Origin of the sequence: Pseudomonas sp. LW8 (genome assembly GCF_041956865.1) — a bacterium.
In the GTDB taxonomy this organism is placed as follows: domain Bacteria; phylum Pseudomonadota; class Gammaproteobacteria; order Pseudomonadales; family Pseudomonadaceae; genus Aquipseudomonas; species Aquipseudomonas siliginis.
On sequence record NZ_CP168138.1, the window covers coordinates 740005 to 854918 of the forward strand.

At 60.1% G+C, this 114914-nt stretch carries 97 protein-coding genes, 3 tRNA genes and 2 pseudogenes (2 of these 102 only partly in view); 61 read left to right on the forward strand and 41 right to left on the reverse strand.

The features are described from left to right. From dnaK to AB9L16_RS03400, 7 genes are all read left to right on the forward strand, one after another. On the forward strand, window positions 1-1036 hold the 3' portion of the coding sequence (gene dnaK, locus AB9L16_RS03370; RefSeq protein ID WP_042608859.1) for a molecular chaperone DnaK. Its footprint begins 881 nt before the window's first position; the window shows 1036 of its 1917 coding nt (coding positions 882-1917); its start codon lies beyond the left edge, outside the window; it ends in the stop codon at window positions 1034-1036. A 297-nt stretch (window positions 1037-1333) separates the two neighbouring features. Beyond that, window positions 1334-2458 (forward strand): molecular chaperone DnaJ, encoded by a 1125-nt coding sequence (dnaJ, locus tag AB9L16_RS03375; protein WP_016771767.1) that lies wholly within the window; start codon window positions 1334-1336, stop codon window positions 2456-2458. A 9-nt stretch (window positions 2459-2467) separates the two neighbouring features. Beyond that, the gene (dapB, locus tag AB9L16_RS03380; RefSeq protein ID WP_041477928.1) at window positions 2468-3271 is read left to right on the forward strand and encodes a 4-hydroxy-tetrahydrodipicolinate reductase; all 804 of its coding nucleotides are present in this window, start codon (window positions 2468-2470) and stop codon (window positions 3269-3271) included. 258 nt (window positions 3272-3529) lie between these two features. Next, window positions 3530-4666 carry a glutamine-hydrolyzing carbamoyl-phosphate synthase small subunit gene (gene carA / locus AB9L16_RS03385; RefSeq protein ID WP_016771765.1) on the forward strand — a complete coding sequence of 379 codons (1137 nt, stop codon included), beginning with the start codon at window positions 3530-3532 and terminating at the stop codon, window positions 4664-4666. Window positions 4667-4790: 124 nt separating this feature from the next. Continuing rightward, entirely contained in the window at window positions 4791-8012 is a 3222-nt protein-coding gene (gene carB / locus AB9L16_RS03390; protein ID WP_016771764.1) for a carbamoyl-phosphate synthase large subunit, read from the forward strand. Between the two features lie 2 nt (window positions 8013-8014). Next, window positions 8015-8491 carry a transcription elongation factor GreA gene (greA, locus tag AB9L16_RS03395; RefSeq protein ID WP_038861135.1) on the forward strand — a complete coding sequence of 159 codons (477 nt, stop codon included), beginning with the start codon at window positions 8015-8017 and terminating at the stop codon, window positions 8489-8491. A gap of 28 nt (window positions 8492-8519) precedes the next feature. Then, complete coding sequence (locus tag AB9L16_RS03400) at window positions 8520-8924, forward strand: hypothetical protein (RefSeq protein WP_056782864.1); 405 nt, start codon at window positions 8520-8522, stop codon at window positions 8922-8924. Between the two features lie 9 nt (window positions 8925-8933). On the opposite strand, the gene AB9L16_RS03405 is transcribed toward AB9L16_RS03400, so the two are convergent. Next, on the reverse strand, window positions 8934-9242 hold the full coding sequence (locus tag AB9L16_RS03405; protein WP_016771761.1) for a YhbY family RNA-binding protein: 309 nt from the start codon (window positions 9240-9242) through the stop codon (window positions 8934-8936). Between the two features lie 101 nt (window positions 9243-9343). Here AB9L16_RS03405 and rlmE point away from each other — a divergent pair, with 101 nt between their 5' ends. From rlmE to AB9L16_RS03485, 16 genes are all read left to right on the forward strand, one after another. Continuing rightward, entirely contained in the window at window positions 9344-9973 is a 630-nt protein-coding gene (gene rlmE, locus AB9L16_RS03410) for a 23S rRNA (uridine(2552)-2'-O)-methyltransferase RlmE (protein WP_056782866.1), read from the forward strand. A 202-nt stretch (window positions 9974-10175) separates the two neighbouring features. Further along, the gene (gene ftsH, locus AB9L16_RS03415; protein WP_016771759.1) at window positions 10176-12083 is read left to right on the forward strand and encodes an ATP-dependent zinc metalloprotease FtsH; all 1908 of its coding nucleotides are present in this window, start codon (window positions 10176-10178) and stop codon (window positions 12081-12083) included. An 8-nt stretch (window positions 12084-12091) separates the two neighbouring features. Continuing rightward, window positions 12092-12943 (forward strand): dihydropteroate synthase, encoded by an 852-nt coding sequence (gene folP / locus AB9L16_RS03420; RefSeq protein WP_150743386.1) that lies wholly within the window; start codon window positions 12092-12094, stop codon window positions 12941-12943. A 16-nt stretch (window positions 12944-12959) separates the two neighbouring features. Further along, window positions 12960-14297 carry a phosphoglucosamine mutase gene (gene glmM / locus AB9L16_RS03425; protein ID WP_041477931.1) on the forward strand — a complete coding sequence of 446 codons (1338 nt, stop codon included), beginning with the start codon at window positions 12960-12962 and terminating at the stop codon, window positions 14295-14297. Window positions 14298-14362: 65 nt separating this feature from the next. After that, window positions 14363-15118, forward strand: coding sequence for a triose-phosphate isomerase (gene tpiA / locus AB9L16_RS03430; protein WP_056782873.1), 756 nt, complete (start codon window positions 14363-14365; stop codon window positions 15116-15118). A 4-nt stretch (window positions 15119-15122) separates the two neighbouring features. Next, window positions 15123-15506, forward strand: coding sequence for a preprotein translocase subunit SecG (gene secG / locus AB9L16_RS03435; protein WP_016771756.1), 384 nt, complete (start codon window positions 15123-15125; stop codon window positions 15504-15506). Between the two features lie 22 nt (window positions 15507-15528). Next, a tRNA-Leu gene (locus AB9L16_RS03440) sits at window positions 15529-15614 on the forward strand. Window positions 15615-15711: 97 nt separating this feature from the next. Beyond that, a tRNA-Met gene (locus tag AB9L16_RS03445) sits at window positions 15712-15788 on the forward strand. A gap of 139 nt (window positions 15789-15927) precedes the next feature. Further along, on the forward strand, window positions 15928-16386 hold the full coding sequence (rimP, locus tag AB9L16_RS03450) for a ribosome maturation factor RimP (protein ID WP_007973115.1): 459 nt from the start codon (window positions 15928-15930) through the stop codon (window positions 16384-16386). Window positions 16387-16433: 47 nt separating this feature from the next. Next, window positions 16434-17915, forward strand: coding sequence for a transcription termination factor NusA (nusA, locus tag AB9L16_RS03455; RefSeq protein WP_024011569.1), 1482 nt, complete (start codon window positions 16434-16436; stop codon window positions 17913-17915). A gap of 27 nt (window positions 17916-17942) precedes the next feature. Beyond that, complete coding sequence (gene infB, locus AB9L16_RS03460) at window positions 17943-20468, forward strand: translation initiation factor IF-2 (RefSeq protein WP_041477933.1); 2526 nt, start codon at window positions 17943-17945, stop codon at window positions 20466-20468. Between the two features lie 159 nt (window positions 20469-20627). Further along, the gene (gene rbfA / locus AB9L16_RS03465) at window positions 20628-21029 is read left to right on the forward strand and encodes a 30S ribosome-binding factor RbfA (RefSeq protein ID WP_016771753.1); all 402 of its coding nucleotides are present in this window, start codon (window positions 20628-20630) and stop codon (window positions 21027-21029) included. A 4-nt stretch (window positions 21030-21033) separates the two neighbouring features. Further along, window positions 21034-21951, forward strand: a complete 918-nt coding sequence (gene truB / locus AB9L16_RS03470) for a tRNA pseudouridine(55) synthase TruB (protein ID WP_024011571.1) — start codon at window positions 21034-21036, stop codon at window positions 21949-21951. A gap of 143 nt (window positions 21952-22094) precedes the next feature. Continuing rightward, entirely contained in the window at window positions 22095-22364 is a 270-nt protein-coding gene (gene rpsO, locus AB9L16_RS03475) for a 30S ribosomal protein S15 (RefSeq protein WP_016771751.1), read from the forward strand. Window positions 22365-22568: 204 nt separating this feature from the next. After that, complete coding sequence (gene pnp / locus AB9L16_RS03480) at window positions 22569-24674, forward strand: polyribonucleotide nucleotidyltransferase (RefSeq protein ID WP_024011572.1); 2106 nt, start codon at window positions 22569-22571, stop codon at window positions 24672-24674. 158 nt (window positions 24675-24832) lie between these two features. Further along, window positions 24833-24905, forward strand: a tRNA-Thr gene (locus tag AB9L16_RS03485). 20 nt (window positions 24906-24925) lie between these two features. On the opposite strand, the gene AB9L16_RS03490 is transcribed toward AB9L16_RS03485, so the two are convergent. Next, window positions 24926-25267: a type II toxin-antitoxin system HicB family antitoxin gene (locus tag AB9L16_RS03490; protein ID WP_056782875.1), complete on the reverse strand. Its 342-nt coding sequence runs from the start codon at window positions 25265-25267 to the stop codon at window positions 24926-24928. After that, complete coding sequence (locus AB9L16_RS03495) at window positions 25264-25515, reverse strand: type II toxin-antitoxin system HicA family toxin (protein WP_375123113.1); 252 nt, start codon at window positions 25513-25515, stop codon at window positions 25264-25266. Before AB9L16_RS03495 ends, AB9L16_RS03490 begins: the two co-directional genes overlap by 4 nt. 355 nt (window positions 25516-25870) lie before the next feature. Between AB9L16_RS03495 and AB9L16_RS03500 the strand changes: the two genes are divergently transcribed. Continuing rightward, window positions 25871-26170 (forward strand): DUF6388 family protein, encoded by a 300-nt coding sequence (locus AB9L16_RS03500; RefSeq protein WP_024011573.1) that lies wholly within the window; start codon window positions 25871-25873, stop codon window positions 26168-26170. A gap of 80 nt (window positions 26171-26250) precedes the next feature. Here AB9L16_RS03500 and nadC read toward each other — a convergent pair whose 3' ends face one another. Further along, window positions 26251-27099, reverse strand: a complete 849-nt coding sequence (gene nadC, locus AB9L16_RS03505) for a carboxylating nicotinate-nucleotide diphosphorylase (RefSeq protein ID WP_065615757.1) — start codon at window positions 27097-27099, stop codon at window positions 26251-26253. Window positions 27100-27366: 267 nt separating this feature from the next. Between nadC and AB9L16_RS03510 the strand changes: the two genes are divergently transcribed. The 4 genes from AB9L16_RS03510 to AB9L16_RS03525 all read left to right on the forward strand — a co-directional run bounded on the left by AB9L16_RS03510 (window position 27367) and on the right by AB9L16_RS03525 (window position 33301). Beyond that, window positions 27367-29544: a DUF1631 domain-containing protein gene (locus AB9L16_RS03510; RefSeq protein WP_375123114.1), complete on the forward strand. Its 2178-nt coding sequence runs from the start codon at window positions 27367-27369 to the stop codon at window positions 29542-29544. Window positions 29545-29608: 64 nt separating this feature from the next. Continuing rightward, the gene (gene ampD, locus AB9L16_RS03515; RefSeq protein WP_375123115.1) at window positions 29609-30169 is read left to right on the forward strand and encodes a 1,6-anhydro-N-acetylmuramyl-L-alanine amidase AmpD; all 561 of its coding nucleotides are present in this window, start codon (window positions 29609-29611) and stop codon (window positions 30167-30169) included. Then, window positions 30166-31005, forward strand: a complete 840-nt coding sequence (gene ampE / locus AB9L16_RS03520; RefSeq protein WP_252877433.1) for a regulatory signaling modulator protein AmpE — start codon at window positions 30166-30168, stop codon at window positions 31003-31005. The genes ampD and ampE overlap by 4 nt, the downstream gene beginning before the upstream one ends. A 1606-nt stretch (window positions 31006-32611) precedes the next feature. Further along, window positions 32612-33301: a methyl-accepting chemotaxis protein gene (locus tag AB9L16_RS03525; RefSeq protein ID WP_370695133.1), complete on the forward strand. Its 690-nt coding sequence runs from the start codon at window positions 32612-32614 to the stop codon at window positions 33299-33301. Between the two features lie 35 nt (window positions 33302-33336). Here the strand turns inward: AB9L16_RS03525 and AB9L16_RS03530 are convergent, their stop codons facing one another. Continuing rightward, on the reverse strand, window positions 33337-34332 hold the full coding sequence (locus AB9L16_RS03530) for an IS110 family transposase (RefSeq protein ID WP_150638880.1): 996 nt from the start codon (window positions 34330-34332) through the stop codon (window positions 33337-33339). A gap of 371 nt (window positions 34333-34703) precedes the next feature. Then, window positions 34704-34975: pseudogene (locus AB9L16_RS03535) on the reverse strand (TatD family hydrolase); the annotation flags it as partial. A gap of 196 nt (window positions 34976-35171) precedes the next feature. On the opposite strand from AB9L16_RS03535, the gene AB9L16_RS03540 reads away from it, so the two are divergent. Continuing rightward, a complete protein-coding gene (locus AB9L16_RS03540; RefSeq protein WP_375123116.1) occupies window positions 35172-35645 on the forward strand; it encodes a hypothetical protein in 474 nt (157 codons plus the stop codon). A 272-nt stretch (window positions 35646-35917) separates the two neighbouring features. Here the strand turns inward: AB9L16_RS03540 and AB9L16_RS03545 are convergent, their stop codons facing one another. Further along, entirely contained in the window at window positions 35918-36694 is a 777-nt protein-coding gene (locus tag AB9L16_RS03545; RefSeq protein ID WP_310220314.1) for a TatD family hydrolase, read from the reverse strand. A 3-nt stretch (window positions 36695-36697) separates the two neighbouring features. Then, window positions 36698-37693 carry a catabolite repressor/activator gene (gene cra, locus AB9L16_RS03550; RefSeq protein WP_016771742.1) on the reverse strand — a complete coding sequence of 332 codons (996 nt, stop codon included), beginning with the start codon at window positions 37691-37693 and terminating at the stop codon, window positions 36698-36700. 305 nt (window positions 37694-37998) lie between these two features. Between cra and ptsP the strand changes: the two genes are divergently transcribed. From ptsP to AB9L16_RS03570, 4 genes are all read left to right on the forward strand, one after another. Beyond that, window positions 37999-40860, forward strand: coding sequence for a phosphoenolpyruvate--protein phosphotransferase (ptsP, locus tag AB9L16_RS03555; RefSeq protein ID WP_122610853.1), 2862 nt, complete (start codon window positions 37999-38001; stop codon window positions 40858-40860). Continuing rightward, complete coding sequence (gene pfkB / locus AB9L16_RS03560; RefSeq protein ID WP_256809566.1) at window positions 40860-41801, forward strand: 1-phosphofructokinase; 942 nt, start codon at window positions 40860-40862, stop codon at window positions 41799-41801. The genes ptsP and pfkB overlap by 1 nt, the downstream gene beginning before the upstream one ends. An 11-nt stretch (window positions 41802-41812) precedes the next feature. Further along, window positions 41813-43546 (forward strand): PTS fructose-like transporter subunit IIB, encoded by a 1734-nt coding sequence (locus AB9L16_RS03565; protein ID WP_375123117.1) that lies wholly within the window; start codon window positions 41813-41815, stop codon window positions 43544-43546. Between the two features lie 114 nt (window positions 43547-43660). Next, window positions 43661-45202 (forward strand): alkaline phosphatase D family protein, encoded by a 1542-nt coding sequence (locus tag AB9L16_RS03570; RefSeq protein WP_375123118.1) that lies wholly within the window; start codon window positions 43661-43663, stop codon window positions 45200-45202. A 119-nt stretch (window positions 45203-45321) separates the two neighbouring features. Here the strand turns inward: AB9L16_RS03570 and AB9L16_RS03575 are convergent, their stop codons facing one another. Next, a complete protein-coding gene (locus AB9L16_RS03575) occupies window positions 45322-47850 on the reverse strand; it encodes a PepSY domain-containing protein (protein ID WP_375123753.1) in 2529 nt (842 codons plus the stop codon). Window positions 47851-48085: 235 nt separating this feature from the next. Next, entirely contained in the window at window positions 48086-50407 is a 2322-nt protein-coding gene (locus AB9L16_RS03580; RefSeq protein ID WP_150636079.1) for a TonB-dependent siderophore receptor, read from the reverse strand. Window positions 50408-50614: 207 nt separating this feature from the next. Here AB9L16_RS03580 and AB9L16_RS03585 point away from each other — a divergent pair, with 207 nt between their 5' ends. Further along, window positions 50615-51295 carry a Fe2+-dependent dioxygenase gene (locus tag AB9L16_RS03585; protein WP_122692827.1) on the forward strand — a complete coding sequence of 227 codons (681 nt, stop codon included), beginning with the start codon at window positions 50615-50617 and terminating at the stop codon, window positions 51293-51295. Next, on the forward strand, window positions 51292-52047 hold the full coding sequence (locus tag AB9L16_RS03590) for a tetratricopeptide repeat protein (RefSeq protein WP_375123119.1): 756 nt from the start codon (window positions 51292-51294) through the stop codon (window positions 52045-52047). The genes AB9L16_RS03585 and AB9L16_RS03590 overlap by 4 nt, the downstream gene beginning before the upstream one ends. A 300-nt stretch (window positions 52048-52347) precedes the next feature. Here the strand turns inward: AB9L16_RS03590 and AB9L16_RS03595 are convergent, their stop codons facing one another. From AB9L16_RS03595 to AB9L16_RS03615, 5 genes are all read right to left on the reverse strand, one after another. After that, window positions 52348-53511, reverse strand: coding sequence for a type III PLP-dependent enzyme (locus tag AB9L16_RS03595; RefSeq protein WP_016771733.1), 1164 nt, complete (start codon window positions 53509-53511; stop codon window positions 52348-52350). 654 nt (window positions 53512-54165) lie between these two features. Continuing rightward, window positions 54166-55323 (reverse strand): betaine/proline/choline family ABC transporter ATP-binding protein, encoded by a 1158-nt coding sequence (locus AB9L16_RS03600; RefSeq protein WP_016771732.1) that lies wholly within the window; start codon window positions 55321-55323, stop codon window positions 54166-54168. Next, window positions 55320-55973, reverse strand: a complete 654-nt coding sequence (locus AB9L16_RS03605) for an ABC transporter permease (RefSeq protein ID WP_039759484.1) — start codon at window positions 55971-55973, stop codon at window positions 55320-55322. Before AB9L16_RS03605 ends, AB9L16_RS03600 begins: the two co-directional genes overlap by 4 nt. A 13-nt stretch (window positions 55974-55986) precedes the next feature. Continuing rightward, window positions 55987-56880 (reverse strand): glycine betaine ABC transporter substrate-binding protein, encoded by an 894-nt coding sequence (locus tag AB9L16_RS03610; protein WP_236169299.1) that lies wholly within the window; start codon window positions 56878-56880, stop codon window positions 55987-55989. Window positions 56881-56900: 20 nt separating this feature from the next. After that, complete coding sequence (locus AB9L16_RS03615; RefSeq protein WP_172667905.1) at window positions 56901-57590, reverse strand: ABC transporter permease; 690 nt, start codon at window positions 57588-57590, stop codon at window positions 56901-56903. Window positions 57591-58039: 449 nt separating this feature from the next. Between AB9L16_RS03615 and AB9L16_RS03620 the strand changes: the two genes are divergently transcribed. The 3 genes from AB9L16_RS03620 to AB9L16_RS03630 all read left to right on the forward strand — a co-directional run bounded on the left by AB9L16_RS03620 (window position 58040) and on the right by AB9L16_RS03630 (window position 62050). Continuing rightward, window positions 58040-59623: a peptide chain release factor 3 gene (locus AB9L16_RS03620; protein ID WP_039759481.1), complete on the forward strand. Its 1584-nt coding sequence runs from the start codon at window positions 58040-58042 to the stop codon at window positions 59621-59623. Window positions 59624-60445: 822 nt separating this feature from the next. Continuing rightward, on the forward strand, window positions 60446-61627 hold the full coding sequence (locus AB9L16_RS03625) for an MFS transporter (RefSeq protein WP_375123120.1): 1182 nt from the start codon (window positions 60446-60448) through the stop codon (window positions 61625-61627). A 159-nt stretch (window positions 61628-61786) separates the two neighbouring features. Next, entirely contained in the window at window positions 61787-62050 is a 264-nt protein-coding gene (locus AB9L16_RS03630; protein WP_056782908.1) for a hypothetical protein, read from the forward strand. Window positions 62051-62257: 207 nt separating this feature from the next. Here the strand turns inward: AB9L16_RS03630 and AB9L16_RS03635 are convergent, their stop codons facing one another. The 8 genes from AB9L16_RS03635 to AB9L16_RS03670 all read right to left on the reverse strand — a co-directional run bounded on the left by AB9L16_RS03635 (window position 62258) and on the right by AB9L16_RS03670 (window position 73034). Continuing rightward, on the reverse strand, window positions 62258-63238 hold the full coding sequence (locus AB9L16_RS03635) for a peptide ABC transporter ATP-binding protein (RefSeq protein ID WP_041477953.1): 981 nt from the start codon (window positions 63236-63238) through the stop codon (window positions 62258-62260). Further along, window positions 63238-64206: an ABC transporter ATP-binding protein gene (locus tag AB9L16_RS03640; protein WP_016771722.1), complete on the reverse strand. Its 969-nt coding sequence runs from the start codon at window positions 64204-64206 to the stop codon at window positions 63238-63240. Before AB9L16_RS03640 ends, AB9L16_RS03635 begins: the two co-directional genes overlap by 1 nt. Before the next feature lie 10 nt (window positions 64207-64216). Then, entirely contained in the window at window positions 64217-65143 is a 927-nt protein-coding gene (locus tag AB9L16_RS03645) for an ABC transporter permease subunit (protein ID WP_016771721.1), read from the reverse strand. Between the two features lie 11 nt (window positions 65144-65154). Further along, window positions 65155-66165 (reverse strand): ABC transporter permease subunit, encoded by a 1011-nt coding sequence (locus AB9L16_RS03650; RefSeq protein WP_016771720.1) that lies wholly within the window; start codon window positions 66163-66165, stop codon window positions 65155-65157. Between the two features lie 73 nt (window positions 66166-66238). Further along, window positions 66239-67834 carry an ABC transporter substrate-binding protein gene (locus AB9L16_RS03655; protein ID WP_136491939.1) on the reverse strand — a complete coding sequence of 532 codons (1596 nt, stop codon included), beginning with the start codon at window positions 67832-67834 and terminating at the stop codon, window positions 66239-66241. Window positions 67835-67911: 77 nt separating this feature from the next. Beyond that, window positions 67912-69330, reverse strand: coding sequence for an OprD family porin (locus AB9L16_RS03660; RefSeq protein ID WP_041477955.1), 1419 nt, complete (start codon window positions 69328-69330; stop codon window positions 67912-67914). 176 nt (window positions 69331-69506) lie between these two features. After that, window positions 69507-71105, reverse strand: coding sequence for an ABC transporter substrate-binding protein (locus tag AB9L16_RS03665; RefSeq protein WP_041477956.1), 1599 nt, complete (start codon window positions 71103-71105; stop codon window positions 69507-69509). A gap of 303 nt (window positions 71106-71408) precedes the next feature. Continuing rightward, window positions 71409-73034 (reverse strand): ABC transporter substrate-binding protein, encoded by a 1626-nt coding sequence (locus tag AB9L16_RS03670; RefSeq protein ID WP_375123121.1) that lies wholly within the window; start codon window positions 73032-73034, stop codon window positions 71409-71411. 1265 nt (window positions 73035-74299) lie between these two features. Here AB9L16_RS03670 and AB9L16_RS03675 point away from each other — a divergent pair. Next, window positions 74300-74662, forward strand: a complete 363-nt coding sequence (locus AB9L16_RS03675; RefSeq protein WP_252885364.1) for a DUF6124 family protein — start codon at window positions 74300-74302, stop codon at window positions 74660-74662. A gap of 197 nt (window positions 74663-74859) precedes the next feature. Here the strand turns inward: AB9L16_RS03675 and AB9L16_RS03680 are convergent, their stop codons facing one another. After that, the gene (locus AB9L16_RS03680; RefSeq protein ID WP_122707553.1) at window positions 74860-75576 is read right to left on the reverse strand and encodes an SIMPL domain-containing protein; all 717 of its coding nucleotides are present in this window, start codon (window positions 75574-75576) and stop codon (window positions 74860-74862) included. A gap of 409 nt (window positions 75577-75985) precedes the next feature. On the opposite strand from AB9L16_RS03680, the gene AB9L16_RS03685 reads away from it, so the two are divergent. From AB9L16_RS03685 to AB9L16_RS03700, 4 genes are all read left to right on the forward strand, one after another. Further along, complete coding sequence (locus AB9L16_RS03685; RefSeq protein ID WP_016771713.1) at window positions 75986-77248, forward strand: ATP-binding protein; 1263 nt, start codon at window positions 75986-75988, stop codon at window positions 77246-77248. Further along, window positions 77241-77801: a response regulator transcription factor gene (locus AB9L16_RS03690; RefSeq protein ID WP_003221630.1), complete on the forward strand. Its 561-nt coding sequence runs from the start codon at window positions 77241-77243 to the stop codon at window positions 77799-77801. Before AB9L16_RS03685 ends, AB9L16_RS03690 begins: the two co-directional genes overlap by 8 nt. Window positions 77802-77897: 96 nt before the next feature. Beyond that, window positions 77898-79625 carry an ABC transporter ATP-binding protein/permease gene (locus AB9L16_RS03695; RefSeq protein ID WP_375123122.1) on the forward strand — a complete coding sequence of 576 codons (1728 nt, stop codon included), beginning with the start codon at window positions 77898-77900 and terminating at the stop codon, window positions 79623-79625. A gap of 186 nt (window positions 79626-79811) precedes the next feature. Then, complete coding sequence (locus tag AB9L16_RS03700) at window positions 79812-80561, forward strand: FadR/GntR family transcriptional regulator (protein WP_177327011.1); 750 nt, start codon at window positions 79812-79814, stop codon at window positions 80559-80561. A 3-nt stretch (window positions 80562-80564) separates the two neighbouring features. On the opposite strand, the gene AB9L16_RS03705 is transcribed toward AB9L16_RS03700, so the two are convergent. Next, window positions 80565-80945 (reverse strand): hypothetical protein, encoded by a 381-nt coding sequence (locus AB9L16_RS03705; RefSeq protein WP_056782919.1) that lies wholly within the window; start codon window positions 80943-80945, stop codon window positions 80565-80567. A 298-nt stretch (window positions 80946-81243) separates the two neighbouring features. Between AB9L16_RS03705 and kdgD the strand changes: the two genes are divergently transcribed. The 5 genes from kdgD to AB9L16_RS03730 all read left to right on the forward strand — a co-directional run bounded on the left by kdgD (window position 81244) and on the right by AB9L16_RS03730 (window position 87945). Then, window positions 81244-82155: a 5-dehydro-4-deoxyglucarate dehydratase gene (gene kdgD, locus AB9L16_RS03710; protein WP_016771708.1), complete on the forward strand. Its 912-nt coding sequence runs from the start codon at window positions 81244-81246 to the stop codon at window positions 82153-82155. 71 nt (window positions 82156-82226) lie between these two features. Further along, on the forward strand, window positions 82227-83672 hold the full coding sequence (locus AB9L16_RS03715; protein ID WP_375123123.1) for an aldehyde dehydrogenase family protein: 1446 nt from the start codon (window positions 82227-82229) through the stop codon (window positions 83670-83672). 153 nt (window positions 83673-83825) lie between these two features. After that, entirely contained in the window at window positions 83826-85187 is a 1362-nt protein-coding gene (locus AB9L16_RS03720) for an MFS transporter (protein WP_041477964.1), read from the forward strand. A gap of 11 nt (window positions 85188-85198) precedes the next feature. Further along, the gene (gene garD, locus AB9L16_RS03725; RefSeq protein WP_252885367.1) at window positions 85199-86752 is read left to right on the forward strand and encodes a galactarate dehydratase; all 1554 of its coding nucleotides are present in this window, start codon (window positions 85199-85201) and stop codon (window positions 86750-86752) included. Between the two features lie 251 nt (window positions 86753-87003). Beyond that, complete coding sequence (locus tag AB9L16_RS03730; protein WP_056782923.1) at window positions 87004-87945, forward strand: AEC family transporter; 942 nt, start codon at window positions 87004-87006, stop codon at window positions 87943-87945. Window positions 87946-88062: 117 nt separating this feature from the next. Here AB9L16_RS03730 and AB9L16_RS03735 read toward each other — a convergent pair whose 3' ends face one another. From AB9L16_RS03735 to gatC, 6 genes are all read right to left on the reverse strand, one after another. Further along, window positions 88063-88443, reverse strand: a complete 381-nt coding sequence (locus AB9L16_RS03735) for a carboxymuconolactone decarboxylase family protein (protein WP_150742784.1) — start codon at window positions 88441-88443, stop codon at window positions 88063-88065. Next, window positions 88440-89450, reverse strand: coding sequence for a calcium/sodium antiporter (locus AB9L16_RS03740; protein WP_375123754.1), 1011 nt, complete (start codon window positions 89448-89450; stop codon window positions 88440-88442). The genes AB9L16_RS03735 and AB9L16_RS03740 overlap by 4 nt, the downstream gene beginning before the upstream one ends. 97 nt (window positions 89451-89547) lie before the next feature. Further along, window positions 89548-89919 (reverse strand): septal ring lytic transglycosylase RlpA family protein, encoded by a 372-nt coding sequence (locus tag AB9L16_RS03745; RefSeq protein ID WP_056782925.1) that lies wholly within the window; start codon window positions 89917-89919, stop codon window positions 89548-89550. Between the two features lie 218 nt (window positions 89920-90137). Further along, window positions 90138-91583 carry an Asp-tRNA(Asn)/Glu-tRNA(Gln) amidotransferase subunit GatB gene (gene gatB / locus AB9L16_RS03750; RefSeq protein ID WP_016771702.1) on the reverse strand — a complete coding sequence of 482 codons (1446 nt, stop codon included), beginning with the start codon at window positions 91581-91583 and terminating at the stop codon, window positions 90138-90140. Window positions 91584-91593: 10 nt separating this feature from the next. Then, on the reverse strand, window positions 91594-93045 hold the full coding sequence (gatA, locus tag AB9L16_RS03755; protein ID WP_041477968.1) for an Asp-tRNA(Asn)/Glu-tRNA(Gln) amidotransferase subunit GatA: 1452 nt from the start codon (window positions 93043-93045) through the stop codon (window positions 91594-91596). Window positions 93046-93061: 16 nt separating this feature from the next. Continuing rightward, window positions 93062-93349 (reverse strand): Asp-tRNA(Asn)/Glu-tRNA(Gln) amidotransferase subunit GatC, encoded by a 288-nt coding sequence (gene gatC / locus AB9L16_RS03760; RefSeq protein WP_024011606.1) that lies wholly within the window; start codon window positions 93347-93349, stop codon window positions 93062-93064. Between the two features lie 211 nt (window positions 93350-93560). On the opposite strand from gatC, the gene mreB reads away from it, so the two are divergent. The 8 genes from mreB (at window position 93561) to tldD (ending at window position 104815) form a co-directional block, all read left to right on the forward strand. Next, window positions 93561-94598, forward strand: coding sequence for a rod shape-determining protein MreB (mreB, locus tag AB9L16_RS03765; RefSeq protein ID WP_002555108.1), 1038 nt, complete (start codon window positions 93561-93563; stop codon window positions 94596-94598). Between the two features lie 140 nt (window positions 94599-94738). Continuing rightward, window positions 94739-95842: a rod shape-determining protein MreC gene (gene mreC, locus AB9L16_RS03770; protein ID WP_375123755.1), complete on the forward strand. Its 1104-nt coding sequence runs from the start codon at window positions 94739-94741 to the stop codon at window positions 95840-95842. After that, window positions 95842-96333, forward strand: a complete 492-nt coding sequence (mreD, locus tag AB9L16_RS03775; RefSeq protein WP_056782930.1) for a rod shape-determining protein MreD — start codon at window positions 95842-95844, stop codon at window positions 96331-96333. Before mreC ends, mreD begins: the two co-directional genes overlap by 1 nt. A 37-nt stretch (window positions 96334-96370) precedes the next feature. Beyond that, the gene (locus AB9L16_RS03780; RefSeq protein ID WP_375123124.1) at window positions 96371-96967 is read left to right on the forward strand and encodes a Maf family protein; all 597 of its coding nucleotides are present in this window, start codon (window positions 96371-96373) and stop codon (window positions 96965-96967) included. A gap of 58 nt (window positions 96968-97025) precedes the next feature. Beyond that, complete coding sequence (rng, locus tag AB9L16_RS03785) at window positions 97026-98483, forward strand: ribonuclease G (protein WP_016771696.1); 1458 nt, start codon at window positions 97026-97028, stop codon at window positions 98481-98483. A gap of 75 nt (window positions 98484-98558) precedes the next feature. Further along, window positions 98559-102362 (forward strand): YhdP family protein, encoded by a 3804-nt coding sequence (locus AB9L16_RS03790; RefSeq protein WP_375123125.1) that lies wholly within the window; start codon window positions 98559-98561, stop codon window positions 102360-102362. A 145-nt stretch (window positions 102363-102507) separates the two neighbouring features. Beyond that, a complete protein-coding gene (locus tag AB9L16_RS03795; RefSeq protein ID WP_375123126.1) occupies window positions 102508-103368 on the forward strand; it encodes a carbon-nitrogen hydrolase family protein in 861 nt (286 codons plus the stop codon). Between the two features lie 4 nt (window positions 103369-103372). Next, window positions 103373-104815: a metalloprotease TldD gene (gene tldD / locus AB9L16_RS03800; RefSeq protein WP_375123127.1), complete on the forward strand. Its 1443-nt coding sequence runs from the start codon at window positions 103373-103375 to the stop codon at window positions 104813-104815. Between the two features lie 51 nt (window positions 104816-104866). Here tldD and yjgA read toward each other — a convergent pair whose 3' ends face one another. After that, window positions 104867-105391: a ribosome biogenesis factor YjgA gene (gene yjgA, locus AB9L16_RS03805; protein WP_016771692.1), complete on the reverse strand. Its 525-nt coding sequence runs from the start codon at window positions 105389-105391 to the stop codon at window positions 104867-104869. Between the two features lie 108 nt (window positions 105392-105499). Between yjgA and pmbA the strand changes: the two genes are divergently transcribed. The 5 genes and pseudogenes from pmbA (at window position 105500) to AB9L16_RS03830 (ending at window position 109293) form a co-directional block, all read left to right on the forward strand. Beyond that, window positions 105500-106846, forward strand: coding sequence for a metalloprotease PmbA (gene pmbA / locus AB9L16_RS03810; protein ID WP_375123128.1), 1347 nt, complete (start codon window positions 105500-105502; stop codon window positions 106844-106846). Window positions 106847-107098: 252 nt separating this feature from the next. Further along, window positions 107099-107179 (forward strand): annotated as a pseudogene (locus AB9L16_RS03815) (FagA protein); the annotation flags it as partial. 137 nt (window positions 107180-107316) lie between these two features. After that, on the forward strand, window positions 107317-107757 hold the full coding sequence (locus AB9L16_RS03820) for a hypothetical protein (protein ID WP_252887322.1): 441 nt from the start codon (window positions 107317-107319) through the stop codon (window positions 107755-107757). A 1-nt stretch (window position 107758) separates the two neighbouring features. Continuing rightward, entirely contained in the window at window positions 107759-108370 is a 612-nt protein-coding gene (locus tag AB9L16_RS03825) for a superoxide dismutase (RefSeq protein ID WP_095180375.1), read from the forward strand. Window positions 108371-108399: 29 nt separating this feature from the next. Further along, the gene (locus tag AB9L16_RS03830) at window positions 108400-109293 is read left to right on the forward strand and encodes a ZIP family metal transporter (RefSeq protein WP_041477976.1); all 894 of its coding nucleotides are present in this window, start codon (window positions 108400-108402) and stop codon (window positions 109291-109293) included. A gap of 34 nt (window positions 109294-109327) precedes the next feature. Here AB9L16_RS03830 and AB9L16_RS03835 read toward each other — a convergent pair whose 3' ends face one another. The 9 genes from AB9L16_RS03835 to AB9L16_RS03875 all read right to left on the reverse strand — a co-directional run. Then, the gene (locus AB9L16_RS03835) at window positions 109328-109603 is read right to left on the reverse strand and encodes an HPr family phosphocarrier protein (RefSeq protein ID WP_016771685.1); all 276 of its coding nucleotides are present in this window, start codon (window positions 109601-109603) and stop codon (window positions 109328-109330) included. 15 nt (window positions 109604-109618) lie between these two features. Then, entirely contained in the window at window positions 109619-110476 is an 858-nt protein-coding gene (rapZ, locus tag AB9L16_RS03840; protein ID WP_041477977.1) for an RNase adapter RapZ, read from the reverse strand. Between the two features lie 2 nt (window positions 110477-110478). Further along, on the reverse strand, window positions 110479-110943 hold the full coding sequence (gene ptsN / locus AB9L16_RS03845) for a PTS IIA-like nitrogen regulatory protein PtsN (RefSeq protein ID WP_041477978.1): 465 nt from the start codon (window positions 110941-110943) through the stop codon (window positions 110479-110481). A gap of 11 nt (window positions 110944-110954) precedes the next feature. After that, window positions 110955-111263 (reverse strand): ribosome hibernation-promoting factor, HPF/YfiA family, encoded by a 309-nt coding sequence (gene hpf, locus AB9L16_RS03850; protein ID WP_007912419.1) that lies wholly within the window; start codon window positions 111261-111263, stop codon window positions 110955-110957. A 73-nt stretch (window positions 111264-111336) separates the two neighbouring features. After that, window positions 111337-112827 (reverse strand): RNA polymerase factor sigma-54, encoded by a 1491-nt coding sequence (locus AB9L16_RS03855; protein ID WP_041477979.1) that lies wholly within the window; start codon window positions 112825-112827, stop codon window positions 111337-111339. Window positions 112828-112993: 166 nt separating this feature from the next. Next, window positions 112994-113719, reverse strand: a complete 726-nt coding sequence (lptB, locus tag AB9L16_RS03860; RefSeq protein ID WP_024011621.1) for an LPS export ABC transporter ATP-binding protein — start codon at window positions 113717-113719, stop codon at window positions 112994-112996. Then, window positions 113719-114264, reverse strand: a complete 546-nt coding sequence (gene lptA / locus AB9L16_RS03865; protein ID WP_016771679.1) for a lipopolysaccharide transport periplasmic protein LptA — start codon at window positions 114262-114264, stop codon at window positions 113719-113721. Before lptA ends, lptB begins: the two co-directional genes overlap by 1 nt. Further along, window positions 114251-114823, reverse strand: a complete 573-nt coding sequence (lptC, locus tag AB9L16_RS03870) for an LPS export ABC transporter periplasmic protein LptC (RefSeq protein WP_024011622.1) — start codon at window positions 114821-114823, stop codon at window positions 114251-114253. The genes lptA and lptC overlap by 14 nt, the downstream gene beginning before the upstream one ends. An 8-nt stretch (window positions 114824-114831) precedes the next feature. After that, window positions 114832-114914: the end of an HAD family hydrolase gene (locus AB9L16_RS03875; protein WP_016771677.1), read on the reverse strand. It continues 442 nt past the right edge of the window; the window shows 83 of its 525 coding nt (coding positions 443-525); the start codon falls outside the window, past its right edge; it ends in the stop codon at window positions 114832-114834.

Genomic DNA, 114914 nt, shown 5'->3' on the forward strand with positions numbered 1-114914 from the left:
GCACCTGAACGTGAAAATCTCCCGTGCCAAGCTCGAAGCACTGGTTGAAGACCTGGTTCAGCGCACCATCGAACCTTGCCGCATTGCCATGAAAGACGCCGGTATCGACGTCAGCGCGATCAACGACGTGATTCTGGTCGGTGGTCAGACTCGCATGCCGCTGGTGCAGAAGCTGGTGACCGATTTCTTCGGTAAAGAAGCGCGTAAAGACGTCAACCCGGACGAAGCTGTTGCCATGGGTGCTGCGATTCAGGGCGCTGTTCTGGCCGGTGACGTGAAAGACGTGCTGCTGCTCGACGTCAGCCCGCTGACCCTGGGTATTGAAACCATGGGTGGCGTGATGACTGCGCTGATCGAGAAAAACACCACGATTCCTACCAAGAAATCGCAAGTGTTCTCGACTGCCGACGACAACCAGGGTGCTGTGACCATTCACGTTCTGCAGGGTGAGCGCAAGCAAGCCGCACAGAACAAATCGCTGGGCAAGTTCGACCTGGCCGACATTCCACCAGCTCCACGTGGCGTGCCGCAGATCGAAGTGACCTTCGACATCGACGCCAACGGCATCCTGCATGTCGGCGCGAAAGACAAGGCTACCGGCAAGACCCAGTCGATCGTGATCAAGGCCAACTCCGGTCTGTCCGACGAAGAAATCGAGCGCATGGTGCGTGACGCCGAGGCGAATGCCGAGGAAGACCGCAAGTTCGAAGAACTGGCCGCTGCCCGTAACCAGGGTGACGCACTGGTGCACTCGACTCGCAAGATGATCGCTGACGCGGGCGACAAGGTCACCGCCGAAGAGAAGACTGCAATCGAAGCTGCAGTGGTTGCGCTGGAAGCCGCCGTCAAAGGCGACGACAAGGCTGCCATCGAAGCCAAGGTTGAAGAGCTGTCGAAAGTCTCCGCTCCGGTTGCTCAGAAGATGTACGCCGAACAGGCTCAGCCAGCTGATGGCGCAGCCCCGCAAGGCGAATCGGCTGAGAAGGCTGACGACGTTGTCGATGCCGAGTTCGAAGAAGTCAAAGACCACAAGTAAGTTGTTGGTCGCCCGGTTGACTGCCTTGCGGCGGTGACTGGTAGGATGTCGCCGCGCGGGAGCTTGCCTCCCGCGTTGGCGTATCTGGAATACGCGAATTTTTACAGCATGCGACAACGCTCGCGTGTTGGTGGTATGGCTGAAAATGCTCCTGCTTTTCGCGCCGCAGATACCGCATCAATCAAGACCAGGATCGTTGAATTGACGTGAGTTGGGTCCGGGCCTTAATGGGGGCTCAACGAGTTTGGCGAGGCTCAGGAGGGGTTTGCCGAACGTCCTTAAGAGTGCAAAGAACTTATGGCAAAGCGTGACTATTACGAAGTATTGGGTGTCGAGCGGGGCACGAGCGAAGCGGACCTGAAGAAGGCCTATCGCCGCCTGGCCATGAAGCACCACCCCGACCGTAATCCCGGCGACAAAGCTTCCGAAGAAGCATTCAAAGAGGCCAACGAGGCCTATGAAGTGTTGTCCGACGCCAGCAAGCGCGCGGCATACGACCAGTATGGTCATGCCGGCGTCGATCCGAGCATGGGTGGCGGCGGTGCCGGTTTCGGTGGCCAGAACTTCTCGGACATCTTCGGCGATGTCTTCAGTGATTTCTTCGGTGGCGGTCGCGGCGGTGCCCGTGGCGGCGCTCAGCGTGGCAGCGATCTGCGCTACACCCTGGAGCTGAATCTGGAAGAAGCGGTGCGCGGTACGTCGGTGAATATCCGCGTTCCGACACTGGTCAACTGCAAACCGTGCGATGGTTCCGGCGCCAAGAAAGGCTCGTCGCCGACGACGTGCCCGACCTGCGGCGGCATCGGTCAGGTGCGCATGCAGCAGGGCTTTTTCTCGGTGCAGCAGACCTGCCCGCGCTGCCATGGCCAGGGCAAGATCATTTCCGATCCGTGCGACTCCTGCCACGGCGACGGTCGTGTCGAAGAGTACAAAACCCTGTCGGTCAAAGTGCCTGCCGGTGTTGATACTGGCGACCGCATTCGTCTGTCCGGCGAAGGCGAGGCGGGTACCCAGGGCGGGCCGACTGGCGACCTGTACGTTGTGATCAATGTGCGCGAACACGACATCTTCCAGCGTGACGGCAAGCATCTGTTCTGCGAAGTGCCGATCAGCTTCGTCGACGCTGCACTGGGCGGCGAGTTGGAGATTCCGACCCTCGACGGTCGCGTCAAACTGAAAATCCCTGAAGGCACGCAGACCGGCAAGCAATTCCGCGTACGCGGCAAGGGCGTTGCGCCAGTGCGTGGCGGCGGTGCCGGGGACCTGATGTGCCGTGTCGCTGTGGAAACGCCGGTCAACCTCAACCGTCGTCAGCGTGAGCTGCTGGAAGAATTCCGCAGCTCTCTGGCCGACGACAACAGCCACTCGCCGAAAACCACCGGTTGGTTCGACGGTGTGAAGCGTTTCTTCGGCGATTTGTAAGGAGTCGGCATGCGACGTATTGCAGTGATGGGCGCCGCCGGGCGCATGGGCAAGACCCTGATTGAAGCGGTGCAGCAGACGCCGGGCGCCGGTCTGACGGCGGCTGTCGATCGTCCCGACAGCACGCTGGTTGGCGCGGATGCCGGTGAGCTGGCAGCGCTGGGCCGTATCGGCGTGCCGCTATCCGGTGATCTGGATCGTGTGGTTGAAGAGTTCGATGTGTTGATCGACTTCACTCACCCGACCGTGACCCTGAAGAATCTCGCGTTCTGCCGCAAGCACGGCAAAGCGATGATCATCGGCACCACCGGTTTCAGTGTTGAAGAGAAGCAATTGCTGGCCGATGCGGGCAAGGACATTCCGATCGTCTTCGCCGCCAACTTCAGCGTCGGCGTCAACCTGTGCCTGAAGTTGCTCGACACCGCTGCGCGCGTGCTGGGAGACGATGTCGATATCGAGATCATGGAAGCCCATCACCGCCACAAGGTCGATGCTCCCTCCGGTACCGCGGTGCGCATGGGTGAAGTGATTGCCGATGCCCTGGGGCGTGATCTGAAGAAGGTCGCGGTCTACGGTCGCGAAGGCCAGACCGGTGCGCGTGAGCGTGAAACCATTGGTTTCGCCACCGTGCGTGCTGGCGATATCGTCGGTGATCACACCGTGCTGTTCGCTGCCGATGGCGAGCGCGTCGAGATTACCCACAAGGCATCGAGCCGCATGACCTTCGCCAAGGGCGCGGTGCGTGCGGCGCTGTGGCTGGATGGTCGCGAGCCGGGCCTGTACGACATGCAAGACGTGCTCGACCTGCGTTGAGTCGTTGCTGAACCCGGCGCAAACGTCCCGTTTTGCGCCGGTTTTTACCGCTTGGCGACGACCTGTCGCATTCTCCGGCCTTTAAGGCTCTTTAGCGGTGGACCAAAAACGCCCTTTTCTGTAAGCTACAGCTTTAGTGTGTCCACTAAAAGCGCGCAGAATAATTTCAGTGAAGAAGCGGGGTGACGTGTCCATACGTCACTCCGCTTTTTTACAACCTGCGATTGCCCTTTCATGCGTTATTTACGGGAGGTCTTCTTGACTAAGCCAGCCATACTCGCCCTTGCTGATGGCAGCATTTTTCGCGGCGAAGCCATTGGAGCCGACGGTCAGACCGTTGGTGAGGTGGTGTTCAACACCGCAATGACCGGCTATCAGGAAATCCTTACCGATCCTTCCTACGCCCAGCAGATCGTTACCCTGACTTACCCGCACATCGGCAACACCGGCACCACGCCGGAAGACGCCGAGTCCGACCGCGTCTGGTCCGCTGGCCTGGTCATCCGTGACCTGCCGCTGGTAGCGAGCAACTGGCGCAACACGATGTCCCTGTCTGATTACCTGAAAGCCAACAATGTAGTGGCAATCGCCGGTATCGACACCCGTCGCCTGACCCGCATCCTGCGTGAAAAAGGCGCTCAGAACGGCTGCATCATGGCCGGCGACAACATCTCCGAAGAAGCAGCCATCGCCGCTGCGCAGGGCTTCCCGGGCCTGAAGGGCATGGACCTGGCGAAAGTCGTCAGCACCAAGACCCAATACGAATGGCGCTCGACTGTCTGGGATCTGAAAACCGACAGCCACGCGACCATCGAAGCTTCCGAGCTGCCATATCACGTGGTCGCCTACGACTACGGCGTCAAGGTCAACATCCTGCGCATGCTGGTCGAGCGCGGCTGCCGCGTCACCGTGGTGCCTGCGCAAACTCCAGCCGCCGATGTGCTGGCGCTGAAGCCGGACGGCGTGTTCCTGTCCAACGGCCCTGGTGATCCGGAGCCATGCGACTACGCGATCCAGGCGATCAAGGAAGTGCTGGAAACCGAGACGCCGGTATTCGGCATCTGCCTCGGCCACCAACTGCTGGCTCTGGCCTCCGGCGCCAAGACCCTGAAAATGGGCCACGGCCACCACGGTGCCAACCATCCGGTGCAGGATCTGGACACAGGCGTGGTGATGATCACCAGCCAGAACCACGGTTTTGCGGTAGACGAAGCCACCCTGCCAGCCAACGTGCGCGCGATCCACAAATCGCTGTTCGACGGCACCCTGCAAGGCATCGAGCGCACCGACAAGAGCGCGTTCAGCTTCCAGGGTCACCCTGAAGCGAGCCCGGGCCCGAACGATGTCGCGCCACTGTTCGACCGCTTCATCAACGAGATGGCCAAGCGACGCTAAGCGTTCGCCTTGAGACTGTAGAGAGAAGGCCTCGAGGGCGGCCCCGGTACCGGCGGCCCCTTCGGGACTTCAGAAATCGATCAAGACGGCTTGCCGACTGACCTGCGGATTTGAGTGACAAACCATGCCAAAACGTACAGACATTAAAAGCATCCTGATTCTCGGCGCTGGCCCGATCGTGATCGGCCAGGCCTGCGAATTCGACTACTCCGGCGCCCAGGCCTGCAAAGCCCTGCGCGAAGAGGGTTACCGCGTCATCCTGGTGAACTCCAACCCGGCCACCATCATGACCGACCCGGACATGGCCGACGCCACCTACATCGAACCGATCAAGTGGCAGACCGTGGCCAAGATCATCGAAAAAGAGCGTCCGGACGCCGTGCTGCCAACCATGGGTGGCCAGACCGCTCTGAACTGCGCTTTGGACCTGGAGCGCGAAGGCGTTCTGGAGAAGTTCGGCGTAGAGATGATCGGTGCCAACGCCGACACCATCGACAAGGCTGAAGACCGTTCGCGTTTCGACAAGGCGATGAAATCCATCGGCCTGGCGTGCCCGCGTTCCGGCATCGCCCACAGCATGGAAGAAGCCAACGCGGTCCTCGAAACCCTCGGTTTCCCGTGCATCATCCGTCCGTCCTTCACCATGGGCGGCACCGGTGGCGGTATCGCTTACAACCGTGAAGAGTTCGAAGAAATCTGCGCCCGTGGTCTGGACCTGTCGCCGACCAAAGAGCTGCTGATCGACGAATCGCTGATCGGCTGGAAAGAATATGAAATGGAAGTTGTCCGCGACAAAAAGGACAACTGCATCATCGTCTGCTCGATCGAAAACTTCGACCCGATGGGCGTGCACACCGGCGACTCGATCACCGTAGCTCCAGCCCAGACGCTGACCGACAAGGAATACCAGATCCTGCGTAACGCCTCGCTGGCGGTACTGCGCGAGATCGGCGTCGAGACCGGTGGTTCCAACGTTCAATTCGGTATCTGCCCGAACACTGGCCGTATGGTCGTGATCGAAATGAACCCGCGTGTTTCGCGTTCCTCGGCACTGGCTTCGAAAGCCACCGGTTTCCCGATCGCCAAGGTCGCGGCCAAACTGGCTGTGGGCTACACCCTTGATGAGCTGTCGAACGACATCACCGGCGGCAAGACCCCGGCGTCCTTCGAACCGTCGATCGACTACGTCGTTACCAAGCTGCCACGCTTCGCCTTCGAGAAATTCGCCAAGGCTGACGCGCGCCTGACCACGCAAATGAAGTCGGTCGGTGAAGTCATGGCCATCGGCCGGACCTTCCAGGAATCCCTGCAGAAAGCCCTGCGCGGTCTGGAAGTCGGCGTTTGCGGTCTGGACGAGAAGCTCGATCTGAGCAACCCGGACAGCATGAGCGTGCTCAAGCGCGAACTGACCGTGCCGGGCGCCGAGCGTATCTGGTACGTGGCTGACGCCTTCCGCGCCGGTCTGTCGGTCGAAGACATCTTCGGCATGAATATGATCGACCCGTGGTTCCTGGTGCAGATCGAAGACCTGATCAAGGACGAAGAGAAGGTCAAGACCCTCGGTCTGTCCTCGATCGACCGCGACCTGATGTTCAAGCTCAAGCGCAAAGGCTTCTCCGATCAGCGTCTGGCGAAACTGCTGGGCGTCACCGAGAAAAACCTGCGTACGCATCGTCAGAAGCTGGAAGTGTTCCCGGTCTACAAGCGCGTTGACACCTGCGCCGCCGAGTTCGCTACCGACACCGCTTACCTGTACTCGACCTACGAGGAAGAGTGCGAGGCCGCGCCGTCGGGTCGCGACAAGATCATGATTCTGGGCGGCGGTCCGAACCGTATCGGCCAGGGCATCGAGTTCGACTACTGCTGCGTTCACGCTGCTCTCGCCCTGCGCGAAGACGGCTACGAAACCATCATGGTCAACTGCAACCCGGAAACCGTATCCACCGACTACGACACTTCCGACCGTCTGTACTTCGAGCCGGTAACCCTGGAAGACGTACTGGAAATCTGCCGCGTCGAGAAGCCGAAAGGCGTGATCGTCCAGTACGGCGGCCAGACTCCGCTGAAACTGGCTCGCGCACTGGAAGCTGCTGGCGTGCCGATCATCGGCACCAGCCCTGACGCCATCGACCGCGCCGAAGACCGTGAGCGCTTCCAGCAAATGGTCGAGCGTCTGAACCTGCGTCAGCCGCCAAACGCCACTGTGCGCAGCGAAGACGAAGCCGTTCGTGCTGCGGCGAAGATCGGTTATCCGCTGGTGGTGCGCCCGTCCTACGTGTTGGGCGGCCGTGCGATGGAAATCGTTTACAAGGAAGACGAACTCAAGCGCTATCTGCGTGACGCGGTGCAAGTGTCCAACGACAGCCCGGTGCTGCTCGACCACTTCCTCAACTGCGCCATCGAAATGGACGTGGATGCGGTCTGCGACGGCAAAGATGTAGTGATCGGCGCGATCATGCAGCACATCGAACAGGCGGGCGTTCACTCCGGTGACTCCGCTTGCTCGCTGCCGCCGTACTCGCTGCCGGCACACATCCAGGACGAGATGCGCGAACAGGTCAAGAAAATGGCTCTGGAACTGGGCGTTGTCGGCCTGATGAACGTGCAGTTGGCTTTGCAGGGCGAAGACATCTACGTCATCGAAGTCAACCCGCGCGCCTCGCGTACCGTACCGTTCGTTTCCAAGTGCATCGGTGTTTCCCTGGCCATGATCGCTGCGCGCGTGATGGCCGGTAAGACCCTGAAGGAAATCGGCTTCACCAAGGAAATCATCCCGAACTTCTACAGCGTGAAAGAGGCGGTGTTCCCGTTCGCCAAGTTCCCTGGCGTTGACCCGATCCTCGGCCCAGAGATGAAGTCGACCGGTGAAGTGATGGGCGTCGGCGACACCTTCGGCGAAGCATTCGCCAAGGCGCAGATGGGTGCCAGCGAAGTTCTGCCGACCGGCGGTACCGCGTTCATCAGCGTGCGCGATGACGACAAGCCACTGGTTGCAGGCGTGGCCCGTGATCTGATCAACTTGGGCTTCGAAGTGGTCGCCACTGCCGGCACTGCCAAGCTGATCGAAGCCGCAGGCCTGAAAGTGCGCCGCGTGAACAAGGTGACCGAGGGTCGTCCGCACGTGGTCGACATGATCAAGAATGACGAAGTCACGCTGATCATCAACACCACCGAGGGTCGTCAGTCGATCGCCGATTCGTACTCCATTCGTCGCAACGCCCTGCAGCACAAGATCTACTGCACCACCACTATTGCTGCGGGCGAAGCGATCTGCGAAGCGCTGAAGTTCGGTCCGGAAAAGACCGTGCGCCGCTTGCAGGATCTACACGCAGGATTGAAGGCATGAGCATAACCAAGTACCCAATGACTGTTCAGGGCGCTCGCGCCCTGGAAGAGGAGCATGCTCACCTGACCAAGGTCGTCCGTCCGAAGCTCAGCCAGGACATCGGTACGGCCCGCGAGTTGGGTGACTTGAAGGAAAACGCTGAATACCATGCTGCCCGCGAACAGCAAGGCATGGTCGAAGCGCGTATTCGTGATATCGAAGGCCGGATTCAGAATCAGGTCATCATCGATGTCACGACCATTCCTCACACCGGCAAAGTGATTTTCGGTACCACCGTCGAGATCGCCAACGTCGAGACTGATGAAAGCGTCACTTACCACATCGTGGGTGAGGATGAGGCTGACTTCAAACTCGGCAAGATCTCCGTCGGTTCGCCGCTGGCCCGCGCCTTGATTGGCAAGGAAGAGGGTGACGTTGTCGCCGTCAAAACGCCAAGCGGCGTGATCGAGTACGAGATTGTCGAAGTTCGTCACATCTGAAAGAAGGCGCCCGCTGCATGCGGGCGCCATGCTTTGGCAACTGACCCAGATGCTTTGGGTCGGTGGGCTATGGTTGATTCATGTCGGTTTGCAGCCGGCGCTGGGCCAGATCGGCTTGGCGCCGCTGTTGATCGACGAAGTCGCCAGTGCATTCGAAGTGCTGGTGGTGGGGTTCGCCGCTCTGTGCGTGATCTTTCAGGCTTTGGTGCTGGTACAGGCCGAGGGCCTTGCCAGTCTATGGCGGGATTTTCGCGGGCAGGTGCTGTTGATGGCGTTGTACGCGTGCGCGATGTATGTCGCTGTGCGTGTCGGCTGGCCGGATGCGCAGCGCTGGCAGGTATTCAGTTATCTGGTGCTGGGATTTTCCGGGCTGGTGCTGGTCATGCAGCCGGTGCCGGGATGGGGTGGCAGGGTGCGCGAAGCACACCCTTGACCCTGCGCATCACTTGAAGCGATGAACGTTCGACAGCTGCTTGTTGGCGCTGAAGTTCTTGCGGTAGACCAGAGCCATCTTGCCGATGACCTGAACCAGGTCCGCTTTGCCGACCTTGCACAGCTCGGCGATGTGCGCCAGGCGCGACTCGCGATCGAGGATATTGAGCTTGATCTTGATCAGCTCGTGATCGGCCAAGGCGCGTTCAAGTTCGGCTAAAACACCTTCAGTCAAACCGTTGTCCGCTACCGTCAACACTGGTTTGAGGTGGTGGCCGATGGATTTGTACTGTTTCTTCTGCTCTGGAGTGAGCGGCATAATCTGACCCTTTCGTCTGGATTCTGTAAAATGGCGGCCATTTTACCCGAGGGTTCGTGGATCCGCCCAACTAATCACGACCCTAATCATCGAGGTGCCCAATGGCGCGTTCCAAGACAAGCCTTGGTTGGCTGAAAAGACATGTCAACGATCCTTATGTGAAGCAGGCGCAGAAGGATGGCTACCGCTCGCGTGCAAGTTACAAGCTGCTGGAGATCCAGGAAAAATACAAATTGATCCGCCCGGGCATGAGCGTGGTCGACCTCGGCGCGGCGCCGGGTGGCTGGTCGCAGGTGACCAGTCGGCTGATCGGTGGCCAGGGGCGTCTGATCGCTTCGGACATTCTTGAAATGGACGGCATTCCGGACGTGACCTTCATTCAAGGTGACTTCACTGAGGACTCGGTGCTGGCTCAAATCCTTGAGGCTGTGGGTAATTCGCAGGTGGACCTTGTGATTTCCGATATGGCCCCCAATATGAGTGGTACGCCCGAAGTGGATATGCCCAAGGCCATGTTCCTGTGCGAGCTGGCTCTGGACCTGGCGGAACGGATCCTCAAGCCCGGTGGCAACTTCGTCATCAAGATTTTCCAGGGCGAGGGCTTCGACGTTTATCTGAAGGATGCTCGGAAGAAATTCGACAAGATCCAGATGATCAAGCCAGACTCTTCCCGTGGCAGCTCCCGAGAGCAGTACATGCTGGCCTGGGGTTATCGCGGTGGTGATGCGTGAAACGAGGTTTTTCGGCGGGGCGATAGGTTTTTCATATTTCGCTCTGCGTGCATAAGCGAATATTGTGTAGAAAGTGTTTCACAAAGGGTTACAGACGGCGCCTGCCAGAGTTGTAGGTAATGTAGTAAGTTAGGCCGGTGAATATCATGCGAAGCGCGCGCCAGTAGCGGAGCTTGCTTCAGAGGGTAGTTAATTGAACGATATGGCAAAGAATCTGATCCTGTGGTTGATCATCGCGGCAGTCCTGGTGACGGTGATGAACAACTTCTCCAGCCCTAACGAGCCGCAGACCCTCAACTATTCCGACTTCATCCAGCAGGTCAAGGATGGCAAGGTCGAACGCGTAGCCGTTGACGGCTATGTGATTACCGGCAAGCGCACCGATGGCGACAGCTTCAAGACCATTCGTCCGGCAATTCAGGACAATGGCCTGATCGGCGATCTGGTCGACAATCACGTTGTGGTTGAAGGCAAGCAGCCTGAACAGCAAAGCATCTGGACTCAGCTCCTGGTGGCCAGCTTCCCGATCCTGGTGATCATCGCGGTGTTCATGTTCTTCATGCGCCAGATGCAGGGTGGTGCCGGCGGCAAGGGCGGGCCGATGAGCTTCGGCAAGAGCAAGGCACGCCTGCTCTCCGAAGATCAGGTGAAAACTACTTTGGCCGACGTTGCCGGTTGCGACGAAGCCAAGGAAGAAGTCGGCGAGCTGGTTGAGTTCCTGCGTGATCCGGGCAAATTCCAGCGTCTGGGCGGTCGTATTCCGCGCGGCGTATTGATGGTCGGCCCACCGGGTACCGGTAAGACCTTGTTGGCCAAGGCGATTGCCGGCGAAGCCAAAGTGCCGTTCTTCACCATTTCCGGTTCTGACTTCGTCGAAATGTTCGTCGGTGTCGGCGCGAGCCGCGTCCGCGACATGTTCGAGCAGGCCAAGAAGCACGCCCCTTGCATCATCTTCATCGACGAAATCGATGCCGTAGGTCGCCATCGTGGCGCCGGCATGGGTGGCGGTCACGACGAACGTGAGCAGACTCTCAACCAGTTGCTGGTAGAGATGGACGGCTTCGAAATGAATGACGGCATCATCGTGATTGCTGCGACCAACCGTCCGGACGTACTCGACCCTGCGCTGCTGCGTCCGGGCCGTTTCGACCGTCAGGTGGTGGTTGGCTTGCCAGACATTCGCGGTCGCGAGCAGATTCTGAAAGTGCACATGCGCAAAGTGCCAATGGGCGACGACGTTGCTCCGGCAGTGATCGCACGTGGTACTCCGGGCTTCTCGGGTGCTGACCTGGCAAACCTGGTCAACGAAGCGTCGTTGTTCGCTGCACGTAGCGGCAAACGCATCGTCGAGATGAAAGAGTTCGAACTGGCGAAAGACAAGATCATGATGGGCGCCGAGCGCAAATCCATGGTCATGTCCGAGAAAGAAAAGCAGAACACGGCCTACCACGAAGCTGGCCATGCCATTGTCGGTCGCGTTGTTCCCGAGCATGATCCGGTCTACAAGGTGTCTATCATTCCGCGCGGTCGTGCGCTGGGTGTGACCATGTTCCTGCCGGAAGAAGATCGCTACAGCCTGTCCAAACGTGCGCTAATCAGCCAGATCTGCTCGTTGTACGGTGGCCGTATCGCTGAAGAAATGACCCTGGGCTTCGATGGTGTGACTACCGGGGCCTCCAACGACATCATGCGTGCAAGTCAGATTGCCCGGAACATGGTGACGAAATGGGGTCTGTCGGAAAAACTCGGTCCGCTGATGTACGCCGAAGAAGAAGGCGAAGTGTTCCTCGGTCGCGGTGGTGGTGGTCAGGCTGCCAGCTTCTCCGGTGAGACAGCCAAACTGATCGACTCCGAAGTGCGCAGCATCATTGATCAGTGCTACGGCACCGCCAAGCAGATCCTCACGGATAACCGTGACAAGCTGGATGCCATGGCTGATGCGCTGATGAAGTACGAAACCATCGATGCCGAGCAGATTGACGACATCATGGCCGGCCGCACACCTCGCGAACCTCGCGACTGGTCGGGTGGCACCGGTACGCCTCCGCCGCCTGTCGTGCAGGATGAGCGTCCGGAAAAACCGATTGGCGGTCCGGCTGCTGACGTTTAAGGCTTGAAATGACTTCTGTACAGTCCCTGACCCGGTTGCCTTGTGGCAACCGGGTTCTTGATTTGGCCCAGACGCATGTCATGGGCATTCTCAATGTCACTCCTGATTCCTTTTCCGACGGCGGCCGCTACAGCCAGCTTGATGCGGCGCTGCGCCATGCCGAAGCCATGGTGCTGGCTGGCGCGACGCTGATTGATGTCGGCGGCGAATCGACCCGGCCGGGTGCGCGAGCGGTCTCTCCTCTGGAGGAACTTGAGCGCGTCGCGCCGATTGTCGAGCTGATCAATCGCGAGCTGGATGTCATCATCTCGGTCGATACTTCCACCCCGGCAGTCATGCGCGAAACCGCACGGCTCGGTGCCGGCCTGATCAACGATGTGCGTTCGTTGCGTCGCGATGGCGCGCTGGATGCGGCGGCGGCTACCGGATTGCCGGTCTGCCTCATGCACATGCTCGGCGAACCGGGCGATATGCAGGATAATCCGCAGTATCAGGATGTTACTCGCGAGGTCGCTGAGTTTCTCGCCGAGCGCATGGAACAGTGCGCGCAGGCGGGTATTCCCGCCGAGCGGATCATTCTTGATCCCGGCTTCGGCTTCGCCAAGACCCTGCAGCACAATCTAAGCTTGTTCAAACACATGGAGGCTCTGCATGCGCTGGGACGGCCATTGCTGGTAGGTGTTTCGCGCAAGAGTATGATTGGCCACGCGTTGAACCGTCCCGTGGGCGAGCGCCTGCACGGCGGACTGGCGCTGGCGGCGCTGGCGTCAGTTAAAGGCGCACGTATATTGCGCGTCCACGATGTGGCGGAAACCGTCGATGTTGTGCGAATGATCGCGGCCGTTGAATCAGCCGAATAAGAATGATGGAGCACTTATGAGCAAGAAATATTTTGGTACCGACGGCATTCGCGGTCGTGTTGGTGAATACCCGATCACGCCTGACTTCATGCTCAAGCTCGGCTGGGCGGCTGGTATGGCTTTCCGCAAGATGGGGGCCTGCAAGGTGCTGGTCGGCAAGGACACGCGGATCTCCGGTTATATGTTCGAATCGGCACTCGAGGCCGGGCTGACCTCGGCGGGCGCCGATGTGATGCTGCTCGGCCCGATGCCGACGCCTGCCATCGCTTATCTTTCGCGTACGTTCCAGGCTGAAGCCGGTATCGTGATAAGTGCCTCGCACAACCCGCATGATGACAACGGCATCAAGTTCTTCTCCGGTAAAGGCACCAAGCTGCCGGATGAGTTGGAGTTGATGATCGAAGAATTGCTCGACACGCCGATGACCGTCGTCGAGTCGAGCAAGATCGGCAAGGTGTCGCGAATCAATGACGCATCGGGTCGCTACATCGAGTTCTGCAAAAGCAGCGTTCCTACTGGCTCCAATTTCGCCGGCCTGAAGATCGTCATCGACTGCGCGCATGGTGCGACTTACAAGGTTGCACCGAGCGTCTTCCGTGAGCTGGGTGCCGAAGTTGTCGTGCTATCTGCCCAGCCGAATGGGTTGAACATCAACGATAACTGCGGTTCCACGCATATGGGGCCATTGCAGGCCGCCGTTCTGGCTGAGCATGCGGACCTGGGTATCGCCTTCGACGGTGATGGCGATCGGGTATTGATGGTCGATCACACCGGCGCCATTGTTGATGGTGACGACCTGCTGTTTATCATTGCCCGCGATCTGCATGAGCGTGGCAAGTTGCAGGGTGGCGTCGTCGGTACGTTGATGAGCAATCTTGGTCTCGAACTGGCCCTTGCGGATCTGTCGATCCCGTTCGTTCGCGCCAATGTCGGTGACCGCTACGTGATTGCCGAACTGCAAGAGCGCAACTGGCTCGTTGGTGGGGAAAACTCCGGGCATGTGGTCTGCTTCAACCATACCACCACGGGCGATGCGATCATCGCGGCTCTGCAGGTGTTGATGGCTCTGAAATCCCGCAACGAAGGTCTGGCGCAAACGCGTCAGGCGTTGCGCAAGTGCCCTCAGGTGCTGATCAACGTTCGCTTTGGCGGCGGTGAAAGCCCGCTGGAGCATCCGGCTGTCAAGGAAGCCAGTGCCCGTGTAACTCAGGCGATGGCGGGGCGCGGTCGCGTGCTTCTGCGCAAGTCCGGCACAGAGCCTCTGGTGCGCGTAATGGTCGAAGGCGAGGACGAAAACCAGGTTCGCGGCTATGCCGAAGAGCTGGCAAAACTGGTAACCGAAGTTTCTGCCTGATACGGCTTGCAAGCCATGATTGTGTTGGGTAACATCTGCGCCCACTTTGACCGACGAGGTACAGCATGCGTCGCCCTATGGTAGCTGGTAACTGGAAGATGCACGGTACCCGCGCCAGCGTCGCTGAGCTGATCAACGGCCTTCGTCATCTGGCCTTGCCTAGCGGTGTTGATGTCGCGGTGTTCCCGCCTTGCTTGTATATCAATCAAGTGATTGATGGCTTGAAAGGCAAGTCGATTTCGGTCGGCGCGCAGAATTCTGCGGTGGAAGCCATGCAAGGTGCGTTGACTGGTGAGATTGCTCCCAGCCAACTGGTGGATGCAGGTTGTTCCCTGGTGCTTGTCGGGCACTCCGAACGCCGCCAGATTATGGGCGAGCGAGACGGGATGCTGAATCGCAAGTTCGCAGCGGCACAGGCATGTGGCTTGACTCCGGTGTTGTGTGTAGGGGAAACCCTCGAGCAGCGCGAAGCCGGAAAAACTCTTGAAGTTGTCGGGCGTCAGCTGGGCAGCATCATCGAGGAGCTGGGTGTCGGTGCCTTTGCCAAGGCAGTGATTGCATACGAGCCGGTCTGGGCCATTGGTACCGGGCTGACTGCAACGCCGCAACAGGCTCAGGATGTGCATAAGGCCATTCGCGAGCAGTTGGCGGCAGAGAATTCTGAAGTCGCACGAGGTGTGCGGCTTCTATACGGCGGCAGCGTGAAGGCGGCCAATGCGGTCGAACTGTTCGGCATGCCGGATATCGATGGGGGGCTCATTGGTGGAGCTTCCCTGAATGCAGATGAGTTCGGTGCGATTTGTCGCGCCGCGGGAAACTGAAAAAATGCTGGAAACAGTCGTAGTCGTTTTTCATCTGCTGGGTGCATTGGGCGTAGTTGCTCTGGTTTTGCTGCAGCAGGGTAAGGGTGCGGACGCTGGCGCGTCTTTCGGAGCAGGTGCTTCAAATACTGTGTTCGGAAGCCAAGGTTCCTCTACCTTTCTTAGTAAGTTTACTGCTATACTTGCCGCCGGTTTCTTCATAACCAGCTTGGGGTTAGGTTACTTTGCTAAAGAGAAAGCTCATCAGCTGACTCAAGCAGGTCTTCCAGATCCAGCAGTGTTGGAAGTACCTAAGCAACAACCGGCTTCTGATGATGTCCCGGTGCTTCAAGAGCAAAAGTCGGCTACTCCAGCGACTGACGTGCCTCCAGCTCAAGAGCAGAAGTAAGAAGGGTTTCAAACGTAGTATTGCCGAGGTGGTGGAATTGGTAGACACGCAACCTTGAGGTGGTTGTGCCCATAGGGTGTAGGGGTTCGAGTCCCCTTCTCGGTACCAATTAGTCAGGAGAGCCCGCTGTTGCGGGCTTTCTTGCAGGTGGAAGGTTACATTGACCCTAAAAGGGATCGGTCGTATACTTCCGCCCCAGCTTTGTCGCGGGGTGGAGCAGTCTGGTAGCTCGTCGGGCTCATAACCCGAAGGTCGTCGGTTCAAATCCGGCCCCCGCAACCAGTTTAAGGAGCCCCTTTTAAGGGGCTTTTTGTTAGCTGGATACTTTCAACGCCGCTGTTCGACGGCGTTTCAAGGATGGGCGTTATGCCCATTTTTTTATTTTGCAAAGCATGCACATATCATGCACTAGGGGGTTCAGGTGTCGAGCAAGCTAGAAGAGTTGCAGGCCTTGCTGGCCCCGGTGGTCGTGGCCCTGGGCTATGAATGCTGGGGTATCGAGTTTTCGGCTCAGGGTCGGCACTCGATGTTGCGCGTTTATATCGATAAAGAGGGTGGCGTGCTGGTGGACGACTGCGCCATTGTCAGCCGTCAGATCAGCGGTGTCCTGGATGTTGAAGATCCAATCTCCGTTGAATACACCCTTGAAGTTTCCTCGCCTGGCATGGAGCGCCCGCTGTTCACTCTTGAGCAGTTTGCCAAATTTGCCGGTGAACAAGTGAAGATCAAGCTGCGCTCGCCTTTCGAAGGTCGACGCAACTTTCAGGGCCTTCTGCGCGGTGTAGAAGAGCAGGACGTCGTGGTGCAGGTAGAAGACCACGAGTTCCTGTTGCCGATCGATATGATCGACAAGGCCAACATTATTCCCAGTTTTGACTGAGACGCGGATCCCGCGGATCCAATGGCTTGCGAAAGGCGAGGCGTACGATGAGCAAAGAAGTACTGCTGGTTGTTGAGTCGGTATCCAATGAAAAGGGTGTACCGGCAAGCGTAATTTTTGAAGCGCTGGAGCTGGCTCTGGCCACTGCTACCAAAAAGCGTTTTGAAGACGAAGTGGACCTGCGTGTGGAAATCAACCGCCACACCGGTTCTTACGAAACCTTCCGTCGCTGGACGGTCGTCGAAGAGAATGATCTCGACGATCCGGCCATCGAGACCTGGCCAAGCAAGGTTGCCGAAACGCATCCTGGTGCCAAGGTCGGTGACGTCGTCGAAGAGAAAATCGAATCCATCGAGTTCGGCCGCATCGCTGCACAGACTGCCAAGCAGGTCATCGTGCAGAAAGTTCGCGAAGCCGAGCGCGCTCAAGTGGTCGACGCCTATCGCGAGCGCCTGGGAGAAATCATCTCCGGCACCGTGAAAAAAGTTACCCGCGACAACGTGATCGTCGATCTGGGCAACAATGCTGAAGCATTGCTGGCCCGTGAAGACATCATTTCTCGCGAAACCTTCCGTGTCGGCGTGCGTCTGCGTGCGCTGCTCAAGGAAATCCGCACCGAGAACCGCGGCCCGCAGCTGATCCTGTCGCGTACCGCGCCGGAAATGCTGATCGAGCTGTTCCGTATCGAAGTGCCGGAAATCGCCGAAGGCCTCATCGAGGTCATGGCCGCCTCCCGTGATCCGGGTTCGCGTGCCAAGATCGCTGTCCGCTCCAAGGACAAGCGCATCGACCCGCAAGGTGCCTGCATCGGTATGCGCGGTTCGCGCGTCCAGGCGGTATCGGGTGAGTTGGGCGGTGAGCGTGTTGATATCGTGCTGTGGGACGACAACCCGGCCCAGTTCGTTATCAACGCCATGTCCCCGGCCGAGGTTGCGGCAATTATCGTTGACGAAGATGCCCATGCCATGGACATCGCCGTTGGCGCAGACAATCTGGCTCAGGCCATCGGTCGCGGTGGTCAGAACGTGCGTCTGGCGAGCCAGTTGACTGGCTGGACCCTGAACGTGATGACCGAATCGGACATCCAGGCTAAGCAGCAAGCAGAAACCGGCGACATCCTGCGCAACTTCATCGACGAGCTGGAAGTCGACGAAGAACTGGCTCAGGTGCTGGTAGATGAAGGCTTCACCAGCCTGGAAGAGATTGCCTACGTACCGGTGGAGGAAATGCTCAACATCGACGGCTTTGACGAGGACATCGTCAACGAGCTTCGTGCTCGCGCCAAGGATCGCTTGTTGACCAAAGCCATCGCTACTGAGGAAAAGCTGGCAGACGCCCATCCGGCCGAAGACCTGCTCTCGCTTGAGGGTATGGACAAGGATTTGGCGATGGAACTGGCGGTGCGCGGCGTAATTACCCGCGAAGACCTGGCCGAGCAGTCTATTGACGACCTGCTCGACATCGACGGCATTGACGATGATCGTGCCGGCAAGTTGATCATGGCCGCCCGAGCCCACTGGTTCGAGTAATTAGGCGCGGCCTGAGGAGAGAAGTGCATGACGCAAGTCACGGTGAAACAACTGGCCGATGAGGTCAAAACACCGGTAGAGCGCCTGTTGCAGCAGATGCGTGAGGCAGGTCTGCCGCACACCGCCGCCGACGAAAATGTGACTGACAGTGAGAAGCAATCCCTGCTGACTCACTTGAAGAGCAGTCACAAGGCGAAAGTGGAAGAACCACGCAAGATCACGCTGCAGCGTAAAACCACCAGCACCCTGCGTGTGGCTGGTAGCAAGAGCATCAGCGTTGAAGTTCGCAAGAAGAAAGTTTTCGTACAGCGCAGCCCGGAAGAAATCGAAGCCGAGCGCAAGCGTGAACTGGATGAGCGTCGCGCAGTAGAAAATGCTGCCCGTCAGAAGGCTGAAGAAGAAGCCAAGCAGCGCGCCGAAGAAGAAGCGCGTCGCCAGCCTGCTGCTGCGCAAACCGCTGCCAGCGACGCCGTTGCGGCACCGGCTGCTGCCGAACCTGTTCGCGAAAGCGCACCGGTGGCTGCTGCTCCTGCTCCATCGGCTGACGTTCGCAACAAGCAGAACGAACAGCGCCGTCCGGACAAGCCACGTGCCGACGATAACAATCGTCGCAGCGGTGGCGGTGATGGCGAGCGCAAAAACGCTCCGCATCGCGCATCGGTCAAAGAAAAAGCGCCGGCACCACGTGTGGCGCCACGCACTACCGACGAAGAAAGCGATGGCTTCCGTCGTGGTGGTCGCGGCAAGGCCAAGCTGAAGAAGCGCAACGCCCACGGTTTCCAGAGCCCGACCGGCCCTGTCGTGCGTGATGTGCAGATCGGCGAGACCATCACGGTTGGCGATCTGGCCAATCAGATGTCGGTCAAAGCGGCTGAAATCATCAAGTTCATGTTCAAACTGGGTACTCCAGCGACCATCAACCAGGTGCTTGATCAGGAAACTGCTCAACTGGTAGCCGAAGAACTGGGCCACAAAGTGACCCTGGTCAGCGACACCGCTCTGGAAGATTCCCTGGCCGAGTCCCTGAAGTTTGAAGGTGAGTCGTTCTCCCGTGCACCAGTCGTGACCGTAATGGGTCACGTTGACCACGGTAAGACTTCCCTGCTCGACTACATCCGTCGTGCCAAGGTAGCTGCTGGCGAAGCCGGCGGTATCACCCAGCACATCGGTGCATACCACGTTGAGACTGATCGCGGCATGGTCACTTTCCTCGACACCCCGGGTCACGCTGCGTTTACCGCAATGCGTGCCCGTGGTGCCAAGGCGACCGACATCGTGATCCTCGTGGTTGCAGCGGACGACGGCGTGATGCCGCAAACCATCGAAGCGGTTCAGCATGCGCAGGCAGCGGGCGTGCCGCTGGTGGTTGCAGTGAACAAGATCGACAAGCCGGGCGCTGATCTCGATCGCATCCGCAGCGAACTGTCGGTTCACGGCGTGACTTCCGAAGACTGGGGTGGCGACACACCATTCGTTCCGGTTTCGGCGAAGATGGGTACTGGCGTGGACGAGCTGCTTGAAGCCGTTCTGCTGCAGGCCGAAGTTCTCGAACTGAAAGCTACACCGTCGGCTCCTGGCCGTGGTGTGGTGGTTGAATCGCGTCTCGACAAGGGTCGTGGCCCGGTGGCAACCGTGCTGGTTCAGGACGGTACGCTGCGTCAAGGCGACATGGTCCTGGTCGGTTCGAACTACGGCCGTGTACGTGCCATGCTCGACGAGAACGGCAAGCCGATCAAGGAAGCCGGTCCATCCATCCCTGTCGAGATCCTCGGCCTGGACGGTACCCCGGACGCTGGCGACGAGATGAGCGTGGTTGCCGACGAGAAGAAAGCCCGTGAAGTGGCTCTGTTCCGTCAAGGCAAGTTCCGCGAAGTCAAACTGGCTCGCGCTCACGCCGGCAAGCTGGAAAACATCTTCGAAAACATGGGTCAGGCCGAGAAGAAGACGCTCAACATCGTCCTCAAATCCGACGTCCGTGGTTCGCTGGAAGCGTTGAACGGTGCCTTGAATGGCCTGGGCAACGACGAAGTACAAGTGCGCGTCGTGGGTGGCGGTGTCGGTGGTATCACCGAATCCGACGCCAACCTGGCACTGGCTTCCAACGCTGTACTGTTCGGCTTCAACGTGCGTGCCGATGCCGGCGCTCGCAAGATCGTCGAGCAGGAAGGTCTGGATATGCGTTACTACAACGTGATCTACGACATCATCGAAGACGTCAAGAAAGCCCTGACCGGCATGCTCGGCAGCGATGTTCGCGAGAACATCCTGGGTGTGGCCGAAGTGCGTGACGTGTTCCGTTCGCCGAAGTTTGGCGCGATCGCCGGTTGCATGGTGATCGAAGGTGTCGTGCACCGTAACCGTCCGATCCGTGTACTGCGTGAAGACATCGTTATCTTCGAAGGCGAGCTGGAATCCCTGCGCCGCTTCAAGGATGACGCTTCCGAAGTACGTGCCGGCATGGAATGCGGTATCGGCGTGAAGAGCTACAACGACGTCAAAGTCGGCGACAAGATCGAAGTCTTCGAGAAGGTTCAGGTTGCTCGCAGCCTCTGACTCGCGCACTTCAAGGGCCACGATGGGTCGTAGCATGCAAATGCACGGCACAGCGTCCGGACTCTAAACGCAACGCCCGGTCTGGCTTTTGTCAGGCCGGGCGTTTGCCGCTTTCAGACCTTGCGGGTTTCACCGCTGGGCAGTAACAGGTAACAAATCATGGCAAAAGAATACAGCCGTACCCAACGTATCGGCGATCAGATGCAGCGCGAGCTGGCGCAACTGATCCGTCGCGAAGTCAAAGACCCGCGCGTCGGCCTGGTCACCATCACCGCTGTGGAAGTGTCCCGTGACGTCGGTCACGCGAAGATTTTCATCACCGTGATGGGTCAGGACAATGCTGAAGACATCGCGCAAAGCATCAAGGTGCTCAACGCCGCCGCAGGCTTCCTGCGCATGCAATTGGCCCGCGAAATGAAGCTGCGCAGCGTGCCGCAATTGCACTTCCACTACGACGAATCCGTCGTGCGTGGCGCGCACCTGTCGGCATTGATCGAGCGCGCCGTGGCTGAAGACAATCAGCACGTTGCCGCTCCAGCACCTGAAGACACCAAGGAGTAATTCGGTGGCTCAGGTCAAACGTATCCGTCGTAACGTCAGCGGCATCATCCTGCTCGACAAGCCATTGGGGTTCACCTCCAACGCTGCCTTGCAGAAGGTGCGCTGGCTGCTCAATGCCGAGAAGGCCGGGCACACCGGCAGCCTCGACCCGTTGGCCACCGGCGTGTTGCCGCTGTGCTTCGGCGAGGCGACCAAGTTTTCGCAATACCTGCTCGATTCCGACAAGGGCTATGAGACCCTGGCACAACTGGGCAAGACCACCACCACGGCCGATGCCGAAGGTGAGGTTTTGCAGGAGCGTCCGGTGACCGTTGGTCGCGCCGATGTCGAAGCGGTTCTGCCGAAATTTCGTGGGCAAATCAGTCAGATACCGCCGATGTACTCGGCACTCAAGCGTGATGGCCAGCCGCTGTACAAACTGGCACGTGCAGGCGAAGTAGTGGAGCGCGAACCGCGTTCTGTTACTATTGCGCGCTTGGAATTGCTGGCCTTCGAAGGCGATACTGCGCGGCTTGCGGTGGACTGCAGCAAGGGCACCTATATTCGGACCCTGGTGGAGGATATCGGTGAGCAACTCGGTTGTGGTGCGTACGTCGCAGAATTGCGTCGGACCCAGGCCGGGCCTTTCACCCTGGCGCAGACTGTTACCCTCGAAGAGCTGGAAGCGGTACATGCCGAAGGCGGCAATGAAGCGGTCGACCGCTTCCTGATGCCATCGGACAGCGGCCTGCAGGATTGGCCGTTGCTGCACTTCTCTGAAGCGAGCGCGTTCTACTGGCTCAACGGCCAGCCGGTACGTGCCCCGGATGCGCCGAAGTTCGGCATGGTACGAGTACAGGATCACAATGGTCGCTTCATCGGTATCGGTGAAGTGAGCGAAGACGGGCGTATCGCGCCGCGTCGCTTGATTCGGTCAGAATGACCGGAACCGGTCTGCGTTAAGCGGGCCGGCGAGTGTGGCTGTTAACAGGCATGGTCACTACTCATTTATAGATACAGGGATTTGTCCCTGGCCTGTTGAAGCTGTTTCCCTGAAACAGTTTCCTGATAAGGAAGGATTGCCTCATGGCTCTCGACGTTCAAGAAAAAGCTCAAATCGTTGCTGACTACCAGCAAGCTGTTGGTGACACTGGTTCGCCAGAAGTGCAGGTTGCACTGCTGACTGCCAACATCAACAAACTGCAAGGTCACTTCAAGGCCAACGGTAAAGATCACCACTCCCGTCGTGGTCTGATCCGCATGGTTAACCAGCGTCGCAAGCTGCTGGACTACCTGAAAGGCAAGGACGTAAGCCGGTACGCCGCGCTGATCGCTCGCCTGGGTCTGCGTCGCTAATCAGCGATTGCGCTATGAGGTTGGTGGTCTGTCGGGCGTCAGCGGTTTTCCGCTGGCGCCTTGCAGGCTCCCAGCCTCAAGTTTTATCTGCAGCATGGCTTTACCTGTAGCACCCGGACAATTGCCATCGGGCCGATTCCCGAAATTGCCCAAGAATTCGCAAGAAACCGTTTCCCCCAAGAGCCACAAAGAAGGTAGGACACCGTGAACCCGGTAATCAAAAAATTCCAGTTCGGTCAATCGACCGTTACCCTCGAGACAGGCCGTATTGCCCGTCAGGCCTCCGGCGCAGTATTGGTCACCGTTGACGACGACGTCAGCGTGTTGGTGACTGTTGTCGGTGCAAAGCAAGCCGATCCGGGCAAGGGTTTCTTCCCTCTGTCCGTGCACTACCAGGAAAAGACTTACGCTGCCGGTAAGATCCCTGGCGGTTTCTTCAAGCGTGAAGGCCGTCCTTCCGAGAAAGAAACCCTGACTTCCCGACTGATCGACCGTCCGATCCGTCCGCTGTTCCCAGAAGGCTTCATGAACGAAGTGCAGGTTGTCTGCACCGTCGTTTCCACCAGCAAGAAGACCGATCCGGACATCGCTGCGATGATCGGTACCTCGGCTGCCCTGGCCATCTCCGGCATTCCATTCGACGGCCCGATCGGCGCCGCTCGCGTGGCTTTCCACGAGAGCACCGGCTACCTGCTGAACCCGACCTACGAACAGCAGGCCGCTTCGAGCCTGGACATGGTCGTTGCCGGTACTTCCGACGCCGTGCTGATGGTTGAATCGGAAGCCAAAGAGCTGACCGAAGACCAGATGCTGGGCGCGGTACTGTTCGCTCACGACGAATTCCAGGTTGTGATCAACGCTGTTAAAGAACTGGCTGCCGAAGCCGCCAAGCCAACCTGGAACTGGGCTCCTGCGCCAGAAGCCACCGAACTGCTGGGCGCTATCCGTGCCGAGTTCGGCGAAGCGATCTCCCAGGCTTACACCATCACCATCAAGGCCGACCGTTACGCTCGCCTGGGTGAGCTGAAGGACCAAGTGGTTGCCAAGCTGTCCGGTGAAGAAGGCCAGCCAAGCGCTGCTGAAGTCAAAGCAGCCTTCGGCGAAATCGAATACCGCACCGTTCGCGAAAACATCGTTAACGGCAAGCCACGTATCGACGGTCGCGACACCAAGACTGTACGTCCGCTGAACATCGAAGTCGGCGTTCTGCCAAAGACTCACGGTTCGGCTCTGTTCACCCGTGGCGAGACCCAGGCACTGGTTGTTGCAACACTGGGCACCGCCCGTGACGCACAACTGCTGGACACCCTGGAAGGCGAAAAGAAAGACCCGTTCATGCTGCACTACAACTTCCCGCCGTTCTCGGTGGGCGAGTGTGGTCGCATGGGTGGCGCCGGTCGTCGCGAAATCGGTCACGGCCGTCTGGCCCGTCGTTCGGTTTCGGCCATGCTGCCAGCCGCTGACGTGTTCCCGTACACCATCCGCGTGGTATCGGAAATCACCGAATCCAACGGTTCGAGCTCGATGGCTTCCGTGTGCGGTGCTTCCCTGGCACTGATGGACGCTGGTGTACCGATGAAAGCACCGGTGGCCGGTATCGCCATGGGTCTGGTTAAAGAAGGCGAGAAGTTCGCCGTCCTGACCGACATCCTCGGCGACGAAGATCACCTGGGCGACATGGACTTCAAGGTAGCCGGTACCGCCAAAGGTGTTACTGCGCTGCAGATGGACATCAAGATCAAGGGCATCACCGAAGAGATCATGGAAATCGCTCTGGGCCAAGCCCTTGAAGCGCGCCTGAACATCCTCGGCCAGATGAACCAGATCATTGGCCAGTCGCGTACCGAGCTGTCGGCCAACGCTCCGACCATGATCGCGATGAAGATCGACACCGACAAGATCCGTGACGTTATCGGTAAAGGTGGCGCGACCATCCGTGCGATCTGCGAAGAAACCAAGGCTTCGATCGACATCGAAGACGACGGTTCGATCAAGATCTTCGGCGAAACCAAGGATGCTGCAGAAGCTGCTCGTCAGCGCGTTCTGAGCATCACGGCAGAAGCCGAGATCGGCAAGATCTACGTCGGCAAGGTTGAGCGCATCGTCGACTTCGGCGCATTCGTCAACATCCTGCCGGGCAAGGACGGTCTGGTGCACATCTCGATGCTGAGCGACGCTCGCGTAGAGAAAGTCACCGACATCCTGAAAGAAGGCCAGGAAGTGGAAGTGCTGGTACTGGACGTGGACAACCGCGGCCGTATCAAGCTGTCCATCAAAGACGTGGCAGCTGCCAAGGCTTCGGGCGTTTAATCACCCCCAACGCTTTAGCGCAATGAAGATGCCCCCGCCGTGCAAACGGCGGGGGCGTTTTTTTATCTGAAATAAAGAAATTGTAGTTCTCAAAAGAAAACCATCAGACAACCCACAAATTTGCCGCAGCTCGAGACCGGTGCTAGGTTTAGCCCACCGCCCGTGTAGCTCAGCCGGTAGAGCAGCGCACTCGTAACGCGAAGGTCGCAGGTTCGATTCCTGTCTCGGGCAAAAAATTTTCGCCTTCGGTTTTATGCGTGGTGTTGGAGGTATTCGTTCAGTGCTTGACGTGTCAGATCATTCAACGACACATTTTGACGGGTTGCCGCCAGAGCCGCTGCTAAATGCAGATCGTGACCTATGCGAACATTGAACGATCCTTTGCATGGGATTTCAGGCTTCTGCCCGAGCTGCTGACAGGTTTGTAAATAGTCATCTACCGCCTCGCGAAAGGCTGCTTCCAGTTCAGCCACCGTTTGTCCTTCATAATTAACCAGCGCCCTGATGAAAAGGAGTTTTCCGAACAGGCACTTATCTTCCGTGCTCGCCTCGATAGAGCCAACATAGCCTTTGTAGTGCAGCTGGGAACTCATGGAATCAGGCCTCCTGTTTTCAGTTGCTCGATAATCTGGCGTCTTGCGTATGTTTTGATTTCATTTCCGGGATGTGGCTTGTGCAGGTTGATCATTGCGCTCGGATTCCCGTTGTCGAATTTGATCCTGCTACCGGATCCTTCCAGCTGAGAGTAACCAAGACGCGCCAACAGAGTGACAAGCTCGGACCATGTGAATGCGCTGTGCCCGTTGATTAGCTTGGCGAGAAGTTTTTCAGTCTTTGACATGCTGGCCTATGATTGCAACTGAATATAGTTGCCTGTTTTTGGGCGGTCAATGTGAAGGTTTCGTTCGTCGTAACCTCAAAAGCGATGGGTGAGGATTTATACGCAGTGGATTTCGCGCATGGAAACAGGAAACTGTAACCAAGCGAGTACCACTCTTCATTTCACTCCCCCGGTTGCACTGGCTTGCGTCTCTGTTAGGATTCCTTTGTCCCAGACAAGCAAGCACCGTTGTTTTCAGATGATCCACGAATGGTCCTGAAGGCCAGGAAAAACCGAGCTTCCAATGACTTCCTGCGTCAGAGAGATCCTTGATGATCCAGATCCATCCTCCATTCCTAAGATCAGCGAGAACCCCATGACTGAATTGACCCAAGAGCAACGCCACGAACAAGCGCTGGAAAAATACCTTCTGGATGTGCCGGACCTGAAGGAAGAGATCAAGGACCTGAGTCCCGATGATCAGAAAGACCAGATCCAGTGGGCCTTCGAAGACGAAGCCGAAGCGCAGGGCTTGCAGCCGTGGGAGCTGACCCTCAAGTACACGAGCACGCCGGAGGAGTTCGAGGCGCAGCGCCTCGTGCTGCACAAGGAAGCGGCGGAAGTCTTGGGTGTCGAGTGGGAAGAGTACTGCGAGATGAACAATCTCGTCGTATAAGAGCAGCTGCGAGCTTCTAGCTACAAGCTGCAAGTCAAAGCAGAGTCGCTTGGCTTGTAGCTTGTAGCTTGCCGTTGCGTCTAGAGGCTCAGTCGCATCGACAGGTCCACCGCTTTGACATCCTTGGTCATCGCACCAATCGAAATGTAATCCACGCCCGTTTCGGCGATCGGCAGCAGCGTGCTTTCGTTGATGCCGCCGCTGGCTTCCAGCTTCGCTTTGCCGGCGGTCAGGCGTACGGCTTCGCGCATGTCGTCCAGGCTCAGTTCGTCGAGCATGATGATGTCGGCGCCCGCTTCCAGCGCTTGCTGCAACTCCTCAAGACTTTCCACTTCAATCTCCACCGGTTTGCCCGGGGCGATCTTGTGTGCGGCGGCCACGGCTTCGGCGATGCCTCCGCTGGCGGCGATGTGGTTTTCCTTGATCAGGAAGGCGTCGTACAGACCGATTCGGTGGTTGTGGCAGCCGCCGCAGGTCACCGCATATTTCTGTGCCAGACGCAGGCCGGGCAGGGTTTTGCGGGTGTCGAGCAACTTGACCTGCGTCTCGCCGACGAAGTCTGCCAGGTACTGCGCGCGCGTCGCCACGCCAGACAGCAACTGCAGAAAGTTCAATGCGCTGCGTTCGCCGGTCAGCAGTGAGCGCGCCGGGCCTTCCAGATGAAACAGCGGCTGATTGGCTTTGACCCGCTGGCCGTCGACCACTTGCCAATGCACCGCCACGCGCGGATCGAGCTGGCGAAATACCGCATCGACCCAAGCGGTGCCGCAGATGACGGCGTCGTCACGGGTGATGATGGTGGCTTTGGCCAGGCGTTCGGCCGGGATCAGTTGCGCGGTGATGTCGCCGCTGCCGACGTCTTCGAGCAACGCACGGCGCACGTTGTTTTCGATTTCGGCGGTCAGATCGGCGAGACGTAGATTCGGCATAACGGACTCCACAAACAAAGTGGTTCGATTATAGGGGCAGGGCGCGAGCCAACCCAAGGCGAGAACGTGCGTGCCTGGCGCATCTGGTCGATTTTCCTGCGCTGAGTGCGAGGTGTATGGCGTATAGGGGAAACCCTGAGGCCTATAGCATCGCCGGCCTCTTTTGCCAGATAATCCGCCTTGTATTTGACGTCATGGCTTTGACGAACGACTCCCCTGGGGCAGTGTCGAAAGCGACGAACCGAATCACCGTTCCAGGAGGCTTGGATGCGCAACGACGGGAAAGTGGTGCCTTTGCACCGGGCGACTGCCGATCTGGCGGACCACTCGCCGCTTGCCCGCTTGCCGGTGATTTTGCTGCAGGTCCGCGACAAGGCTGCGCAGCAGCTGCGCCACGATTTGCAGGAGCTGTTCGATAACGCCGACGACACGCTGTTCGAAATGGCCGACCGGGCGCGCAACGACGTCGATCAGAACATCTTTTTCGAAGCCATGCGCGACCTGCGCCTCAAGCGCAAGAATATCGAGCGCGGCTTTCTTGAACTGTTCTTTGAAGCCTTCGCCGGCCTTACCCAATACGACCCCGCCGCCAACACCCTGCCACGCACGCCGGTGGTCGAAGAGTCGGCGCCGCGCACCGATGCCATGGAGCGTACCGTGGCCGTGCAGACGATGGTCAGCCGCGTGCTCAAGCGCGACGGCTTCGCTCTCGACCAACTGACCGCCCGCTTCAGCTCGATGCTCGGCAAGCGTCTGGACGATCAGCACAACCCGCTGAGTCCGGCGATGCTCTGCGAATATTTCCTGCAGGCCGGGCGTAACCTCGGCGTCGAGATCAAGGTCAAGCTGATCCTGCTCAAGCTGTTCGAACGCTATGTGCTGGCTGACACCGAGCAGCTGTATGGCGAGGCCAATCAGCTGTTGCTCGCGACCGGCGTGTTGCCACATCTGAAGCCCGCCGTGGCTCGTCGCATGGTCGAGCCTGCGGACAGCGACACATTGATTGAAGATCTCGACGAGCCGCCAGCGGACGAAGGCATCGAGGAAGTGTTCGCCGCGATGCAGCAATTGCTCGCCCAGGTCCGCGGCCGCGTCACACCGACCCTGGAGCCCGGCGCACCGGCGCATCCGATCAACACCCGCGACCTGCTGCGGTTGTTGTCGCACTTGCAGCAATACGTACCGGCGCTGGAGGCTCAGGAAGATTTCGATCTGCGTCATCAGCTCGAACAGTTGCTGACCCGGGTCAGCGTCAGAAGCGGCAGGTCCCGCGTTGTCGCGACTGCCGACGAAGATGTGATCAACCTGATCGCCATGGTTTTCGACTGCATCCTCGACGATCGCAATGTGCCCGATGCGCTCAAGGCGCTGATCGGCCGATTGCAGATTCCGATGCTCAAGGTTGCGGTGCTGGACAAGAGTTTCTTCAGCCGCAGCACGCACCCGGCGCGGCGCCTGCTCAACGAAATCGCCGAGGCCGCAATGGGCTGGAGCGATTGCGACGGCGCTGAGCGCGACAACCTCTATGTGCGCATCGAGCAAGTGGTACAGCGCTTGCTCAGCGAGTTTGTCGACGACCCGGCGATCTTCTCCGAACTGCTCGCCGACTTCCTCGCCTTCACTCAGGAAGAACGTCGTCGCACTGAACTGCTGGAACAACGCTTGCGTGATGCCGAGGAAGGCCGGGCAAAAGCCGAACTGGCTCAGCATCGCGTTGCACAGGCGTTGCAGCAGGCTCTGCTGGGCCAGGTGCTGCCGGCGACGGTGGTCAGTTTCGTCCAGCAGGCCTGGAGCAAAGTGTTGTTGCTGACCTGCCTCAAGCACGGTGATCAGTCCGCCGAATGGCACGCCGACGTGCAGACCATGGAACAGTTGGTCTGGAGCGTGCAGCGCCATGACGACGGCGAATCCAGCCTGCGCCTGCTGGCACTGGTGCCGGGTTTGCTCAAGTCGCTGCGCGATGGCCTGAGCAGCACCGCATTCGACCCCTTTGCCACCAGTGAATTTTTCAGTGAGCTGGAGGCTCTGCACGTGCGCGTGCTGGAGCGTTCCGACGATGCCGATCACAGCGCCATGCCGTTGATCGAAATTACCCCCGAGCTCTTGCAGCACAGTGCCGGCCAGACGGCAGCGACCCCGGCGCCGCGCCTGGCGCAAGACGCTGCCGGTCTGTCTCAGGTCGAGCAGTTGCGTGTGGGCAACTGGGTGGTCTTCGACGCAGACGAGGAACAGACCTTGCGTTGCAAACTCGCCGCGATCATCAAAGAGACCGGCAAATATGTCTTCGTCGACCGCACTGGCATGAAAGTGCTGGAGCACAGCAGCACCGATCTGGCCCTGGCATTCAGCCGTGGCGTCGCGCGCGCACTGGATGACACCTTGCTGTTCGACCGCGCACTGGAATCGGTGCTGGGCGACCTGCGGCGACTCAATCGCGGCAAGTGATCGCGCGGTGAGGGTGGATCGCGGCATACTGGGCGCCCACATGGTCGGCGTTGAAGGAATCGGTATGCAGTTGGATCCCGCGAGCGGGTGGTGTCATGGCGTGCAGATCTGCCCGTCGCCCAACTTCAATGAGCGCCCGGCGGGCGAAGTGTCCCTGTTGGTCATCCACAACATCAGCCTGCCGCCGGCGCAATTCGCCACGGGCAAGGTGCAGGAATTTTTCCAGAATCGTCTGGATGTCACCGAACACCCGTACTTTGCAGGCATCGCTGACCTGCGCGTCTCGGCGCATTTTCTGATCGAACGTGACGGCAACGTCACCCAGTTTGTCTCCTGTCTGGAACGGGCGTGGCACGCAGGCGTTTCTGTGTTCGAGGGTCGTGAAACCTGCAACGATTTTTCCGTGGGCATCGAGCTGGAAGGCACCGATGATCTGCCGTTCACCGACGAGCAATATCGCGCGTTGACTGCGCTGACCCGGCAGTTGCAGAAACGCTTTCCGGCGATCACCGATCAGCGCATCTGCGGCCACAGCGATATCGCGCCGGGGCGCAAGACCGATCCGGGACCGGCATTCGACTGGGCACGCTACCGCGCCGCCCTGGCAAAAGAGGAAGGACAATGAGTTTTCTGGTGTTACTGCTGGCGGTGTGGATCGAGAAGTTTTCGGCCCTGCGCCATCGGCTTCAACGCGACGGCGGATGGATCCGCGAACTGCACAAACTCGAAAACAGCAAACGGCTGGCCAGGCAACCGTGGCTGGTGCTGACGATTCTGGTGCTGTGCCCGGTGGCGTTGCTGGCGCTGTTGCTGCTGGTGCTGGAACCTGTGGCGTACGGTTTGCTGGCGCTGCCGGTGCATTTGCTGGTGGTGATCTACAGCCTCGGACGCGGCGATCTGCTCGGCGGCCTCGGCCCGTTCCGCGATGCCTGGCGCCGTGAGGATCTGCAAGCGGCGGCGCACGTCGCCAAGCGCGATCTGGATATCTGCGCCGACAACGGCGAGCAGTTGCTCGAGCGGGTGCAAGGGCATCTGCTGTGGCAGGCCTATCAGAGTTTCTTCGCGGTGATCTTCTGGTACTTCCTTCTCGGCCCCGTGGCGGCATTGGCCTATCGTTTGCTGGCGCTGGCCGAAGAGCACGGCTGCAATCCGGCGCTGGTCGAGCGTGCTGCGCAATTGCGTCACGCTTTCGATTGGGTGCCGGTGCGTTTGCTGGCGGCAAGTCTTGCGTTGGTCGGCAACTTCGTCGCGGTCAGCCGAGTGATGCTGCATGAGCTGCTCAACTGGAACATCAGCGCTGCGCAGTTGATCAACAAGGTCGGCCTGGCAGCCGGGGAAGTTCCACCGCCAGTGGTCGGCCCGGACGGCATCAACACCCTCGATTGTCTGTGGGAACTGCTGCTGCGTGCGGCAGTGCTGTGGTATGCCGGGTTTGCCTTGTGGACGGTTCTGGTTCACTGATTCGCTGATTTACAGAAAGATCAAAAGATCGCAGCCTTCGGCAGCTCCTACCTTGGAACGCATTTCCCTGTAGGAGCTGCCGAAGGCTCGGGCCGCGATCGGACGATCTTTTTGCTTTTGATTTGGCGATCACTGCATTGCCATTAACCTTAAGTTACAAAACCTCCCGCCGATTTACGCTATACAGAGATAGCGCCCGATAGTGGCTATCTGCTCTCGTCCCGCGCCTGCCAATAAAAACAAGAAAAACCAAGGGAGACTTCCAGTGAAGAGCTTGCTCTATCCCGCCGTCTCGCTGATGAACCGTCTGAGCTTCGGCATGAAGTTCAGCCTGATCAGCGTGCTGTTCCTGGTGCCGATGCTGGTGACCAATTTCTATCTGGTACGCGATTCCTATCGCGAATTTCAGGGCACACGCGTCGAATTGCAGAGCCTCGACCTGCTGGGCAGCAGCCTGAACCTGCGCCGGGATCTGGAGACCCTGAACAATCTGGTGCAGATCGACGTTACCCTCGGCCAGTCCGGCAAGGCCGGCAATGTCGAAGCGCAGATCCAGACGCTGGAGCAGGCTTTGCTCGCGCGGCTCGAAGGGCTGACGGCGATGACCGAAGACCCCGAGCAGATCAAGCAATTCGAGGCCAAGCGCGATGAAATGATCGCCGCGTTCAAGGCCCAGCAAGCAGAGAGCTCGCTGCAAAGCAAAAGCGCGTTGATCGGCAAGTTGCTGGCCAGTGCGCAGATTTTCAGCCAGATCATCACCAGTCAGGCCGGGTTGAGCCGCGACAACCAGAGCGACATTCGTCAGCTCAGCGAACTGGTTACGCTGATCACCCCCAGCGTCACGCAAACCCTCGGCGAAGGCCGGGCGATGGGTTCGTATTCGTTGGGCCAGGGCTTTCTCAACAGTTCCTCGAGCACGCGTTTCGACGAGTTGCTGGTGCAGATCGAAAAACTCCAGGCCGAGTACGCCCTGAAACTGCAAGACGCCCTCGGCTCCAGCAGCGCCGCACGCGAATCCCTTAGCGCGCAGGCTGAGAACAGCAAGGCCTCGCTGAAGCAGGCCAGCGAGCTGTTCGAAGAACAAGTGGTGATGGCCGACACCCTCGATGCGCCGTGGCAGGCATTCTACGATCAGGTCACCGGGCTGATGGAACACACCTACCAGCTCAATCAGGCCACGCTGAAATTTCTCGACAGCCAGTTGCAGCAGCGTCTGGCGCAGAACCGCACGCACATGATTCTGCAAGCCTCTGCGCTGTCGGTGGTGTTTGTGCTGATTTTCTATCTTTATGGCGGTTTCTACGCCTCGACCCGGACCACCCTGAAAAGCCTGGGCGCGATGATGGACAAGGTCGCGGCCGGTGACATGACCGTCAACTTCAAGGCCAGCAGCCGTGATGAACTGGGCGAGTTGGGCGAGGTGTTCAACGGTACGGTGAAGAAGATTCACGACTTGATCGAACGCGTGGGCCACACCGTGGGTGAGGTCGAGCGCCAGGCCGGGCAGGTGGAGAGCGTGTCGGCGCAGAGCAATCAGGCCGTGGCCGGGCAGCGCTCGCAGATTGAACAAGTGGCGACGGCGATGAACCAGATGTCGGCGACCTCAATGGAAGTCGCTCGCAGTGCCGCCGCTGCGGTGAGCAGCGCCCACAGCGTCAACGACGAAACCCTCAGCGGACGCGGGCTGGTGGAATCGCAGCAGGGCAGCATTGCCGCGCTGGCCAGCGAAATCGATCAGTCGGTGCTGGTGATCAATCAACTGGCCAGCGACAGCCAGTCGATCAGCCGTGTGCTTGAGGTGATCAAGAGCATCGCCGAACAGACCAACCTGCTGGCGCTCAATGCGGCGATCGAAGCCGCGCGAGCCGGCGAGCAGGGGCGCGGTTTTGCCGTGGTCGCTGATGAAGTGCGCACGTTGGCCAAGCGTACCCAGCAATCGACCGAGGAGATCGAGCAGATGATCGCCAAGCTGCACGGTGGCGTCGGCGCGGCGGTGAAGGCCATGGGCGTCAGCCATCAGATGGCCAACGGCACGGTGGGCCAGTCGGAGAAGGTCCAGCAGGCGCTGGAAAACATCCTTGGCGCGGTGGGCATGATCGTCGATCAGAACCAGCAGATCGCCGCCGCCGTCGAACAGCAGACCGCCGTGGCCCACGACATCGACCAGAATATCGTCGAGATCAACCGTGCCGGCGAACGCACGGCGCAAGGCGCGCACCAGACCGAAGATGCCAGCCGCGCGCTGTCGGCGCAGGTGGTTGAGCTCAAACAACTGATCAGCGCGTTTCGCGTCTGAGCCCCAAACAATCCTTGTAGATACTCTGTTCACGGTCAAGCTTTTTGGGTGTGTTTATCGCTAAAAAGCTTGGCTGTACTGAAGTCTTCGCCTGCCCGCATGCAGGCCCATAGTCCGGTCAGGTATTTGCGCATGACTGCGACGATAGCCTGCATCTTCCTCTTTCCTCGAGCCACCAAGGCTTCGTAAAACGCTTTAACGTTCGGGTCGCAACGTATGGCGGTCAGCGCAGGCATGTACATCGCTGATCGCAAATAGGCATTGCCGCCCTTACTTATCCGGCCGGGTTTATCAATGCTGGTGCCTGATTGCGTGAGTCGGACATCGAGTCCGGCATGGCGGCTGACCTGCGCTGACTTGAGCGTTACCGGTAAGGTCGTCAGTTCAGCCAGCGCCGCAAATACTGAGATCTCACCCATGCCAGGGGCGGCGATCATGTGGGCGAACTGGGCGCTCAACGTTGGGCAGTTGTCGATCAATGCACGACCCGCTAGTCGGAAACGCTCGATTCGTTTGTCAAAGGCGTTGATGGCTTCTTCTTCGTCTTCAATCAGCATCAGAAGAGTTGTTTGAGTGGCTTTTAGTGCATGCAGCTCGTTTTTGGCGCGGGTGCGATGACCCGTCAAACGATTGATGTGGCGACCGATAGCGCGTAGCTCAAGCTGTATTGAAGTGGGCGGCGTCCACAACCTTGGGCTCATGCGTTCGCCGTACTCAGCTAATAACTGGGCATCGATTGCGTCCGTTTTGCTGTTTTTCAGCATCAGCTTTGCAAAGTTGTGAAAACTCTTCGGATTGATAACCGAGACTGGCAAACCCGCCGCAGCGAGCTCCATGGCCAAGTCCAGGTAGTAGATTCCGGTGGCTTCCATCACCACAGATATAGGCTTGAGCTCAAGTAACTTGCCGACAGCAGCTTTGCGCCCCGCCGGTGTCTGGTCGATATTGCACTGACCTGCAAAACGGCCGCCATTGCGCCAGCCCATCGCTGTAGTGCGAGATCCCACATCCAAACCGACGTGCATGTTCATGCTTTCAACTCCAAGAGAACTGAGTTAAAAATGCTTCCTGGTTCCCCTGACCTCGAACTTCATGCCACTGCAACCTTGTAATGCGAAGTCCGACTCGTCGGCTTCTCGATACTCTTCGTGGTGGGCAATGAGGCGGGGGGACCTCTCTACATACAAGGTCAGGAGCAAGTCCTGCCTTAAGGAGCGATCGGTCTCCCCCAGAAACACATCTTCGTATGTCGCACCAGCGAGCTTAGATCTCATTCATGCTGGTGTGTGGGGAACATACAAGGAGCTGACGAGTGCAACGAGGCTGCGATCTTTTGACTTTGCCTTTGAAGATCAAAAGATCGCAGCCTCGTTGCACTCGTCAGCTCCTACCCGGGTACGTGCTACCAGCCGAAGACTTCGCAGCAGTTGGCGGTGCTGGCGTTGGCCAGTTGTTCAGGCGTGATATTCATCAGCTCGGCCAGCGCCGCGCAAATCGCCGGCAGATGCGCCGGGCTGTTGCGCTGGCCGGGGAACATGGCGGGGGCCATGTCCGGTGAGTCGGTTTCCAGCACCACGGATTGCAGCGGCAGTTCCGGCAGGTCGTTGCACAGCCGAGACCCAGTTTGAGTCCCGCTTGATGTATTACCCTGCCTCCTCGCTCGCTATCTAGAAACCCATCGCAGTTTTCCGTTTTCGCGTTCAGCGCAAGCATCTTCGTAGATTCTTGATTTCGGCACGGCTGAGTGAAGCCGCTCGTCGGGACTGTCAGGTTTTACAGTAGGACGAGTTGGGTCAATCGGATTTACTAAATTGGCCTGAACGACCCGACCTATTTTCATCTTGTCTTTACTATGTTTTAAGGAGCGATCATGAAAGCAAGCAACAGATTTTCCGGTGGCAGACCTGCGCCTGGTGTAGAGAACGTTTCTAAAAAAAATACTATCACCAAAGAGAATTTTGAAAGGCTTAGCAAGAACGCGACTTTATATGATGGGGAGCTTCATGCGGTCAGGGGAGCTTACCGGGGACAAATAAGATACAGATATTGGTGGAGTAGCGATGGAAGTATTTTTTACTGTTATTCCACAGAGTACACAATTAATGATCCAGATTATTTTGGAAGGCATAAGGCCAACATACATTTCAGTTTTGATGATGTTCAATGGTGGGGTATTGATTCTCCAGACAGTATGCGACAGGACGATAAGTGGAACGAGTGGGCTGTCGGAGGGTATGTAGGGGCAAATAAAAAAGCTCGAGTGTATGTCAGGTTTGATTTTGATCTTCCTTTCTTTGATGAGAGCGGGGAGAATTCCGTCTACTATACTTTTCCCGGAAAGTGACTTGCTGTTTAGAAGTAGACAGGTTAAATCAAACTTTGGCCGTGGTATGTGCTGTTCTGTGCCCTCCGCTTTGTGGTCTTGGTCAAATTCCTTGAACTTATTGGAATATCGAAGATTCGCAGTAGTGTGCTGAAAGCACTAAGTGATTACATCATTTAGCACAATCTAGAATGTAGGGGAGAGCCTGTTCGTAATAGCGGTCTGTCTGAAAAATAGCTGTAACTGACACACCGCTTTCGCGAGCAGGCTCGCTCCCACAGGGGATTGCGGTGTTACCAGCCGAAGACTTCGCAACAGTTGGCGGTGCTGGCGTTGGCCAGTTGTTCAGGCGTGATATTCATCAACTCGGCCAACGCCGCACAAATCGCCGGCAGATGCGCCGGGCTGTTGCGCTGGCCGGGGAACATGGCGGGGGCCATGTCCGGTGAGTCGGTTTCCAGCACCACCGATTGCAGCGGCAGTTCCGGCAGGACCCGATGCATGCGCAACGCCTGCGGCCAGGTCGGTGCGCCGCCGAGGCCCAGTTTGAAACCAAGCTTGAGGTATTCCCGCGCTTCTTCGCGGCTGCCGGCGAAGGCGTGGATGATGCCGGCGCGTTTGAGCTTGAAGCGCTTGAGCGTGGCGATCACCGCCGCGTGGCTGCGGCGTACGTGGATCAGCGCCGGCAGCTCGAAGTCCGCCGCCAGTTGCAGCTGCGCTTCGAACAACGACTGTTGCCGTTCGCGATCGAGGTTTTCGATGAAGTAATCCAGGCCTATCTCGCCCACCGCACACAACTGCCGATGCCCGCGCAGGCGTGTCAGCCAGTCACCCAGTGCGAGCAAATCCTCGGAGCGATGCTGATCGAGGAACACCGGGTGCAAACCGAACGCCGCATACAGGTCGGCATCGCTCTGCACCAGGTCCCACACCCGTTGCCAGTTGCCCTGATGCACGCCCAGCACGACGATGCGCCGCACGCCGAGGGCGCGGCTTTCTGCCAGCAACTCTGCGCGATCGGCGTCGAAGTCGGGGAAGTCGAGGTGGGTGTGGCTGTCGATCAGCTCCACGCTTCAGTCCCGATGAATACGCTGCTTGAAAGTTCGCGCAATGGCTTGCACGCCCGGTTGGTAGTCGTCCTGCTCGACGGCGGCCAGGGCCAGTTCCAGGGCCTTGTCGGCGATCAACTGGTGTTGCTGGGACATGGCGTTGACCGGCAGTGGCAGGAAATCCAGCAACTGCGTGTCACCGAACGTGCCCAGGCGCAGCGGCCGCGATTTCAGCGGGAAATCATGCAGCGCATCGAACACGCCCTGCAGCAGCACGTAGGAAGTGGTCACCAGCGCGTCAGGCAAATGCCCCAGACGCTGCAGGAGTTCTTCCATCAATTGCTTGCCGCACTCACGGCTGAACGACTCGGCGTGCTCGACCAGCACCTCACCTTTGAAGTCTTTGAGCGCTGCGCGGAAACCGGCAGCACGCTCCTGGCTGATGCTCAGCTCCGGGCGTGCGCCTAGCAGCACGATCTGCTTTGGCTGCGGATCGAGCAGGCTCTGGGTCAGATGCAGGCTGGCCTCGCGGTCGTCGCTGATCACCGAGCAGAAATGCTCCGGCTCCATGACCCGGTCGATGGCGATGATCGGCAGACCCTTGGCCTGCAACTGGCGATAGCTGTCATCACCGGCCGGCAGGCAACTGGCGACGATCAGCGCATCGCAGCGGCGCGCGCGGAACAGTTGCAGCAACTGGCGCTCGCTGTCCGGCGCATCGTCGGAACTGGCAATCAGCAATTGATAGCCGCGAGCCCGCGCGCCTTGTTCGAGCAACTTGGCGATCCGCGCGTAACTGGGGTTTTCCAGATCCGGCAGGATAAAGCCCAGGGTGCGCGTGTGCCGACTGCGCAGGCCGGCCGCTTGCGGATTGGGCGTGAAGCCGTGCAGATCGACCACCGCGCGCACGCGCTCGACGGTCGCGTTGCTGATGCGTTGCTGTTCGGCCTTGCCGTTGATGACGTAGCTGGCGGTGGTGACGGAGACGCCGGCCAACCGCGCAATATCACTGAGTTTCAACCCGGTATTTCCTTGTTTTTTCGAGCATGCCGCGACATTTTCGCCAATCCTACCCGATAAGGGCAGTCGACTTATTGCCTGGGCAGATCCGACCAGTTGGACTTCAAGGATGAGACATTATCGAGTAACGTGCCGATCAATCTAGATTAAACGTTTCAGCAAGCGTATTTTCTACGTTTTAGACGCCTTTGGCCGGTCCTGCCGTGAAACCGCCAAAACTGCCGCTGAAAAGCGCGGCAGAGCGCCTAAGCTGTGAACCATTCAAAACAATACCTGGCGTTGAACTGCGCCAAAAAGGAGATCGCATGCTCGAGCTCACTATAGAGCAGATATCCATGGGCCAGTCGGCCGTGGATAAACCCGCTGCCCTGCAATTGCTGGCCAGTCATCTGGTTGCCGATGGTCTGGTAGCCGACGGCTACCTCGCCGGCCTGCAGGCCCGGGAAGCCCAGGGCTCGACCTTTCTCGGTCAAGGCATCGCCATTCCCCACGGTACGCCGGAAACCCGCGATCAGGTATTCGCCACCGGCGTGCGCCTGATGCAGTTTCCCGACGGCGTCGATTGGGGCGATGGTCAGATCGTTTATCTGGCGATCGGCATCGCGGCGAAATCCGACGAACACCTGCGCCTGCTGCAACTGCTGACCCGCGCCCTCGGCGAGACCGATCTGGGCCAGGCCCTGCGTCGCGCCAGCTCGCCCGAAGCGCTGTTGAAACTGCTGCAAGGCGCGCCGCAGGAACTGGCGCTTGATGCGCAGATGATCGGCCTCGGCGTGTCGGCCGATGATTTCGAAGAACTGGTCTGGCGCGGCGCACGTCTGCTGCGTCAGGCCGATTGTGTGAGCAACGGCTTTGCCGGCGTGTTGCAGCAGGTTGAAGCGCTGCCACTGGGCGACGGCCTGTGGTGGCTGCACAGCGAGCAGACCGTGAAGCGTCCGGGACTGGCGTTCGTCACCCCGGACAAACCGATGCGCTACCTCGGCCAGCCGCTTAGCGGTCTCTTCTGCCTGGCGAGTCTGGGCGAAGCGCATCAGGCGCTGCTCGAGCGTTTGTGCGCGTTGCTGATCGAAGGTCGTGGCCACGAACTGGGCCGCGCCACCAGCAGCCGCAAAGTCCTCGAAGTGCTCGGCGGTGAGCTGCCGGCCGATTGGCCGAGTGCGCGTATTGCCCTGGCCAACGCCCATGGTCTGCACGCACGACCAGCGAAGATTCTTGCGCAACTGGCGAAGAGTTTTGACGGCGAAATTCGCGTGCGCATCGTCGACAGCCAGGACAGCGCCGTATCGGTGAAGAGCCTGAGCAAACTGCTGAGCCTCGGCGCACGCCGCGGTCAGGTGCTGGAGCTGATTGCCGAACCGAGCATCGCCGCCGATGCCTTGCCGGCCCTGCTCGCGGCGATTGAAGAAGGCCTCGGTGAGGAAGTCGAGCCGCTGCCGGCCGTGAGTCAGCAGCGCGAAGTGATCGCCGACATCGCCGAAGTGCTGATCGCGCCGGCCTCCGGCAGCCTGTTGCAGGCGATTCCTGCCGCACCGGGCATCGCCATCGGCCCTGCGCACATTCAGGTGCTGCAAGCCATCGATTACCCGTTGCGCGGCGAGTCGGCGGCCATCGAGCGCGAGCGCCTCAAGCAAGCCCTGAGCGACGTGCGCCGCGACATTCAGGGCCTGATCGAGCGCAGCAAAGCCAAAGCCATCCGCGAGATTTTCATCACTCACCAGGAAATGCTCGACGACCCGGATCTGACCGACGAAGTCGACACCCGCCTCAAGCAAGGCGAAAGCGCCGAAGCGGCCTGGATGGCGGTGATCGAAGCCGCCGCCAAACAGCAGGAATCGCTGCAGGACGCTTTGCTCGCCGAGCGTGCCGCCGATCTGCGCGACATCGGCCGTCGCGTGCTGGCGCAGCTATGTGGCGTGCAGACCGCGAACGAACCTGAGCAACCGTACATTCTGGTGATGGACGAAGTCGGCCCGTCCGATGTCGCGCGTCTGGATCCTGCGCGGGTTGCGGGGATTCTCACCGCGCGCGGCGGTGCTACCGCGCACAGCGCCATCGTCGCCCGCGCGCTCGGTATTCCAGCACTGGTCGGCGCGGGTGCAGCGGTGCTGTTGCTCGAGCCGGGCACGCCGCTATTGCTCGACGGTCAGCGTGGCCGTCTGCATGTCGACGCCGATGCCGCGACCCTCAAACGTGCCGCTGAAGAGCGCGACACCCGCGAGCAACGCCTGAAGATCGCCGCCGAACAACGCCATCAACCGGCACACACCACCGACGGCCACGCCGTCGAAGTGTTCGCCAACATCGGCGAAAGCGCTGGGGTGACCAGCGCGGTGGAGCAGGGCGCCGAAGGCATTGGCCTGCTGCGCACCGAACTGATTTTCATGGCCCACCCGCAGGCGCCGGATGAGGCGACCCAGGAAGCCGAATACCGTCGCGTCCTCGATGGTCTGGCCGGACGGCCGCTGGTGGTGCGCACGCTCGACGTCGGCGGCGACAAACCGCTGCCGTATTGGCCGATCGCCAAGGAAGAAAACCCGTTCCTCGGCGTGCGCGGCATTCGCCTGACCCTGCAGCGTCCGCAGATCATGGAAGCGCAACTGCGCGCCTTGCTGCGTTCGGCCGACAACCGTCCGCTGCGGATCATGTTCCCGATGGTCGGCAGCGTCGAAGAGTGGCGCCAGGCCCGCGACATGACCGAACGCTTGCGTTTGGAAATTCCAGTCGCCGACCTGCAACTGGGGATCATGATCGAGGTGCCGTCCGCCGCGTTGCTTGCGCCAGTGCTGGCCAAGGAAGTGGATTTCTTCAGCGTCGGCACCAACGACCTGACCCAATACACCCTGGCCATCGACCGTGGTCATCCGACGCTGTCTGCACAAGCGGACGGCTTGCACCCGGCGGTCCTGCAACTGATCGACATCACCGTGCGTGCCGCCCATGCCCATGGCAAATGGGTGGGTGTCTGCGGCGAGCTGGCGGCGGATCCGCTGGCGGTGCCGGTGCTGGTTGGCCTCGGTGTCGACGAGCTCAGCGTGTCCGGGCGCAGCATTGCCGAAGTCAAGGCGCGCATCCGTGAACTCAGCCTGCCCCAGGCGCAAACCCTCGCTCAACAGGCCCTGGCCGTGGGCAGCGCGAATGAAGTGCGCGCATTAGTGGAGGCCCTGTAATGGCCAAGATTCTCACCCTGACACTCAACCCGGCACTCGACCTCACCGTCGAGCTGTCGCGGCTGGATGCCGGTCAGGTCAATCGCAGCGAGGAGATGCACACCCACGCTGCGGGCAAAGGCGTCAACGTCGCCCAGGTGCTGGCGGATCTCGGCCATCAGGTCACCGTCAGCGGTTTTCTCGGCGAAGACAATCTGCAAGCGTTCGAAACCCTGTTCGCCAAGCGTGGTTTTGTCGACGCGTTCATCCGCGTGCCGGGCGAGACGCGCAGCAACATCAAGGTCGCCGAACAGGACGGACGCATCACCGACATCAACGGTCCGGGGCCAATGGTCGATGCAATGGCGCAGCAAGCTTTGCTTGATCGCTTGCTGCAGATCGCACCGGGGCACGATGCGGTGGTGGTCGCCGGCAGTCTGCCGCGTGGCGTCACTGCGCAATGGTTGCGCGAGCTGATTGAAAGGCTGAACGCGCTCGGCTTGAAAGTCGCCCTTGATTCCAGCGGTGAGGCTTTGCGCGCCGCGTTGCAGGCCAGCCCCTGGCTGATCAAACCGAACACCGAAGAATTGGCCCACGCCCTCGGCTGCGAAGTGGTGTCGCCGATCGCCGAAGCACAAGCCGCCGCACGTTTGCATGCGCAAGGCATCGAGCACGTGGTGATCTCCCACGGCGCCGACGGGGTCAACTGGTTCAGTGTCGGCTCGGCCCTGCATGCCTCGCCGCCGAAGGTCAGCGTGGCCAGCACGGTTGGTGCCGGCGACTCCTTGCTGGCAGGCATGCTCCACGGTCTGCTTAGCGCCGACACCCCCGAGCAAACCCTGCGCACCGCCACCGCGATTGCGGCAATGGCGGTGACCCAGATCGGTTTTGGCATCAACGACGCTGCGCAACTGGCGCAGCTCGAACAGGGCGTGCGCGTGCGTCCCCTGACAGAACAATAAGAGGGTTTGTGATGAAGTTAGCCATTGTTACGGCTTGCCCGAACGGCATGGTCACCAGTGTGCTGTGCGCGCGCCTGCTCGATGCAGCGGCGCAGCGCCAGGGCTGGAGCACCAGCGTTGAAGTGGTCGATCCGGCACACCCGGAACGCGAGTTGTCGGCGGCGACCATCGAAGCCGCCGAGTGGGTCTTGCTGGTCACCACTGGCGCGGTGGACATGAGTCGCTTCGTCGGCAAGCGCGTGTTCCAGATCGCTCCGGCGCAGGCGCTGCAGGATGTCGAAGCGGTACTGCGTCGCGGTGCTGAAGAAGCCGAAGTCTACGTGGCCAGCGCAGTCGAACCGGCGATTGATGCGCCACGTGCGCCGCGCATCGTCGCCATCACGGCCTGCCCGACCGGCGTCGCCCACACCTTTATGGCCGCCGAAGCGTTGCAGCAGACTGCCAAGCGTCTGGGTTATGAATTGCAGGTCGAAACCCAAGGCTCGGTCGGCGCGAAAACACCACTCAGCGCAACGGCCATCGCCGAGGCTGACGTGGTGTTGCTGGCGGCGGATATCGACGTCGCCACCGAGCGTTTCGCCGGCAAGAAAATCTATCGCTGCGGCACGGGCGTTGCGCTGAAGCAGTCTGAAGCGACTTTGAAAAAAGCCTTGGCCGAAGGCGCTGTCGAAAGTGCGGCAAGCGACGGCAAGGCCCCGACCAAGTCCGAGAAAACCGGCGTCTACAAGCACCTGCTCACGGGTGTGTCGTACATGCTGCCAATGGTGGTGGCGGGTGGTTTGCTGATCGCGTTGTCCTTCGTGTTCGGCATCACCGCGTACAAGGAAGAAGGCACGCTGGCGGCGGCGCTGATGCAGATCGGCGGCGACACCGCGTTCAAGCTGATGGTGCCGTTACTCGCCGGTTACATCGCCTACTCGATCGCCGATCGCCCGGGCCTTGCGCCGGGGATGATCGGCGGTTTGCTCGCAGGCACTCTGGGCGCCGGATTCATCGGCGGGATCATTGCCGGTTTCATTGCCGGTTACGCCGCCAAAGCCATCGCCCGCTATGTGAAATTGCCGCAGAGCCTGGAAGCGCTGAAGCCGATTCTGATCATCCCGTTGCTGGCCAGTCTGGTGACCGGCCTGGTGATGATTTACGTGGTCGGCAAACCGGTCGCCGGCATGCTCGCCGCGCTCACCCAGTTCCTCGACAGCATGGGCACCACCAACGCAATTCTGCTCGGCGTGCTGCTCGGCGGCATGATGTGCGTCGACCTCGGCGGGCCGATCAACAAGGCTGCCTATGCGTTTTCGGTGGGGCTGCTGGCCTCGCAGAGTTACGCACCGATGGCCGCGACCATGGCCGCCGGCATGGTGCCGCCGATTGGCTTGGGCATCGCCACCTTCATTGCCCGGCGCAAGTTCGCGCAGACCGAGCGCGAGGCCGGCAAAGCAGCGTTCGTGCTGGGCCTGTGCTTTATCTCGGAAGGGGCGATTCCGTTTGCTGCGAAAGATCCGCTGCGGGTGATCCCGGCGAGCATCGCTGGCGGCGCGCTGACCGGTGCCTTGTCGATGTACTTCGGCTGCAAACTGATGGCGCCGCACGGTGGCTTGTTCGTGCTGGCGATCCCCAATGCGATCAACTATGCGCTGCTGTATCTGCTGGCGATTGTCGCGGGGAGCCTGGTCACGGCGGTGGTGTATGCGCTGCTCAAACGGCCTGAGGCTGTCGAGCTACCGCTGGAGCCCGCCAAGGCCTGACCGACAACACCAAATCCCTGTGGGAGCGAGCAGGCTCGCTCCCACAGGAGTCTGCATTGTCATAGCGGATTCATACACCCGTGCTTAAGTTTTCCCTTTTGCAGGGAGAACACCATGAGCGATTTCAATCTCGGTCGGCGTCGCGTCATGCAAGCGGTCGGCGCCGGGCTGTTGCTGCCGGGGCTGGCGCCGGCGGTGATTGCCTCGGTCAAGGATCGTCCGCAGCTCACCGAAGGCGTGCAGTCCGGCGACCTGCTCGGCGACCGCGCGATGATCTGGAGTCGCAGCGATCGGCCGGCGCGCATGGTGGTCGAGTGGGACACCGGCAGCCTGTTCGGCAACCCGCGCAAATTCGTCTCGCCACTGGCCGATGCGCGCAGCGATTTCACCGCCCGCGTCGAACTCACCGGCCTGCCGGCCAACCAGGCGATTTTCTATCGCGTGCACTTCGAAGATGCCCAGAGCGGCGTCGCCAGCGAACCGTGGTTCGGCCATCTGCGCAGCGTGCCAACGACAAAACGCGACATCCGTTTTGTCTGGAGCGGTGACACCGTCGGCCAAGGCTTCGGGATCAACCCGGACATCGGCGGCATGCGCATCTACGAAGCCATGCGCCTGCGCCTGCCGGACTTCTTTATTCACAGCGGCGACACCATCTACGCCGACGGCCCGGTGCCCGCGCAACTGACCACAGAAAGCGGGCGCATCTGGCGCAATGTCACCACTGAAGCCAAAAGCAAAGTCGCGCAGACCCTCGACGATTATCGCGGCAACTATCGCTACAACCTGATGGACGAAAACATCCGCCGCTTCAACGCCGAAGTGCCGCAGATCTGGCAGTGGGACGATCACGAAGTGGTCAACAACTGGTCACCGGGCAAGCAGCTGGATGAGCGTTATCAGGAGAAAGATATCCACAAGCTGGTCGGCCGCGCGCGGCAGGCGTGGCTGGAATATGCGCCGATGCGTTTGCAAGCGGCGGACGGCGGCGGGCGCATTTATCGCAAGCTCAGCTACGGGCCGATGCTCGACGTATTCGTGCTGGATATGCGCAGCTATCGCGAAGCCAACGATGCCAACCTTGGCGCGGCAAAACCGTTTCTCGGCCGCGAGCAGCTGGACTGGCTCAAGCGTGAATTGCAGGCATCGAAGGCGCAGTGGAAAGTCATCGCCGCCGACATGCCCATCGGCCTTGGCGTGCCGGACGGCGAGGTCAGTCCGGGCGTTGCGCGTTGGGAAGCCGTGGCCAACGGCGACCCCGGCCCGGCGCAGGGGCGAGAGCTGGAAATCGCCGAGCTGCTCGGATTCCTGCGCGCGCAGCAGGTGCGCAATTTCGTGTTTCTGACGGCGGACGTGCACTACTGCGCGGCGCATCACTATCATCCGGACCGCGCGGCGTTTCAGGATTTCGAACCGTTCTGGGAATTTGTTGCCGGACCGTTGAACGCCGGCAGTTTCGGGCCGAATCCGTTGGACAAGACGTTTGGCCCAGAGGTGGTGTTCGAGAAAGCACCGCCCGCACAGAACACTTCGCCGTTTGCCGGGTTTCAGTTTTTTGGTGAGGTGAATATCGAAGGGCAGAGCGGCGAGATGAGCGTGGTGTTGCGGGATCTGGATGGCATCGCTGTTTACGAACAGAAACTCCAACCGGACTGAGCAGCGCGTCCCCTGTGGGAGCGAGCCTGCTCGCGAAAGCGGACCTACAGCCAACACCAATGTTGACTGTTAAATCGCCTTCGCGAGCAGGCTCGCTCCCACAAGGGGATGGTGTTGGGTCAGTAAACATCCCGGCGATAGCGGCCCTGTTCGATCAGGCGTTCGACTTCGGCGCTGCCGAGGATATCGTTGAGCGCCTGGTCTACGCCTGAGGCCATCCCTTGAAGGCTGCCGCAGATATAAATGACGGCACCATCAGCCAACCACTTCTTCAGTTCATCCGCCGACTCACGCAAGCGATCCTGCACATAAACCTTCTCAGCCTGATCCCGCGAAAACGCCAGATCCAGCCGCGCCAGATCACCATTGACCAACCACTCCTCGAGCTCGGCGCGGCAGAGAAAGTCGTGCTCGCGGTTGCGCTCGCCGAACAGCAGCCACTGCCGTTGCTGACCATCGGCAATGCGTGCCTTGAGCAGGCTGCGCAGGCCGGCGAGACCTGTGCCGTTGCCCAGCAGGATCATCGGCACGGGTTCGTTCGGCAGGTGGAAACCACTGTTGCGCCGCACGCGCAGGCTGATGCTGCCGCCCACAGGCGCATGCTCGGTGAGCCAGCCGGAGCCGATGCCGAGGCTGCCGTCGTTGTGCTGTTCCTGACGCACGATCAGCTCCAGCAAGCCGTCAGCGGCAATCGAGGCGATCGAGTATTCGCGCATCGCCAGTGGCACCATCGCGTCGACCAGCGACTGCGCATGCAAGCCGACCAGATGCGCGCGGTGTTCGGGCAGTTGGCGTGAGGCGAGGGCCACTTCCAGTGGTTCGTCGATGCCGTTGACCTTCACCGGTGTTTCGCCACGGATGCCGAGGCCGTCGAGGAAATGCTCGATCGCCCACGGGCAATTGCGTGGCAGCACTTCGACCAGGTCACCGGCCAGCCAGCTGCGGGTGTCCGGGGCTTTGAGGCCGAGCAGATAGACCGGCGCGCCGCTGCTGTCGGGGTTCATCAGTTCGCGACGGACCAGCGTCCAGTTGTCGTAGCTGGGTGCTTGCCAGGTTTCGCTCGGCGCCTGTCCGGTGAGCTGGCCGAGTTGCGTTTGCCAGTGACGCAGCGCGTAGGGATCGGCGCTGTCGACCTCCACCGGGGCGAAGAGCGTCTTGCCGCCGTGCTCGCCGAGCCATTGATGCAAGCGTTTGGCGAAGCCACAGAAGTGCGCGTACTGCCGATCGCCGAGGCCGAGCACGGCGTAGTTGAGGCCATCGAGTGTCGAGGCCTTGGCCAGTACTTTGCGCTCGAAACCACGGGCGCTGTCCGGCGCTTCGCCGTCGCCGAAGGTGCTGACCACGAACAACGCGTTATTGGAATTGCGCAGTTCCTGTTCGCCGATATTGGCCAGCGGCTGCACGTTGACCGGCAACCCGGCGGCCTGCAATTGTCCGGCGGTCTGCCACGCCAATTGTTCGGCGAAACCGCTCTGGCTGGCGAAACCGATCAGCCAGGCCGAAGCCTCGGTGGACGGTTGCGCGAGGCCCAGGCGGGCATCCTTGATCTGCTTTTTCTTGCGCCGACGATCCAGATACAGCAGCCAGCCAGTGATGAAGAACAGCGGCATGCACACCGCCGCGATCGTCACGATGATGCGCCCGACAAGGCCGAAATAGCTGCCGACGTGCAGCGCATAAATGCTGGTCAGCAGTTGGGCCTTGAAGCTTTTGTCGGCATAGCGGTCGACGCGTTTGACCACGCCGGTGGCCGGGTCGAGGGTGATCTGGTTCAGCGCGCGGTCATGGGGCGAGCTGTCGAGCAGGTAGAACACCGTCGCCGGCTGGCCGGCCACCGCCGGCATGCGAATGTTGTACGCGGCCAGACCCGGGCCGGCAGCGCTGTAGATGCTGCTCCACATCGCCGCGTAGTCGGCGGTCGGTGCCGGGCCTTCCGGCGCCGGGCCGCGACCGCCGCGCACGCGTTCGTTTTGCGGCGCGTCGGAAAGCAGTCGGGTCAGGCCCTTGTTGTACCACTCGTACGACCATGACAAGCCGGTCAACGCCAGCAGCAGATAGACCAAAAGGCACCAGGTACCGGCCACCGAGTGCAGATCCCAATTGAACGCGCGGCCCTTCTTTTTCCAGTCCAGGGTCAACCACACGCGCCAGCTGTTCCACTGGCGTGGCCAGCGCAGATAAAGGCCGGAGAGGCAGAAGAACAGCAGCATCAAGGTGCAGGCGCCGGTGATGTTGCGCCCGGTATCGCCCATGGCGAGGAAACGGTGCAGTTGCAGCATCAGGCCGAAGAAGTCCTGGCCGGTGGCATCGCCCTTGAACTCGGCGGTGTACGGGTCGAAGTAGCGCATTTCGCCACGTCGTTCGCCCTTGGGCGGGGTGAAGAACACCCGTGCGGCGTGACCGCTGTCGGTCTCGACCCAGAGCATCGCGACTTTCTTGCCGGACGCGGCTTCGATGCGCTCCACCAGTTCCACTGGCGGCAGCACGCCGGCGACCTGTTTTTCCACCTGCAGAACGGACGGATTGAGCGCGCGCAGGATCTCGTCCTGAAACGAATAGGCCGCGCCGGTGATGCCCATCAGGGCCAGCACCAGCCCTGCGGTGATGCCAAAAAACCAGTGCAACTGGAACAGGGTTTTCTTCAACACGTCACTCGCCGTCCGTTCGGAAATTGTCATCACGGCGCGCATTATGCCGTGGGTTATCAAGAAGCGTTTTGCGTAACACACAAAAGCCCCGTTCAACTGAATGAACGGGGCCGAGCCTCGCGGCACATTCTCTGTGGGAGCGAGCCTGCTCGCGAAAGCGGTGTGTCAGTCAGCATCGATGTTGCTGAAAGATTGCCTTCGCGAGCAGGCTCGCTCCCACAGGTATTCACATCGGTCAGAAGTGGAAATTGGTGCTCAACAGCGCCGTGCGTCCCGCCGCCTGATTGGCGAAGTGGGTCGAGAAGGCTTTGTCGTAATAGGTTTCGTCGGTCAGGTTCTGCACGTTGAGTTGCAGGTCGACGTTCTTGGTCAGCTTGTAGGCCGCCATCGCGTCGTAACGCACGTACGAATCGACCATCGTCGTGTTGGCGACACTGCCGTAGACGTCGTCGACGTAGAACGCGCCACCACCGATCGTCAGCTTTGGCGTGACCTGATACGTGGTCCACAGGCTGGCGCTGTTTTTCGGCGTGTTCGGCAGATCGTTGCCGTCGTTGGCGCGACCCAACGGACCACCGTCAACCTGTTCGCTGTCCATGAAGGCGTAACCGGCGAACACCTGCCACTTGTCGGTAATCTTGCCGCTGGCCGACAGTTCGAAGCCTTGTACGCGGGTCTTGCCGGCGTTCTCGTAGGAACTGGTATCGACTTGCACGCGAGCGTTTTCCTTCTCGGTGCGGAAGATGTCGGCGGTCAGCGACAGGCGATCATTGAGCAGATCCCACTTGGTGCCGATCTCATAGTTCTTGGTGGTTTCCGGCTCCATGTCGCTGCTCAGCAGGTTGCCGCTGCGATCCGGTGTGCCGCCCAGCGGGTTGCCTTCCTGACCTTCGCCCAAGGTGTTGCCCGGCGGTGTCGCCGAGGTCGCATAAGAGGCGTAGATGCTGCCGTTTTCCGCCGGCTTGTAGACCACGCCGAACTGACCGGTGACGAATTCGCTGGTGTCATCGCCCTTGGAGGTGGTGCGGCCAGCGGCGTTGTAAGTTTTGTAATCGGTGTCGAAGTGGTCGTAGCGCAGGCCCATGTTCACCAGCCATTGCTCGGACAATTCCAGCGTGTCGAACACGTACAGCGCGTAGGTGTCGGCCTGGGTGTCGGTGCCGGCGTAGTTGCGCGAGATTGCGCCGTTCCACGGATCGTTCGGATTCGGGTTCGACAGCGAGGTGCAGTTGTAACCGCTCGAAGCGCCAATCATCGCCGGTGTGCAGTTGCTGCTGGAAGGCACATTGGTCGTACGCGGCGTGGTGTCGGTGTTGACGTTGTACGAGGATTTCTCGCTCTGCTCACGGGTGTATTCAACACCGGTGGAGAAGCTGTTCTTGAAACCGGCCACGTAGAAGGTGCCGAACAGGTCGGTCTGGTTGGTGGTGGTTTCGGTGTTGCTCACCCGCGTGTTGGCCCGACGCCAGACGCTGCCGTTGTTGACGTTGCCCTTGCTGTCGTCCGGCTGGGTGAGGATGTAATCCTGCATGCTGCTGCCGTGGCGCAGGGTGTTCTTGATGGTCAGCGCGTCGTTGAGGTCGTGCTCGATGGCGAAGGTCGCGGTGTCGGTGCGGCCCTTGCGGAAGTCACGATCCAGACCATAGAAGTTGTCGTGATCGCCACCGGCGTACGGCTTGTCCGGATTGGACTTGGTGCGTGCGGCCGAACCACCGGTTGGGATGGTGTACGGGATGCCCGAGTCCGGGGTGTCGTTGCTTTCCAGATGGTAGTAGTCGAGGTTTACACGGGTATCGGTGCCCAGGCCGAAGGCCAGCGACGGCGCGATGCCCCAACGGTCGTAATCGACCTTGTCGCGACCGGCGACGTTGCTCTCGTGGCTCATCAGGTTGAGACGGCCGGCAGCGCTGTCGCTGAACTGATAGTTGCCGTCGAGGGTGTAGCGCTGGGTCTGGTCGGAGCCGTAGGTGAAGCCGCCGTCGAACGAGTTGCCCAGATGGGCTTTCTTGCTCACCAGGTTGATGCTGCCGCCGGCGGCGCCGCGACCGCCAATCGCCGAGTTCGGGCCTTTGCTGACTTCGATGTTTTCCACGGCGAAGATTTCGCGGCTCTGCGAACCGGTGTCGCGCACGCCGTCCAGGTAAGTGTCACCCTGAGCATCGAAGCCGCGAATGAATGGACGGTCGCCCTGCGGGTTGCCGCCTTCACCGGCACCGAAGGTAATGCCCGGCACGGTACGCAGGGCGTCCTGCATATTCAGCGCGCCGGTGTCCTTGAGCACTTGCTGCGGGATGACGGTGACCGAGCGCGGCGTGTCGACCAGCGGTGCGGTGTACTTGGGCGAGGAGGCTTTTTCGACCTGATAGGAGGTCGAGTCCTGGGCTTCACCAGTGATGGCGGTGGCATCCAGGGCAATGGCGTTGCCGGAAGTTTTGCTCTCGGTTTTTTCCGCCGCGAAGACCATCTGCCCAGCCGAGCCGGCGGTGATTGCGACACCGATTGCCGAGGCGAGCAGACGTGGTGAACTGACCGGTAATTGTGCGTGTTGACGTGCCATTTTTATTCCCCTCCCCAAGGATTTGAGGCGGCGGAATATAGGGTAAACAGGTATTCGTATCAATTGCGAAACATTGTTATTCGCATTGAATTTACATTCTTTACAATTTGCCCTTACGGTTTCTGCCCGTTCATTCGTCTTGCGGGTTTTACACGGTCAATAAGAATCAATACCATTGCCGCCTTCTTGCCATCAGGTGACATCGCCATGCTGCTGCACATTCCCGGGCTGTTCGCAAAAGATGAAGTGCAGCGCATCCGCCAGGCACTGGAGCAAGCGGATTGGGCCGACGGCAAGATCACCGCCGGCTTCCAGTCGGCCAAGGCCAAGCACAATCTGCAACTGCCCGAAGGCCACCCGCTGGCCAAGGAAATCGGCGCGGCGATGCTCGAGCGGTTGTGGAAAAATCCGCTGTTCATGTCTGCCGCACTGCCGCACAAGGTCTTCCCGCCGCTAGTGAACTGCTACACGGCCGGCGGCAGTTTCGATTTCCACATCGACAATGCCGTGCGCCAGCCCAAGGGCAGCATCGAGCGGGTGCGCACCGATCTGTCGGCGACGCTGTTTTTCAGCGAGCCTGAAGGTTATGACGGCGGCGAACTGGAGATTCAGGACACCTACGGCACCCAGCGCGTGAAGCTGCCAGCCGGCGACATGGTGTTGTATCCGGGCACCAGTTTGCACAAGGTCAATGCGGTCACACGTGGTGCGCGTTATGCGTCATTTTTCTGGACGCAGAGCCTGGTGCGCGAAGACAGCCAGCGCGCGTTGCTGTTCGAGATGGACGGGGCGATTCAGCAGCTGACTCAGGACGTCCCCGATCACCCTTCGCTGATCCGCCTCACCGGCACTTATCACAACTTGCTGCGGCGTTGGGTCGAGGTATGAGTTTCCAGCTACGCCGCGAGGAAGTCCTCGATGCGGCCGGGTTGGCGGCGATGCTTGAAGAAAGCCCGGCCCGCGCTGCGCAGGCGATTTTGCTGGCGGCGGGCGAGGGCGAGGTTGAAGCGCAGGCGTTGCTTGGGCAGATCCTGCTGGATGGCCAAGGCATCGCCCAGGATCAGCCATTGGCGCTGCGCTGGTTCGCTATTGCCGCCAATCGCGGGCATCTGATGGCGCGCAACATGCTCGGGCGTTGCCATGAGCATGGTTGGGGATGTGCGGCGGAAGCCTCGGTGGCGGCGCAGCATTATCGAATCGCTGCCGAGGCGGGGCTGGACTGGGCGATGTACAACCTTGCAAATCTACTGGCCACCGGGCGCGGGGTGAAGGTTGATCATCAGCAGGCGCTGGCGTTGTACCGGCGCGCGGCTGAGTTGGGCCATGCGAAATCGATGAACCTGCTGGGGCGCTATCTGGAGGAAGGGCAGGTGTGTCAGGCGGATCCGCTGGCGGCGCGTGACTGGTATCGGCGTTCGGCTGAGGGAGGGGATTTTCGTGGGCAGTTCAGTTTCGCTGCAGTTTTAGCGGATGAGGGGCGGATTGATGAAGCGGTTGTTTGGCTTGAGAAAGCCTTGGCCGGGGGCAATCTGAATTTCCTGCGGGTGGCGAGTGAAACGCTGTTAAGTGCTACAGATCCAAAAATCCAGGGGATGGCTGCTCGGTTCTCGCTTCGCTATGCAGAATTGCAGCGCGTCTGAATTCGCAAGCCCTCACCCTAACCCTCTCCCGGAGGGAGAGGGGACTGATTGGGGGATGTTTAAGAGGTACGCCGACCTGAAAGTGCTTTGCCGAATCCATAATCGACTCGATCCTTCTGGTCGGTGCATGATGCGCTACACCTCGGTTGGCTCCCTCTCCCTTGGGAGAGGGCTGGGGTGAGGGGCCTCGGTTTCAAGTACCCCGCAAAACTTCAAGTCGAACGCACAGACACAAAAAAGCCCATGACACGTCATGGGCTTTTCACTTGCAGCCAGCAGCTAGAAACTTGCCGCTGCCTCTTAAACGTAAAACGACTTCAGCGGCGGGAAGCCATTGAACTCGACCGCGCTGTAACTGGTGGTATACGCACCGGTCGACAACCAGTACAGACGATCACCAATCGCCAGGTTCAGCGGCAGGCCATACTTGTAGTTCTCGTACATGATGTCGGCGCTGTCGCAGGTCGGGCCGGCGATGACGACTTCTTCCATCTCGCCTTTCTTCTCGGTCCAGATCGGGAACTTGATCGCTTCGTCCATGGTTTCGATCAGGCCGGAGAACTTGCCCACATCCGTGTAAACCCAACGCTCGACAGCAGTGCGCGACTTGCGCGCAACCAACACCACTTCGCTGACCAGAATACCGGCGTTGGCGATCAGCGAGCGGCCAGGCTCCAGAATGATTTCCGGCAGGTCATCACCGAAGTCTTCTTTCAGGAAGCGGATGATCTCTTCGGCGTAGGTTTCCAGGCTGTTGGTGCGGGTGATGTAGTTGGCCGGGAAGCCGCCGCCCATGTTGATCAGCTTCAGGTGAATGCCGTCTTCTTCTTTCAGACGCTCGAAGATTACTTTGACCTTGGCGATCGCCGCGTCCCAGACGCTGATGTCGCGCTGTTGCGAGCCGACGTGGAACGAGATGCCGTACGGCACCAGACCGAGGTCGCGAGCGAGGATCAGCAAGTCCATGGCCATGTCGGTCTGGCAGCCGAACTTGCGCGACAGCGGCCAGTCAGCAGTGGTCGAGCCTTCAGTGAGGATGCGCACATAGACTTTCGAACCCGGTGCAGCCTTGGCGATGTTGCGCAGGTCGGCTTCGGAGTCGGTGGAGAACAGACGCACGCCCTTCTCATAGAAGTAGCGGATGTCCTTGGATTTCTTGATGGTGTTGCCGTAGCTGATACGGTCCGGGCTGACGCCGCGATCCATGACTTTGTCCAGCTCGTAGATCGAGGCAATGTCGAAGCTCGAGCCCTTGTCTTTGAGCAGGTCGATGATCTCGACGGCCGGGTTGGCCTTGACCGCGTAGTAGACCTTGGCGAATTCGAAACCGGCGCGCAGGTCATCGTAGGCCTGGGCGATCATCGCGGTGTCGATCACCACGAACGGGGTTTCCTGTTTGTCGGCGAACGCCTTCATTTTGTCGAATGTAGCGCGCGCGAAATAGTCTTCGACCTGGATCGACATGCTGGGTGCTCCTATGGGCAAACTCGTAAAAACAATGGGTGCATGAACGCCCTCCGTATCCCCACTTTGGTTCGCCTACTTCCCAAGGCATTGCCGCCGAAAGCAAAAAGGCCCAGAGATGTGCGGTTATCCCTTGGCCTTGCTGTCTCGTCGTCAGTACTTGAGCCGGATGGATCGTTTCCAGCATGGACGTTCGGCGCGAACTTTAGGGCGTGAGGGGCGCGAGATCAACTAAAAATGTCGCGTTTTTGCACGCTTCTGACGTGCGTCGCGTTCATCACTCCTTCTACCCGACCGAGATGACGGGCAGATGTTCCCGGCAAATTTTCGAGTGTTAAAAATACCTGCACGTTCGTGGCTTTTGTCGGCTAGATCGTTGGTAAGTGTGATGGCTGCAACATCGGCGACGTTGGCAGCGAGAGAGTCTTTTGAAGGGGGATTTGGACCTTGAAGAAGCTGAATTGACGACACTCTAGCAGGAGAGGCTGTTGAGATTCTTTGTCACCCAGTGAAGATCAACAAAATTGCGTAGATCCTGTGGGAGCGAGCCTGCTCGCGAAGGCATTTTCACAGCCGCCATCAGCGTCGACTGATATTGCGCTTTCTCGAGCAGGCTCGCTCCCACAGGGATCGGGTTTCAACCGCGTAGATGGTTTACGCGACCACGGTCTCAGCCGGCGAGACGATACTGGTCTTCATCCCCCGCGAACGCCCCGAACTCAGATAAGCCGCAATCGATTCCTGCGTCACTTCACCGAGGAATACCCGTTCGGCGTCCATTACCGGCAGCCAGGCGCGGTTGAACTCGTACATGCGCGACAACAGGATGCGCAGGTGCTCGTCGTACGCTGCGGTGGCGTTGAACTCGCGCAGGAATTGCGCGCAGGTGCCGGTCTGGCGATGCAGGTCGCGACGGCGCACGTACCCCAGCGCCTTGTTCTCGGCGCAGGTGACCACCACGTAGCGACGGTCGTGCTCGTCCATCAATTCCAGCGCATCGGCCACTGGCGTTTCCGGGCTGACCGACGGCGCGTTGTCCGCCGCGTCTTCGGCCTTCACCAACAGCAGGCGTTTGAGCGTGCTGTCCTGGCCGACGAAGTTGCTGACGAAATCATCCGCCGGATGCGCCAGCAGGGTGTCCGGATGGTCGATCTGCAGCAGCTTGCCGGCGCGGAAAATGGCGATCTTGTCGCCCAGTTTGATGGCTTCGTCGATGTCGTGGCTGACCATGATTACGGTCTTGTTCAGCGCGCGCTGCATCTCGAAGAATTCGTTCTGGATCATCTCGCGGTTGATCGGGTCGACCGCGCCAAACGGCTCGTCCATCAACAGCAGCGGCGCATCAGCGGCCAAGGCGCGGATCACGCCGATACGCTGTTGCTGACCACCGGACAGTTCACGCGGGTAGCGATGCAGATACTGCTTGGGCTCAAGCTTGATCATGCTCATCAGTTCGCGGGCGCGGTCGTGGCATTTCTGTTTGTCCCAGCCGAGCAGTTTTGGCACCACGACGATGTTTTCTTCGATGGTCATGTTCGGGAACAGACCGATCTGCTGGATCACATAGCCGATGTTGCGGCGCAGGGTCACCTCGTCGAGATCGGTGGTGTCTTCACCGTTGATGAGGATCTTGCCCGAAGTCGGTTTGATCAGGCGGTTGATCATTTTCAGCGTGGTGCTTTTGCCGCAACCCGATGGCCCGAGGAACACGCAGATCTCGCCTTCATTGACGGTCAGGCTTACCGAATCCACGGCTTTGACATCTTTGCCGTTGCTTTGGAAAGTTTTGCTGAGGTTTTGAAGTTCGATCATTTCAGGAGTCCTTTTGGAGTCAACGAGCGTTGCAGCCATTGGAGAAACAGGTCGGCGAAGATCGCCAGAAGACTGACCAGCAGCGCGCCGACAATAAGCATCGACATGTCACTGCGGCTGATGGAGGCGAGGATCAACACACCGAGGCCGCCGGCGCCGATGGTCGCGGCGATGGTCATCACGCCGATGTTCATCACCACGGCGGTGCGCACGCCAGCGAGGATCACTGGCACCGCAATCGGCAGTTCGACCATGCGCAGGCGCTGGCCGAAGGTCATGCCGATGCCGCGCGCAGCTTCGCGGATGCCCGGTTCAACGCCGGTCAGGGCGAGGTAGGTGTTGCGCATGATCGGCAGCAGCGAATAAAGGAACACGGCGGTGATCGCCGGCAGCGGCCCCAGGCCCTGGCCGAACTTGGAATAGAACGGCAGCAGCAGACCGAACAGGGCGATCGACGGCACGGTCAGCAGCACCGTGGCGCTGGCCTGCAGCGGGCCGGCGAGGGTGGGGAAGCGTGTCATCAGGATGCCCAGCGGCACGCCGATGACGATCGCCAGGGTCACGGCGATGCCGACCAGAGTGATGTGCTGCCAGGTCAGGTGCATCACCTGCTGCCAGTCGAGATGGGAAAAGGCGTTCAGAAATTCCATGACTTCTCCTCTCTTAATTCAGTGGATGCTGGCGCAGGAAATCGGCGGCAACGGACGAAGGGCTCTCGTGGTCGACGTCGACCCGCGCGTTGAGCTGGCGCATGGTTTCGTCGTCGAACAGTTCGGCCAGCGGCTTGAGTTGTTCGGCCAGTTTCGGGTTGGCATCCAGCGTGGCCTGACGCACCACGGGAGCGGCGGTGTAGTCGGGGAAGTAATGCTTGTCGTCTTCCAGCAATTTCAGGCCGAAGGCATTGAGGCGGCCATCGGTGGTGTAGACCAGACCGGCAAACACCTGACCGTTACGTAGCGCGGTGTAGACCAGGCCGGCGTCCATCTGGCGGATGTTCTTGCGGGTCAGGTTCATGTCGTAGAGCTTGACCATGCCGTCGAGACCGTCGGAGCGGTTTGCGAACTCGGTGTCCAGCGCCACCAAGTGGTTGGTCTTGGCCTCGGCGCGCAGCACTTCGTTGAGCTGGCTGATGTTGCCGATCTGCGGATATTGCTCGGCGATTTTTTTCGGCAGAGCGAGGGCGTAGGTGTTGCTGAATTTCGACGGCGTCAGCCAGATCAGGCCTTTTTTCGCGTCGAGTTCTTTGACCCGGGCGTAGGACTGCGCGCTGTCGAGTTTTTCAGTGACGTGGTTATAGGCCACCAGCGACACGCCGGTGTATTCCCAGAGCAGGTCCAGCTGGCCACTTTCGTGGGCGCTGCGCGCGAGGTTGCTGCCCAGACCGCCGGTGATTTGCGCGTCGTAGCCTTTGCTGCGCAGGTATTGCGCGGTGATTTCGGCGAGCAGGGTCTGCTCTGTGAAGACCCGGGCGCCGAGGCGGATGACCGGTTTTTCAGCGGCTTGCGCGATTCCTGCGAACAGCAGGACGCAGCCTAAGATCAAGCTAAGTCGTTTCATAAATATTCCTTCGCAAAGCCTTAAGACGGGCGCAAACCGCGTTCCAGCCAGAGACGGCTGGCGAGGGTGACCACGCCATCGAGCAACAGCGCCAACAGCGCGGTGCACGCGGCGCCGAGCAGCAGTTGTGGCTGATTGTTCAGGGCGATGCCAGGGAAGATCAGGCTGCCGAGGCTGTTGGCGCCGATCAGGAACGCCAGCGGCGCAGTGCCGACGTTGATCGCCAGTGCGACACGCACGCCACCGACGATGATCGGCACGGCGTTGGGCAATTCGACTTTCCACAGCACTTGGCGCGGCGTCATGCCGATGCCGACAGCGGCTTCTTTCAGCGAGCCCTGAACATTTTTCAGGCCTTCATAGGTGTTGCGCACGATCGGCAACAGCGAGGCGAGGAACAGCGCGAAGATCGCCGGGCCACTGCCGATGCCGAGGATGCCCAGCGCAATCGCGAGCACGGCCAGCGGTGGCACGGTATTGCCGATATTGAAGATCTGCATGAAGCGTTCGGCGCGGCCGACCATGGTCGGGCGGCTGAGGAAGATACCGGCGGGAATGCCCACGACAAGGGCGGCCAGCATGGAAGCGAGGACGAGAATCAGATGAGCTTGCAGGTAAAACAACAAATCGTCGCGGTAGTGTTCGATCGTGTTGATGCCGATCCAGTGGACCAGCAGGGCCAGGAGCGCGATCACCACCGCACCTCCCATCAGCCCTTTGCCATAGCGGATAGCCACAGGCGGACTCCTTTTTTTGTAGTCGGCGAGCGCTGCTCCGCGTGGCAAGCCATTCCTGGCTGCCGGAGTCAGCGTTCGCGAAAAGTAGCCGTTTTTCAGAGCCGGCAAAGCGGTCTGAAAGCGAGCCATGAGCGCAGCCTCGTCAGGCTAACTTGCTGATTTTTCAGCCCCTGACGAAAGTTCGTAACAGGGGATGGACGTCTCCGTGCTTTAAAAGGTTCCCACGTTAGACACTATTTGGCCACCCTGTTGGAGCTGCCGAAGGCTGCGATCTTTTGACTTTGCTGCTGAAAACAAGATCAAAAGATCGCAGCCTTCGGCAGCTCCTACGGGGTTTTGCGCGGCCGAGGGACGGTGGTTTGGCGATCACTTTTTAAGCTATACTCGCCGCCCTTTTTTGAATCACCGCCAGGCGATTTCCCATGACCCAACAGGCCGCCGAAGTCGCGAAACGCCGCACTTTCGCCATTATTTCCCACCCCGATGCCGGTAAAACCACAATCACCGAAAAGCTCCTGTTGATGGGCAAGGCGATTGCAGTGGCCGGTACGGTGAAATCCCGCAAATCCGATCGCCATGCGACATCCGACTGGATGGAGATGGAGAAGCAGCGGGGTATTTCCATTACCACGTCGGTCATGCAGTTCCCCTATCGCGAACACATGATCAACCTGCTCGACACCCCGGGCCACGAAGACTTCTCCGAAGACACCTACCGCACCCTGACAGCGGTGGACTCGGCCTTGATGGTGCTCGACGGCGGTAAGGGCGTAGAGCCACGGACCATTGCGCTGATGGACGTCTGCCGTCTGCGTGACACGCCGATCGTCAGCTTCATCAACAAACTCGACCGTGACATCCGCGACCCGATCGAACTGCTCGACGAGATCGAAGCCGTTCTGAAGATCAAGGCTGCGCCGATCACCTGGCCGATCGGTTGCTACCGCGATTTCAAGGGCGTGTATCACCTGGCCGACGACTACATCATTGTCTACACCGCCGGTCACGGTCACGAGCGTACCGAAACCAAGATCATCGAAAAACTCGACTCCGACGAGGCGCGCGCGCATCTGGGCGACGAGTACGATCGTTTCATCGAGCAGCTGGAACTGGTGCAGGGCGCCTGTCACGAATTCAACCAGCAGGAATTCCTCGACGGCCAACTGACCCCGGTGTTCTTCGGTACGGCGCTGGGCAACTTCGGTGTCGACCATGTGCTCGATGCTGTCGTCGATTGGGCGCCGCGTCCGCTGGCCCGTGTGGCCAATGAGCGTACCGTCGAGCCGGTGGAAGAGAAGTTCTCGGGCTTCATCTTCAAGATCCAGGCGAACATGGACCCGAAACACCGCGACCGCATCGCCTTCATGCGTATCTGCTCCGGCAAGTACGAAAAAGGCATGAAGATGCGCCACGTGCGCACCGGCAAGGACGTGCGCATCGGCGACGCCCTGACGTTCTTCTCCTCCGAGCGTGAACAGCTCGAAGAAGCCTACGCTGGCGACATCATCGGTCTGCACAACCACGGCACGATCCAGATCGGTGACACCTTCAGCGAAGGCGAAGTCCTTGGTTTCACCGGTATTCCGCACTTCGCCCCGGAACTGTTCCGTCGCGTGCGTCTGCGTGATCCGCTGAAGTCCAAGCAGTTGCGTCAGGGCCTGCAGCAGTTGGCGGAAGAGGGCGCGACGCAGGTGTTCTTCCCGGAGCGCAGCAACGACATCATTCTTGGTGCCGTCGGTGTGCTGCAGTTCGATGTGGTCGCCAGCCGTTTGAAAGAGGAATACAAGGTCGAGTGCTCGTATGAGCCGATCACTGTGTATTCGGCGCGCTGGATCGAGTGCGACGACAAGAAGAAGCTTGAGGAGTTTTCCAACAAGGCGGTGGAGAATCTCGCGCTCGATGGCGGTGGTCACCTGACTTACCTGGCGCCGACGCGGGTGAATCTGGCGTTGATGGAAGAGCGCTGGCCGGATGTGAAATTCCGCGCGACGCGGGAGCATCATTAAGGTTTGAGGTGTTTTTCTGAAAGCCCCTGAGGTGTAGGCCTTGGGGGCTTTTTTATGGGCTGCCGCTTTTGGTCTTGGCGGCCGTTGGGCCGACCAGGCTGTTGGGGTTTTGGGTGAATATCCGTTGCTGCGGGGGCTGCGGCTGGCGGTTTCGCCCTTACGGCGACTTACTTTTTTACAAGCGCCTAAAAAAGTAAGCAAAAAACGCTTGCTCCTGCGTTCGGCCCTCGCAGGCTCGGGTTCCTTCGTTTCGGGACTGATCCGGGCGCAGCGGCTCCGGTTTGCTTCGCTGCACCTCCTTCCGCTGTGTTCGACTTCGTCGAACGGTCGCTGCGCTCCCACGCCCGGATCAATCCCTCCACTCAGCCTTCCGACGTCGCCCGTGGATCAAAAGCAAGATCAAAGGCACTCGAGCTTGCGCTCATTGTTTTGAGTGGCGAGAAGCGTGTGGTCTGCTTTGGATCTGTGTTGGATTCGCCCCTCATCGGAACGCCGCCCGCCCAGCCCTCTCCCGAGGGAGAGGGGGCCGATTGATGATCTGTTCAAATCCCGAGTTCGGCTCGGTATTTCAGGTCGGCGTACCTTGCCCAAGCGACCCGGTCAGTCCCCTCTCCCTCCGGGAGAGGGTTAGGGTGAGGGGCTTTTGATCTTTAACGCCGCGTGAAAAATCAAGTTGAATCCGGGCGCGGCGATTTTTCCGTAAGGCGTTTTCCCTCTACGTCGTAGCCATGCTCTGCTTTTACTTCCGCTGACCTCACCCCCACGACATTCCAATCCAAGCCGTCTACTGTTCATCAAACCCTCGCGCCCATCGGACGTTACATGCTCAAAGGACTGACCCAACTCCTGCGCCCCAACGGCTATTTCACCCCCATGGCCTGGGTCCTCGCGGCTCTGTTGTTCATCAACCGCCTCAGCGCCATGGTCAAGTTGTTCATGGCGCTGTACCTGCGTCAGGAACTGGGGCTGGCGATTGAAACCGTCGGCTGGTTGCTGTCGGCCTATGGCGCTGGGTTGCTGGTCGGTTCGATGCTCGGTGGCTGGCTCAGTGATCACGTGCGCACGGCGCGGTTGACGGCGGCGCTGTTTTTCGTTTCGGTGTGGGTGCTGATGCTGTTGGGGCTGGTGACGCAGGTGCCGTGGCTGGCCGCTTTGTTGTTGCTCAGCGGTGTCATCGACGGCGCGATTCGGACGTTGCATCAGCGGCTGATCATGGAGTATTGCGAAGTCGCGCAACGCTCGCGTGCGCAGGCCCTGAGTCGGGTCGCGCGTAATCTCGGCATGGCCGCTGCCGGGGTGGCGGGTGGGGTGTTGGCGCAAGCGGATTTTCGTTGGGTGTTTTTTGCCAGTGCGGCGATGACGATGCTGGCGTTGCTGTGGTTCGTGCGCACAACGTGGCGGCGGCCGGTGCTGGTGGTTGGAGACGAATCCGCCGATGGCTCGAGCGTGCCGCTTCGCGACAAGCCGTTCCTCTGGTTGCTGGCGGCGACGGCCGTGCTCGGCATCGCGTTCGACACGGTCTACAGCACGCTGGGCAATTATCTGCGTGATTACTACCACCTGAGCACAGAGGCGATCGGCTGGCAGTTCGGGCTCAATGCGCTGTTGGTGATCGCTTTACAAATCCCGCTATCGCACTCGGTCGAACGCTGGGGCTCGCGTTGGCAGATGCTCGTTGGCAGTGTCCTGTTGGCCTGTGGGATGGGCATGTTGCCGTTCGGTTCCGGCTTGGCTTTTGTCTGTCTGTCGACGCTGATCTGGACGCTGGGCGAGGCGCTGTTCATGCCGCCACTGAATGTGCTGGCGATGCACTTTGCGCAGAGCGGCAAGAGCGGTCAGTACTTCGGGCTGTTCTTCATGAGCTGGAGTGCCAGCGCGCTGTTGTCGCCGGTGCTCAGCAGTCAGCTGTATGGCCAGTTTGGCGGGCACAGTGTGTGGCAGATGAGCGCGCTGCTGGTGTTGATCTCCATTCCACTGACCTGGCAGGCCACGCGAGGCGCTTAGCTGTTTCGGTTATCGGGGTTATTCGAAAGCAATCTGGCGGTCGATGGCATTTCTGCCTGCGCGGTCGCGTCCTAAGTGGTGAGCCGGTCGGATCGCAACTAGATTTCACTCGGAGCCAGTCCGGCAAGCATGTCTTAGCGCAACAGGATGGAGTCGGCCATGAAAAGCAGATTGCTACGGGTTTTGATGTTGTTGAAAGTGATGGTGATGCTATCCCTCGGCACCGCAACGGCGTGGGCCGAGTGCGAGGATCACGAATCTCAGGCGTTCAATGGGCAGGTCGGGCATAGCGGGCTGATGCTTGCCAAATCCGAGTCGGAGCCGGGGGATATGAATCAGGGTGGCAGCGCCGAAGATGATGACTCGACGACCGACGAGCCGGACACCGATGATCCGGGTGACGAAGGCGATAGCCAGACATAGATCGCCGGCCAAAGAAAAACCCCTTCTGCCTCGACTGATGCGCAATTGAGGTGGAAGGGGTTTTGTTATCGCGTGAACTCTTGAATCAACACGAATTCCCTGTGGGAGCGAGCCTGCTCGCGAAAGCGGTTAATCAGTCACCGATGATATTGACCGAAATGACGCCTTCGCGAGCAGGCTCGCTCCCACATGAGATATTTCGTGGGCCTACGCCGCGCCGTCGAGAAACTGCTCGGCGTAGTGGCAGGCCACCTGCCGATTATCCAGCTCACGCAACAGCGGTTCTTCCGTGCTGCAGCGTTCGGTCGCGTACGGGCAGCGCTTGTGGAAAGCGCAGCCCGGTGGCGGGTTCAGCGGGTTGGGCAGTTCGCCGACGATTTTGATTTTCGGCTTGTTCGGGTCCGGGTGAATGGTCGGGGTCGCCGACAACAGCGCCTGGGTGTACGGGTGCAGCGGGCGTTCGTAGATGTCGTTCTTCGGACCCAATTCCACCGGGCGGCCGAGGTACATCACCATCACGTCATCGGCCACGTGCTGCACCACCGCGAGGTTGTGCGAGATGAACACGTAGGCGGTGTTGAACTCCTGCTGCAAATCCATGAACAGGTTCAGCACTTGGGCCTGAATCGATACGTCCAGTGCCGAAGTCGGTTCGTCCGCGACCAGCACTTTCGGTTGCAGCATCATTGCCCGCGCCAGAGCGATACGCTGGCGCTGACCGCCGGAGAACATGTGCGGATAGCGCTGGTAATGCTCGGGCCGCAAGCCGACCTGCTTCATCATCGCCTGGACTTTCTCGCGACGTTCGCTGGCCGACAGCTTGGTGTTGATCAGCAGCGGCTCGGCCAGTTGGTCACCGATTTTCTGCCGTGGATTCAACGATGCGTACGGGCTCTGGAACACCATCTGCACGTCTTTGCGCAGTTGCTTGCGCTCGGCCTTGTCGGCGCCGGCGACTTCCTGGCCGGCGATCTGCAGCGAGCCCGACGACGGCTCTTCGATCAGCGTCAGGGCGCGGGCGAGGGTGGATTTGCCGCAGCCCGACTCACCCACTACGGCGAGGGTCTTGCCGGCTTCCAGTTCGAACGACACGCCGTTGAGCGCGCGCACGGTGGCGTGGCCCTTGAACAGGCCACGGGAGACTTCGTAGTGACGGGTCAGGTCGCGGGCGGTAAGTACGACGGCCATTACGCCACCTCCTGGTTCAGCGGGTAGAAGCAGCGGGCGAGGCTGTTGGCTTTCGGATCAAGGCCCGGACGCTGGGTGCGGCAGTTGTCCTGCACGTACGGGCAGCGCGGCGACAGCAGGCACCCCTGCGGACGGTCGTAGCGGCCCGGGACGATGCCCGGCAGGGTCGACAGGCGTGAGGCGCCGAGGCTGTGCTCGGGAATCGCCTTGAGCAGCGCTTCGCTGTACGGGTGCGCCGGGATGTCGAACAGTTGCGGCACCTGACCGACTTCCACGGCTTGACCGGCGTACATCACGCAGACGCGCTGGGCAGTTTCCGCCACGACCGCGAGGTCGTGAGTGATCAGCACCAGGCCCATGTTCTGTTCTTTCTGCAACGCCAGCAGCAGATCCATGATCTGCGCCTGAATCGTCACGTCCAGCGCGGTGGTCGGTTCGTCGGCGATCAACAGTTTCGGCTCGCCGGCAATCGCCATGGCGATCGCAACACGCTGGCTCATACCGCCAGACAGTTGATGCGGGTAAGCGTCCATACGGCTGGCGGCGCCCGGGATCTCGACTTTTTCCAGCAGTTCGATGGCACGCTTGCGCGCTTGCTTGCCGGACATTTTCAGGTGCAGGCGCAGCACTTCCTCGATCTGGAAACCGACGGTGTAGCTCGGGTTCAGTGCGGTCATCGGGTCCTGGAAGACCATCGACAGATCTTTGCCGACGATCTGCCGACGCTGACGGTTGCTCAGCTTGAGCATGTCCTTGCCGTCGAAGCTGAGCGAGTCAGCGGTGACGATGCCGGGATGCTCGATCAGGCCCATCAGCGCCATCATGGTCACGGATTTACCCGAACCCGACTCGCCAACGATGGCCAATACTTCGCCTTTGTCGACCTTCAGGTCGAGGCCGTCGACCACCGGGGTCGCGGTCTTGTCGCCGAAGCGGACGTTGAGATTCTTGATTTCTAGCAGTGACATTTGAATCTCCTCAGGCGGCGTTCTTGAGTTTCGGGTCCAGCGCATCGCGCAGGCCGTCGCCCATCAAGTTGATTGCCAGCACGCTGAGCAAAATGGTCAGACCAGGCAGGCTCACCACCCACCAGGCGCGTTCGATGTAGTCGCGGGCCGAGGCCAGCATGGTGCCCCACTCAGGGGTTGGCGGTTGTACGCCGAGGCCGAGGAAGCCCAGTGCGGCGGCATCGAGAATCGCCGAAGAGAAGCTCAGGGTTGCCTGCACGATCAGCGGCGCCATGCAGTTGGGCAGCACGGTGATGAACATCAGGCGCGGCAGACCGGCACCGGCCAGACGCGCGGCGGTGACGTAGTCGCGGTTCAGTTCGCCCATGACGGCGGCACGGGTCAGACGCACGTAGGACGGCAGGGAAACCACGGCAATCGCGATCACGGTGTTGATCAGGCCAGGGCCGAGGATGGCGACGATTGCCACGGCCAGCAGCAGCGACGGCAGGGCCAGCATGATGTCCATCAGACGCATGATGGTCGGGCCGACCACTTTCGGGAAGAAACCGGCAAACAGACCCAGCAGGATCCCCGGAATCAGCGACATTACCACCGACGACAAGCCGATCAGCAGCGACAGGCGCGAGCCCTGGATCAGGCGCGACAGCAGGTCACGGCCGAGTTCGTCGGTGCCGAGCAGGAACTGCATCTGCCCGCCTTCGAGCCACGCCGGCGGCGTCAGCAGGAAGTCACGGTATTGCTCGCTCGGGTTATGCGGCGCGACCCACGGCGCGAAGATCGCGCAGAAGATGATCAGCAGCATGAACAGCAGGCCGGCAACGGCGCCCTTGTTCTTCGAGAACGCTTGCCAGAATTCTTTGTACGGCGACGGGTACAGCAGGCTTTGATCCACGGCGGACGTGGCGGTGGCTACTGAGGATGTTGGAGTGCTCATGGGTATTGACCTCAGCGCTGATGACGGATGCGTGGGTTGGCAAAGCCGTAGAGGATGTCCACTACGAAGTTGACCAGAATCACCAGGCAGGCGATTAACAGGATGCCGTTTTGCACCACCGGATAGTCCCGGGCGCCGATGGCTTCGATCAGCCATTTACCGATGCCGGGCCAGGAGAAGATGGTTTCGGTCAGGACCGCACCGGCCAGCAAAGTACCGACTTGCAGACCTACAACCGTCAGCACCGGAATCAGTGCGTTGCGCAGACCATGCACGAACACCACGCGCGACGGCGACAGGCCTTTGGCCTTGGCGGTGCGGATGTAGTCTTCGCGCAGCACTTCGAGCATCGACGAACGGGTCATCCGCGCGATTACCGCCAGCGGAATGGTGCCGAGCACGATGGCCGGCAGGATCAGGTGATGGAGGGCGTCGAAGAACGCGCCGACGTCATCGGCCAGCAGCGTGTCGATCAGCATGAAGCCGGTTTTCGGCTCGATGTCATACAGCAGGTCGATGCGCCCGGAGACCGGGGTCCAGCCCAGGCTCACCGAGAAGAACATGATCAGGATCAGGCCCCACCAGAAGATCGGCATCGAATAGCCCGCGAGGGAGATGCCCATCACCCCGTGGTCGAACAGCGATCCTCGTTTGAGTGCCGCGATCACCCCGGCCAGAAGCCCGAGGATGCCAGCGAACAGCAGGGCGGCCATGGACAGTTCCAGGGTCGCCGGGAAAAGAGAGGTGAACTCGGTCCACACGCTTTCACGGGTACGCAACGACTCACCGAGATCGCCCTGGGCCAGTTTGCCGATGTAGTCCAGATACTGGGCATACAGCGGCTTGTTCAGCCCCAGGCGTTCCATTGCCTGAGCGTGCATTTCGGGGTCGACCCGACGTTCGCCCATCATCACTTCCACGGGGTCGCCCGGAATCATGCGAATCAACGCGAAAGTCAGCAAGGTGATGCCGAAAAACGTGGGGATCAACAACCCCAGTCGGCGGGCAATAAAACTAAACATCTTGTGTGGTACCTCATCAGCCGGTTAGGCGTGCCCGGTGTTCCATAGGTCAGGAGCACCGGGCGTTTCTTATCTACTTCACCTGGGTGGTGGCGAAGTTATTAGTGGTGAGAGGGCTGATGTGGTAGCCCTCTACATTGTTGCGCATTGCAGTGAACATCCGAGTATGGGCCATGCTGATCCATGGCTGGTCCTGATTAAACAGCACTTGAGCCTGTTCGTAGAGCGCGGCGCGTTCGGCCGGATCTACTTTAGCCCGCGCTTCATCCAGCAGTGCCTGGAATTTCTCGTTGCACCAGCGTGCGTAGTTTTCGCCGTTCTTGGCGGCCTCGCAACTGAGCATAGGCGTCAGGAAGTTATCCGGGTCGCCGTTGTCGCCCGCCCATCCGGCCGAGACCATGTCGTGCTCGCCGGCCTTGGCGCGCTTGAGCATTTCGCCCCATTCCATCACGCGGATGTCGATCTTGATCCCGACTTTCGCCAGGTCAGCCTGCATCATCTGCGCACCGAGCATCGGGTTGGGGTTGGTCGGACCGCCGCCGTTGCGGGTGAACAGTGTGAAAGTGGTGCCTTCCGGAACCCCGGCTTCCTTGAGCAGGGCGCGTGCCTTGTCGAGGTCGCGTGGCGGGTTTTTCAGATCATGGTTGTAGCCGAGCAGGGTCGGCGGGTACGGGTTGACCGCCACCGACGCGTTGCCCTTGCCGAACAGCGCGTTGACGTAGGCTTCCTTGTCGAACGCGATGTCGATGGCTTTGCGCACGCGTACGTCGCTCATGTACTTGTGCTGGGTGTTCATGGCGATGTACGAAACGGTCATCGCGTCCAGCTCGTCGACTTTCAGGTTGCTGTCTTTCTTGATGCTCGGGATGTCATCCGGTTTCGGATACAGCGCGACCTGGCACTCGTTGGCCTTGAGCTTTTGCAGGCGCACGTTGTTGTCGGTGGCGATCGCCAGGATCAACGCGTCGGCCGGTGGCTTGCCACGGAAATAATCCGGGTTGGCCTTGAAGCGCACCTGCGCATCCTTGGCGTAGCGCTGGAAGATAAACGGGCCGGTGCCGATCGGCTTGTTGTTAAGATCGCCGGTCTTGTTGGCCTTGAGCAACTGGTCGGCGTACTCGGCCGGGTAGATCGACGAGAAGGCCATGGCGATGTCGGCCAGGAACGGCGCTTCGCGACGGGTCAGGGTGAACTTGACCGTATTGTCGTCGACTTTTTCTACGCTTTTGAGCAGTTCCTTGAAGCCCATGCTTTCAAAGTACGGGAAGCCCACGCTCGACAGTTTGTGCCACGGGTGATTCGGGTCCAGCTGACGCTGGAAGCTCCAGACCACGTCGTCGGCATTCATGTCGCGGGTCGGCTTGAAATATTCGGTGGTGTGAAACTTGACGCCTTTGCGCAGGTGGAACGTGTAGGTCAGGCCGTCTTCGCTGATGTCCCAGGACTCGGCGAGCGCCGGGATCACTTCGGTGGTGCCGGGCTTGAAATCGGCCAGGCGATTGAAGATGGTTTCGGCCACAGCGTCCGCCGTGACTGCAGTTGTGTACTGGACCATATCGAAGCCTTCCGGGCTGGCTTCGGTGCAGACCACCAAGGGTTTGGCCGAGGCGCCGACAGCGACACTCAGCAACGCAGCCGCGATGGCCGCACGTAGGGGAAGCATTTTCATCGATAACCCTCTGCAATCGGTTGAAGACAGAAAACCGAACGGCCGACTCATCATGAGTCAGCCGTCGGTTGGCGTTTTTACAGAATGTTGAACGGGATGGTGGTTACGAGACGGAACTCGTTGATGCTGCCATCCAGCTGATTATCACTGGCACGGTGCGCAGTGTAGGTGGCGCGGATGGCCGTGGCTTTGAGCGGACCACTTTGAACCGCGTAAGCAGCACCGATTCCGTATTCGTAGTGGTGTTCGCCATCCATCGCCAGCACGCTGTCATAAGCGCCGCCTTTATAGTGGGTACCGTCGATGCCCCAACCACGAGCGCTGTAGACGTTGAACTTCAAGCCAGGCACGCCATATTCAGCCATGTTCAGACCGTAAGCGACTTGGAAGGATTTCTCGTTCGGGCCGTTGAAGTCCGAGAGCAGGGAGTTGGCCAGGTAAATACCGTTGGTTTCGTGCAGGTAGTCGAAGTACTCGTTGCCGTTAATTTCCTGGTACGAGAACGTCAGGCTATGGGCCTGGTGAGTCAGACCCAGGGACAGCGAGTACGTATCGTTGTCGATGTCACCCAGCTTGGCTTTACCTTCATCCACGGTCTTGTAGTAGTTCAGGCCGGTGGTCAGGCTCAGAATCTGGCTGTCGCCCAGTTCGTGGGTGGCGCCGAAGTAGTACTGTTTCCACATGTCTTCAGCTTGAGTGGCCCACAAGCTGGTTTTCAGGCTGGCAAACGGCTGATAGGAAATACCAGCGGTGTTGACGTGATCAATTTCAATGATCGAATCAGCGTATTCGGAACGGAACTTGCGCTGGCTTTCTTCTGTACGCGGCGAGTTCTGATCGAACGTCGCGATGTCGAAGGTCAGGTTTTCCAGCTCTTCACTGTGCAGACTGACGCCTTGAAAGCTCGAAGGCAGGGGACGGTTGCCGATCACGTCAACCATCGGGCTGCTGAAGTTTTGGCGGCCAGCGGTCAGGGTGGTATTGGAAACCCGAGCTTTGACGTTAGCCAAGCCCAGTTTGCTCCATTGGCCTTCAGCGTCACCCCCGTTACGGGTCAGTGTACGGTTGTTGCCTGGGCGCTCGAGACCGGCTTCCGGAGCGCCGCCGTTGCCGGATGCAAGGTTTTTGCGGTCACGCTCCAGCGCAATGGCGTTGTACAGCGCAACTTCGGTGCTGATACCGACAGTACCTTCGGTGAACCCGGAGTTGTACTTGATGATGGTCCCCTGTACCCAGTTGATGCGGCGATCAGTGGTTTGCAGCGTGTCGTTATGTTTATAGCGGAATTTGGCGCCACGCTTGAGTTCTTCGTTGGCGTACCAGTTACGCGTCGATCCAGTAATCGACTGACCTTCCAGAAAGCCGGTGGCCTCAGCTTGGGCGCTTTTGGTGTTGACGGTCACCGGGGTGAACGCCTGGCTCTGGGTTTCCGCATAAGCCGTGGCGGTGATGCTGCTGATGGCCAAGGCCAGTATCGCGGTGCTGCTCAGTTTCATGGGTGAAGCTCCTTTACTTTCTTTTTATCCCGGCTTTTTTTGGTATGCCGGTTATTGGTTTAGAACTCGTTCACACATCGCAAACGTTTGCAAAAAGCCGGATTGGCGAATTTAGGCAAAGCGCTTGCGTGAGGGGAGTAGACGGCTCCCCTCAGCATTGCGGCTAATCGGTTGGTTTAATCGATACTGACACCCGAGAACACGTTGCGGCCGAACGGGCTGACTTTGAATCCTTCGACCCGGGTGCTTAACGGCTGGTTGACCGTCGAGTGGGCGACAGGCGTGATCGGCACTTGCTGTTTAAGCAATTGCTGGGCCTGTTTATAAAGCACGGTGCGCTGGTCGCGGTCGGTGACGACCTTGGCCTGTTTGATCAGCTTGTCGTAAGCCGGATCGCACCACATGGAGTAGTTGTTGCCGCCGATGGCGTCACAGCTGTACAGCGTGCCCAGCCAGTTGTCCGGATCCCCATTGTCACCGGTCCAGCCGATCAGGCTGACGTCGTGCTCGCCGTTCTTGGTGCGCTTGATGTACTCGCCCCATTCGTAACTGACGATCTTCACTTTCAGACCGATCTTGGCCCAGTCGGACTGGAGCATTTCGGCCATCAGTTTGGCGTTCGGGTTGTACGGACGCTGCACCGGCATTGCCCACAGGGTGATCTCGGTGCCTTCTTTCACCCCGGCAGCCTTGAGCAGTTCCTTGGCTTTTTCCGGGTTGTAGGCGGCGTCCTTGATGGTGTCGTCGTAGGACCACTGGGTCGGTGGCATGGCGTTGACGGCCAGTTGGCCGGCGCCTTGATAAACAGCGTTGAGAATTCCCTGTTTATTCACCGCCATGTCCAGCGCCTGACGCACTTCCAGTTGATCGAACGGCTTGTGGCGCACGTTGTAGGCGATGTAGCCGAGGTTGAAGCCCGGCTTGGAAATCAGTTGCAATTTCGGGTCGGCCTTCAGCGCTTCAACATCGGCAGGGCGCGGGTGCAGGGTGATCTGGCACTCGTTGGCCTTGAGCTTCTGCACACGTACCGAAGCGTCGGTGTTGATCGCGAAAATCAGGTTCTTCAGCTTGACCCGGCTCGGATCCCAGTACTGCGGGTTACCGGTGTAACGGATATTCGAGTCTTTCTGGTAGCTCTTGAACACGAACGGCCCGGTGCCGATCGGCTTCTGGTTGATGTCGCTCGGCTTGCCGTCGGCCAGCAGCTTGTCGGCGTATTCGGCAGACAGAATGGCGGCGAAGCTCATGGCGATGTTCTGGATGAACGCGGCGTCAACACTGTTGAGCGTGAACTCCACGGTCAGCGGTCCGGTCTTCTCGACCTTGGCGATGTTCTTGTTCAGGCTCATCCCGTTGAAGTACGGAAACTCGGTGGGATAGGCCTTGCGGAACGGCTGTTGCGCATCGAGCATGCGATTGAACGTGAACAGCACGTCGTCGGCGTTGAAATCGCGGCTCGGCTTGAAGTAAGGGGTTGTGTGAAATTTCACGCCTTCACGCAGGTGAAAGGTGTATTTCAGGCCATCTTCGGAAATGTCCCACTTGGTTGCCAGACCGGGTACGACATTGGTCGCGCCTTTTTCGAACTCCACCAGGCGGTTGTACAGCGGCTCGGCGGCGTCGTTGTCGGTGGCCGTCGTGTATTGCGCGGTATCGAAACCCGCCGGGCTGCCTTCCGAGCAGAACACCAGGCTGTCGCTGGCGGCGTAGCTTGCAGACGTGGCGGCCAACAGGCCGGCGCCCAACAGTGCGGAAAAAACCAAGGTATGGCGCATGACGCTCCCTCTTTTTTTAGTGTTATGCAATGCACCTGGATCCCGATCCCGGGACTTTCTGGTCGCATTGAGCTCAATCCAAATACGTACGGCAAAACCGGTGGCCCACGCAGACACTGGTCAGTACGCGACGGTAGGCACCGTGCCTCTGGCAGTAAATACGTAATTGCCTTAATGCTCGTAGGAAAAGTCGACGCGCCTATACCGAAGCAATCATCTGCGGCGGATTTGGGTGTAGGACTTTTCCTTTTTTCCCGGTAGATAAAGCAACGGCGACGTCAGAAACGCCGCCGTTGCAATGTCTTACTTGCTGACGCTGACGCCGTAGAAGGAATTCAGGCCAAATGGGCTGATCTTGAAATCCTGCACGTTGGCGCGCATGGGTTGATACACCGTCGAGTGAGCGATAGGTGTCATTGGAACTGCATCTTTGAGAACGTGTTGCGCCTGTTTGTACAGCTCGGTGCGCTTGCCCTGGTCGGTAGTGCGTTTGGCTTCTTTCACCAGGCCGTCGAACTTCTTGTCGCACCACTTGGAGAAGTTGTTGCCGCTCAGCGAGTCGCAGCCAAACAGAACGTTGAGCCAGTTGTCCGGATCACCATTGTCACCGCTCCAGCCAATGATCATGGCCTGGTTCTCGCCACCTTTGGAGCGCTTGATGTACTCGCCCCACTCGTAGCTGGTGATCTTCACTTTCAAGCCGATCTTGGCCCAGTCGGACTGGAGCATTTCAGCCATCAGTTTGGCGTTCGGGTTGTACGGACGCTGCACCGGCATCGCCCACAGGACGATCTCGGTACCTTCCTTGACGCCGGCTTCCTTGAGCAGCTGTTTGGCTTTCTCAGGGTCGTACTTGGCATCCTTGATGGTGGTGTCGTAGGACCACTGGGTCGGCGGCATGGCGTTGACGGCCAGTTGGCCCGCGCCCTGGTAAACCGAATCGATGATCTGCGGCTTGTTCACGGCCATGTCCAGCGCCTGACGCACGCGCAGGTCAGCCAGCGGGTTGGCCTCGTTGCTGCCCTTGACCTTGTCCATCACGTTGTAGGCGATGTAGCCCAGGTTGAAGCCGGCCTGATCCGGCATCTTCAGCGACTTGTCTTCTTTCAGCGCTTTCAGATCGGCCGGACGCGGGAACAGGGTGACCTGGCACTCGTTCTTTTTCAGCTTCTGGATACGCACCGACGGGTCGGTGGTGATGGCGAAGATCAGGTTGTCGATCTTCACGTCTTCAGGTTTCCAGTAATCCTTGTTGCCGGTGTAACGGATGTTCGAGTCTTTCTGGTAGCTCTTGAACACGAACGGACCAGTGCCGACCGGCTTCTGGTTGATGTCGGCGGCTTTGCCATCCTTGAGCAGTTGGGCCGCGTATTCGGCGGACTGCACGGACGCGAAGCTCATGGCCATGTTCTGGATGAACGCGGCGTCGACTTCTTTCAGGGTGAACTTGACGGTGTGGTCGTCGACTTTATCGATCTTGGTGATGTTGGTATCCATCCCCATGTCGGTGAAGTACGGGAATTCGGTCGGGTACGCCTTACGGAACGGGTCATCCTTGTTAATCATGCGATTGAAGGTGAACAGCACGTCGTCGGCGTTGAACTCACGAGTCGGCTTGAAATACGGGGTGGTGTGAAACTTGACGCCTTCACGCAGGTGGAAGGTGTAAGTCAGGCCATCATCGGAAATGTCCCACTTGGTCGCCAGGCCAGGAATCACGGCGGTGCCGCCGCGCTCGAACTGGGTCAGGCGGTTGAACATGGTTTCGGCTGAGGCGTCGAAGTCGGTTCCGGTGGTGTACTGGCCTGGATCAAAACCGGCCGGGCTCCCTTCGGAGCAGAACACCAGGTTAGTCGCAGCGGTGGCGAAAGGTGCGGAGGCTAACAAGCCTGCGCCGACTAGAAACGGAATGACCGCGTGTTTAAGCATGTTGGCCTCATGATTTGTTGTCATTTTTTAGTTGTGAGGTACGACCTCGTGAGTCGTGCCTGCGGATACTTATGCAGGCCCCATACCCAATGCAAGATCCAGAGCGGTCGGCGGCGTTAAACGGTGGCACGAACGTACCTTAATGTCGCATCCGTATAACTTTTGACGCATTTGACCGTTTGCGGGTGGTTTTTGCGGTGCATTCGGGGCACTGAAATGGTGCGCTGCAGGTGTCGGGTGCGCTTGGGTGGGGCTTGGTGTTACTTATTTATACCCTTTGGGATGGGCGGGGTTGAGGGGTTTTTGGGCTGGGCTTGGGTGGGGTGGATTGGGGCAGGGATTGGGGAGTTTTACTTGGTGCAACTGGGTGTTTCGATTGGTGGCACCTTGGCGGCCTTTGGGCCGACCAGGCTCTTGGGTTTTGGGTGTATATCCGTTTCTGCGGGTGTTGCGGATTGCGGTTCCGCCCTGACGGCGGGTCACCTTTTTCAAACGCCAAAAAGGTAACCGAAAAGGCTTGCTCCTGCGTTCGGCCCTCGCAGGCTCGGGTTCCTTCGCTGCGGGACTGATCCGGGCGCAGCGGCTCCGGTTTGCTTCGCTGCACCTCCTTCCGCTGTGTTCGACTTCGTCGAACGGTCGCTGCGCTCCCACACCCGGATCAATCCCTCCACTCAGCCTTCCGACGTCGCCGGTGGATCAAGATCAAGAGCAGGCGAGCTGACACTCGGCCTATTGAGTGGTGAAGAGCGGGTGTTCGGCGTTATTTTTGTTGTGGATTTGCCCCTCACCTCAGCCCTCTCCCCGAGGAGAAGGGGCTGATTTGTGTGCTTTTCAAATCCTGAGTTCAACTCGGAGTTTCGCGTTGGCGTATCTCCCCCAAACACCTCGGTCAGTCCCCTCTCCCTCTGGGAGAGGGTTAGGGTGAGGGTTTGCTTTTTGGCTGTTTAAATCCGCTGCGAAACAGCCAGAACCTTCCCACAAGGTTTTCAGGTTGTCCGTCGGACGTCCGCTCTCTAGGCTTGGGTCGTCGCTGGTTGTTCAGCGATCGGGTGTGAGAACCCGACATTCATAGTCATTCAGTGCCCAGATCCGCATAATTGCCGCCAGCAAGTTTGCTGCCTGCAAGTGCGTTATGGCGGCTCTGTGCGGGCGGGCCTATGTCCGGCCGGGTGCCTATGACCGGTTTTCTCACCCCGCACAAAGCTGCCACCTCTTCGTCGTGTGAGAAACGGCATCGAGATGGCTCAACCTCATAGGTGAAGCGCATGAGCAAACCAGTCCCCGACCCACCCGAAGAAACCTCAACCCCCCTTGAAGCCGCGCTGCGTGCCGACGATCTCGCGAAGAACCGCGAAGCCATCAAGCGTGCCCTCGATTTCTATCTCTGCCCGCCACCCGGCAAACCCCATTCACCCGGCACGATGTTTCTGATCCGGCCCGACATCGACACCGAAAGCCTGCTGGCTCACGCCTGTGAGTCCCTTGCTTCAGCCAATACGCTGGCCAGCGATTTCGCCGATCAGCTCGGTCGTCCGCAGCGCAATACGGCGCTGGCGATTCAGCAGATCATCATGCTGGCGGAGCTGGCGGTGAATCGGGCGCTGGATCGGGTTGATCCGCGTACGTAATCAGTCAGGGCCACCGCGTTATCGTTTTTCGCGGGCAAGCCCGCTCCCACAGGGTTATATGCGATTTTCAAAACACTACAAAACCTGTGGGAGCTGGCTTGCCAGCGATAGCGGTGGATCATTCACTACAAAACCCGGGCACAAAAAAAACGGCAACCATTGACTGATTGCCGGTCCTTCATTCAGCCAAGCTCAAATCACTGCATCAACACTTCAATCGAGCCATCAGCGGTCATGCTGACCTGGCTGGTGCCGGCTTCGACTTCCGGCGTGACTGGCGCGGAATCCATGGCTGCGGCTTTCATCATCATCGGCGCGCGCAGGTACGGTTGTGGGTAACCGTTGCTGTTGAGGTTCAGGTTGACGATTTTGTAGCCCTTGCCGCCCAGGGCGTCGGTGGCCAGTTGGGCGCGGGTCTTGAAGGCGGTGACGGCTTCTTTGAGCAACTGGTCTTCGCTGGCCTTGCGGGTCGGGTCGGCGATGGCGAAGTCCATGCCGCCCATTTTCAGGTCGGTCAGCAACTCGCCGGTGAGTTTGGACAGGGCGGCGAAGTCGGTGCTTTCCAGGCGCAGTTCGGCGCGTTCGCGCCAGCCGGTGATCTTCTGGCCTTTGGTGTCGTAGATCGGATAGCTGTTGCGGCTGCCCGTGCGCAGGGTGATGTCTTTGACTTGTTTGGCCTGGGCGGTGGCCTTGTTCATGGTGGTGCTGATGGCGGCGGCGAGTTTGGCCGGGTCGGTGTTCTGCTCTTCGGTGTAGAGCGTCACGATCATCTGGTCGCGGGCCACTTCCTGGCTGACTTCGGCGCGCAGGGAAATCTGGTTGTAGTGCAGCTCATCGGCGGCCAGAACCGGGAGGCTGGCGACGCTGCCGACGGTCAGGGCGAGGAGGGCGGCGCTGCGGCGAAATGTGTGCATGAAGGCTCCTTGAATGAGGCGCAGGTGATGGGTCGCGGCCTGCGTGAACCATCAGACTCTAACTTCTATGATCCGGTTCGCCCAGTTACAACTTCTATACAGATACCTGCGCGCAGTGGGGAGTGCTTCTGTGGCGAGGGGATTTATCCCCGTTCGGCTGCGCAGCAGTCGCAAATCCGGCTGATGCGGTATGTCTGGTTAAATGAGGTCGCATGACTTGGGGCGGCTCCGCCACCCAGCGGGGATAAATCCCCTCGCCACAATGATCTCCAATAGCCCTCGGAATTTTCTTCAACTCAGATGAATTCTTCATCGTCGCCATGTGGTCGTTTGCCGCACTTTCGCCTCTGAACCCCGCGGCTTGGTTATACTCCGTGCGATCCGCCTGGAGCGCTCATCAGGAGAGCTCATGCTCGCCCCCGTACAACTGACTTCCGCCACTCGCCAGAACCTCTGGCGGCTGACTTTCATCCGCACCCTGGTGCTCGCCGCGCAGGCCGGCTCCGTTGGCTTGGCCTACTGGCTGCAATTGTTGCCGTTGCCGTGGGTGCAACTGGCGATGACCCTGGGCTGCTCGATTCTGCTCTGCGTGTTCACTGCCGTGCGCCTGCGCACATCGTGGCCGGTGACCGAGCTCGAATACGCGCTGCAACTGGCTTGCGATCTGGTGATTCACAGTGCGCTGCTGTATTTCTCCGGCGGTTCGACCAACCCCTTTGTATCCTATTATCTGGTGCCGTTGACCATCGCGGCGGTGACCTTGCCGTGGCGTTATTCGGTGATTCTGTCGGGCATCGCGCTGGCGCTGTACACGCTGATGCTGACGCGTTTCTATCCGCTGGAAACCCTGCCGGTCGCCCGTGAGAATCTGCAGATCTACGGCATGTGGCTGAGCTTTGCCCTGGCTGCTGCGGTCATCACGTTCTTCGCCGCGCGTATGGCTGAAGAGCTGCGCCGGCAGGAAGAATTGCGCGCGATCCGCCGGGAGGAAGGGCTGCGTGATCAGCAGCTGCTCGCCGTTGCGACCCAGGCCGCCGGTGCGGCGCATGAATTGGGCACACCGCTGGCGACCATGAGCGTGTTGCTCAAGGAAATGCAGCAGGATCACCCCGATGCGTTGCTGCAGGACGATCTGAAAGTGCTGCAGGATCAGGTCAAGCTGTGCAAGGAAACCTTGCAGCAACTGGTCCGCGCCGCCGAGGCCAACCGGCGTCTGGCGGTGGAGATGCAGGATGTCACCGACTGGCTCGACGAAGCGCTGAACCGCTGGCACCTGATGCGCCCGGAAGCCAGTTATCGCTTCCAGCGTCTCGGTCAGGGGGCGGTGCCGCGCATGGCGCCGCCGCCGGATCTGACCCAGGCCTTGCTGAATTTGCTCAACAATGCAGCCGACGCCTGCCCGGAAAATCTCCAGGTGACCCTCGACTGGGACGCAGAGACTTTGACCATCAGCATTCGCGACCACGGCGCCGGTGTGCCGCTGGCCATCGCCGAGCAGATCGGCAAGCCGTTTTTTACCACCAAGGGCAAAGGTTTCGGCCTGGGCCTGTTTTTGAGCAAGGCCAGCGTGACACGCGCCGGCGGCTCAGTGAAACTCTATAGTCATGAGGAAGGCGGCACGCTCACCGAGCTGCGCCTGCCCCACGGCGCCCGAGGAGACCAACATGAGTGACGAAATCCAAGTCGAAGGCGAAGAACTGCCGCATCTGCTGCTGGTCGACGACGACGCGACCTTCACCCGCGTCATGGCCCGCGCCATGGCCCGTCGCGGCTTTCGCGTCAGCACCGCCGGTTCCGCTGAAGAAGGCCTGACCATCGCCCAGGCCGATCTGCCTGATTACGCCGCGCTGGACCTGAAAATGGACGGCGACTCCGGTCTGGTCCTGCTGCCCAAGCTGCTGGAACTCGATCCGGAAATGCGCGTGGTGATTCTCACCGGTTATTCGAGCATTGCCACCGCAGTGGAGGCGATCAAGCGTGGCGCCTGCAACTACCTGTGCAAGCCCGCCGATGCCGACGACGTGCTGGCCGCGCTGCTGTCCGAGCACGCTGACCTCGACAGTCTGGTGCCGGAAAACCCGATGTCGGTCGACCGCCTGCAATGGGAGCACATCCAGCGCGTGCTCACCGAACACGAAGGCAACATTTCCGCCACGGCCCGCGCGCTGGGCATGCACCGCCGCACCTTGCAGCGCAAACTGCAGAAGCGCCCGGTGCGTCGCTGAACCTGCGCTGAACGACTATCGCCAGCCCTCGCGATGAATCGCGCCGATCATCTATGATCGGCGCGTGTCCGTTCTTTTTACTATCGAGCCTTATCCATGAATCAGAACGCTGAATATTCCGCGGTCAACGATGCTGTGCGCGGGCAGTTTTTTCGCAAAGTCTGGGCGATGACCACGCCTTACTGGCGCAGCGAAGAGAAGGGCAAGGCCTGGACGTTGCTGATTGCCGTAATTGCGCTGACGCTGTTCAGCGTAGCGATCTCGGTGTGGATCAACAGTTGGTACAAGGATTTCTACAACGCTTTGCAGAGAAAGGATGAAGCCGCGTTCTGGCAGTTGATTCTGTATTTCTGCGGCATCGCGACGGTGGCGATTCTCGGCGCGGTGTATCGGTTGTATCTGACGCAGATGCTGACGATCCGCTGGCGGGCGTGGCTGACCGAAAAGCACTTCAAGCGCTGGCTGGACCACAAGAATTACTACCAGCTGGAGCAGGGCGGTTATACCGATAACCCCGACCAGCGGATTTCCGAAGACCTCAACACTTACACCGCCAACACCCTGAGCCTGGGCCTCGGGCTGCTGCGCACGATTGTCAGTCTGGTGTCGTTCTCGATCATTTTGTGGGGCGTGTCGGGCAGTATTGAAGTGTTCGGCATCGAGATTCCCGGCTACATGTTCTGGTGCGCGCTGCTGTACGCAGCGGTCGGCAGTTGGTTGACGCATTTGATCGGTCGCCGTCTGATCGGTCTGAACAACAAGCAACAACGCTTCGAAGCAGACCTGCGTTTTTCCATGGTGCGCGTGCGTGAGAATGCGGAAAGCATCGCCTTGTACAACGGCGAACCCAATGAAAACCGCCGCTTGAGTAATCGCTTCGGACTGGTCTGGCACAATTTCTGGGACATCATGCGCGTGTCCAAGCGCCTGACGTTCTTCACCTCCGGCTACGGTCAGATCGCAATCATTTTCCCGTTTGTCGTCGCCGCACCGCGCTATCTGTCCGGCAAGATCGAACTGGGCGAGCTGATGCAAATCAACTCGGCGTTCGGCAACGTGCAGGAGAATTTCAGCTGGTTCATCACCGCCTACTCGGATCTCGCCGCGTGGCGCGCCACCTGTGATCGTTTGCTGAGTTTCCGTCAGGCCATGAGCGACAACGAACAACGCACCCCGGCCATCGACGTGCAGAACCAGGGCAGTGAGTTGCAGGTTCACAACCTCGGCCTGGATCTGGCCGATGGTCGTCACCTGCTGACCGACGCCGACATGACCGTTGAACCGGGTGAGCGCGTGATGCTCAGCGGCCGTTCCGGCAGCGGCAAGTCGACACTGCTGCGAGCGATGGGGCATTTGTGGCCGGCGGGGCACGGCAATATTCGTTTGCCGGCGGCGCGTTATCTGTTCCTGCCGCAGAAGCCTTATCTGCCGATCGGCACATTGCGTGAAGCGTTGAGTTATCCACAACCGGGCGACACCTACGCGCCGGAACGTTATGCACAGGTGCTGGAAACTTGCCGTCTGCCACACCTGGTCGGGCGGCTGGATGAAGCCAATCACTGGCAACGCATGCTCTCGCCGGGTGAGCAGCAACGCCTGGCCTTCGCCCGCGCGCTTCTCTACGCACCGCAATGGCTGTACATGGACGAGGCTACATCGGCGATGGATGAAGAGGACGAGGCGACCTTGTATCAGGCGTTGATCGATGAGATTCCGGGGCTGAGCATTGTCAGCGTCGGTCACCGAAGCAGTTTGAAACGATTCCATCCACGGCACGTGCGGATCGACAGCGGTCGTCTGGTCGAACAGGCCATGACTGTCTGAACACCCACCTGTGGGAGCGAGCCTGCTCGCGAAGGGGTCATATCGGTCGACGAATCTGTCGTCTGAACCACCGCTTTCGCGAGCAGGCTCGCTCCCACAGTGGGGCAATGTGATCTGCCCGGTGATCGTACAACCCGCTTGAGCTATGATGGCGCCAAGCCGAACTTTCGAGACAAGATGCAGACCATGGAAAAGCTGATCGACACCCCGCGCCTCCCCCGCAAGCGCCGCAGCCTCGCCCAGGAATTGGTGACGGTGTTGAGCGAGCAGATCCGCGATGGCCTGCTCAAGCGTGGCGACAAGTTGCCCACCGAGTCGGCGATCATGGAAGCCCATGGCGTCAGCCGCACCGTGGTCCGCGAGGCAATTTCCCGTCTGCAGGCCGCCGGCCAGGTAGAAACCCGCCACGGCATCGGCACCTTTGTTCTCGATACGCCGAGCCCGAGCGGTTTCCGCATTGATCCGGCCACCGTTGTCACCCTGCGTGACGTGCTGGCGATTCTCGAATTGCGCATCAGCCTCGAAGTCGAATCCGCTGGCCTTGCCGCGCAACGCCGCAGCCCCGAGCAACTGGCAACCATGCGCGCCGCCCTCGACGCCTTGAACGAAAGCGCGTCCCATGCCAGCGATGCGGTGTCGTCGGACTTCGCTTTCCACCTGGAAATCGCCCTGTCCACCGGCAACCGCTACTTCACCGACATCATGACGCACCTGGGCACCAGCATCATTCCACGTACGCGGCTGAACTCGGCGCGGCTGGCCCACGATGATCAACAGCACTACATGAGCCGCCTGAGCCGCGAGCACGAGGAAATCTACGACGCGATTGCCCGTCAGGACTCCGATGCCGCGCGTGCGGCGATGCGTCTGCACCTGACCAATAGCCGTGAAAGACTGCGCCAGGCTCATGAAGAGGCGCAGGCGCAGCGAAGCTGAGTCTTACGCCTCTATGCGCATTCGCAGCGGCAGCGAATACGGCTCCATGCTCGACTCATCGCGAAACTTGTAACGCAGCTCCACCTCGCGGTTCAGGTACGGTTGCAATGCCTCTTTCGGCAGCTGCACCTCGATGTCGAGCAACTTTTCCATTTCATCCTCGGCGTCGTCCCAGGCGCCAGTGTCCACCTCATCACCTTCCCATTCAGGTTCCTCGGCATCGCTGCCGAGGACCGCGTAGACGCTCCAGTTTGCTGCGAAATCGCTGGAATCCGGGACCTGCACGGTGAGGATGTCCGGCAATTGCGAGAGCTGAAGCGTCACGCAATCGTCTTGCGCTGGGGCGACGTGGGTGAGGGTGGGGGCGGCAAAATGCATCGACATAGCGGCTTCCTTTGAGTGGTCCGCCACGATCCTTCGTGGCAGTCGACGTACTTTACGAGCCGCAGGTCGCTACAGAATTAAACGAATCCAGACCGGATATTTCAGCCTTCGAAAGCGTCAAGCACGAGCCTTGTAGCCATTTCATAAAGCGCAAAAGCCAATCTTGTCCGACAAAAAAGCCCTGCCAACGATGAAATGCAGTTGACGGTTATTTTTTAAGTTGTACGATGACCTACAACTTCGGCGAAGGCTGAACGGTCCACTCACAATAAAACGTTGCTACCAGGGTGTTCGAATAATGAATCCACAAGAACTGAAGTCCATCCTCTCTGCCGGCCTGCTGTCTTTCCCGGTGACCGATTTCAACGCGCAGGGCGATTTCAACCGCGCGGGCTACATCAAACGCCTGGAATGGCTGGCTCCGTATGGCGCTTCGGCTCTGTTCGCCGCCGGCGGCACCGGTGAGTTCTTCTCCCTGGCCGCCAGCGAATACTCGGAAATCATCAAGACTGCCGTCGACACCTGCGCAACCAGCGTGCCGATCCTGGCCGGCGTCGGTGGTTCGACCCGCCAGGCCATCGAATACGCTCAGGAAGCCGAGCGTCTGGGCGCCAAAGGCCTGCTGCTGCTGCCGCACTACCTGACCGAAGCGAGCCAGGACGGTGTTGCCGCCCACGTTGAAGCCGTGTGCAAATCGGTGAAGATCGGTGTGGTCGTCTACAATCGCAACGTTTGCCGCCTCAACGCGCCGCTGCTGGAACGTCTGGCCGAGCGCTGCCCGAACCTGATCGGCTACAAGGATGGCCTGGGCGATATCGAGTTGATGGTGTCGATCCGTCGCCGCCTCGGTGATCGCTTCAGCTACCTGGGTGGTCTGCCGACCGCCGAAGTCTACGCCGCTGCCTACAAGGCGTTGGGCGTGCCGGTCTACTCCTCGGCGGTGTTCAACTTCATCCCGAAAACCGCGATGGACTTCTACCACGCGATCGCTCGCGAAGATCACGCCACCGTCGGCAAGATCATCGACGACTTCTTCCTGCCGTACCTGGACATCCGCAACCGCAAGGCCGGTTATGCCGTGAGCATCGTCAAGGCAGGTGCAAAAATCGCCGGCTATGACGCAGGTCCGGTGCGTGCGCCGCTGACCGACCTGACCGGCGAAGAGTATGAAATGCTCGCCGCGCTGATCGACAAGCAAGGCGCGCAATAAACGAGAAAAGCGAGGCCGCTGAGTAATCAGCGGCTTTTTGCGTGAAGGCTTTTAGAGTTGAGGGCTGCCCTGTGACAACTGCAAAACGCTACGACAACTACATCAATGGCGAATGGGTCGCCGGTGCCGATTATTCGGCCAACATCAACCCGTCCGAACTCAGCGACACCATCGGCGACTACGCCAAGGCTGACCTGACCCAGGTCAACGCCGCCATCGACGCTGCCCGCGCTGCGTTCCCGGCGTACTCCACGTCGGGCATTCAGGCCCGTCACGATTCGCTGGATAAAGTCGGCAGCGAGATCCTCGCCCGTCGCGAAGAGCTCGGCACGCTGTTGGCCCGTGAAGAGGGCAAGACCCTGCCGGAAGCGATCGGTGAAGTGACCCGCGCCGGCAATATTTTCAAGTTCTTCGCCGGTGAATGCCTGCGCCTGTCCGGTGACTACGTGCCGTCGGTTCGCCCGGGCGTCAACGTCGAAGTCACCCGCGAAGCGCTGGGCGTGGTCGGTCTGATCACCCCGTGGAACTTCCCGATTGCCATCCCGGCGTGGAAAATTGCTCCGGCCCTGGCCTATGGCAACTGCGTCGTACTCAAGCCTGCCGATCTGGTGCCGGGCTGCGCCTGGGCGCTGGCCGAAATTATTTCCCGCGCGGGCTTCCCGGCCGGTGTGTTCAACCTGGTAATGGGCAGCGGTCGCGTGGTTGGCGAGGCGTTGGTCAACAGCCCGAAAGTCGACGGCATCAGCTTCACCGGTTCGGTGGGCGTTGGCCGCCAGATCGCCGTCAACTGCGTTTCGCGCCAGGCCAAGGTGCAGCTGGAAATGGGCGGCAAGAACCCGCAGATCATTCTCGACGACGCCGACCTCAAGCAAGCGGTCGAGCTGTCGGTGCAGAGCGCGTTCTACTCCACCGGCCAGCGCTGCACAGCATCGAGCCGTCTGATCGTCACCGCCGGCATTCACGACAAGTTCGTTGAAGCGATGGCCGAGCGCATGAAGTCGATCAAGGTCGGCCACGCGCTGAAAGCCGGCACCGACATAGGTCCGGTGGTTTCCCAGGCGCAGCTTGAACAGGACATGAAGTACATCGACATCGGCCAGTCCGAAGGTGCACGTCTGGTCAGCGGCGGCAGTGTGGTGACTTGCGACACCGAGGGCTATTTCCTCGCGCCAACCCTGTTTGCCGACAGCGAAGCGTCGATGCGCATCAGCCGCGAAGAGATCTTCGGCCCGGTGGCCAACATTGTTCGTGTGGCCGATTACGAAGCTGCGCTGGCAATGGCCAACGACACCGAATTCGGCTTGTCGGCCGGCATCGCCACCACCTCGCTGAAGTACGCCAACCACTTCAAGCGCTACTCCCAGGCCGGGATGGTGATGGTCAACCTGCCGACCGCCGGTGTGGATTACCACGTACCGTTCGGCGGGCGTAAAGGCTCGTCCTACGGCTCCCGTGAGCAGGGCCGCTATGCACAAGAGTTCTACACGGTCGTGAAGACTGCCTACATCGGTTCCTGATACATGCAATACCTGTGGGAGCTGGCTTGCCAGCGATTCAGGCAACGCGGTGCTGCAGGCACGCCGCGCTGATGCCATCGCTGGCAAGCCAGCTCCCACAAAGACCAAAGAATGTTTTACCCGCATAAAAATAATCAGTGGGAGTACATCTGCATGCAATCCTCTAAGCCGACTCACGTCCGCTATTTGATCCTGCTCATGCTGTTTCTGGTGACCACGATCAACTACGCCGACCGTGCCACGATCGCCATTGCCGGCTCCAGCCTGCAAAAGGACCTTGGCATTGACGCCGTCACCCTCGGCTACATCTTCTCCGCATTCGGTTGGGCCTACGTCGCCGGGCAAATTCCCGGTGGCTGGCTGCTCGATCGCTTCGGCTCGAAAAAAGTCTATGCCCTGAGCATTTTCACCTGGTCGCTGTTCACCGTGCTGCAAGGCTTTGTCGGAGAATTCGGCATGTCCACGGCAGTGGTTGCGCTGTTCATGCTGCGTTTCCTGGTGGGCCTGGCCGAAGCGCCATCGTTCCCTGGCAACGCGCGCATCGTGGCGGCGTGGTTCCCGACCGCTGAACGCGGAACCGCTTCGGCGATCTTCAACTCGGCGCAATACTTTGCCACCGTGCTGTTCGCGCCGTTGATGGGCTGGATCGTCTACAGCTTCGGCTGGGAGCACGTGTTCATCGTCATGGGTATCCTCGGTATCGTGTTCTCGCTGGTGTGGCTGAAAGTCATCTACAGCCCGCGCGAACACCCACGTGTCAACGAGGCCGAGTTCAAGCACATCGCTGACAACGGCGGCATGGTCGACATGGATCAGAAGGGCAAGAAGTCCGACGGTCCGAAGTGGGATTACATCCGTCAGCTGCTGACCAACCGCATGATGCTGGGAGTGTATCTGGGCCAGTACTGCATCAACGGCATCACCTATTTCTTCCTGACCTGGTTCCCGGTGTATCTGGTGCAAGAGCGTGGCATGACCATTCTCAAGGCCGGTTTCATCGCTTCGTTGCCGGCCATTTGCGGCTTTATCGGCGGCGTGCTCGGCGGGGTGATTTCCGACTACCTGCTGCGCAAGGGCCATTCGCTGACCTTCGCCCGCAAGGCGCCGATCATCGCCGGCCTGCTGGTGTCGAGCAGCATCGTCGCGTGCAACTATGTTGACGTGGAATGGATGGTGGTGGGCTTCATGGCTCTGGCATTCTTCGGCAAAGGCGTTGGCGCACTGGGCTGGGCGGTGGTTTCCGACACTTCGCCGAAACAGATCGCCGGTCTGAGCGGGGGCCTGTTCAACACCTTCGGCAACATCGCTTCGATCACCACGCCAATCGTCATCGGCTACATCATCAGCTCCACCGGCTCGTTCAAGTGGGCGCTGGTGTTTGTCGGTGCCAACGCACTGGTCGCGGTGTTCAGCTATCTGGTAATCGTCGGCCCGATCAAGCGTGTGGTCTTGAAAGAGCCGCCAGCCAAGGGCGGCAATGAAGCCACCGGCAATTTGTCTCAAGCGCATTCCTGAGGAGCGGCGTCATGCAGTTGATTGAACATTCCGACTCGCCGCGCTACATCCGCCTGCACGAGCGGGACAACGTTGTAGTGGTGGTCAACGATCAGGGCGTACCGGCCGGTACCGAGTTTGCCGATGGCCTGGTCACGCTGGATTTCGTACCGCAGAGCCACAAGGTCACTCTGGAGGATATTCCTGAGGGCGGGCCGGTGATTCGTTACGGGCAGATTATCGGCTATGCCTTGCAGCCGATCCGTCGCGGCAGTTGGGTCAAGGAAGATCAACTGCGCATGCCGACCGCGCCGCCGCTGGACAGCTTGCCGCTGTCCACCGATGTGCCGGACGCGCAGGCACCGCTGGAAGGCTTCACGTTCGAGGGTTATCGCAACGCCGACGGCACCGTCGGCACGCGCAACATTCTCGGCATCACCACCACCGTGCAGTGCGTCACCGGCGTGCTCGATCACGCGGTCAAGCGCATCAAGGAAGAGCTGCTGCCGAAGTACCCGCACGTCGATGACGTGGTGGCGCTGACCCACAGTTATGGCTGCGGTGTGGCGATTACCGCGACCGACGCCTACATCCCGATTCGTACCGTGCGCAATCTGGCGCGCAACCCGAACCTGGGGGGCGAGGCGCTGGTGATCGGTCTGGGCTGCGAGAAATTGCAGGCCGGGCAGGTGATGCACGAGGACGATGCCTCGGTGGATCTCAGCGATCCGTGGCTGTACCGCTTGCAGGATTCCAGTCACGGTTTTACCGAAATGATCGAGCAGATCATGGACCTGGCCGAAGTGCGTTTGAAGAAACTCGACCAGCGCCGCCGCGAAACCGTGCCGGCCTCCGAGCTGATTCTCGGTATGCAGTGCGGCGGCAGCGATGCGTTTTCCGGCATCACCGCCAACCCGGCGCTGGGTTATGCCTCGGACTTGCTATTGCGTGCGGGGGCGACGGTGATGTTTTCCGAAGTCACCGAAGTGCGCGATGCGATCTACCTGCTGACCTCACGGGCGCAGACGCAGACCGTCGCCGAAGAGCTGGTACGCGAGATGGACTGGTACGACCGTTACCTGGCCAAGGGCGAGGCCGATCGCAGCGCCAATACCACGCCGGGCAACAAGAAGGGCGGGTTGTCGAACATTGTCGAGAAGTCGCTGGGCTCGATCGTCAAGTCCGGCAGCAGCGCGATCAATGGCGTGCTCGGCCCGGGCGAGCGTTTCAAGCACAAGGGCCTGATTTTCTGCGCGACGCCGGCCAGCGATTTTGTCTGCGGTACGTTGCAACTGGCGGCGGGGATGAACCTGCACGTGTTCACCACCGGTCGCGGCACGCCTTATGGACTGGCCATGGCGCCGGTGGTCAAGGTTTCGACGCGGACTGAACTGGCGCAGCGCTGGCCGGACCTGATCGACATTGATGCCGGACGCATTGCCACCGGGCGCGCGACCATCGAAGAACTGGGCTGGGAGTTGTTTCACTATTACCTGGACGTTGCCAGTGGCAAGCAACAGACCTGGGCGGAGAAACACAAGCTGCACAACGACATCACCTTGTTCAACCCGGCGCCGATTACCTGATCGTTTCATGGAAGATCAAAAGCCCCTCACCCCAGCCCTCTCCCGGAGGGAGAGGGGGCCGACCGAGTTGTTTGGCGCTATACATCGACCTGACAAATCGGGTCGATTATGGATTCGACGATGTCATTTCAGGTCGGTGGATTGTTTAAATATCCCCCGATCGGTTCCCTCTCCCTTTGGGAGAGGGCTAGGGTGAGGGGCTTTTGCTTTATCATTGCCCCCCTGACTAAGCTCACCCAAGGCTCTCCGGCATGCTGGCAATCTTTCTTGAAACCCTGAACATCACCGCGCCGGTGTTTGCCATGCTGTTTCTCGGTGTGCTGCTCAAGCGCATCGACTGGATCAACGACAACTTCATCCACACCGCCTCGTCGCTGGTGTTCAACGTGACCATGCCGGCGCTGCTGTTTCTCGGCATCCTCCACGCTGACCTGCACGCCGCACTGCAACCTTCGCTACTCATCTACTTTTCCCTCGCCACCCTGGTGAGTTTCGCCGTGGCCTGGGGCTGGGCGATTTTCAGGTGTCCGCGCGAAGATCGCGGCATCTACACCCAGGGTGCGTTTCGCGGCAACAACGGCGTGATAGGCCTGGCGCTCGCCGCGAGCATGTACGGCGATTACGGCATTTCCCTCGGGGCAATTCTCGCGGCGCTGGTGATCCTGTTCTACAACACCCTGTCGACCATTGTGCTGGCGGTGTACAGCCCGGTGATCAAGTCCGATCCGTGGAGCATCTGCAAAAGCGTGTTCAGCAACCCGCTGATCATCAGCGTGATTTCGGCAGCGCCGTTTGCCTATTTCAAGATCGGACTGCCGGGCTGGCTGGAGACCTCCGGCCAGTATCTGGCGCAGACCACTTTGCCACTGGCGCTGATCTGTATCGGTGGCACGCTGTCACTGGCGGCGCTGCGCAAGAGCGGCAACATGGCGCTCAGTTCCAGCCTGGTGAAGATGATCGGTCTGCCGGTGCTGGCGACACTGGGGGCATGGCTGTGGGGCTTTCGCGGGGCGGAATTGGGGATTCTGTTTCTCTACTTCGGTAGCCCGACGGCGGCGGCGAGTTTCGTCATGGCCCGGGCGGCGCAGGGCAATCATGAGCTGGCAGCGGCGATCATCGTGATGACCACGTTGATGGCGGCTATTACCACCAATGTCGGGATCTTTGTGTTGCAGTGGGGTGGGTGGATCTGACCAAGGATTTGCATTGTCTGTCAGGGCCTCTTCGCGAGCAGGCTCGCTCCCACATTTGAAATGCATTCCAGGTGTGGGAGCGAGCCTGCTCGCGAAAGCTATTTCAGCAGCACTGAATCACTCAGGTTTCTGGTAGGTATCAATCACTTCCTGCGCCGCGCGAAACGCATCGATCGCCGCCGGTACGCCGGCATACACCGCGCAATGCAGCAGCGCCTCGCGAATCTCTTCCACCGTGCAGCCGTTGTTCAGCGCACCGCGCACATGGCCTTTCAACTCCTGCGGACACTTCAACGCGGTTAGCGCGGCGAGGGTAATCAGGCTGCGGGTTTTCAGCGACAAACCTTCGCGATTCCACACGCCACCCCAGGCGTGTTCATTGACGAAATCCTGCAACGGCTGGGTGAACTCGGTGGCGTTGCCCAAGGCGCGATCAACGAACGCATCGCCCATGACCTGACGACGGATTTCAACCCCGGACTGCTTCGACTCGCTCATGGCACATCTCTCTTGTGGTGTTGGCGACGCCAGGCGCGGATCGATGTGAACAACAGAAACGTCAGCAGCGCCGGCAGGACATAAAACAGCATCAAGCGCTCGAGTTTGCCGGCCAGCGGCATGCCGGTGGTGAACGACACCACATGCAGCCCGTAGACCAGATACAAGCCGAGCAGCAACAAGCCTTCGGCTCGGGTCACTCGGTAGCCCGAGTAAAACACCGGAAGGCACAGCGCAGCGACGCCGAGCATCACCGGCAAGTCAAAATCCAGCGCGTTGGGGGAGACGGAAAGCGGCGTCGGTGCGAGCAGCGCGGTCAGCCCGAGTACCCCGAGCAGGTTGAACAGATTGGCGCCGATCACGTTGCCCACGGCAATGTCACGCTGCCCGCGCAGGGCGGCGATCAGCGAGGTCGCCAGTTCCGGCAGCGAGGTGCCGACCGCGACCACGGTCAGGCCGATGACCCGTTCGGACAGGCCCAGGTCGGTGGCCACGACCACGGCGGCGCCGAGCAGCAGACGGCCGGCGAACACCAGCATGGCCAGGCCAGCGAGAATCATCAGCACACTGATCAACCAGGATTGCTGCGTCTCGGTTGGTCGCTCTGTATGAGGGCGCGTCGAATGTCGCGACTGACGCAACAGCAAGCCGAGGTACAGCGCCAAAGCGCCGAGCAGCACGACGCCGTCGAAACGCCCGAGGTCTTTATTCCAGGCGAGGATGAATACCAGCAGGCTGGCACCGATCATCAGCGGGATATCCAGGCGCACCAGTTGCCGCGACACGCGCAGCGGGATGATCAGTGCCGAGAGGCCAAGGGTTACGAGGATATTGAATATGCCGCTGCCGACCACGCTGCCGACGGCGATGTCCGGGTTGTCGGTCAACGCCGCTTGCAGGCTGACGGTCATCTGCGGCGCGCTGCTGCCGAGGGCGACGATGGTCAGGCCGATGATCAACGGACGCACATGCAGGCGCTCGGCCAGACGCACGGCGGCGCGCACCATCAGCTCGGCGCCGATGAGCAAAAGACACAGGCCGCTGAGCAGTTCGATGACGTTGATCAGCGGCAGATCGGCTAGTCCGAAAATGGTCGGCGCTCCATCAGTCGAGGGCCTGCACGCGAACCCGTGCGGTGCCGCTGCGCAGCATGCCGATCTCATCGGCGGCCTCGCGTGACAGATCGATCAGCCGGCCACGGGTGTGCGGGCCACGGTCATTGATGCGGACCACGACTGATTCATCGTTTTTCAGATTGGTGACCTTCACCCGCGTGCCGAACGGCAACTGGCGGTGGGCGGCGGTCAGGGAATGCTGGTTGAACGCTTCGCCGCTGGCGGTGCGTTTACCGTGATGCCTGGCTCCGTAATAGGAGGCGACGCCGGTCTGGTCATAACCGTGCGGGTCGATGGTGTCGGTACTGGCGCAACCGGCCAGCAGAGAGAGCAGGGCGCTGCTCAGCAACAGACGCTTCATTCAAAGGTATCCCGGATCAAATGTAGGAGGGACCTGTGGCGAGGGGATTTATCCCCGTTGGACTGCGCAGCAGTCCCAAAACTGAGAACTCGGTTTATCTGGTGCAAATCAAGCTCAGCAATTAGGGCCGCTTCGCGGCCCAACGGGGATAAATCCCCTCGCCACAGGTCCCTTCCACAGGGAATGGAGCCAGGCTTTGGATCTGGCTCCATTGGTGGTCAGCCTTCAAGCTTGCTTTTCAGCAGTTCGTTCACCTGCTGCGGGTTGGCCTTGCCTTTCGAGGCTTTCATGGCCTGGCCGACGAAGAAGCCGAACATCTTGCCGCGTTTGGCTTCGTCTGCCGCGCGGTACTGTTCGACCTGTTCGGCGTTGGCCGCGAGCATTTCGTCGAGCACAGCCGAGATCGCGCCGGTGTCGGTGACTTGCTTGAGGCCGCGCTTCTCGATGATCTCGTCAGCACTGCCTTCACCATTGGCCATCGCTTCGAACACCACCTTGGCGATCTTGCCGGAGATGGTGTTGTCCTTGATGCGCTGCAGCATGCCGCCCAGTTGCTCGGCGGAGACTGGCGAATCCTCGATGTCCAGGCCCTGCTTGTTGAGCAGGCTGCCCAACTCGACCATCACCCAGTTCGCCGCCAGTTTCGCGTCGCCGCCGATGGCTGCGACTTTCTCGAAGTAATCCGCCTGTTCACGGCTGGTGGCCAGCACGTTGGCGTCGTAAGCCGACAGACCGAACTGGCTCTGGAAGCGTTCGCGCTTTTGCGGTGGCAGTTCCGGCAGGGTGGCACGCACTTCACCGAGGAACGACTCTTCGATGACCACCGGCAGCAGGTCCGGATCGGGGAAGTAACGGTAGTCGTTGGCTTCCTCTTTCGAACGCATCGGACGGGTCTCGTCCTTGTTCGGATCGTACAGGCGGGTCTGCTGGATCACTTTGCCGCCGTCTTCGATCAGCTCGATCTGGCGCTGGATCTCGGAGTTGATCGCCTTCTCGATGAAACGGAACGAGTTGACGTTCTTGATCTCGCAGCGAGTGCCGAACTCGACCTGGCCTTTCGGTCGTACCGAGACGTTGCAGTCGCAACGCAGCGAGCCTTCGGCCATGTTGCCGTCGCAGATGCCCAGGTAACGCACCAGCGCGTGGATCGCCTTGACGTAAGCCACGGCTTCCTTGGCGCTGCGCATGTCCGGTTCGGAAACGATTTCCAGCAGCGGCGTGCCGGCACGGTTCAGGTCGATGCCGGTGGCACCGTTGAATTCTTCGTGCAGGCTCTTGCCGGCATCTTCTTCCAGGTGCGCGCGGGTGATGCCGACTCGTTTGACCGTACCGTCTTCCAGGGCGATGTCCAGGTGCCCTTTGCCAACGATCGGCAATTCCATCTGGCTGATCTGGTAGCCCTTGGGCAGATCCGGGTAGAAATAGTTTTTCCGGGCGAACACGTTGTGCTGGCCGATCTCGGCGTCAATCGCCAGACCGAACATCACCGCCATGCGCACCGCTTCCTGATTGAGCACCGGCAGCACGCCGGGCATGCCCAGGTCGATCAGGCTGGCCTGGGTGTTCGGCTCGGAACCGAATGTGGTGGAACTACCGGAAAAGATTTTCGACCGGGTGGTGAGCTGAGTGTGAATCTCCAGCCCGATCACGACTTCCCATTGCATGTGTGTCTCCTCAGAAGCCGGTTGGGGTGCGGGTGTGCCAGTCAGTGTTGAGCTGATACTGGTGGGCAACGTTCAACAGGCGGCCTTCCTGGAAGTACGGCGCGAGCAACTGCACGCCCACCGGCAGACCGTCGACAAAACCGGCCGGCATCGACAGGCCCGGCAGGCCGGCGAGGTTGGCGGTGATGGTGTAGACGTCTTCCAGATAGGCAGCGACCGGGTCGCTGTTCTTCGCGCCAAGCTTCCAGGCCGGGTTCGGCGTTGTCGGGCCGAGGATGATGTCGACTTCATTGAACGCAGCCATGAAATCGTTCTTCACCAGACGACGGATCTTCTGCGCTTTCAGGTAGTAGGCGTCGTAGTAACCGGCGGACAGCGCGTAGGCACCGACCATGATCCGGCGCTGTACTTCCGCGCCGAAGCCTTCGCCACGGGAGCGCTTGTACAGGTCGATAAGGTTTTCCGGGTTTTCGCAGCGATGGCCGAAACGCACGCCGTCGAAACGCGACAGGTTGGAAGACGCTTCTGCCGGGGCGATCACGTAGTACGCAGGAATGGCGTGCTGCATGTTCGGCAGGCTGATTTCCTTGATCACCGCACCGAGCTTCTGCAACTGCTGGATGCTGTTCTGGATCAGCTCGGCAATGCGCGGGTCTAGACCGGCGCTGAAGTATTCCTTCGGCACGCCGATGCGCAGGCCTTGCAGCGAATCGCCGAGGCTGGCGGAGTAATCCGGAACCGGCTCATCGATGCTGGTGGAGTCGTTCGGGTCGAAGCCGGCCATGCCTTGCAGCAGAATCGCGCAGTCTTCGGCCGTGCGTGCCAACGGGCCGCCCTGATCGAGGCTGGAAGCGTAGGCAATCATGCCCCAGCGCGAAACGCGACCGTAGGTCGGCTTCAGGCCGGTGAGGTTGGTGAACGCCGCCGGCTGACGGATCGAGCCGCCGGTGTCGGTTGCGGTGGCGGCAGGCAGCAGGCGAGCGGCCACGGCGGCGGCGGAACCACCGGACGAACCGCCCGGCACGTGTTCCAGGTTCCACGGGTTTTTCACTGCGCCGTACCAGCTCGACTCGTTGGCCGAACCCATGGCGAATTCGTCCATGTTGGTCTTGCCCAGGGTCACGGCGCCGGCAGCTGCCAGTTTCGCAACGACAGTGGCGTCATACGGAGCTTTGAAGTTGTCGAGCATCTTCGAGCCGCAGCTGGTGCGGATGCCCAGGGTGCAGAACAGGTCTTTGTGGGCGATCGGCGCGCCGAGCAGGGCGCCGCTCTCACCATTGGCCCGGCGTGCATCGGCGGCTTTCGCCTGCTCGATGGCCAGATCCTCGGTGAGGCTGATGAAACTGTTGAGCTGCGGGTCGAGCTGGGTAATACGCGCCAGCAGGACTTTGGTCAGCTCTTCGGAGGAAAACTTTTTATCGGCGAGACCGCGGGCGATCTCGGCCAGAGTCATTTGATGCATTGCAGGCTCTTTCCCTTTAGTCGATGACTTTCGGAACCAGATACAGGCCGTTTTCGACCGCTGGTGCGATGGACTGGTAGGCCTCGCGATTATTCGTCTCGGTCACCACGTCGGCGCGCAGGCGCTGACTGGCTTCCAGGGGGTGGGCCAGCGGCTCGATACCGTCGGTATCAACGGCCTGCATTTCGTCGACCAGCCCGAGAATGCTGTTGAGGGCGGAAGTAATGTGCGGAAGATCGGCATCGTTGAGGCCAAGGCAGGCCAGATGCGCGATTTTTTCCACGTCGGAGCGTTCTAGCGCCATCGGGATTCTCCAGTGGAAAACAGAACGGACGGCGTCCGTGTGTTAGATTGTCGGAACACTACCGCACTTCTACGGTCATAAGGCCGCGATTGTGGGGCTTGGTGCACAGAAAAGCGGCCAATTTAACATATTGGCGCCTTGCCCAAAATCCCTGTCGTTGTTAGAGTTTGCCGCACTTTTTTACCCACGCGTTGCCTAGGGTCCCTTTCCCATGTTCAAGAAACTGCGTGGCATGTTTTCCAGCGATCTTTCCATTGACCTGGGCACTGCCAACACCCTTATTTACGTGCGCGAGCGCGGTATCGTCCTGAATGAGCCATCGGTTGTGGCCATTCGGACACACGGTAACCAGAAAAGTGTCGTTGCTGTCGGCACCGAGGCCAAGCGCATGCTCGGCCGTACGCCGGGCAACATTGCTGCCATTCGTCCGATGAAGGATGGCGTGATCGCCGACTTCAGCGTCTGCGAAAAGATGCTGCAGTACTTTATCAACAAGGTTCACGAAAACAGTTTCCTGCAGCCCAGCCCTCGTGTGCTGATCTGCGTTCCATGCAAGTCCACCCAGGTTGAGCGTCGCGCCATCCGTGAATCGGCCCTTGGCGCCGGTGCCCGTGAAGTGTTCCTGATCGAAGAGCCGATGGCTGCTGCGATCGGTGCCGGTCTGCCGGTTGAAGAAGCACGCGGTTCGATGGTCGTGGACATCGGTGGTGGTACCACCGAGATCGCCCTGATCTCCCTTAACGGTGTGGTTTACGCCGAATCCGTACGTGTCGGCGGCGACCGTTTCGACGAAGCGATCATCACCTACGTGCGCCGTAACTACGGCAGCCTGATCGGTGAATCCACCGCCGAGCGCATCAAGCAGGAAATCGGTACGGCCTACCCGGGCGGCGAAGTACGCGAAGTCGATGTTCGCGGTCGCAACCTGGCCGAAGGCGTTCCACGCGCATTCACCCTGAACTCCAACGAAGTGCTCGAGGCTCTGCAAGAGTCGCTGGCCACCATCGTTCAGGCGGTGAAAAGCGCGCTGGAGCAATCGCCGCCGGAACTGGCTTCCGACATCGCCGAGCGTGGCCTGGTGCTGACCGGTGGTGGCGCGCTGCTGCGTGACCTCGACAAGTTGCTGGCCCAGGAAACCGGTCTGCCGGTGATCGTTGCCGAAGATCCGCTGACTTGCGTTGCTCGCGGCGGTGGCCGTGCGCTGGAAATGATGGATAAGCACACCATGGATCTGCTTTCGAGCGAATAAGCTTCGAATGCAATACGTGGGTGAACGCACAGGCAGCACTTTGCAGTGCTGCCTGTTGGCGTTTATCTTCTGTCAGTCTTCATCCAGGCCGGTTTGATGCCGTATGAATAAACAGAACATTTGCCTGGGAGGAGCGGCTTATTAAACCGCTTTTCACCAAAGGCCCTTCGTTGGGCGTGCGCCTGTTGGTGCTAGCCGTGCTCGCGGTCGCACTGATGGTGGTCGATGCACGTTTCGACCTGCTCAAGCCCGCGCGCAAGCAAGCGTCGCTGGTGCTCATGGATGCCTACTGGATCACCGACCTGCCCGGCCGCTTGTGGGAAGGGGTCGCCAGTCAGTTCGGCAGCCGCACCGAGCTCGTCGCCGAAAACGAAAAACTCAAGACCGAAAACCTGCTGTTGCAGGGACGCATGCAAAAGCTCGCGGCCCTGACCGAGCAGAACGTTCGGCTGCGCGAGTTGCTCAACTCCTCCGCACTGGTCAATGAAAAGGTCGAAGTGGCCGAGCTGATCGGCATGGACCCCAACCCCTTCACCCATCGCATCATCATCAACAAAGGTGAGCGCGACGGCGTGGTGCTCGGCCAACCGGTGCTCGATGCACGCGGGCTGATGGGCCAGGTGGTCGAATTGATGCCGTACACCTCGCGGGTCCTGCTGCTGACCGACACCACCCATAGCATTCCGGTGCAGGTGAATCGTAACGGTCTGCGCGCGATTGCCAGTGGCACCGGCAACCCTGAGCGCCTGGAATTGCGTCATGTCGCCGACACGGCGGACATCAAGGAAGGCGATCTGCTGGTCAGCTCCGGCCTTGGCCAGCGTTTTCCGGCCGGTTATCCGGTGGCCACGGTCAAGGAAGTCATCCACGATTCCGGCCAACCGTTTGCCATTGTCCGCGCCGTGCCGACTGCCGCCCTGAACCGCAGCCGCTACCTGCTGCTGGTGTTCAGCGACAGCCGCACTGCCGAGGAACGCGCCAATGACGCGGCCCAGGCGCAGGAACAGCTCGATGCCCACGGCGGCGGCCCGATGTTGCCGGCCAGCGTGCCGAAACCTTTGATCATGCCTGCCACGCCGTCGACCGCTTCCGCAGCGCCGGCCGCTGAAGCAGCGGCGCCTGCCACCACGCCTGCCAAGCCTGCCGCGAGCAAACCGCCCGCTGCCGCTCCGGCCGCTGCCAAACCGCCCGCCGCGAGCAAACCACCGGCGAAACCGCCAGCGACTACCGGGGGACGAGAATAATGGTCGGCGCGAAAAAATCCGGAAACAGCTGGATGATCTGGTTGACGTTCTTCGTCGGCATCCTGCTCAGCGTGTCACCGTTGCCGATCTTCATGGAAATCCTTCGCCCGCTGTGGCTGGCCTTGCTCGTGACCTTCTGGGCGCTGTACATGCCGCACACGGTCGGCATGGTCACCGCCTTCTGTCTGGGACTGGCCGAAGATGTCCTGCAGGGCGACCTGCTCGGGCAGAACGCGCTGATCCTGACCCTGATTACTTTCCTCGTGTTGTCGTTGCAGCAGCGTCTGCGCATGTTCCCGATGTGGCAGCAGTGCCTGGTGATCCTGGTGATCTTCGGCCTCGCACAGTTGGCGCAACTGTGGCTCAGCGCTCTGACCGGCAACCGTCAGCCAACCCTGGCGCTGGTCCTGCCGGCGCTGGTCAGTGCCTTGCTCTGGCCGTGGGTCAGCTTCGCCCTTCGCGGGATGTGCCGACGCTACAGAATCTATTGAGCCGGTGAAGCAGGGCACTGAACAGGGAGATGTTTTGATGAAACTGCTTTACCTCGCCTCCGGCTCACCGCGTCGCCGTGAATTGCTCACGCAGATCGGCGTGCAGTTCTCCGCCATCAGCGCGGACATCGACGAAACCCCGCTTCCTGAAGAATCCCCTTCGGCCTATGTCGAACGCCTTGCGCGTGGCAAGGCCGAGGCCGGTCGCCGTTCGGTCGTCTCTGATCAGCCGTTCTGCGTGCTTGGCGCCGACACCGCTGTGGTGCTCGACGGCAAAATTCTTGGCAAACCGGTGGACGAAGCCGATGCATGCGCCATGCTGATGATGTTGTCCGGCAACGAACACGAAGTGCTGACCGCCATCGCCGTGCTTGAAGGTGAGCGCTGCGAGTCGCGGGTGGTGCGCAGTCGCGTGCGTTTCCGCAGCATCAGCTGCGATGAGGCCGGCGCCTACTGGGCCAGTGGCGAACCGCGCGACAAGGCCGGCGGCTATGGCATTCAGGGCCTGGGTGCGGTGTTTGTCGCCGGGCTCGACGGCAGCTATTCGGCGGTGGTCGGCTTGCCGTTGTGCGAAACCTGCGAGGTGTTGGGCCATTTCGGCATACCCTGTTGGCAAAACCTGAACACGCCCTGAGCGTCGTACGAATCCAGATGCGGCCACTATCGTGAACATGCCTGAACGAGATCCTGCCATGAGTGAAGAGATTCTGATCAACATCACGCCGATGGAGTCGCGCGTGGCGGTGGTCGAAAACGGTGTGCTGCAAGAAGTCCACGTCGAGCGCACGCAGAAACGCGGGATCGTCGGCAACATCTATAAAGGCAAGATCGTTCGCGTCCTGCCGGGCATGCAGGCGGCATTTGTTGACATCGGCCTCGATCGTGCAGCTTTCATTCACGCCGCCGAAATCTCCCTGCGTGAAGGCCCAGCGGTGGAAAGCATCAGTTCGCTGGTGCACGAAGGCCAAAGTCTGGTGGTGCAAGTCACCAAAGACCCGATCGGCTCTAAAGGCGCACGCCTGACCACGCAACTGTCGATTCCTTCGCGTTATCTGGTGTACATGCCGCGCACCGCCCACGTCGGCATTTCCCTGAAGATCGAAGACGAAGCCGAGCGCGAGCGCCTCAAGCAGGTGGTCAGTGATTGCGTGGCCAAAGAAGGCATCAAGGAGGCCGGCGGTTTCATTCTGCGCACGGCCGCGGAAGGCGCGGGCGCTGATGAAATTCTCATGGACATCCGCTACCTGCGGCGCCTCTGGGACCAGATCAACGAGCAGATCAAGACCATCGCCGCGCCGAGCGTGATTTACGAAGACCTCGGCCTGGCCCTGCGCACCCTGCGTGACCTGGTCAATCCGAAAATCGAGAAGATCCGCATCGATTCCCGGGAAACCTTCCAGAAAACCACGCAGTTTGTCGCCGAACTGATGCCGGAAATCGCCGATCGTCTGGAACACTATCCGGGCGAGCGGCCGATCTTCGATCTGTACGGTGTCGAAGACGAAATCCAGCGCGCGCTGGAGCGCAAGGTGCCGCTGAAGTCCGGGGGGTATCTGGTGATCGATCCGGCGGAAGCCATGACCACCATCGACGTCAACACCGGGGCGTTCGTCGGTCATCGCAACCTCGAAGAAACCATTTTCAAGACCAATCTCGAAGCGGCCACGGCGATCGCCCGGCAGATGCGCCTGCGCAATCTCGGCGGGATCATCATCATCGACTTCATCGACATGGAAGATGAAGAGCACCAGCGTCAGGTCCTGCGCACTCTGGAAAAACAGCTGGAGCGCGACCACGCCAAGACCAACATCATCGGCATCACCGAGTTGGGCCTGGTGCAGATGACCCGCAAGCGCACCCGCGAAAGCCTTGAGCAGGTGTTGTGCGAACCGTGCAGCAGTTGTCAGGGACGCGGCAAGCTGAAGACCGCCGAAACCATCTGTTACGAGATCTTCCGCGAGATTCTGCGCGAGGCCCGGGCCTACCAGGCCGAGGGTTATCGGGTGCTGGCCAACCAGAAAGTGGTCGATCGTCTGCTTGATGAAGAGTCCGGTAACGTCGCCGAGCTTGAAGGCTTCATCGGTCGCACCATACGCTTCCAGGTGGAAACCATGTATTCCCAGGAACAATATGACGTGGTGCTGCTCTGAAACCCTGCATCACCCTTCATTCAACGCGGCTGGCCTCAGCTTTTCGCAGTTTTTTTGCCATGGGAGCCAACTGACATGGAGCGTCTGACACGCATTCTGGCCGCACTCACCCGCTGGGGGCTGGGCCTGTGCGCGTTGGTTCTGGTGTTGATGGCGTTGTACGTCAGCCTCGGCCGCGAGCTGACGCCACTGGTGGCCGAATACCGCGCCGACATCGAAGACAAGGCCAGCGCCGCCCTCGGCATGCCTTTGCAGATCGGTGAGCTGGAAGGCAACTGGAGCGGTTTCGCGCCGATCCTGCTGGCCCATGACGTGATGGTCGGCGACGGCGCCAACGCGCTGCGCCTCGACCGCGTACGGGTAGTGCCGGATATGTGGGGCAGCTTGCTCGCCCGCGAGGTCCGTCTCGCGCATATCGAACTCAACGGTTTGAAGATCAGCCTCAAGGAAGCCGAAGACGGTACCTGGGCGCTGGAAGGGCTGCCGGTGCAGAAGGATCAGCCGTTCGATGCGGCGCAACTGTTCCAGCGCTCGCAGATGATCAGGCAATTGTCGGTGCTCGACAGCCAGGTGACCCTGCAACCGCTCGATCACCCGCCCATGACGCTCACCTATGTCGGCCTCAATCTGCGTACCGGCGCCAGCCGCCAGCGTCTCGACGCGCGTCTGACCTTGCCCGATGGCCAGCCTGTCGCGCTGAGCCTGCGCAGCCAGCTGCGTCCCGATCAATGGCAGAACAGCGCCATCGAGGGTTATGCCAGCCTGCCGCAGAGCGACTGGTCGAAATGGCTTCCCGAGCGCCTGACCCAGCAATGGAATTTTTCCGAGATCAAGGCCGGCGGCGAACTCTGGGTCGATTGGTCCGAAGGCGCTTTGCAAAGCGCCGCGTTGCGCCTGAATGCGCCGCAAGTGACCGGTGCCTACGCCGAGCGCAAGCCGATCCAGATCAACAATCTGGCGCTCAACGCCTATTACCGCAACACAGCCGAAGGGGTGAAAGTCACCCTCGATTCACTGGCGATGAGCTTCGGCGAAACCCGCTGGGAATCCCATGTGCAGGTGCAGCAGACTCGCGCCAGCGCCAAGGCTGAAGAGCTCTGGCATCTGCAGGCCGATCGCCTCGATCTGACCCCGATCACGCCGCTGCTCAATGCGCTGGGGCCGTTGCCACAAAGCTTCGCCACAGTGGTCGAGCGTTTGAAGGTAACCGGCGGCCTGCGTAATGTGCTGCTGGACTTCCGCCCGACCGCCACCGATGGCAGCAAATTCGGCTTTGCCGCCAACCTCGACAATGTCGGTTTCGATGCCTACCACGGCGCTCCGGCGGCGCGCAATGTCAGTGGCAGCCTGAGCGGCAACCTCGACGGCGGCGAGTTGCGCCTCGACAGCAAGGATTTCGTCCTGCACCTCGATCCGATTTTCGCCAAGCCATGGCAATACCTGCAGGCCAATGCGCGGCTGACCTGGAAGCTCGACAAGGATGGCTTCACCCTGATTGCGCCATACCTCAAGGTATTGGGCGAGGAGGGCAAGATTGCCGGCGATTTCCTCATTCGCCTGCACTTTGACCATAGCCAGGAAGACTACATGGACCTGCGCGTCGGCCTGGTTGATGGCGACGGTCGCTACACCGCGAAATACCTGCCGGCGGTGTTGAGCCCGGCGCTTGATGAGTGGCTGCGCACAGCGATCCTCAAAGGCGCAGTGGACCAGGGCTTCTTCCAGTATCAGGGCTCGCTGAGCAAGAACGCCGGCGAGGCTGATCGCAGCATCAGCCTGTTCTTCAAAGTGCACGACGCCGAGCTGGCGTTTCAGCCGGGCTGGCCGCATGTGAGCAAAGTCAGCGGCGATGTGTTCATCGAAGACAGCGGCGTGCGCATCTGGGCCAGCAAAGGCCAGTTGCTCGACACCCAAGTCAGCGATGTCTTCGTCAATATTCCTCATGTACCGGCCGGGCAGAACTCGCATTTGTTCCTGGATGGCGCATTTGCCGGTGGCCTGGGCGACGGCTTGAAGATTCTTCAGGATGCGCCGATCGGCACTGGTGAGACCTTTGCCGGTTGGGAGGGCGCGGGTGATCTGAATGGCAAGCTCAAGCTGGATATTCCGCTGGCCAAGGGCGAGCAGCCGAAAATCCTCGTCGATTTCAAAACGGCCAACGCGCGGCTGAAACTGGCCGAACCGAAGCTCGAACTGAGCCAGCTCAAGGGCGATTTCCGCTTCGACAGCAATAAAGGCCTCAGCGGCCAGAACATCTCTGCACGGGCCTTCGACAAACCGGTCACTGCGCAGATCTTCGCTGATGGCAGCCCCAACCAGATCAAGACCCGGGTTGCGGCGTCGGGGCAGGTTGAAGTGAAAAAGCTCACCGATTGGCTGGGCGTGACCCAGCCGTTGCCGGTGTCCGGGACGATTCCGTATCAGTTGCAGCTGAATCTTTCCGGGGCCGACAGCCAGTTGTTGGTCAGCTCCAGCCTCAAAGGCGTGGCGGTGGATCTGCCGGCGCCGTTCGGCATGACCGCCGATGTCGGACGCGACACGGTATTCCGCATGACCTTGCAAGGGCAGGAGCGGCGGTACTGGTTCAACTACGATCAACTGGCCAATTTCACTTTTGCCGCGCCGCCGAGCAATTTCGCCGACGGCCGTGGCGAACTGTTTCTCGGTGCTGGCGAAGCGGTGTTGCCGGGCGCCAAGGGCCTGCGCATACGCGGGGTGCTGTCGGAACTGGACGTCGCGCCGTGGCAGGATCTGGCCAGCAAGTACGCTGGCGGGGATCCGGGCGGCAGCGCCAAACAACTGCTCAGCAGTGCTGACATCAAGGTCGGCAAATTGACCGCGTTCGGCACCACGCTGGATCAGGCTTCGGTGCAGATCAATCGCAAGCCAGGCGCGTGGAACCTGGCGCTGGATAGCCAACAGGCCAAGGGCAGCGCCAGCCTGCCGGATGCCAAGGGCGTACCGATTGCGGTGAATCTGCAATACGTGAAACTGCCGGCGCCGGACCCGGCGGTGCAGGCTGACGAGAACGCGCCTGATCCATTGGCGTCGGTCGACCCGACGAAAATCCCGGCGCTGGATATCACCCTCAATCAGTTGTTCCTCGGCCCCGATCTGGTCGGTGGCTGGTCGCTGAAAGTGCGGCCGACCGCCAAGGGCATCGCGTTGAACAACCTCGACATGGGCCTCAAGGGTATCCTGCTGCAAGGCAACGGCGGCTGGGAAGGCGCGCCGGGGGCGACCAGCAGTTGGTACAAGGGCCGCATTGGCGGCAAGAATCTGGCCGACGTGCTCAAAGGCTGGGGCTTCGCGCCGAGCGTGACCAGCGAAGAATTCCATATGGATGTCGACGGCCGTTGGCCGGGCTCGCCGGCGTGGCTGGCGACCAAGCGCTTCTCCGGCACCCTCGATGCCTCGCTGAACAAAGGCCAGTTCGTTGAAGTGGAAGGCGGTGCTCAGGCGCTGCGGGTGTTCGGCCTGCTCAACTTCAACTCGATCGGCCGGCGCCTGCGTCTGGACTTCTCCGACCTGTTCGGCAAAGGCCTGAGCTACGACCGGGTCAAAGGTTTGCTGGTGGCGAACAATGGTGTCTACGTGACACGTGAGCCGATTCGCCTGACCGGGCCTTCGAGCAATCTGGAATTGGACGGCACGCTGGATCTGGTCGGTGACAAGGTCGATGCGAAATTGCTGGTGACACTGCCGGTGACCAACAACCTGCCGATCGCCGCGCTGCTCGTCGGCGCACCGGCGGTCGGCGGCGCGCTGTTCCTCATCGACAAGCTGATCGGCGACCGCGTCGCGCGCTTCGCCAGCGTCAAGTACACCGTCAAAGGCCCATGGAAAGAGCCGAAAATCACCTTCGACAAGCCTTTTTAACTAGCAGACACTACCCGTGTAGGAGCTGCCGAAGGCTCGGGCCGCGATCGGACGATCTTTTGATTTTGTTTTTCAATAGCCAGATCAAAAGATCGCAGCCTTCGGCAGCTCCTACACAGTCATATGCAAATCCCGGGGAGCGGCCATGTCTTTAGCGGTGATTCAAATGGTCAGCCAGAGCGACGTGCCGGCCAATCTGGCCCAGGCCCGGCGCCTGCTCGAACAGGCCGCCGCCGGCGGAGCGAAGCTCGCGGTGCTGCCGGAAAACTTCGCCGCCATGGGCCGTCGTGACGTCGCTGATATTGGCCGCGCCGAGGCCTTGGGCGAAGGGCCGATCCTGCCCTGGTTGAAACAGAACGCCCGCGACCTCACCTTATGGATAGTCGCCGGTACATTGCCGTTGCCACCGTTGGGTCAACCCACGGCCAAAGCCAATGCCTGCTCGTTGCTGATCAACGATAACGGTGAGATCGTCGCGCGCTATGACAAGCTGCATCTGTTCGATGTCGATGTCGCCGACAATCGCGGCCAATACCGTGAATCCGATGACTATGCTTATGGCGGTAATGTAGTGGTGGCGGATACGCCGGTGGGGCGAGTCGGTCTGAGTGTGTGTTACGACTTGCGTTTCCCGGAGCTGTACAGTGAATTGCGTGCCGCCGGTGCCGAATTGATTACCGCACCGTCGGCGTTTACGGCCGTAACCGGCGCCGCGCATTGGGATGTACTGATCCGTGCGCGGGCCATCGAAACACAGTGTTATATCCTCGCGGCCGCACAGGGCGGCAGCCATCCCGGACCGCGTGAAACCTTCGGGCATGCGGCGATTGTCGACCCGTGGGGGCGCGTACTGGCCCAACAGGATCAAGGCGAGGCGGTGTTGCTGGCCGCCCGCGACAGCGATGAACAAGCGTCCATCCGGGCGCGCATGCCGGTGACGCGTCATCGGCGGTTTTTCTCGCAGGGCGCCCAGCGGCCTGCTTCAGAACACGAATTTAAGGCGTAAACCTATGAGCGAGTTGTTGTCCTCAGTCAGTGATCACCTGTTGGCACCCGGCGGTGTCACGATCGAGAGCCTGCAAGGCGTGCTCGGCGATCTGGCCGGGCCGGGCATCGATGCCGCCGACCTGTATTTCCAGGGCCAGATTTCCGAGTCATGGGCGCTGGAAGACGGCATCGTCAAGGAAGGCAGCTTCAACCTCGATCAGGGTGTCGGCGTGCGTGCACAGTCCGGTGAGAAAACCGGTTTTGCCTACAGCAACGCGATCACCCTCGACGCCCTCGGCGCAGCGGCCCGCGCCGCGCGTTCGATCTCCCGCGCCGGACAGAACGGCACCGTGCAGGCATTCACCAGCCAGGACGTCGCGCAACTGTACGCGCCGGATAACCCGCTGGAAGTGCTCAGCCGCGCGGAAAAAGTCGAGTTGCTCAAACGCATCGACGTCGCCACCCGCGCGCTCGACCCACGGATTCAGCAAGTCAGCGTGAGCATGGCCGGGGTTTGGGAGCGGATTCTGGTGGCCTCCACCGACGGTGGCCTGGCCGCCGACGTGCGACCGCTGGTGCGCTTCAATGTCAGCGTCATCGTTGAGCAGAACGGCCGGCGCGAACGCGGCGGGCATGGCGGCGGCGGGCGTACCGATTACCGCTACTTCCTCGCCGAAGACCGCGCCATGGGTTATGCCCGCGAAGCGCTGCGCCAGGCACTGGTCAACCTTGAAGCAATTCCAGCGCCGGCCGGTACCTTGCCGGTGGTGCTGGGTTCCGGCTGGTCCGGGGTGCTGTTGCACGAAGCGGTCGGTCACGGTCTGGAAGGCGATTTCAACCGCAAGGGCAGCTCGGCCTACAGCGGGCGCATGGGTGAAATGGTTGCCTCCAAGCTATGCACCATCGTCGATGACGGCACCTTGAGCGGCCGTCGCGGTTCGCTGAGCGTCGATGACGAAGGCACGCCGACCGAGTGCACCACGCTGATCGAAAACGGCGTACTCAAGGGCTACATGCAAGACAAGCTCAATGCGCGGCTGATGGGCGTGGCGCGCACCGGTAACGGTCGTCGCGAATCCTATGCGCATCTGCCGATGCCCCGGATGACCAACACCTACATGCTCGGTGGCGAAAGTGATCCGGCGGAAATCATCGCCTCGGTGAAGAAGGGCATCTACTGCGCCAACCTCGGCGGCGGTCAGGTCGATATCACCAGCGGCAAGTTCGTGTTCTCGACCAGCGAGGCTTATCTGATCGAGGACGGCAAAATCACCGCACCGGTCAAAGGCGCGACATTGATCGGCAACGGTCCCGAGGCGATGAGCCGGGTGTCGATGGTCGGTAACGATCTGGCGCTGGACAGCGGTGTGGGTACGTGCGGCAAGGATGGGCAGTCGGTGCCGGTAGGTGTCGGCCAGCCAACGCTGAAAATCGATGCGATCACCGTGGGTGGCACGGGCGCATAAGAACGGTGGGGCTTTCGGGTGGCGCGCAGGACGGCCACCCGGTGGCGATTATCAACGCAGACCGCGTTGAGTCTCGTCCAGCTCCCGAATGTATTTGAAGATCTTGCGGCTCGAAGCAGGTGGCTTGTTTTGCGCAACCTCATGCTGGGCCTGACGGATCAGGGAACGCAATTGCTGGCGATCGGCGTCCGGGTACTCGATGACGAATTTCTCCAGCACGGCGTCATCGCCCGCGATCAGGCGGTCACGCCAGCGTTCCAGATTATGGAAACGCTCGTTGTACTGGCGAGTGGAGGCATCGAGTTGATCGAGCAGAGTCAGAATCGCGTCAGTGTCCTGGTCGCGCATCAGTTTGCCGATGAACTGCAAATGCCGTTTACGCGCGATGTTCGCGGTGTGCTTGGGCGCATCGGCCAATGCCCGGCGCAAAGCGTCGGTCAACGGCAGTTTGGCGACCAGATCAGGCTTGAGTGTGGTCAGGCGCTCGCCGAGGTCAACCAGCGCATGCAACTCGCGTTTGACCTGAGATTTGCTTTTTTCTCCCGTATCGAGGGAGTCGTCGTAAGAATCAACCATGGTGGCAGTCCGCAAAGAAACGCCGCCATGATAACCAGTCGGGGGCCGCTTGTCCGGCCCGGTCGCTCGATGACCCCAGCCGAAAGCAGAATTTGAGTGGAGATGAGCATGAGTGCAGTTCAAAGCGTCGGCCCGCAGGCATTGCCGGCACTGCAAGAACAGGTCGAGCAGATCATCGCCGAAGCCAAGCGCCAGGGCGCCAGCGCCTGTGAAGTCGCGGTGTCGCTGGAGCAGGGGCTGTCGACCTCGGTGCGTCAGCGCGAGGTCGAAACCGTTGAATTCAATCGTGATCAGGGTTTTGGCATCACCCTGTACGTCGGCCAGCGCAAAGGCTCGGCCAGCACCTCGGCCACCGGGCCGGAGGCGATTCGTGAAACCGTCGCTGCAGCACTCGCGATAGCCAAACACACCTCCGAGGACGAAGCCTCGGGTCTGGCCGACGCCGCACTGATGGCCAGGAATGTGCAGGACTTCGACCTGTTCCACGAATGGGACATCACCCCGGAACAGGCCATTGAGAAGGCTTTGCTCTGCGAGGCAGCGGCGTTCGATGCCGATGCGCGGATCAAGAACGCCGACGGCACCACCCTCAGCACCCATCAGGGCTGCCGGGTTTATGGCAACAGCCACGGTTTCATCGGCGGTTACGCGTCGACCCGGCACAGCCTGAGTTGCGTGATGATCGCCGAAGCTGACGGGCAGATGCAGCGCGATTACTGGTATGACGTCAATCGCCAGGGCAGTCTGCTCGCCGATCCGGTGAGCATCGGCCAGCGTGCCGCGCAACGGGCGGCGAGCCGTCTGGGCGCGCGGCCGGTGCCGACATGCGAGGTGCCGGTGCTGTTTTCCGCCGAACTGGCGGGCGGTCTGTTCGGCAGCTTCCTTTCGGCCGTATCCGGCGGCAGCCTGTATCGCAAATCGTCGTTTCTCGAAGGCACACTGGGGCAGAAGCTGTTCCCGGAATGGCTGACCATTGATGAGCGTCCGCATCTGATGCGTGCCATGGGCAGTGCTTCCTACGACGGTGATGGCCTGGCGACTTACGCGAAACCTTTCGTCGAGAAGGGCGAGTTGGTCTCCTACATCCTCGGCACCTATTCCGGACGGAAACTGGGCATGCCGAGCACCGCCAACGCGGGCGGGGTGCACAACCTGTTCGTCACCCACGGTGATGAGGATCAGGCAGCGCTGTTGAAGCGCATGGGCCGAGGACTGCTGGTCACCGAGTTGATGGGCCACGGCCTGAACATGGTCACCGGTGACTATTCGCGCGGTGCGGCGGGCTTCTGGGTCGAGAACGGCGAGATCCAGTTCGCCGTGCAGGAAGTGACCATCGCCGGCAACATGCGCGACATGTTCAAGCAGATTGTCGCGGTGGGTAATGATCTGGAACTGCGCAGCAACATTCGCACCGGGTCTGTGTTGATCGAGCGGATGACTGTCGCCGGCAGCTAAGCCGCGAATCCGCCAACAAAAAAAGGCGCGCCATCCGTTGTGGATGGCGCGCCTTTTTTATTCGCTTCGCACAAATCCCCTGTGGGAGCGAGCCTGCTCGCGAAAGCGGTGGATCAGTTGCAAATGTGCTGGCTGACACGGCGCATTCGCGAGCAGGCTCGCTCCCACAAATGAACAGCGCAAACTCGAACGCTTGTTTTGGTTCTCATTATCATCTAATAATAAATCTCATTTCCGGACGAGTCACGGATCATGAGTTCTGCCTTGCACGAGCAGCCCTACCTCGAAAGCCGGCGCTGGATGAGTCGCCAGATCCGTTGCGCGCTAACGCCTGCAAGGAAGGCTGTGCGGTGATCGACGTCGCCCTGGAACACACCCGCCTGTCGCGCAGCCAGCTGAAAGAGTTGCTCAACCCCGAGAAACTCACCGCCGGCGGCGTGTAAACCCCGCAACCGCTTTGGAGGCTCATCATGGAGCACTGGAAACGCACGATCGAACGGGCCAATCGCTGCTTCATGCTGGGCGAACTGATCGACGCCCGCGAGGCTTACCTGCAAGCCCTGGCCCTGGCGCAAGTGTTGTTCGAACGCTGGGCGGATGCCGACGAAGCGGTGGCGGCCTGCGTCGTCTCACATCACAACCTGGCTGACCTGCATCTGCGCCTGAACCAACCGGAGGAGAGCGCCGAATATCTCTGTGCCATCCATCAACGTTTGTTGCAGACCATGCAGGACGAGCGCTTGCGTCCGGCCCTGCGTGAGGCGGCGCTGCGCCAGAGCAGCAAGACCTATGTCGAACTGTTGAACTTCATCAGCGAGCACGGCGAATACCCACGCACCCAGCGCCTGCTGCATCCGGACACCGGCAATGCCCGCCGCGCCGCAACTTCTCATCAGTATGGAGTCCATTGAAATGGCTTTTACCTTGCCTGCCTTGCCTTACGCCTACGATGCCCTCGAGCCGCACATCGATGCGCAGACCATGGAAATCCATTACACCAAGCATCACCAGACCTACATCAACAACCTCAACGCCGCCGTGGAAGGCACCGAGTTCGCCGAGTGGCCGGTGGAAAAACTCGTCGCCAGCGTGCAGCAACTGCCGGAAAAACTTCGCGCGGCGGTGATCAATCAGGGCGGCGGCCACGCCAACCATTCGCTGTTCTGGGAAGTGATGGTGCCCAACGGTGGCGGCAAGCCCAGCGGCGCGCTGGCCAAGGCCATCGACGAGCAACTGGGCGGACTCGACAGTTTCAAGGAAGCGTTCACCAAAGCCGCGCTGACCCGTTTTGGCAGCGGCTGGGCGTGGCTGAGCGTGACACCGGATAAAAAACTGGTCGTGGAAAGCAGCGGCAACCAGGACAGCCCGTTGATGAACGGCAACACCCCGATCCTTGGCCTCGATGTCTGGGAGCACGCTTACTACCTGCGTTACCAGAACCGTCGCCCGGAATACATCAACGCGTTCTACAACGTGATCAACTGGCCGGAAGTTGCTGCGCGCTATCAGGCCGCACTGGTTTAAGCCTTCAATAAAAACAATCAGGGCTGACTATGGGCACGGAAACACTGGCGATTGGCAGTGGGCGCATGTTTCGTTACGCGGTGGGTTCGCTTTTGCTGTTGGCGGGTATGACTTTACTGGTCGCCCACGCTTTGCAATGGCTGAATCTGGAACCGAGGCTGTTACGTGCCTTGCAGGGCGGTGCCATCTGCGCCTTGGGCACGGCGCTTGGCGCGGTGCCGGTGCTGGTGATCCGGCGCATGCCGCAGGCACTCAGCGACACCTTGCTGGGATTTGGTGCCGGGGTGATGCTGGCGGCGACGGCGTTTTCGTTGATCGTGCCGGGCATAGCTGCAGCTGAGAGCCTTGGCCTGACGCCGTGGGCCGCCAGTGGCCTGATCTGCTTCGGCATCCTGCTCGGTGCGTTCGGTCTGTATCTGGTGGATCGGCGCATTTGCGGTGCCTCGCCGGAGATGCTCGTCGGCACGTTGGAGCATCCGGTGATTCCACCGCGAATCTGGCTGTTCGTGTTCGCCATCATCGCGCACAACATTCCGGAAGGCATGGCGGTTGGCGTATCTGCCGGAGGCGGGATGGCGGACGCCGACAGTCTGGCGATGGGCATTGCGTTGCAGGATGTGCCGGAAGGACTGGTGATTGCTCTGGTGCTGGCCGGGGCGGGAATGTCGCGGGTCAGAGCGTTTCTGATCGGCGCGGCGTCGGGGCTGGTCGAACCGATATTTGCGCTGCTGTGTGCGTGGCTCGTGAGTCTGGCTCAGGTGCTGTTGCCGTTGGGGCTGGCACTGGCGGCGGGGGCGATGTTGCTGGTGGTGACCCACGAAGTGATCCCGGAATCGCGCCGTCATGGGCATGACAAGCTGGCCAGTCTGGGCCTTCTGATCGGGTTTTGTCTGATGATGGTGATGGATACGGCGTTGGGGTGAATGGAGGCGAGGAACAGTGTCCCCGCCTCGAGGATTATTCACCTTCGTCGAAATACCTTTCGATCAGATCGACCAATGCGTCCATGGCTTCCTGAGCCTGTTCGCCTTCGGTGCTCAAATGGATCTTGGTGCCTTTACCCGCCGCGAGCATCATCATAGCCATGATGCTCTTGCCGTCGACAGTCGTTTCAGGTGTGCGTCCCACTCGGATCGTGCAGTCTGGATACTGACCCGCCACGCCGACAAATTTGGCCGATGCCCGGGCATGCAGGCCCAGCTTATTGATGATTTCGATTTCACGAGCAGGCATCGCGGTGTAAATCCTTTAGGTGAGGTCGCGGTGGCGAACCTGGACGTTCTTCAGGGTTTTCTGCAGGGCCTGACCCAGTCGTTCGGTCAGGTAGACGGAGCGGTGATGCCCGCCGGTGCAGCCAATGGCAATGGTGACGTAGGCGCGGTTGCTGGCGGCGAAGCGTGGTAGCCACTTGTTCAGGTAGGCGTAGATGTCCTGATACATTTCTTCGACATCCGGCTGCTGCGCCAGGTACTCGGCCACTGGGGCATCGAGGCCCGACTGAGCGCGCAGCTCCGGTTTCCAGTACGGATTGGGCAGGCAGCGCACGTCGAACACCAGGTCTGCGTCGACCGGCATGCCGCGCTTGAAGCCGAACGACTCGACCAGAAACGCCGTACCGGGCTCCGGTTGATTCAACAGGCGCAACTTGATGGTGTCGCGCAGTTGATACAGATTCAGGCTGGTGGTGTTGATTTTCAGGTCGGCCAGATCGGCGATCGGACCAAGCAGGGCGGTTTCATCGTGAATCGCCTCGGCCAGTGAGCGATTTGCGTTGCTCAGCGGGTGACGACGACGGGTCTCGGAAAAACGCTTGAGCAGGGTTTCTTCATCGGCGTCCAGGTACAGCACATCGCACTTGATATGCTTGGCACGCACGTCTTCGAGCAACTCAGGGAAACGTGACAGATGGCTGGGCAGGTTGCGCGCATCGATCGACACGGCGACCAGCGGCTGCGCCAGTTCTGTGTGAATCAGCGCCCGCTCGGCCAGTTCCGGCAGCAAACCGGCCGGCAGATTGTCGATGCAGTAGTAGCCGTTGTCCTCAAGGACATTCAGGGCGGTACTTTTACCCGAGCCCGAACGGCCACTGACAATGATCAAACGCATGATTAGTGCCCGTTCTGCTCGTCCAGTACAACCTGGTACAAGGCTTCATTGCTCGGAGCGCTGCGTAGCTTGTCGCGCACTTCCTTGCGGTCGAGCATGCTGGCGATCTGGCGCAACAACTCCAGATGCGCGTCGGTTGCGGCTTCCGGGACCAGCAGTACGAACAACAGGTCCACCGGAGCGCCGTCGATGGCGTCGAAATCGATCGGGGCTTCGAGGTGCAGCAGGGCGCTCACTGGCCCCGCGCAGCCCTTGAGGCGGCAGTGGGGAATGGCGATGCCGTTGCCAAAACCGGTGGAGCCGAGTTTTTCACGGGCGATCAGCGCCTCGAAGACATCCTGCATCGCCAGATCCGGCACTTCGCGGTGGATCAGGTTGGCAATCTGTTCGAGGGCTTTTTTCTTGCTGCCGCCCGGCGCGTTCACTTGGGAACGGCCGGGGGTCAGGATGGTTTCAAGTCGGATCATGGATAGGGGTGTTAACGACCGGTCGCGCCCTGGAGGAGGCTCTGGGTCTTTTCCTTATGCTTTTTGAGTTGGCGATCCAGCTTGTCGGTAAGTGAGTCGATCGCAGCGTACATGTCGGTATCTTCTGCGTTTGCGACCACTTCACTGCCGGGAATATGCAAGGTGGCTTCGATCTTCTGTTTCAGCTTTTCGACGCACATCGTGACCTGCACGTTGGTGATCTTGTCGAAATGTCGCTCCAGTCGCTGGAGTTTTTCCTCGATGTAGGAACGCAGAGGTTGGGTCACTTCCAGTTGGTGTCCACTGATGTTGACTTGCATACAGCTTCTCCTTCGTTGCCAGTGCATAAAGCGGCAGGCCGAAAAGCCTGCCACTGGAACGCTGTAACGTGGCTTACATCAACCGCTTGCGTTCGCTCGAAGGCGCGATTCCGAGGGATTCGCGGTACTTGGCGACGGTGCGGCGAGCCACCTGAATGCCTTGTGCCTCCAGTAAACCAGCGATCTTGCTGTCACTCAACGGCTTTTTCTGATTTTCCGCAGCGACCAGTTTCTTGATGATCGCGCGGATCGCCGTGGACGAGCATTCGCCGCCTTCGGAGGTGCTGACGTGGCTGGAGAAAAAGTATTTCAGCTCATAAATACCGCGCGGGGTATGCATGAATTTTTGTGTGGTCACCCGGGAAATCGTCGATTCGTGCATGCCGACCGCTTCGGCGATGTCATGCAATACCAACGGCTTCATTGCTTCGTCGCCGTACTCGAGGAAGCCGCGCTGATGTTCGACGATCTGCGTGGCCACTTTCATCAGGGTTTCGTTGCGGCTCTGCAGGCTCTTGATGAACCAGCGGGCCTCCTGCAACTGGTTGCGCATGAAAGTGTTGTCGGCGCTGGTGTCGGCACGCTTCACAAAACCGGCGTACTGGGCGTTGACGCGCAGGCGAGGCACCGATTCCTGGTTCAGCTCGACCAGCCAGCGCTCGTTGTCCTTGCGCACGATCACGTCGGGAATGACGTATTCGGCTTCGGTCGACTCGATCTGTGAGCCGGGACGCGGATTGAGGCTCTGCACCAGTTCGATGACCTGACGCAGCTCGTCTTCCTTGAGCTTCATGCGCCGCATCAACTGGCTGTAATCGCGGCTGCCGAGCAGGTCGATGTAATCGGCGACCAGACGCTTGGCCTCGGTCAGCCACGGCGTCTTCGCGGGCAGCTGGCGCAATTGCAGCAGCAGGCATTCGCTGAGGTTGCGTGCGCCGATACCGGCGGGCTCGAATTGCTGGATGCGATGCAGGACGGCTTCGATTTCGTCGAGCTCGATGTCCAGTTCCGGATCGAACGCTTCAAGAATTTCTTCGAGTGTTTCGTCCAGATAGCCCTGATTGTTGATGCAGTCGATCAGGGTCACGGCGATCAGGCGATCGGTGTCGGACATCGGCGCCAGGTTCAGTTGCCAGAGCAGATGGCTTTGCAGGCTCTCGCCGGCCGACGTGCGAGTGGTGAAATCCCACTCATCGTCATCGCTGCTGGGCAGGCTGCTGGCGCTGGTCTGGTAGACGTCTTCCCAGGCAGTATCCACTGGCAGTTCGTTGGGGATGCGCTCGTTCCAATCGCCATCCTCGAGGTTATCCACCGTCGGGGCGGTTTCCTGGTAGGAGGGTTCCTGGATTTCGGCGGGCTTCTGTTCGGCGTTGTCGGCCAGCGGATCGGCGTTGTCGAAGTCGTCGCCTTCTTCCTGGCGCTCGAGCATCGGATTGGATTCCAGAGCCTCCTGGATCTCCTGTTGCAGGTCCAGGGTCGACAATTGGAGCAGGCGGATGGCCTGTTGCAGCTGCGGTGTCATCGTCAGCTGCTGGCCCATTCTCAAGACTAGCGATGGTTTCATGGCAGGGGCTTAACACCTTATTCGCCGGCGCTTTGCGCCATCCACTACAGGGCGCCGAAGCGCCAAACTTAAGCAAATTATATGCCTGAAACTGAAGTGTTTGCCTAGAGCGCTGTAACAATTAAAGCGGATAAATGCGCCTTGAATCGATACAGCGCTGTCGCGCTTACAGGCGGAACTCGTGACCCAGATACACTTCCTTGACCAGATCGTTGGCCAGGATGGTCTCGGCATCGCCTTCAGCGATCAGTTGACCGTCGTTGACGATGTAAGCGGTTTCGCAAATATCCAGCGTCTCACGCACGTTGTGGTCGGTGATCAGCACGCCGATGCCCTTGGCCTTGAGGTGATGGATGATCTGCTTGATGTCGCCGACCGAGATCGGGTCGACACCGGCGAACGGTTCGTCGAGCAGGATGAACTTGGGTGCAGTGGCCAGGGCGCGAGCGATTTCCACCCGGCGGCGTTCACCACCGGACAGGCTCATGCCGAGGTTGTCGCGGATGTGGCTGATGTGGAATTCCTGCAGCAGGCTTTCCAGCTCCTTGCGACGACCGGCCTTGTCCAGCTCCGGGCGGGTCTCGAGGATCGCCATGATGTTGTCGGCGACCGACAGTTTACGGAAGATCGACGCTTCTTGCGGCAGATAGCCGATACCGGCCTTGGCGCGGCCGTGCATCGGCTGGTGGCTGACGTCCAGATCATCGATCAGCACACGGCCCTGATCTGCCTGCACCAGGCCAACGATCATGTAGAAGCACGTAGTCTTGCCGGCGCCGTTCGGGCCGAGCAAGCCGACGATCTGCCCGCTGTCGATCGACAGGCTGACGTCACGCACGACCTGGCGGCTTTTATAGGCCTTGGCCAGGTGCTGAGCTTTCAGAGTTGCCATTACTGGGATTTCTCTTCGGTTTTCTTCTTCGGCTGGATCACCATGTCGATGCGCGGACGCGATTCGGTGACCTTGCTGCCCGTGGCGCGACCGGCGCTGGCCAGCTTCTTCACGGTGTCGTAGACGATTTTTTCGCCCTGGGTGACGTTGTTATCCTTGTCGATAACCTTGGCCTTGTCGATCAGCACCACCCGGTTCTGCTGGGCGTGGTATTGAATCGTCACGCCGTAGCCCTTGACCGGGTTGGCGTCGCCCTGAGTCTGCAACTGCTCGAAGTAAGCCAGGTTGCCTACCGAGGTCACCACGTCGATGTCGCCATTGGGCGCGCGCGTCATGGTCACGGTGTTGCCTTTAACGATCATCGAGCCTTGGGTAATGATCACGTCACCTTTATAGGTGGCGATGCCATTCTTGTCGTCCAGTTGGGCGTCGTCGGCCTGAATGCGGATAGGCTGCTGCTGATCGTTCGGCAGGGACCAGGCGCTCGCGCTTCCCAGTGCTGCGCCCAGACTGAGCAAAATAGGGAGGGTTTTAACGAGCCTCATACTGTCCTCTTACGTTCGATTGCAGGTGTATCCTGCTGTCCTTCAGGTACGCTTTCATTCCGACGCCAGTCGATACGCCGCCAGCGCCCTCGATTCTAACGGGTTGCGCGGTCTGCGCATATTCTTGCTGCGGGAACACGGTCATGCGGGTGCTGGTGATCAGGGTGCCGCGCTGTTTCTCGTCGGTGCGCTGTACGCGTACCGAATCGATCAATTCAACTTCGGTGCCGCCCGAATTCACTTCGCCGCGCTCGCTGGTCACGTGCCACGGGAAGTCGGTGCCGCGGTACATGTTCAAATCAGGCTTGGTTACCAGAGTGACATCGGTGGCCTTGACGTGCTCGGCCTTGTCGGAGGTCATCTCGTACTGCACCTTGCCGTCGGGCAGGTATTGAATGGTGTGCGTGTTGGTCGCGTACCAGTCGATCGGATTCTCGGCGGCCGAGACCGGCGGCTTGTCGAGGAAGCGCTCCGGGCTGATGTTCCAGTAGCCCACCGCAGCGAAAATCGCCGCGATGCAGCCGAACAGCAGGAAATTGCGAAACTTTTTGCTAAACATGGTCAGGCTCACAGGTACGCGGCGTTGGCCGCTTCGAGGCGGCCCTGGGCGCGCAGGATCAATTCGCAGAATTCGCGGGCGGCACCTTCGC

Bases quoted from the DNA above. Each gene is read 5' to 3' on its own strand.
- AB9L16_RS03780 (WP_375123124.1), top strand. From the start codon at position 96,371: ATGAAACTGCTTTACCTCGCCTCCGGCTCACCGCGTCGCCGTGAATTG.
- pfkB (WP_256809566.1), top strand. From the start codon at position 40,860: ATGGCCAAGATTCTCACCCTGACACTCAACCCGGCACTCGACCTCACC.
- rbfA (WP_016771753.1), top strand. From the start codon at position 20,628: ATGGCAAAAGAATACAGCCGTACCCAACGTATCGGCGATCAGATGCAG.
- AB9L16_RS03525 (WP_370695133.1), top strand. From the start codon at position 32,612: ATGGAAGTCGCTCGCAGTGCCGCCGCTGCGGTGAGCAGCGCCCACAGC.
- AB9L16_RS03530 (WP_150638880.1), bottom strand. From the start codon at position 34,332: ATGAACATGCACGTCGGTTTGGATGTGGGATCTCGCACTACAGCGATG.
- AB9L16_RS03680 (WP_122707553.1), bottom strand. From the start codon at position 75,576: ATGCACACATTTCGCCGCAGCGCCGCCCTCCTCGCCCTGACCGTCGGC.
- AB9L16_RS03565 (WP_375123117.1), top strand. From the start codon at position 41,813: ATGAAGTTAGCCATTGTTACGGCTTGCCCGAACGGCATGGTCACCAGT.
- AB9L16_RS03595 (WP_016771733.1), bottom strand. From the start codon at position 53,511: ATGTCGATCCAGGTCGAAGACTATTTCGCGCGCGCTACATTCGACAAA.
- AB9L16_RS03670 (WP_375123121.1), bottom strand. From the start codon at position 73,034: ATGCTTAAACACGCGGTCATTCCGTTTCTAGTCGGCGCAGGCTTGTTA.
- AB9L16_RS03600 (WP_016771732.1), bottom strand. From the start codon at position 55,323: ATGATCGAACTTCAAAACCTCAGCAAAACTTTCCAAAGCAACGGCAAA.
- AB9L16_RS03635 (WP_041477953.1), bottom strand. From the start codon at position 63,238: ATGGCCGTCGTACTTACCGCCCGCGACCTGACCCGTCACTACGAAGTC.
- rpsO (WP_016771751.1), top strand. From the start codon at position 22,095: ATGGCTCTCGACGTTCAAGAAAAAGCTCAAATCGTTGCTGACTACCAG.
- AB9L16_RS03605 (WP_039759484.1), bottom strand. From the start codon at position 55,973: ATGGAATTTCTGAACGCCTTTTCCCATCTCGACTGGCAGCAGGTGATG.
- AB9L16_RS03720 (WP_041477964.1), top strand. From the start codon at position 83,826: ATGCAATCCTCTAAGCCGACTCACGTCCGCTATTTGATCCTGCTCATG.
- garD (WP_252885367.1), top strand. From the start codon at position 85,199: ATGCAGTTGATTGAACATTCCGACTCGCCGCGCTACATCCGCCTGCAC.
- yjgA (WP_016771692.1), bottom strand. From the start codon at position 105,391: ATGGTTGATTCTTACGACGACTCCCTCGATACGGGAGAAAAAAGCAAA.
- infB (WP_041477933.1), top strand. From the start codon at position 17,943: ATGACGCAAGTCACGGTGAAACAACTGGCCGATGAGGTCAAAACACCG.
- nusA (WP_024011569.1), top strand. From the start codon at position 16,434: ATGAGCAAAGAAGTACTGCTGGTTGTTGAGTCGGTATCCAATGAAAAG.
- mreD (WP_056782930.1), top strand. From the start codon at position 95,842: ATGGTCGGCGCGAAAAAATCCGGAAACAGCTGGATGATCTGGTTGACG.
- AB9L16_RS03580 (WP_150636079.1), bottom strand. From the start codon at position 50,407: ATGGCACGTCAACACGCACAATTACCGGTCAGTTCACCACGTCTGCTC.
- AB9L16_RS03790 (WP_375123125.1), top strand. From the start codon at position 98,559: ATGGAGCGTCTGACACGCATTCTGGCCGCACTCACCCGCTGGGGGCTG.
- AB9L16_RS03685 (WP_016771713.1), top strand. From the start codon at position 75,986: ATGCTCGCCCCCGTACAACTGACTTCCGCCACTCGCCAGAACCTCTGG.
- AB9L16_RS03705 (WP_056782919.1), bottom strand. From the start codon at position 80,945: ATGTCGATGCATTTTGCCGCCCCCACCCTCACCCACGTCGCCCCAGCG.
- AB9L16_RS03650 (WP_016771720.1), bottom strand. From the start codon at position 66,165: ATGTTTAGTTTTATTGCCCGCCGACTGGGGTTGTTGATCCCCACGTTT.
- AB9L16_RS03820 (WP_252887322.1), top strand. From the start codon at position 107,317: ATGGAGCACTGGAAACGCACGATCGAACGGGCCAATCGCTGCTTCATG.
- AB9L16_RS03610 (WP_236169299.1), bottom strand. From the start codon at position 56,880: ATGAAACGACTTAGCTTGATCTTAGGCTGCGTCCTGCTGTTCGCAGGA.
- AB9L16_RS03590 (WP_375123119.1), top strand. From the start codon at position 51,292: ATGAGTTTCCAGCTACGCCGCGAGGAAGTCCTCGATGCGGCCGGGTTG.
- dnaJ (WP_016771767.1), top strand. From the start codon at position 1,334: ATGGCAAAGCGTGACTATTACGAAGTATTGGGTGTCGAGCGGGGCACG.
- folP (WP_150743386.1), top strand. From the start codon at position 12,092: ATGACTTCTGTACAGTCCCTGACCCGGTTGCCTTGTGGCAACCGGGTT.
- dapB (WP_041477928.1), top strand. From the start codon at position 2,468: ATGCGACGTATTGCAGTGATGGGCGCCGCCGGGCGCATGGGCAAGACC.
- AB9L16_RS03735 (WP_150742784.1), bottom strand. From the start codon at position 88,443: ATGAGCGAGTCGAAGCAGTCCGGGGTTGAAATCCGTCGTCAGGTCATG.
- lptB (WP_024011621.1), bottom strand. From the start codon at position 113,719: ATGGCAACTCTGAAAGCTCAGCACCTGGCCAAGGCCTATAAAAGCCGC.
- mreB (WP_002555108.1), top strand. From the start codon at position 93,561: ATGTTCAAGAAACTGCGTGGCATGTTTTCCAGCGATCTTTCCATTGAC.
- AB9L16_RS03835 (WP_016771685.1), bottom strand. From the start codon at position 109,603: ATGCCTGCTCGTGAAATCGAAATCATCAATAAGCTGGGCCTGCATGCC.
- AB9L16_RS03620 (WP_039759481.1), top strand. From the start codon at position 58,040: ATGACCCAACAGGCCGCCGAAGTCGCGAAACGCCGCACTTTCGCCATT.
- AB9L16_RS03645 (WP_016771721.1), bottom strand. From the start codon at position 65,143: ATGAGCACTCCAACATCCTCAGTAGCCACCGCCACGTCCGCCGTGGAT.
- AB9L16_RS03585 (WP_122692827.1), top strand. From the start codon at position 50,615: ATGCTGCTGCACATTCCCGGGCTGTTCGCAAAAGATGAAGTGCAGCGC.
- lptA (WP_016771679.1), bottom strand. From the start codon at position 114,264: ATGAGGCTCGTTAAAACCCTCCCTATTTTGCTCAGTCTGGGCGCAGCA.
- AB9L16_RS03660 (WP_041477955.1), bottom strand. From the start codon at position 69,330: ATGAAACTGAGCAGCACCGCGATACTGGCCTTGGCCATCAGCAGCATC.
- AB9L16_RS03570 (WP_375123118.1), top strand. From the start codon at position 43,661: ATGAGCGATTTCAATCTCGGTCGGCGTCGCGTCATGCAAGCGGTCGGC.
- AB9L16_RS03630 (WP_056782908.1), top strand. From the start codon at position 61,787: ATGAAAAGCAGATTGCTACGGGTTTTGATGTTGTTGAAAGTGATGGTG.
- nadC (WP_065615757.1), bottom strand. From the start codon at position 27,099: ATGCCGAATCTACGTCTCGCCGATCTGACCGCCGAAATCGAAAACAAC.
- AB9L16_RS03665 (WP_041477956.1), bottom strand. From the start codon at position 71,105: ATGCGCCATACCTTGGTTTTTTCCGCACTGTTGGGCGCCGGCCTGTTG.
- pmbA (WP_375123128.1), top strand. From the start codon at position 105,500: ATGAGTGCAGTTCAAAGCGTCGGCCCGCAGGCATTGCCGGCACTGCAA.
- AB9L16_RS03830 (WP_041477976.1), top strand. From the start codon at position 108,400: ATGGGCACGGAAACACTGGCGATTGGCAGTGGGCGCATGTTTCGTTAC.
- carB (WP_016771764.1), top strand. From the start codon at position 4,791: ATGCCAAAACGTACAGACATTAAAAGCATCCTGATTCTCGGCGCTGGC.
- glmM (WP_041477931.1), top strand. From the start codon at position 12,960: ATGAGCAAGAAATATTTTGGTACCGACGGCATTCGCGGTCGTGTTGGT.
- AB9L16_RS03825 (WP_095180375.1), top strand. From the start codon at position 107,759: ATGGCTTTTACCTTGCCTGCCTTGCCTTACGCCTACGATGCCCTCGAG.
- tpiA (WP_056782873.1), top strand. From the start codon at position 14,363: ATGCGTCGCCCTATGGTAGCTGGTAACTGGAAGATGCACGGTACCCGC.
- rlmE (WP_056782866.1), top strand. From the start codon at position 9,344: ATGGCGCGTTCCAAGACAAGCCTTGGTTGGCTGAAAAGACATGTCAAC.
- AB9L16_RS03490 (WP_056782875.1), bottom strand. From the start codon at position 25,267: ATGAGTTCCCAGCTGCACTACAAAGGCTATGTTGGCTCTATCGAGGCG.
- AB9L16_RS03510 (WP_375123114.1), top strand. From the start codon at position 27,367: ATGCGCAACGACGGGAAAGTGGTGCCTTTGCACCGGGCGACTGCCGAT.
- AB9L16_RS03625 (WP_375123120.1), top strand. From the start codon at position 60,446: ATGCTCAAAGGACTGACCCAACTCCTGCGCCCCAACGGCTATTTCACC.
- rapZ (WP_041477977.1), bottom strand. From the start codon at position 110,476: ATGCGTTTGATCATTGTCAGTGGCCGTTCGGGCTCGGGTAAAAGTACC.
- gatC (WP_024011606.1), bottom strand. From the start codon at position 93,349: ATGGCGCTAGAACGCTCCGACGTGGAAAAAATCGCGCATCTGGCCTGC.
- AB9L16_RS03740 (WP_375123754.1), bottom strand. From the start codon at position 89,450: ATGGTGCGCGCCGCCGTGCGTCTGGCCGAGCGCCTGCATGTGCGTCCG.
- ampD (WP_375123115.1), top strand. From the start codon at position 29,609: ATGCAGTTGGATCCCGCGAGCGGGTGGTGTCATGGCGTGCAGATCTGC.
- tldD (WP_375123127.1), top strand. From the start codon at position 103,373: ATGAGCGAGTTGTTGTCCTCAGTCAGTGATCACCTGTTGGCACCCGGC.
- hpf (WP_007912419.1), bottom strand. From the start codon at position 111,263: ATGCAAGTCAACATCAGTGGACACCAACTGGAAGTGACCCAACCTCTG.
- AB9L16_RS03700 (WP_177327011.1), top strand. From the start codon at position 79,812: ATGGAAAAGCTGATCGACACCCCGCGCCTCCCCCGCAAGCGCCGCAGC.
- ptsP (WP_122610853.1), top strand. From the start codon at position 37,999: ATGCTCGAGCTCACTATAGAGCAGATATCCATGGGCCAGTCGGCCGTG.
- ptsN (WP_041477978.1), bottom strand. From the start codon at position 110,943: ATGATCCGACTTGAAACCATCCTGACCCCCGGCCGTTCCCAAGTGAAC.
- AB9L16_RS03675 (WP_252885364.1), top strand. From the start codon at position 74,300: ATGAGCAAACCAGTCCCCGACCCACCCGAAGAAACCTCAACCCCCCTT.
- secG (WP_016771756.1), top strand. From the start codon at position 15,123: ATGCTGGAAACAGTCGTAGTCGTTTTTCATCTGCTGGGTGCATTGGGC.
- AB9L16_RS03795 (WP_375123126.1), top strand. From the start codon at position 102,508: ATGTCTTTAGCGGTGATTCAAATGGTCAGCCAGAGCGACGTGCCGGCC.
- AB9L16_RS03405 (WP_016771761.1), bottom strand. From the start codon at position 9,242: ATGCCGCTCACTCCAGAGCAGAAGAAACAGTACAAATCCATCGGCCAC.
- AB9L16_RS03855 (WP_041477979.1), bottom strand. From the start codon at position 112,827: ATGAAACCATCGCTAGTCTTGAGAATGGGCCAGCAGCTGACGATGACA.
- AB9L16_RS03495 (WP_375123113.1), bottom strand. From the start codon at position 25,515: ATGTCAAAGACTGAAAAACTTCTCGCCAAGCTAATCAACGGGCACAGC.
- AB9L16_RS03500 (WP_024011573.1), top strand. From the start codon at position 25,871: ATGACTGAATTGACCCAAGAGCAACGCCACGAACAAGCGCTGGAAAAA.
- AB9L16_RS03540 (WP_375123116.1), top strand. From the start codon at position 35,172: ATGAAAGCAAGCAACAGATTTTCCGGTGGCAGACCTGCGCCTGGTGTA.
- lptC (WP_024011622.1), bottom strand. From the start codon at position 114,823: ATGTTTAGCAAAAAGTTTCGCAATTTCCTGCTGTTCGGCTGCATCGCG.
- AB9L16_RS03745 (WP_056782925.1), bottom strand. From the start codon at position 89,919: ATGAAGCGTCTGTTGCTGAGCAGCGCCCTGCTCTCTCTGCTGGCCGGT.
- kdgD (WP_016771708.1), top strand. From the start codon at position 81,244: ATGAATCCACAAGAACTGAAGTCCATCCTCTCTGCCGGCCTGCTGTCT.
- AB9L16_RS03400 (WP_056782864.1), top strand. From the start codon at position 8,520: ATGCTTTGGCAACTGACCCAGATGCTTTGGGTCGGTGGGCTATGGTTG.
- ftsH (WP_016771759.1), top strand. From the start codon at position 10,176: ATGGCAAAGAATCTGATCCTGTGGTTGATCATCGCGGCAGTCCTGGTG.
- AB9L16_RS03730 (WP_056782923.1), top strand. From the start codon at position 87,004: ATGCTGGCAATCTTTCTTGAAACCCTGAACATCACCGCGCCGGTGTTT.
- AB9L16_RS03615 (WP_172667905.1), bottom strand. From the start codon at position 57,590: ATGGGAGGTGCGGTGGTGATCGCGCTCCTGGCCCTGCTGGTCCACTGG.
- rng (WP_016771696.1), top strand. From the start codon at position 97,026: ATGAGTGAAGAGATTCTGATCAACATCACGCCGATGGAGTCGCGCGTG.
- AB9L16_RS03655 (WP_136491939.1), bottom strand. From the start codon at position 67,834: ATGAAAATGCTTCCCCTACGTGCGGCCATCGCGGCTGCGTTGCTGAGT.
- gatB (WP_016771702.1), bottom strand. From the start codon at position 91,583: ATGCAATGGGAAGTCGTGATCGGGCTGGAGATTCACACTCAGCTCACC.
- AB9L16_RS03640 (WP_016771722.1), bottom strand. From the start codon at position 64,206: ATGTCACTGCTAGAAATCAAGAATCTCAACGTCCGCTTCGGCGACAAG.
- gatA (WP_041477968.1), bottom strand. From the start codon at position 93,045: ATGCATCAAATGACTCTGGCCGAGATCGCCCGCGGTCTCGCCGATAAA.
- AB9L16_RS03695 (WP_375123122.1), top strand. From the start codon at position 77,898: ATGAATCAGAACGCTGAATATTCCGCGGTCAACGATGCTGTGCGCGGG.
- ampE (WP_252877433.1), top strand. From the start codon at position 30,166: ATGAGTTTTCTGGTGTTACTGCTGGCGGTGTGGATCGAGAAGTTTTCG.
- AB9L16_RS03690 (WP_003221630.1), top strand. From the start codon at position 77,241: ATGAGTGACGAAATCCAAGTCGAAGGCGAAGAACTGCCGCATCTGCTG.